The organism is Marinibacterium sp. SX1 (genome assembly GCF_050389775.1).
Lineage (GTDB): Bacteria > Pseudomonadota > Alphaproteobacteria > Rhodobacterales > Rhodobacteraceae > Marinibacterium.
In genome coordinates, this window is the sequence record NZ_CP177144.1 from 4,557,196 (window position 1) to 4,667,818 (window position 110,623).

The following is a 110,623-nucleotide window of genomic DNA, read 5'->3' on the forward strand; positions in this document are numbered from 1 at the left end:
ATGCGGCTGTATCATGCCGGCGCGCTCAGCCTGCCCCAGCTGTTCAGGGCCATGGCCCTGAACCCGGCCCGCCGGCTGGGCCTGGCGGCCGGCCGGCTGGCCGATGGCGCCCCGGCCGACCTGGTGCTCTTTGATCCCGACAAGCCCTTTGTCATGGACCGCTGGGCGCTGGAATCGAAATCCAAGAACACGCCCTTCGACCTGCAGCGCATGCAGGGCCGCGTCATGGGCACCTGGCTTGCCGGGCAAGAGATCTACCGGAGCGCCTGACATGCCCGATTTCACCACGCCCGATGCCTGGCTGATCCTGTGGATCGGCATCGGCTACCTGCTGGGCTCGATTCCCTTCGGCCTCGTCTCGGCCCGGATCTTCGGGCTGGGCGACGTGCGCAAGATCGGATCGGGCAACATCGGGGCGACCAACGTGCTGCGCACGGGGCACAAGCCCGCCGCCGCCCTGACCCTGGTGCTGGATGCCGGCAAGGGCGCGGCGGCCGTGCTGCTGGCCCGCCATTTCGCCGGCGAGGATGCCGTGCAGCTGGCTGCACTGGCCGCCTTCTTCGGCCATTGCTTCCCGGTCTGGCTGGGGTTCAAGGGCGGCAAGGGCGTGGCCACCTTCCTGGGCATCTGGCTGGCCCTGGCCCCGTCGGTCGGGCTGGCCTGCTGTGCGACCTGGCTGGTCGCCGCCGCGCTGTCGCGGATCTCGTCGGTCGGTGCCCTGGCCGCGGCCGGGCTGTCGCCGCTCTGGGCCCTGGTCTTTGGCGCCAAGAGCGCCGTCGTGCTGTCGGTCGCGCTGCTGGTGCTGATCCTGTGGCGCCACTGGCAGAACATCCAGCGCCTGCGGGCCGGCACCGAGCCCCGGATCGGCGCCCGGCGCAAGTAGGCCGGGCCGGTTAGGCGCAAGCTGAGCCCCCTAGCCGGGGGCAGTGACACGCCGCGCAACCAGAGCCGCCGAGCTGGGCAGTGGCGCGACGCGCGGCCAAACACGTCACCAGCCGGGCGCCGGGGCGCCGCATGCCATCGCGCAAGTCTTATCGCGCAATTCGCCCAAAAAAACGGCACCCGTCACCCCACATCGGCCATTGGGCACCACCCCACGGCCCGAACCTCCGCACGACGCGGGAGTCCCGGCCCCAGATTTTTCTGGAAAAAACTCGGTCCGCCGCAGCGGCCAGGGCGCAGCCTCAGTAGCTGTACGCCCCGTAGATCCGGCTGACGTCGCCGTTCCAGTCACCGTTGTAATGATCCAGCAGCTCGTCCGCCGGGGCCTTGCCCGTCTCGACGCTGTCTTCCAGCGCATGCAGGAAATGCCGCTCGTCGGCCACCATGCCCCCCAGCCCGGGCCGTGCCCGCGCCTTGAGCCCCGCCCGCGAGATGTCCAGCACCTCGCCGGCCAGCTTCAGCATGTCGATGCCCCCGACCCGCGCCTGCAACCCGTCCTTTCCGGCCGCCACGCGCAGAGCCTGCCGCGTCTCGGCATCCCAGCCCTTGACCAGGTCCCAGCCCGCGTCTAGCGCCGACTGGTCGTACATCAGCCCGACCCAGAAGGCCGGCAGCGCACAGAGCCGCCGCCACGGGCCGCCATCGGCTCCGCGCATCTCGATGAACTTCTTGATCCGCGCCTCGGGGAACAGCGTCGTCAGGTGATCGGCCCAGTCCGACAGCGTCGGCTTCTCGCCCGGCAGCGCCGGCAGCTCACCCTTGAGGAAATCGCGGAACGACATCCCCAGCGCGTCGATGTACTGGCCGTCGCGATAGACAAAATACATCGGCACATCGAGGGCGTATTCCGTCCAGGCATCAAAGCCGAAGCCCTCTTCGAAGACAAAGGGCAGCATCCCCGTCCGCGCCGCGTCGAGGTTCTGCCAGACCTTGGCCCGCAGGCTCTTGCCGCCGAACGGCTTGCCCTCGAAGAACGGCGAATTGCCAAAGAGCGCATTGGCCACCGGCTGCAGGGCCAGCGCCACGCGCAGCTTCTGCACCATGTCGGCCTCGGAGCCGAAATCCAGGTTGACCTGCACCGTGCAGGTCCGCCGCATCATCACGCGGCCCATGGTGCCCACCTTTTCCATGTAGGCATCCATCAGCTTGTACCGCCCCTTGGGCATCAGCGGCATCTGCTCGTGGGTCCAGTCGGGGGCGGCGCCGAGGCCGATAAAGCCCACGCCCACCTTGTCGGCCACGTCCTTGACCTCGCGCAGGTGCACGTTCACCTCGTCGCAGGTCTCGTGGATCGTCTCCAGCGGCGCGCCCGACAATTCCAGCTGGCCGCCCGGTTCGAGCGAGATGTTCGCCCCGCCCTTGGTCAGCCCGATCAGGTTGCCGCCTTCTTCCAGCGGTGCCCAGCCATGGACATCGCGCAGCCCTTCCAGCACGGCCTTGACCGACCGTTCACCTTCGTAGGGGATCGGCAGCAGGGTGTCCTTGCAATAGCCGAACTTCTCGTGCTCGGTGCCGATGCGCCAGTCTTCCTTCGGCTTGCACCCCGCCTCCAGGTAGCCTGCGAGCTGGTCATAGCTTTCGATCGGCCCGCCGCCGCTCTGGGGAATGGACATCTGATGCTCTCCGATCCTTGGGTCCTTAACCTGCGCCCCCGACCTGCCCGCAAAACTGCGGGGGTGTCAATGTAGCCGATAGTTGGGCGGCCGGGCGGTGCGCCGTTCCCACACGACGACCGGCATCGGCGCTTTGCGGTCCAGATGCGACAGCAATCGCCGCGTATCCAGCCCGGGCAGCGCGCCAAAGGCATCGAACAGCGCCTCGGATCCGCTGGCGTTCACGGGAATGTGCAATGCCGGAGCGCCGGGCTGTTCAAGCACCCAGCAGGGCGGCCGGCCCGTCGGATCGAGGATCAGCCGTTCCAGCTCCGAGGCCGCGACGGCCCCGCCTTCCAGCGGGCCGAAATAGGAAATCCGGCCTTCGTCCACCTGCACCACGCCCGGCCCGTCGCCGCCCTGGCGGAAGCGCATCCGGCGCAGCCCGGTCACGGCCAGCGCCGCGCCGGCCAGCATGACGGCCCAGCCGATCCAGCCCAGCAGCCCGCCGGGCCCCAAGCCCCAGCTCAGCCCCACCGCGGCCAGCCCGGCCCCGATCAGCACCTCGCGCCAGCGCATCAGCAGGGCCATGGCCTCGGGCCGCACAAAGCTCATGCCGGCGCCCCCAGGAAGATCGGCCGGTTCAGCACGCAGACCCGGTAATCGCCGACCCGCCGGAACCCGATGGCCTCGTAGGCCCGGCTGGCCGCGTCGTTGTTGGAAAACAGGATCGCCACCCGCGCGCCGGCCGCCCGGGCCTCGGCCAGCCGGGCGGCCGTCACCCGGCGGCCCAGCCCGCGGTTGCGCTCGGCCGCGGGCACAAAGACCCCGCCGACCTGCACCATATCGCCCGCCCGGGCATTGATCGACGCCGCGGCAACCGGCCGGCCGTCCTCGACCAGCAGCCGTTCCGCCCCGCCCCGGCTGGCCGCCAGCGCCCGGGCCGCGGCTTCTTCGCCGGCCCGCGCCCGGTCCCGGGTCAGCCCGGTGTCGATCAGGTAATCGACGTACCAGCCCGTCAGCATCTCGCGGTCGGCCTCGCCCGCCGCGCGCATGATGACCCCCTCGGGCGCGTCCAGCCGGTCCAGGTCCAGCCGGTAGAGCGGTTCGGCATGGTTGCTGGCCACGTCACCGGACTTCAGGCCCAGCACGGCCAGCGCCCGGCGCACCTGGATGTCGTCGCCGGTGATGCCCCGCATCATGTGCCCGGCCAGCGCCCTGGCCCATTCGCTCCAGACCGCGCCGGGCAGGTCGGGCGCCTGCACCATCAGGAACCCGCCGTTGGTCGCCCCGAAGATCGCCGCGATGCCCGCCGTGCCATGGTGCAGCCAGTAACGCGTGCCATGGGGGTGGACCCGCTCGTCGGTGCCGTGATCGGCCAGGTTCGACATCAGGAACATCGAGGTTTCGGCATGGCGCATCAGAAAGGCCGCCATGGCCGGGATATCCTCGGGCAGGGCCTCGCGCAGGGTCATGTCCAGTCTCCCAGCTGCATCTGCCACAGGGTCAGCGCGGCCACCGCCGCGGTATCGGCCCGCAGGATGCGCGGGCCCAGGCTGACCCGGTGGGCCGCCGCCATGGTTGCCAACCGGGCCCTTTCGCGCGTCGAAAAGCCGCCCTCGGGCCCGATCAGGATGGCCCAGGGGCCGGCGCGACCGTCCGCTAGGACGGGCAAGCGGGCGCCCGCCGCCGTCACGCCGTGCGCCGGCGTGCCATCCTGCGTCACACCGTGCGCCGGCGCGCTGTCCCCCATGGCCAGATCCGCCATCGCGCCGCCCGCCGCGGCCTCGTCCACCGTCGCCTCGTCGCAGAACATCAGCCGTCGCCCGTCGGGCCAGCCGTCCAGCACCCGGTCCAGCTTTTGCAGCTCGGCCACCTCGGGCACATAGGTCCCCCCGCATTGCTCGGCCGCCTCGACGGCATGGGCCTGCAGCCGGTCCTGGCGGATGCGCTCGGAATTGGTGAATTCGGTCTGCACCGGGCAGATCCGCGCGGCCCCCATCTCGGCCGCCTTCTCGACGATGAAATCCGTCCGCGCCTTCTTGATCGGCGCGAACAGCAGCCACAGGTCCGGCGGCATCTGCAACGGCCGGCTCTGCGCCTCGCAGACCAGAACGCCCCCGCGCTTGCCGGCCTCTTCGACCCGGGCCGCGAACTCGCCGTCGCGCCCGTTGAACAGCGCCACCCGCGCGCCCACGGCCAGCCGCATCACCCCGAAGAGGTAATGCGCCTGCTCCCGCGACAGAGTAACCGTTTGCCCCTGCCCCAGCTCCTGCTCTACATACAATCGCACCGTGCTGCTCATGGAAGGCTACATATGCAAGCTGATGCCCCGACGCCAGAGACACGCGTATCCGATGCGGAAGACAACAACTGGGTCGACCTGCATGCCCCGGCCTGGGCCCGGCCCTACCTGCGCCTGTCACGGGCCGATCGCCCGACGCCCGTCTTCCTGCTGCTGATCCCCTGCTGGTGGGGCCTGGTCCTGGCCATGCTCTCGACCCAGTCCGCCCGCTGGGAAGATGCCTGGATCGCCGTGGCCTGCACCATCGGCGCCTTCCTGATGCGCGGCGCCGGCTGCACCTGGAACGACATCACCGACCGCCATATCGACGGCGGTGTCGAACGCACCCGCTCGCGCCCGATCCCCTCGGGCGCCGTCACCGCGCGCCAGGCCCTGGCCTGGGCCGTGGCGCAATCGCTGATCTCCTTCGGCATCCTGCTGACCTTCCACCCGGCCGCCGTGTCGCTGGGCGTGCTGTCGCTGTTGCCCGTTGCCGTCTATCCCTTTGCCAAGCGCTTCACCTGGTGGCCCCAGGTCTTTCTCGGCCTGGCCTTCAACTGGGGCGCCCTGCTGGCCTGGACGGCCCATACCGGCAGCCTCGGCTGGCCGGCCGTCATCCTCTATCTCGCCGGGATCTGCTGGACGATCTTCTACGACACGATCTATGCCCACCAGGATACCGAGGATGACGCCCTGATGGGCGTGAAATCCACCGCCCGGCTGTTTGGCCAGGATACCGCGCGTTATCTCAAGTACTTCCTGGCCGGCACCGTCGGTCTGATGGGCCTGGCCATCATCCAGGCCCTGCTGCCCACGGCCTCGGTCCTGGCCCTGGTCATCGCCCTGGCCGGGCCCTGGGCCATGGGCTGGCACATGGCCTGGCAGCTGCGCGGGCTCGACCTGGAGGACAATGCCAAGCTGCTGCAGCTCTTCCGCGTCAACCGCGACACCGGCCTCATTCCGCTCATCTTCCTGGTGGCTGCGCTCTTCGCCTGATTGAACCGCCCGGCCGCCCGTCGTATGAGACCGCAGATGAACGACGAAGAACACACATGCGCTTATCGACCGGCCTGATCTCGGGGCTTTCCCTCGCCGCCGCCGCCGGGCTCAGCCTCGTGGCCGCAGACTTTGCCGTCACCGCCATCGAACGCGGCAGCGAAACTGGCATCCGCCGGGCCCTGGACGAGGCCACCTTCGACTGGGCCGAGGTCCGCGCCGACGGGCTGAAGGTCATCCTCGAGGGCACCGCCCCCGACGAGGCCACCCGCTTTGACGCCCTCAGCGCCGCCGGCCGGGTCGTCGACAGCGCCCGGGTCATCGACAACATGCAGGTCGCCGCCACCGCGGCCATCGCCCCGCCGCGCTTCTCGGCCGAGATCCTGCGCTCGGAAAGCGGCATCTCGATGATCGGCCTGGTGCCCCACGACACCGACCGCGACGACCTGGGCGACCGGCTGGGCCGCATCTCGGGCCCCGACAATGTCGCCGATTTCCTCGAAACCGCCAGCTATCCCGTGCCCGAAGGCTGGGACGATGCCCTGGCCTATGCCATGATCGCCCTCGAACGCCTGCCCCGGGCCAAGATCTCGGTTGGCGCCGGGCGGGTCCATGTCACCGCCATGACCGACAGCCCCGAGGCCCGCACCCGCCTGGAACGCGACCTGCGCCGGCTGGCCCCGCCGGCCCTCGACGTGGCGCTCGACCTCTCGGCCCCCCGGCCGGTCATCACGCCCTTCACCCTGCGCTACGTGCTCGACGAGGCCGGCGGCCATTTCGACGCCTGCTCGGCCCCCGACGGCGACAGCGCCCAGGTCATCCTCGATGCCGCGACCTCGGCCGGGCTGACCGGCTCGGGCCGCTGCACCATCGGCCTCGGCGTGCCCTCGCCGCGCTGGGACGAGGCCGCCAGCCTCTCGCTGGCCGCCCTGGCCCGGCTGGGCAGCGGCAGCCTGACCATGACCGATGCCGATATCTCGCTGGTCGCCGTCGAAGGGCTCGACCACGGGCTGTTCGACCAGATCGTCGGCGAGCTGGAAACCGCCCTGCCCGACGTCTTTGCCCTGCATGCCACCCTGCCCGTCCCGGAACAGACCGGCGACGCCGGGCCGGCCGAATTCTTTGCCACGCTCAGCCCCGAAGGCCTGGTCCAGCTGCGCGGCCGGGTGCCCAGCGAAGGGTTCCGCACCCTGGCCGACAGCTTCGCCCGGGCGCGCTTTGGCTCGGATGCCGTCTATACCGCCGCCCGCGTCGTCGACGACCTGCCCATCGACTGGTCCGCCCGGGTCCTGGCCGGGCTCGAAGCGCTCGGCCTGCTGGTCAACGGCGTGGTCACCGTCGGCCCCGACACGATCGAGGTCCGCGGGGTCAGCCATGTCGAGGACGCCAGCGCCCAGATGTCGCGGCTGTTCACGTCCAAGCTGGGCGAGACCGCCAGTTTCGACCTGGCCGTGACCTACCGCGAACCGCCCCCGCCCGAGGACCAGCCGCTCACCGCCGAGCAATGCGAGCTGCACATCGCCGAGATCCTGTCCAACGGCAAGATCACCTTTGAACCCGGGTCCGCCCGGATCGATGCGGCCTCGCTGGAAATCGTCGATGCCATCGCCGGGGTGCTCGACAATTGCGGCGCCATCCCGCTGGAAATCCAGGGCCATACCGACAGCCAGGGCCGCGAGGTCATGAACCTGGAACTCAGCCAGGAACGGGCCAATGCCGTGCTGACCGAGCTTTTCGCCCGGCGGGTGCGCACGTCCAGCTTCAAGGCCACGGGCTATGGCGAGACCCGGCCGATCGCCGACAACGACACCGAGGAAGGCCGCGAGGCCAACCGGCGGATCGAATTCCGCCTGGTGCGCACCGATACTTCGCCCGATGACGAGACCACGCTCGACGCGCTCAGCGGCGATGCGGATGCCGAGGCCGGCATCGATGCCGATGCGGAGACCGGTGCCGAGACCGGGGGCACCGAAGAGACCACCGAAGACGACAGCCCCGCTCCCGATGCCGACGGCGCAACGGACGGCGACACGGATGACGCAACGGGCGGGGCCGATGCCGCGCCCGAGGCCGGAGAGGAGACCGGAAATGAACAGGACTGAGTTCATCATCGCCACGGCCTGCGTGCTGTTCCTGGCCTTTGTCCTGGGCTGGTTCACCAATTGGCTGATCCACCGTTTCACCCGCGTCAGCGCCTCGGACATGGGCGAGCTGGACCGGATGAGCCAGGAGCTGCACGAAGCCGAGGAGACCCGCGACAAGGCGATCACCTATCTCCAGCAGCGCGAGGCCGAGCTGACCAACCAGCTGACCCAGACCGAGGCCGAACTGCGCGCCGCCATGGAAGGCCTGCGCGAAGCCCGCCACGAGGCCGAAGAGATGCGGTCCTACGTGGACCGGATGCAGGGCACGACGTAACGGGCCCTTGCCTCCGCCGCCCGGCTGTCCGCCCCTTTTGCATGGACAGCCGGAGCGGATGCCATCAGACTGTCGGCGACACCAGCCACCCGAACCCAGGTCGCCAATACAGTGCAAAAGGGTACGGACCATGCGGTTGATGGCAATCCTGCTCTGCCTGGCCGGGGCTGCCAATGCGCAAACCGGCCGGTCGGACGCCGAAGAGGCTTTCGTCGAGATCCTGTCGCGCTCGATGAACCAGAAAGCCCCGACCTACCTGCGGATTGCCGGTGGCCCGTGCTGGGAAGCGCGCATCGAGGTCGTCGATGGCGATGTGACCCTGGGCGGCGGCAACGGTCCCGCCCCACGCGTCTTTGCGGATCAGAAGGGCACCATGCTGCTGCTCGACGGCGAGTCGGACCAGGTGGGCGGCGCAAGTTACATGGTGCTGCGGACCAACGAGGCCACGACCGATCCGGTCGGTGCGATCCTCAGGCCGGTTGCGATCTGCGCGGATACCGAGGCCACGCCGAGGTGCACGGGCAAGATCGGCGGACTGCGCCATTTCTCGCTGCATGCCTCGTCGGTGAATTTCTGCGAATGAGGCGTCTCGCCGCCGGTCGGGCCTGATCGGGCGATCCCCTCTCGGCAAGGGGACAGCCAGCCTGTGTCCGGCGCCTGTGCGGCATCGGCGGCCCGCCCCGCGTCGCTCAGCCCCTGGCCCCTGGCCCCTGGCCCCTGGCCCCTGGCCCCTGGCCCCTGGCCCCTGGCCCCTGGCCCCTGACGGGTCAGCCCCCAGACTTCGGTTGGTCAAGCACCCTGATCACCCGGCCGGACTGCCCCCACACCCAGCCGCTCCAGTCAGCACCCATTCGGTCCGATCCCCCCTTGCCCCCGCCGACCCGACCCTCAACACCCGGCCGGTCGGCGCCCCGTCCCCGGGTCAGTCCGCCACCCTTGCCACACGGATGATCCGCCCGGCCAACCTCCTGCGCCCGGAAACTGCCAACGCATGGGCCATGCGTTTTCGGCTAATGCCTACCAGCGGTCCAGGGCGTCTTCGTCGGCGGCGCGGGCGGCGACCCAGTCGGCGCCGTCGCGGGTGGTTTCCTTCTTCCAGAAGGGCGCCCGGGACTTGAGGTAGTCCATCAGGAATTCCGCCGCCTCAAAGGCATCGCCCCGGTGCGGCGAGGCCGTGGCCACCATCATGATCGGCTCGCCCGGGGCCAGCGCCCCGTAGCGGTGGATGACCAGCACGTCGCCCAGCGTCCAGCGCCCGGCGGCTTCTTCGGCAATGGTCCGGATCGCCCGTTCGGTCATGCCCGGGTAATGCTCGATCTCCATCGCCAGCAGATCACCCGCCGCATTCTGGCGGACGATGCCGGAAAAGCTGACCACCGCGCCCATGCCTTCCAGCGGGGCGGAAAACCGGTTGAGCTCGGCACCCGGATCGAAGCGGTCGGCCTGCACCACGATCCGCATGGCTCAGCCCCCCGTCATCGGCGGAAAGAACGCCACCTCGCGCACGCCGTCCAGCGCGGCATCGAAATCGGCCAGCTCCTGGTCCAGCGCCACCCGCAGGGCGGTGAGATCGGAAAAAGCCAGGGCATAGCGCTCTTCGCGGGCGCTCAGTTCGGCGACCAGCTCGGCCACTGTCGTGGCCCCCGTCTCGATCCGTTCCTTGGGCAGGCCGATCCGCTCGCGGACCCAGGCAAAGTAGAGAACATCCATCATTCCGGCTCCTTCAGATGGGGCACAGCCTTGCGGAAATAATCCACCCCCGTCCAGACCGTCAGCACGGCGGCCAGCCACAGCAGCATCAGCCCGCTCCAGCCCAGCCCCCAGGCCAGGTCGGCCCACCAGCGCAGCGATTGCACGTCGGCGGTCGACCGGTCGAGGATGGCCCGGACCTTGGCCGGGTCCATCGTGGCCGCGGCCATGCCCGCGTGGTTGCGCGCGATCCCTTCGGCCAGCAACACGGCAATGGCCACCATCTGCACGGTTGTCTTCCACTTGGCCAGCCGGGTCACCGCCAGGGTGCCGGCCACGTCGCCCAGGAATTCGCGCAGACCCGAGACAAAGACCTCGCGGAAGAGGATGACCACGCCGGGCACCATCAGCCACCAGCCCAGCGACGAGGTCACGCACATGACCAGCAGGGCGGCGGCCACCATGGCCTTGTCGGCGATCGGGTCCAGCATGGTGCCCAGCTTGGACACCATGCCCCAGCCACGGGCGATGTAACCGTCGATCCAGTCGGTGACCGAGGCCGCGACAAAGAGGGCCAGGGCCACCCAATCGGCCAGGGGCCGGTCGAAGACCAGGAAGACCAGCGCCATGGCCGGCGCCGCGACCAGCCGCAGCAGGGTCAGTATGGTGGGGATCGTCACTTTCATGGCGTCTTCCTAGCTCATGTCCGCAGTGGCGGAAACCACGCGTCCGCGCAAGCGACGGACCGGTGCCGGCAGGTCACGAAACGGTGGCCCGGACCGGCGCCTTTCCGCCCTGTCATCCCGGGCGCCCTGTCATCCCGGGCGCCCGGCCTTGCGGGCGCCCCACCACGCTGCATCCCGGACGTGCGCGGGCTCAGCAGGCCGCGCGCAGCTTGTCGACCAGCGCCAGCCGGCCCTTGAAATAGCCCGAGGTCGAAGCATCCGCCTCGGAGGCGAACCAGGCCACCGACAGGCCGCGCACCGGATCGGCAAAGAGGTACTGGCCATGAATGCCCACCCCGCGCAGCAGGGGCCGTTCGCCGCGCAGGACGTAACACTTGGCCCGGTAATGCATGTCGGCACCGGGATAGTTTTCCTCGAAATCGCCCTTCTTCCAGGCCGCAACGTCGCCATTGTCGAAAATGTCGGCCACCCAGTCGGCGGGCAGCACCTGGCGGCCATCACCCCGCCGGCCACCATCGGCCACCAGCGCCCCGATCCGCGCCAGGTCGCGGGCGGTCAGGCACATGCCCCCGGCCGCCCGGGCCCCGCCGATCCGGTCGACGGTCACATAGCCCGGCCGTTCGGCCCCCATCGGCTGCAACAGGAATTCCGACACCAGGTCGGCGTAGCGCGTGCCCGTCGCCCGTTCCATCACCCAGGCCATCAGGTCGGTCACCGGCGAGACATAGTGGAACCGCTCGCCATGGGGTCCTTCGCGGTCGGCCAGGGTCAGCTGGAAGCTGCGCAGGTCCATCGGCGTGTCGCCCGGCTCGACCGGGTTCCAGTTGGCGGCCTTGCGATAGTCGATGATCGGCCCGCCGGTCGCGGTGTAATCCTCGGAAAAACTCAGCCCGACCTGCATGTCCAGGGCCTGGCGCACGCTGGCCCCGTCATAGGCCGTGCCGTCCAGCTCGGGGATGTAATCCGACAGCGGCGCGTCGACATCCAGCAGGCCCCGGTCGGCCAGCACGCCGGCCAGCAGGCCCAGCACCGATTTCGACACCGACATCAGGATATGCGGGTCGTCGGCCGTCATGCCGTTTCGGTAAAGCTCGTGCACCACGCGCCCCTTGTGCAGCACGACCAGCGCGTCGGTCCGCGTGCCCTCGACGGCCGCCTCGATCTCGGCCGGGTCGATCAGCGGCGCGCCGGCTTCCAGCGCCCAGACATCCCCCGGCGCATTGCGGATCTCGGCCGAAGGCACCACCTCGCGCACGTGGTGAAACGCCCAGGACGACCAGGGCTGCTGGCGCCAGTTGGCCAGGGTCGCGCGGTCGGGGATGGCGGGGGGGAAGCCTTGCATAAGGGCCATGGGGGACACACTCCGTTCAGTCGCCGCCACACAATCCCAGCCCCGCCCGGGGCACAAGTCATCGGTCCTGGAAAAAGTCGTAAATCTTCTCGGCCAGCGCATCCGAGATGCCATCGACAGCCTTCAGGTCGACCAGGTTGGCCCGGCTGACCGCCTTGGCCGATCCGAAATGGCGCAGCAACGCGCGCTTGCGCGTGGCCCCCACCCCGGCGATCTCGTCCAGCGGGTTGGCCACCACGGCCTTGGCCCGCTTGGCCCGGTGGGTGCCGATGGCAAAGCGGTGGGCCTCGTCGCGCAGGCGCTGGATGAAATAGAGCACCGGGTCGTTGTGGCGCAGGGCCATGGGCATCTTGCCCACCCGGTGGAATTCCTCCTTGCCGTGGTCGCGGTCGATGCCCTTGGCCACGCCGACCATCGGGATGTCCTCGACCCCGTATTGGGCCATGATCTCGGCCACCGCACTCACCTGCCCGGCCCCGCCGTCGATCAGCAGCAGGTCGGGCCACTGGCCTTTCTCGCGGTCGGGGTCATCCTTTTGCAGCCGGGAAAAGCGGCGCGACAGCACCTCTTTCATCATGCCGAAATCGTCGCCCGGGGTCAGGTCGTCGCCCTTGATGTTGAACTTGCGGTAGTGGTTCTTCATGAACCCCTCCGGCCCGGCCACGATCATGCCGCCCACCGCATGGGCGCCCTGGATATGCGAGTTGTCGTAGACCTCGATGCGCTGCGGCGGGCCGTCCAGGTCAAAGGCCTCGGCCACGCCGGTCAGCAGCTTGGCCTGGGTTGCGCTCTCGGCCATCTTGCGGGCCAGCGATTCCCGGGCATTGCGCAGCGCGCCGGACACCAGTTCCTTCTTCTCGCCGCGCTGGGGCACCAACAGCTCGACCTTGCGCCCGGCCTTCTGGCCAAGTGCGTCGCACATCAGGTCGGCATCCTCGATCCCGTCCGACAGGATGATCTGCTTCGGCGGTTCCTTGTTGTCGTAGAACTGGCCGAGAAAGGCCTCCATCACCTCGGCCGGGCTGACATCGGCGGCCAGGCGCGGATAGAAATCCTTGTTGCCCCAGTTCTGGCCCGAGCGGATGAAGAACACCTGGACACAGGCCTGCCCGCTGTCCATGTGCAGCGCGATCACGTCGGCCTCGTCCACCCCGCGCGGGTTGATCCCCTGCGACGATTGCACGGTGGTCAGCGCCCGGATGCGGTCGCGCAGGGCGGCGGCGCGTTCGAATTCCATGGCTTCCGAGGCTTCCATCATCTGCTCGGCCAGCTCTTCCTGCACCTTGGTCGACCGGCCCGACAGGAAGCGTTCGGCATCGCGCACGCTCTCGGCGTAATCCGAATCCGAGATCTGGCCCGTGCAGGGGGCCGAACAGCGCTTGATCTGGTAGAGCAGGCAGGGCCGCGTGCGGCTGTCGAACATGGAATCCGAGCAGTTGCGCAGCAGGAAGGCCTTTTGCAGCTGGTTCAGCGTGCGGTTCACCGCGCCGGCGCTGGCGAAGGGGCCGAAATAGGCGCCCTTTTCCGTCTTGGCGCCCCGGTGCTTCTTGATCTGCGGATAGGCGTGATCCTTGGCCACCAGGATGTTGGGGAAGGATTTGTCGTCGCGCAGCAGCACGTTGTACTTGGGCTTGAGCTGCTTGATCAGGTTCTGTTCCAGCAGCAGCGCCTCGGTCTCGGTGCGCGTGGTCAGGAACATCATCGACGCCGTGTCGCGGATCATCCGGTCGATCCGTGCGCTGTGGCCCGTCGGCCGGGCATAGCTGGACACCCGCGCCTTGAGATTGCGCGCCTTGCCGACATAGAGCACCCGCGCCTGGCCATCGAGCATGCGATAGACCCCGGGCGAGCTGTCGAGCGTCTTCAGATAGCCCTGGATGCAGGCATGTCCGGTCACGGGCGATGGCGCGGTCGATTCGGTGCTGGGATCGGCGTCGGCTGTCATGATGCTCAGATATGATTCCCCTAAAGTTGCTGCAATCTGGAAGCGGCGGTTTCAAGCCGAAACAAATCCACCGTTTATGTGGATAAGTCTGAGCATATCTTCGGGGCTTTTGCGATTTTCCCTTGTTCCACGGGGCTTTCGTTACTTTGCTTGAAAAATGGGCAGGTTTGGAACCTGTTGTTTTTCCTGCACAAAAGCACAGACCCCTTCCAAGTGCATGAAACCAAAGACAGTTTTGTAACGTGCCCGTGACGCCCTGCCGTCCGGTGCACAACTCTGCCCGTACGTCACCCGGGGCGGGTCACTCCACGCCCTGGATATCCGGCGTCTGCCAGCCCAGGTGCTGACCGCCGTCGACACAGATCAGCTGGCCGGTCACCCCCGGCGAATCGAGAAAATATCCCAGCGTCGAAACAATGTCCGAAGGATTGGAGCCCCGTTCAAGGATTGTCGCCGCTCTCTGGCCCTGAAAATGGCTTTCCGACTGGCGTGCCCCTTTCAGCGTCGGTCCGGGGCCGATGGCATTGACGCGGATCGCCGGGGCCAGCGCCCGGGCGGTGGTCTGGGTCATCGTCCACAGGCCGGCCTTGGCAATGGTGTAGGTCATGAATTCGGGCGTCAGCTTGCGCAGGCGCTGGTCGACCATGTTGACGATCAGCCCCCGGGCCATCGGTTCGCCAGCGTCGTCGCGCAGCGGCTCCAACCCCTGTGCGGCCATGGCCTGGGTCAGCTGCAGCGGTGCGCGCAGGTTGGAATTGATGTGCCGGTCCCAGCTGTCCAGCGTGGCGCTGTGGATGTTGTCGTATTCGAAGATCGAGGCATTGTTGACCAGGCAGGTCACCGGCCCGCCCAGGGCCTCACCCGCGCGGGGCAGCAGCGCGGCGGTGGCCTCGGCGTCCAGCAGGTCGGCCTGCAGGGTCTCGGCCCGGCCGCCGGCGGCGCGGATCTCGGCGGCGGTGTCTTCGGCGCCGCCGGCCGAGCTGGCGTAATGTACGGCCACCGACAGGCCGCGCCGGCCCAGGTAGATCGCCATGGCCCGGCCCAGCCGGGTGCCGGCACCGGTCACCAATGCGCATCCTGTCATCGTCGCTCTCCGAATTGTCTTGTCCCGGCCCGCCCGCACGGCGCGCCGGCGGCCGGGGAGTTACCGATCAGAACAATATGGCCGCGACATAGGCGACGTAAAGCGCCGTGAGGAACAGGCCCCATTGCCAGGTGATGTCGCGCCGGAAGAAGACGAAGGGGATCATCAGCAGGGCCGAGCCGAGCATGACCCAGAGGTCGAATTCCAGGAATTCCGGGTCGACACGGATCGGGCCGAACAGCGAGGCGATGCCCAGGATGGCCAGCAGGTTGAACATGTTCGACCCGATGACATTGCCCAGGGCCACGTCGGCCTGGCGCCGCAGGGCGGCCATGACAGTTGTTGCCAGCTCGGGCAGCGAGGTGCCCACGGCCACCAGCGTCAGGCCGATGACCGTATCGCTGACACCATAAGCCCGGGCGATTTCCTCGGCGCTGTCGACCAGCAGGCTGGCGCCCATCGGCAGGCCGATCAGGCCCAGCACCAGGTAGAGCCCGATGCGCCAGTAGGGCATGTCGGGATCGGCTTCCTCGATCTCTTCCAGCTCGTCGTCCTGGCCGTTCTTGCGGTGGCAGCGCACCTCCCAGACGTTGTCGGCCAGCACCAGCGCCAGGGCGCCCAGCAGGATCAGCCCGGCCCCCAGGCCCAGCATCCCGCGCCAGGCCAGCGCGATGAAGAGCACCGACGCCCCGATCATGATCAGGAAGGATTTGCGCGTGTCGCATTCGCTGGTGTGCATCCGGGCCAGCAGGGCGGGAATGCCCAGGACCAGCAGGATGTTGGCGATGTTCGACCCCACGACATTGCCCAGCGCGATGCCGGGGGAATCGTTCAGCGTCGCCTTGATGGCCACCAGCAGCTCGGGCGCCGAGGTGCCGAAGGCGACGATGGTCAGGCTGACGATCAGGGCCGGCACGCCAAGTCTCAGGCTGAGGTTCACCGCGCCTTTCACCAGCAGATCGCCGGCCAGCAGCAGCATCAGCAGGCCCAGCCCGCTGTAGAACCATGGCAGGATCACGTCCGACCTCCTTGGCAGGGGCAAGGGCCCTTGCCGATCTTGTGGCGCCCGCACTTCGGGCATTTCGTACTGGTCAACTTGTCCTGGCCGGGCAGACGCAGGCGGAACCGGCCGAACATGGCCAGGATCGCGATGGCGACCAGGAACAGGGAAACGATCTTGACGATCACGTCAGAGGCCGAAACGCGCGAAGGCCGCGCGCTCCTCGATCAAGCCCTCGGCATCGGCCATCAGCCGCGCGCCCAGCCGGGCCACCAGCGGCTTTTTCTGGCCATAGCGGCGCAGGCGCACCTTGTCGCCGAACCGCGCGTCGATCACCGGGCGCAGGTGGCCGATCCCGTCGATCAGGCCCAGCGCCTGCGCCTGGGCACCCAGCCAGACCTCACCCGTGAAGAGGTCACGCTCGGCACTCAGCCGGTCGCCCCGCCGGGTCCGCACGTGGTCGATGAAATTCTCGTGGATCTGGCCCAGCAGATCCTTCAGCCGGGCCACGTCCTCGTCCTTTTCGGGGCGGAACGGGTCCATCATGGATTTTGACTGCCCGGCCGTGTGCACCCGCCGTTCGATGCCGTTGCGGGCCAGGAACAGATGCGCGCCGAACCCGGCCGATATCACGCCGATCGACCCGACGATCGAGCTGGCATCGGCAAAGATCTCGTCGGCCGACGCGGCCAGCCAATAGCCGCCCGAGGCGGCGACATCCTCGACAAAGGCCAGCACGGGCACCTTGTGCTTGTCGGCCAGGCGCCGGATGCGGGCGCCGATCAGGGCCGATTGCACGGGAGACCCGCCGGGCGAATTGATCAGCAGGGCCACGGCCGCGGGTTTGCCCTTGGTGAATGCCTTTTCAAGCACCGGGCCGATCCCGTCGTCGTTCAGCCCGCCGCGGCCGGACATGCCGATGGCCCCGTTCAGCCGGACAACGGCCACGGTTGGCCGGGAACGCAGGAAGGGCAGCCAGTTTCTCATGCGCCTCGATGTAGAGGCGGCACCGGTGACAAACAAGGCACGCCCCCCAAGGTTAACAGGCGCGGCCGGCATTTCTTGGGTCCGAACGGCAGGAATGCAACGCCTGTTGCATGGGCCGGCACGGCGAACGGCCGGTTGCAGGCGGATGCCGCACCGCAGAGTGCACCGCCCGGCACAATGCGCCCCGCGCGCCACCACGCGGGGCCGTGCGCCGCTCTGACCTGAGCCAGGCTCAGGCTCAGGCTCAGGCTCAGGTTCAGGAGCGGATGCGCCAGCCGGTGCGGAAGATCCACCAGATGAAGCCCATGCAGGCCGCGGTGAAACCGGCAATGGCCAGCAGGCTGACCCCAACGGGCACATCGGCCACGGCATAGAACGACCAGCGGAACCCCGAAATCAGGTAGACCACCGGATTGAACAGCGACACGGTCTGCCAGAACGGCGGCAGCATCGAGGTCGAATAGAACGCCCCGCCCAGGAAGATCAGCGGCGTGACGACCATCAGCGGCACGATCTGGAGCTGTTCGAAATTCTTCGCCCAGATGCCCAGGATGAAGCCCAGCAGCGAGAAGCTGAGACAGGTCAGCAGCAGGAAGGCGACCATGGCCCCGGGATGGGCGATGCGCATCTCGACGAAGAAAGCCGCCGTGAACATGATGACCACGCCGATGAACAGGGCCTTGGTCATGGCCGCCCCGACAAAGCCCAGCACGATTTCCAGGAAGGACATCGGCGCCGAGAGCGGTTCGTAGATCGTGCCGATGAACTTGGGGAAATAGATGCCGAAGGACGCGTTGGATATGGCCTGGGTGATGACCGACAGCATGACCAGCCCGGGCACGATGAAGGCGCCATAGCTCACGCCCTCGACCTCGTCGATGCGCGAGCCGATGGCTGCGCCGAAGACGACGAAATAGAGCGAGGTCGAGATGACCGGCGACAGGAAGCTCTGCATCAGGGTGCGGAAGAAGCGGCTCATCTCGCGGTGATAGATGGCACCGATGGCGGTCATGTTCATTGGGCCGTCTCCTGCGGGTCTGCCGAGGTCTGGGGGGTGTCGGGGCCGGAGGGTGGATCGTGGCGGCCGACCAGATCGACAAAGATGTCTTCCAGGCTGCTCTGGCGGGTCTCGACATCGCGCAGGGTCAGCCCGGCGGCGGCCACGGCGTTGAGCAGCGCGGTGATGCCCGTGCGCTCGCCGGTGCGCGTGTCGTAACCATAGACCAGCCGGTCGCCCGCCCCGCCCAGTTCCAGATCGTAGGGTGCCAGCGCCTCGGGCACGGCCGCGATCGGCGTGGTCAGGTGCACGATGATCTCCTTGCGGCCCATCTGGCGCATCAGCGCGTCCTTCTCCTCGACCAGCAGGATGCGCCCGCCGTTGATCACCCCGACCCGGTCGGCGATGGCCTCGGCTTCCTCGATGTAATGAGTGGTCAGGATGATGGTCACCCCGTCGCGCTTCATCTCGGCGACGATCTCCCACATGTCGCGGCGCAGCTCGACATCGACGCCCGCGGTCGGCTCGTCGAGGAACAGCACCCGGGGTTCATGGGCCAGGGCCTTGGCGATCAGCACCCGCCGGCGCATGCCCCCCGACAGGGCCTTGGTCTCGCTGTCGCGCTTGTCCCACAGCGACAGCCGGCGCAGCACCCGTTCGATCAACGCATCGTCGCGGCGCTTGCCGAACAGCCCGCGCGAGAAACGCACCGTGCGTTCGACCGTCTCGAAGGGCTCCAGCGAGATTTCCTGGGGCACCAGGCCGATCAGCCCCCGGGCGGCGCGGTATTGCGTGGTGATGTCATGGCCGCCGACCAGCACGCTGCCGGAGGTCGGCGTGGTGATGCCGCAGATCGTCGAGATCAGGGTGGTCTTTCCCGCCCCGTTGGGCCCCAGCAGGGCCAGGATCTCGCCCTCGCGGATGGACAGGTCGACGCCCTTGAGCGCCTCGAACCCGCCCGCATAGACCTTCCTGAGGTCGCGGATCGTCACGATGTCGGACATGGAGCCCCCTTCTTCGGCCGCGCCCGGCGGAGGCCGGCCGTCTGGCGGCCCGGGGCGCATGCCGCCGGGCGCTGCTTCACCTGCGGCCCGGGGCCGGCCCGCAGAACGGCCGGCGCCACGCCGTGATCCGGCGCCCGGCCTCCGGGCCGGCGCGCCACGGCCCCGCCCCGTCGCAAGGACGCCGGGGCCGGGCCCGCTGCATATGGGGCGCCGGGGCCTGCGCGTCCACCGTCGGGGTGGCGATCAGTCCTTGCCGACCAGCCGGCCCAGCCAGCCCTTCTTGCGGGCCACTTCCCCGGCCTCGGCCGCTTCGCCGGCTTCCTCGCCTTCGGCCGGGCCTTCCAGCGCCAGCTGCAACCGGGCAAAGAAGGCATCGGCCATCTTCTTGGCAAAACCGTCGATGATGCGGCTGCCCAGCTGGGCCAGCTTGCCGCCGACCTTGGCCTCGACATCATAGGCCAGCGTCGTGCCGCCCTCGCCATTGGGCGTCAGGGTCACCGTCGCGCCGCCCTTGGCAAAGCCCGCGGCGCCGCCCTTGCCCTCGCCCGAGATCGTCAGCTTTTCGTTTTCGACCATGTCGGACATGGTCACGTTGCCCTTGAACGTGGCCTTCACCGGCCCGACCTTCTGGGTCACCGTGGCCGTATAGCCCCCATCGGGCGAGCCTTCGACCTCCTGCGCGCCGGGCACGCAGGCCTTCAGCATCTCGGGATCGAGAAGCGCGGCATAGACCGTGGCCGGATCGGCCTTGATGTCCCGCGTGTCGCTCATTTGCATGGGGGATGTCCTCCTGGCTGTGCTGGCCCAACTAGTAACCCGCCGGGGCCCATCCGCCAATCCGTCTTTCGGCGGGGGCCGCGCTGGTGGGCCGGGCGCGGGCCATGTCTCTCCCCCGTTGAGTGTCGCCACCGCTTGCGCCGGCCTTGTTTCCGGCCCTGACCATGTCCTTGCCCGCCGGCGCTTGCCCTGCACGCTGCACACCCCAGCCACTTGCCCAGCGCGCTGCACACCCCAGCCGCTTGCCCTGCGCGCTGCGCAAACTGCCGCTTGCCCCTGCACGCTGCACATTGCCGCCGTTTGCCCCGGCTCACATGGCCGCCATTCGCTCTGGCCTCTCGCACCGCCCCAGCCCGGGCCCATGCCGTCTCCGCTGACCCAGGCTCATGTTCGCGGCCACGTCCCCAGCCCTTGCCCTCCGCCGCCGGGTCCGGCCCGCGCACCCGCCACATGCCCCGCCCCCGCCCCCCCCGCCACGGGCACCGATTGGCCATCCCCGACGGATCCTGTCGCAAAACCGCACTTGCCGTTGCGTCCCGCTGTGGTAGCGGTGGCGGGTCACATCCGGAGGGCACGATGGAAAACCGGGCGGCGGCGGGGATCGCCTTTATTGTCGCGGGCATATTCTGCATTTCGATCAACGACATGCTGATCAAGGAACTGTCGGGCGGCTACCCGCTGCACCAGATGGTCTTTGTCCGCTCGGCCATCGGCATCTGTTTCAGCCTGGTCCTGGTCCAGTTCGAAGGCGGCCTGTCCATCCTGCGCACGAAACAACCCGGCCTGCATGCCCTGCGCGGGCTGATGATCGTCGCCGCCAACATGACCTATTTCGCCGCCCTGGCCGCCCTGCCCCTGGCCGATGCCACGGCGCTGTTCTTCGTCGCCCCGCTGTTCATCACCCTGCTGTCGATCCCCGTGCTGGGCGAAAAGGTCGGCCCGATGCGCCTGGGCGCCGTGCTGGTCGGCTTTGCCGGGGTGGTCCTGATGCAACGGCCCTGGGCCGGCACCGACACGCTTGACGTCAGCCGCGTCGTCCTGCTGCTGCCCGTCCTGTCGGCCCTGCTGTATGCCGCCAACCAGATCCTGACCCGCAAGCTGGGCGCCACGACCAAGGCCTCGGCCCTGTCGGTCTATATCCAGGGCACCTTCATCCTTGTCGCCTCGGGCTTCTGGCTGGTCGCCGGCGACGGGCGGTTTGCCGAGGGCGTCGACAATGCCTCGCTGGTCTTCCTGCTGCGCGCCTGGGTCTGGCCCGACGGCTCGGACTGGTGGTATTTCCTGGGCCTCGGCCTGAATGCCGCCGTCGTGGGCTATGCGCTCAGCGCGGCCTACCGGGCGGCCGATGCCGCGACCATCGCGCCGTTCGAATATGTCGGCCTGCCGCTGGCCGTGTTCTGGGGCTGGCTGATCTTCGACACCCTGCCGGGCTGGGAGGTCTGGATCGGCATGGCCCTGATCATGGGCTCGGGCCTCTTCGTCTTCCTGCGCGAGCGCCAGAAATCGCGGCGCATCGCCCGGGGCCAGGTCAAGATCCGCTAGGCCCACCCCACGACCGGGGGCTTTAAACCCCCTGTTCAATCTGCTGTTCTAGGATGCGGGCCCCTGCCCCGCCGACAGTAAGGAGCCGCCATGCACCGCCCCGCCTTTGCCAGCTGGCTGAGCCAGACCAACGATGTCACCCAGACCTTCCTTGCCGCCGGGCGCATCCCCGGGCTGATCAACCTGGCCGGCGGCCTGCCCGATCCCTCGGTCTGGCCTGTGGCCGCGCTGGCCGAACAGGCGCGGTCGGCCGTGGCCGACCATCCCGGCGACACCCTGGCCTATTCGCCGATCGACGGGCTGCCCGGCCTGCGCGACGTCATCGCCCGGCGGTTCTCGCGCGGGGGGCTGCGGCTGACCCGCGAGAACGTCATGATCACCACCGGCGGCATGCAGGCGCTGGACCTCGTCGGCAAGGTGCTGCTGGACCCCGGCGATGCCATCGCCGCCCAGGCCCCGGCCTATCTCGGCGCGCTGGATGCCTGGATGCCCCGCGCCCCGGCCTATCGGCCGATGCGCCTTGAGGCCAACGATGTCGACATCGCCGGTTGCATGGCCGGTGCCAAGTTTGCCTATACCGTGCCCAATTTCTCGAACCCGACCGGTCGGCTGGTCGGGCACGACCAGCGCCGTGCGCTGGTCGACGCGGCCAATGCCACGGGCTGCTGGCTGGTCGAAGACGACCCCTATGGCGCGCTTTACTACGACGGCGCCCCCCTGCCCCGGCTTCTCGACATCTCGGCCGGGGACCGCCCCGACTCCTCCCAGGAAGGGCTTTATGACGGGCCGGTCATCTACCTGGGCACCCTGTCCAAGGAGCTGGCCCCCGGCCTGCGCATCGGCTGGGTCATCGCCGCGCCCGAGATGATCACCGCCCTGACCACGGCCAAGCAGGGCTCGGACATGTTCACCTCGGGGATCTGCCAGCGCATCGCCCAGGGCGCGCTCGAAGACCGGCTGCCCGAACAGATCCTGCCCGACATCCTGTCGCTCTACCGGGACCGCCGCGATGCGCTCTGCGCGGCCATGGCCGAACACCTGCCGGATCTCTACGACTGGGAGGTCCCCTCGGGCGGGATGTTCGTCTGGGCCGTGGCCCGCGATGCCCGGCTGGACACCGACCGGCTGATGACCCGCGGGCTGGATCACGGGGTCTGCATCTCGCCCAGTTCGGTCTTTGACCCCGAGGGCCGCGACCGCCGGGCCACCCGGCTGAACTTCACGCTGAACCCGCCGGACAAGCTGGCCGAAGGCATCCGCCGCCTGGCCGAGGCCACGCGGGCCGAAATGGCCGCCCTGTGATCGCCGGGGCGTGGCCCGCACGAGATCGGGGCCTGCACCGTGGCTGACCCCCACCGGGTGACGGCCTGATTGGCGCTTGCCCGACGCCTGACCGGCACCGGCACTGGCCCCGGATGCAACGGCCGTCATACCATCACCCGGCCCACCATCCCGCCGCCCGTCAATGCGCGCGCGGCTGGCCCCCGGCATCGCCCCGACCACCGGCCAGCCCGGCCGCGCCGCGCATGTCCAGCCGGTCGCGGGCGGTGTCGAATTTCACGTGGGCCGCCTCGAACAGCACCAGCGCCCGGGCCCGTGTTTCGTACAATCGCCGCATCTCGGATCCGGGGTTGCCCATGGCATCGCGGTTCGGCCGCCCGCTTGGCGGAAACCACAGCCGCATCTCGTAGATGGCCCGGCGCCAGGCCCGGTCGGCCTCGACATAACGCCCGTAGGTCAGGCGCAGGACGCGCCGCCGCGTCGTCAGTTCAGTCCGCATGTGCTTCCTCCCGCTGCAGACCCTGCGCCGCCAAGGATACCACGCCCGGCCTCTGCCGCAAACGCCCGCGCGGTCGCAGGCCCCGGGCCCCGGCGCGCCCCGCCATCGCCGCCACCCGCAAATCCCTGGAAAACCGGAAGAAAACACAAGACAGATGCATACTCGCGAAAGTAGAGTAAAGACATTCCGTCATCGGCGGAAGATTGCAACGTTAAACTGTACAAGTACCCAGGGAGACCCGACATGCCGATTTCCAGACAATTGCCCGCCGTGGCCAGCGCCCTTATCGCCCTTGCCCTGCCCGCCCTTGCCGCCGACCCGCACCTGCCCGCCGAGGGCGATGTCTTCATGCCCTTCGGCCATTCCGGGGCCTGGTATGTCTTTACCGACACCACCCGCGCGACCTGCCTGACCGAAAAGGTCGATGCCACCGGCAATGTCGTGCAGATCGGGCTGACCAAGGACAATGAACATGCCTACCTGGCCGTCTATGCCGTCGTGCCCGAGGATCTGCGCAAGGAACGCGAAGAGCTGACCGTGACCGTGGCCGGCCAGAGCCACACGGGCAAGATCTCGCGCTGGCAGCGGCACAATGCCGATGCCTATTCGGGCGGCTACATCCTGTCCGACAGTTTCGATCTCTTTGCCAAGGCCGCCGATGTGACCGAGGTGATCGCCTTCCCCGGCGAGGAGATCGAGGTCAAGATCAGCCTGGATGGCAGCGCCAATGCCATCGAGATGACCAAGGATTGCATCGCCGCCCAATAGGGTGCGCGGCGGGGCGGGCGGGTCTCGACCGCCTGCCCCGCCATGACGGCCCGCCCCGACACCGCCGACACGCCCCCGCCCCACCGACATCGCCTCACCCCGCCGAGACGGCCCGCCCCCGGGCCGGCGACGCAGGCCCCCGGCGCCCCCGCCCGGGGCAATGTGCCACCGGCAAGGCCCCGGCGGACCGCACCAGGCAGAAAACCCCTTCGACCTGCACCGAAGTTGGCTAACATGACGGCGGATCGGCGGTCCGCACCGATCTCCGCCACCCCGCCCGGGGCCGGCGGATGGCCCCAGACCCGAACGGGATACCCGACGACGTGAGATCTGCTGCCCGCTATGCCCTGATCGCCCTGGCCTACGTTGTCGCCTGGTGCGCGCTCGACCTCGTCGGCTGGGTCTTCGAAGTCTCGCCCGGGATCAGCCCCTGGTATCCGCCGCACGGCCTGAGCGTCGCCCTGCTGATGGCGCTCGGCCCGCGGTTCATGCCCCTGCTGATGATCGGCCCGCTGATCATGGGCTCTCTGGTCTGGCTCCCCGGCGAGCCGCTGGCCCTGGTCCTGCTGGCCCTCGGGGTCACGGCCGGTTACGGGCTGGCCGCGCTCTGGCTGCGCCACCGGCGGGTCGATCCCCGGCTGTCCCAGCTGAGCGACGTCCTGCATTTCTTTGCCGCGATGATCGTGGCCTCGCTGGCCGTTGCCGTTCTGGCCATCCTCGACCTGGCCGCCTTTGGCCTGCTGGCCTGGGCCGATGTGCCGGCAGCCATCCTGTCCTTCTGGGCCGGCGACACCCTGGGCGTGGTCTGCATCGCCCCGGTCCTGATGACCCTGGTCTTCCCCGCCCTGACCCGGCTGACCGGGCGCGCGTCCACCGCCGCGCCGCCCCCCGTGGCCGATGCCCGTCGCCTGCCAACCCCCGTCGCCGCGCAGGGCCCGGCCCGGACCCTCGCCCTGCCCGGCGACACCCCGCGCGCCACGGCCCTGCGCTTTGCCGCGCTGGCCGGCACCATCCTCCTCGTGCTCGACCCGTTCGACATCTTCGACCCGTCGCTGTCCTTCCTGCTGATCTTCCCGATCCTTGCCGTGGCCGTCACCGGCTCGGTCACCGGCACCGCCCTGGCCGTGGCCCTGGCCAGCATCGGCCTGGCCATCTCGCTGCGCACCAATGCCGCGCTCGACCGGCTGGAGGCCGAGCAATTGCTGCTGACCGGCCTGTCGATCGGCGCGCTCTGCCTGGCTGCCGCCGTGGCCGGCCTGCGCTCGGGCCGGACCCTGCTGCGCGACATCTTCGACACCACGTCCGAAGGCATCGTGGCCCTGGACCGGACCGGCCGGGTGATGATGGCCAATTCGGCCTCGCGCCACATGCTGGGCGGCATCAGCGATCCCGAGCCCTTCGACTGGCCGGCCGACATCCGCTTTCTCGATGCCCAGGACAACCGCCCGCTGGACGGCCCCGACAGCCCCATCGCCCGGGCCCTGGCCGGCGAGAAGATCCAGGCCGAGACCCGGCTGATGACGCGCAAGGCCCGCGACGGGCACCGCTACGTGCGGATCAGCAGCGGCACGGTCAAGGACGAGGGCGCGACGCTCTGGGTCGTGCTGGCCTTTGACGACGTCACCCGCGAGGAGGAAAGCCGCCAGCAGATCGAACGCTCCGGCCGGCTGGATGCGCTTGGCCAGCTGACCGGGGGCATTGCCCATGATTTCAACAACCTGCTGGCGACCATCGAATACAGCGTCCAGCTGGGCGCCAATGCCGACGACCCGGCCACCGCCCGACGCTATGGCGATGCGGCCCTCAAGGCCGTGCGCAAGGGCGCCGACCTGACCGGCCGCCTGCTGGCCTTTGCCCGGCGCCAGCCCGGCAAGGCCCAGTCGCGCCCGGTGGCCGATGTGCTGGCCGAGTTCGACCAGCTGGCCCGCCCGACCATCGAGGAAAACATCGCGCTCGAGATCGACCATGATGATCCCGACCTGCGGGTCTTCTGCGACACCGGCCAGCTGGAAAATGCGCTGCTGAACCTGGTGCTGAATGCCCGCGACGCGATCACCCTTTCGGGCAAGGGCGGGCGCATCGTGGTCAGCGCCCGGGGCATTTCCGAGATCGACGCCGATGCCGTGCTGCGCCGCGAAAGCCCGCATTCCTACATCGTGCAGGGGCTGCATGCCAACGGGCTCAGCCCCGACACGGCCCGGACCATGGCCTATCGCTATGTCGAGCTGGCCGTGACCGACGACGGGCCGGGCATGAGCGACACGATCAAGCGCCGGGCCACCGATCCGTTCTTCACGACCAAGGAAACCGGGATGGGCACGGGGCTGGGCCTGTCGATGGTCTATGGCTTTGTCCAGCAGTCACACGGCGAATTGCGGATCTATTCCGAGCCGGGCCTGGGCACGACGATCCGCATGATCGTGCCCCGGGGCACCGAGGCCGGCCACCGCGAACAGCCGATCGAACGGCTGCCCCGGCCGCGCGGCAAGGGCCAGCGCATCCTGCTGGTCGAGGACCAGCCCGACCTGCTGGAGATGATGCGCGACGTGCTGGTCACGCTGGGCTACACGGTGACCACGGCCCGGACCGGGGCCGACTGCCTTGCGCTCTTTGCCGATGGCGCGGGATGGGACCTTTTGCTGACCGACGTGGTCATGCCCGGGGGGATGGACGGGTTCCGGCTGGCCGAAGAGGTCCGGGCCCGGGCGCCGGATCTGCCGGTGCTCTACATGTCGGGCTATACCGGTCATTCCGAGGACGAGAAGGGCGCCGTGCCCGCGCCGATCCTGCAGAAGCCCTGCACTCCGGCCGAGCTGGCCGGAGCCATTTCCGACGCGCTGTCCGGCGACGACGCGCCGGCACCCGGTTGATCCGCCGCGCCGGTCCGGCCTGTCTGTCCGACGCTATCAGCCCGTCCCGCCCGCCTTCGGTCGGCCGCGCGGCCTGACCGAGCCCGCCCACGCATCCTGGCGTTGATGTGCGGCCGTGCCCGTCCGGCCCCACACCCGCTCATCCCGCCCTTGCAGGCCGGCCTCGCCCTATTCCACCGCCTTGGCCTGGTTCACCCGGGCCGAGAGCGCCTCGCGGCTTTCGACCCGCTCGGAATAGCGATCGACCAGGTGGTCGCGGATGTCGCGGGTCAGCAGGGTGAACTTGACCAGCTCTTCCATGACATCGACGATGCGATCGTAATAGGGCGTCGGTTTCATCCGCCCGGCCGCGTCGAATTCGTCCCAGGCCCGGGGCACCGAGGATTGGTTGGGGATCGTCAGCAACCGCATCCAGCGCCCCAGCACGCGCAACTGGTTGACCGTGTTGAAGGATTGCGACCCGCCGCAGACCTGCATCACGGCCAGGGTCTTGCCCTGGGTCGGGCGCACGCCACCCAGCGACAGCGGGATCCAGTCGATCTGGGCCTTCATGATGCCCGTCATCGCCCCGTGGCGCTCGGGCGAGGACCAGACCATGCCATCGCACCAGGTCACCAGGTCGCGCAGCTCGGCCACCCTGGGATGATCGGCCGGGGCGCTGTCGGGCAACGGCAGCCCGTCGGGATCAAAGATCCGCACCTCGGCGCCCAGCCGGGCCAGGATGCGCCCGGCCTCTTCGGCGGCCAGGCGGGAATAGCTGCGGTCACGCAGCGAGCCGTAGAGGATCAGGATGCGCGGGGCGTGGCTGCTGAGGGCCACGGGAAACAGCGCCGCTGGATCGGGGGCCGCAAAGCTTTCCGCGTCGATGTTGGGCGTGTCGCCGCGGGTGTCGGGCGTGTCGGTCACGGGTGTCTTCCCCCTTGTGTCGGGGCCTTGCGGCCGGTTGGGTGATGCGGCCGAAGCCTGCGGACGGGCCTATTGGCCGGGCGCCGGGAACCGGGCGCGGGTGCGGTTGGCAAAGGCCACCAGCGTCAGCATGACCGGCACTTCGACCAGCACGCCGACCACCGTGGCCAGGGCCGCCCCGGAATTCAGGCCGAAGATCGAAATCGCCACGGCCACGGCCAGTTCGAAGAAGTTCGACGTGCCGATCAGGGCGCAGGGCGCGGCGATGCGGTGGGGCACCTTCAGCAGGAAGGCCGCGCCATAGGCCAGGGCAAAGATGCCATAGCTCTGGATCAGGATCGGCACGGCGATCAGGGCGATGATGCCCGGCCGGTCGAGGATGGTCTGGCCCTGCAGGCCGAAGAGAATGGCCACCGTGGCGATCAGGCCCAGCACCGACAGCGGCTTGATCCGGGCGGTAAAGGCCGCGATGGCCTCGTCCGAGCCCAGCATCCGGCGGGTGGCCAGCCCGGCCAGCAGGGGCAACACGACATAGAGCACCGTGGCCAGGACCAGCGTGTCCCAGGGCACGACAATCTCGGTTACGCCCAGCAGCAGGGCCACGATCGGCGCGAAGGCCACGACCATGATCAGGTCGTTCACCGAAACCTGGACCAGCGTGTAGGTCGCATCGCCCCGGGTCAGCTGGGACCAGACAAAGACCATGGCCGTGCAGGGCGCGGCGCCCAGCAGGATCAACCCGGCGATGTACTGGGCGGCATCCTCGGGCGCAATCCAGGGCGCAAAGACATGGTCGAAGAACAGCACCGCCAGAGCGGCCATCGAGAAAGGCTTGATCAGCCAGTTGACGACCAGCGTGACCAGCAGGCCCCGGGGCTGGCGGGCCACCCCGGCCACCGCGCCGAAATCGACATTGACCATCATCGGATAGACCATGGCCCAGATCAGCACGGCCACGACCAGGTTGATCCGGGCAACCTCGGCCGCGGCAATGGCCGTGACCAGCCCGGGCGCAAGGGCGCCGATGGCCAGGCCGGCCAGCATGGCCAGGGCAACCCACAGGGTCAGCAGCCGTTCGAAGATGCCCATCGGGGCGGCGGTGTCGGACATGGTCCTCTCCGGTGTGATCATTTTGTCATTTCGCGGAATAGCGAACTGATTGCGGTGTAGCGAGGGGCGGGCCGGCTTGTCAACACGCCTCATTTCGCGTAATCACGAAACATGGACCAGACCCTTGCCATCGATGCCTTTGCAGCGCTTGCCCATGAAACCCGGCTGTCAGTCTTTCGGCTGCTGGTGCAACGGGGGCCGTCGGGTACGCCGGCGATGGAGGTCGGCCGGCTGCTGGATCTCAAGCCGTCCACCCTGTCGGGCCACCTGTCGGCGCTGAAACGGGCCGGGCTGGTGACGGCCGAACGCAAGCACCGCGAAATTCTCTATGCGCCGAATCTCGGGGCGGTGAACGGGCTGGTCACCTTCCTCTTGCAGGATTGCTGCGGCGGGGATGCCACGGCCTGCGCCGGGCTGGTTGTCGCGCCCTAGGGGCCGAACCCGCCCTGGACTGCCCCGGAATGCCCCGGGCGGTTACTTCAGCACGCCGGCGATCTGGCTGGCATAGCGCAGCAGGATATCGGTCAGCCGGGCATAATCGGCCGGATCGATCTCGCTGGCCGGTTCGGACAGGCCCAGCGCCATCTCGGCCCGGCCCAGCGGCCCGACCGGCACGGCAATGCCCACGGCCCCGGCCTCGAACTCGCCCTTCACGATCGACACGCCGGTCTCGCGCGAGCGGGCGACGTCGGCGGCGATGGCCGCGCGGTCCAGCACGGTTTCGGCGGTGAACCGTTCCAGCGGCATGGTCTCGATCATCTGGCCGGCCCAGTCGGGATCGGACCAGGCCAGCAGCACCCGCCCGATCGAGGTCGACAACAGGGGCAGCCGGCTGCCGATGGTGAAGCCAAAGGTATAGCGCGCGTTGAGCTGCGAGGATTGCGCGACATAGACCAGCTCGGACCCGTCGCGCATGGCCAACCCGACGCTGTAGCCCAGCTCGCGGGCGCACATCTCGATCAGCGGCTGCACCAGCCGGCCGAACTGGTTGCCCCGCAGAAAGCCGCTGCCCAGCACCAGCACCCGCGGCGTCAGGGAATAGCGGTTGCCTTCCTTGCGCACGTATCCCAAATGCACCAGCGTCAGGACAAGGCGCCGCACGGCGGCCCGTTCGATATCCGTCAAGCGGCCGATCTCGGCCAGGGTCAGCTGGTTATGCGCCTCGTCGAATGCCCTCAGGACCGTCATGCCCTTCATGAAGGTCAGCGAAATGTCCTTGGTGGGGATCTCGTCGCGCGTCTGTGTCACCGGTTCCGGTCCGTCCATGCCAAGCCATCCGTTCGGGCCGCGCCCAAAATCTGGGCCGGCCGGGTCGTTCCACCTGTATTGCCCCCTTCAATCGACGCCCGCAAGCGTTGTCTGGGTTGACAAGTCGCCGCAAGAATGACCGATTGGTTGATAATCGCGCAGATGTTGCGTGAAACGAGAAGCTTCCGGCCCCCGGCAGCCCCAAACCTACGTACAGGGAACAGGACGATCATGATCAGAACTCTCCTCACCGCAGGCGTCGCAACGCTTGGCCTGGCCTCCGCGGCCTCGGCCGAGAACCTGCGCTATGCCCATTTCATGTCGGCCAACAGCTGGCAGAACCAGGTGATCTTCGAAGACTGGGCCACGGCCGTCGAAGACGCCTCGGGTGGCGCGCTGGATGTCCAAGTGTTCCCGGCCCAGACGCTGGGCAAGGCTGCGGCGGGCTATGACAATGCCGTGGCCGGCATCGCCGACATCGCCTGGACCGTGCCGGGCTATACCGCCGGCCGCTTCCCCCTGAGCCAGATCATGGAACTGCCCGGGCTCTTCGACACCGGGGCCGTCGGGTCCTGTGCCTTCCAGAAGCTCTATGATTCCGGCGCGCTGGACGCGGAATACGAAGACACCCACATCCTCTTCGTGCACACCCATGATCCGGGCCACCTGCACACGTCGAAAAAGCCGGTCAGCACGCTGGCCGACATGAAAGGCCTGAAACTGCGCCGGCCGACCCAGGTTGTCGGCGACCTGCTGACCGAACTGGGTGCCGAGCCCGTGGGCATGCCCGCGCCCAACACCTATGAAGCCGTGCAGCGCGGGGCCATCGACGGCTACATGCTGCCCTGGGAAAGCGTCGAGAGCTTCCGCCTGGAAGAGCTGACCGAGAACCACACCGTCTTCGGGTTCTATGCCCTGGCCTTCATCGCCACGATGAACAAGGCCAAGTACGACTCGCTGTCGCCCGAGGCCAAGGCCGCGGTGGATGCCAACAGCGGCATGAAATGGGCCGTGACCGCCGGCGCGGGCTATGACGAGGCCGGGGCCAAGGTGCTGGAGCGCCTGCGCGAAACGTCCAACGTCATCGAACTGTCGGACGAGGAACGCGCGACCTGGATGGAAGCCGCGCAGACGGCATCGGACGCCTATATCGCCTCGCTCGACGAGCAGGGCCTGCCGGGCACCGAAACCTATGCCGCCGTGCAAGGCTATGTCGCGGATTGCCAGGCCGAGCTGAACTGATCTGCCCGGTCCCAGCGAATGCGGGTCGCCTTCGGGCGGCCCGTCACGTCTCTCCCAACTGCCAGGACCCACAATGTTCGTCACGCTACTCCGGCGCATCGCAGGCCCGGTCGAAACCGCCTGCCTGCTCCTCGGCGGGCTCTGCCTGTTCTACATGGTCTTCGTCGTCGCCTTCAACGTGCTGGCCCGGATCGTCTTTGACGCCACCGGCACGGCCGTGAACCTGATGATCCCCGGGGCGATCGAACAGGTGTCCTACCTGCTGGGCATTGTCGCCTTTGCCGCGCTGGCCGCCTCGCTCAAGGAAGGCATGATTGCCGTCGATTTCCTGGTCGAGCGCCTGCCCGCCCTGCCCCGTGCCATGGTCGCGCGGTTCTGGTTCCTGGGTGTCGTGGCCCTGGCCGTGGTCCTGGCCTGGCTGTTCTGGGAAGACGCCGTGGCCACCCATGCGCGGTCCGAACAGACCCAGGACCTGCGTCTTCCGATGTACCTGATCTACGGGCTTTACGCCCTGCAATGCCTGGCCCTTGCGGTGATCGCCCTGCGCGAGGCCTTCACGGCCGAAGGCCACCACGCGGAGCTGCTGTGATGACCCCTCTTGCCATCGGCATCGCGGCGATTGCCGTCATGTTCGTCATCGTGATCCTCGGCGCGCCCATCGGGCTGGCCATGATCGCCGTCGGCTTTGCCGGCTTTTCGGCCATTGTCGGCATCGCCCCGGCCCTGAGCGTGCTCAAGACCGCGGCCTTCGAGACCGTGACCAGCTATTCCTTCACGCTGATCCCCCTGTTCCTGCTGATGGGCAACCTGATCTCGAGGTCGGGCGTGGCCTCGGACCTGTTCAAGGGCGCCCTGCTGCTGACCCGCGGCTGGGCCGGCGGGCTGGCCGCCGCGGGCATGACGGCCAGCGCGGTGTTTTCCACCGTGTCGGGATCGTCGCTGGCCACGGCCTCGACGATGACCCGCGTGGCCTATCCCGAGATGAAGGCCCATGGCTATGACACCCGCCTGGCCACCGGATCGCTGGCCGCCGGCGGCACGCTGGGCATCCTGATCCCCCCGTCCATCGCGCTGATGCTCTACGCGCTGATCACCGAGCAATCGGTCGGCACGATGTTTCTGGCCGGCATCCTGCCCGGCATCCTGGCCTTTGCGCTTTATATCGTCACGATCCTGATCATGGCCCGGTTCTGGCCCCCTGCCCCGGGTGCGACGCAGCCCGACGACCTGGCCACCGAACGCGGCGGCGCCCTGCAGGTGCTGCGCCTCTTCGCCCCGGCCATCGTGCTTTTCGGCCTGGTGATGGGCGGGCTCTACGGCAATTTCTTCACCCCGACCGAGGCCGGGGGCGTCGGCGCCGCGCTGGCCCTGATCTTTGCCCTGTGGCGGCGCACGCCCCGGGCCGACCTGGTCGCGGCCTTCACCGAGGCCATCGTGTCCAGCGGCGCGATCTTCCTGATCCTGATCGGCGCCGAGGTCTTCGGCTTTGTCCTGTCGACCTCGCAGCTGTCCAACGCCCTGGTCGGCTTTCTCAACGACAGCGGCTTCACCTCGTGGCAGGTGCTGCTGGCCATCCTGGTGTTCTACGTGATCCTGGGCTGTTTCATGGAAAGCCTGGCCATGATCCTGCTGACGGTGCCGATCTTCTTTCCGGTCATCCTGGCCAATGGCTTTGATCCGATCTGGTTCGGCGTCATCGCCGTGGTTACCGTCGAGCTGGGCATGATCACCCCGCCCGTCGGCATGAACCTCTTCATGGTCAAGAGCGCCTCGCGCGGGGTGCCGCTGACCCGGATCATGGCCGGCGTGGTGCCTTTCGTGGTGGCCGATCTCATCCGGCTGGGCATCCTGCTGGCCGTCCCGGCGATCTCGCTGCTGCTGACCGGGCGGCTCTAGCACATCGGATCAAGCCGCGGCCCGCCGGGGCCGCGCAGGACAGACAGGAACGACATGACCTCTCCACTCGATAAACTCTCCTCCGGCCGGCTGGCGCGCGACGGGCTGCTTGGCCCCGAGGCGCTGCAGGCCGCGGCCGACCTGCTGGCCCGGCTCGACGGCGGGCCGGTCGAAACCATCCGCGTGGTCTTTGCCGACCAGCACGGGCTGTTGCGCGGCAAGACGGTCACGGCCTCGGCCCTCGGCTCGATCTTCCGCTCGGGGCTGAACCTGCCCGGCACGCTGCTGCTCAAGGACACGTCCAACCGCACGGTCTTTCCAATCTGGGACGGGCGCAGCCCCGGGGTGATGGCCACGATGTCGGGGGCCGGCGACATGCTGGCCGTGCCCGATCCCGCGACCTTCCGCGTGCTGCCCTGGGCGCCCCATTCGGCCTGGCTGTTCTGCGATCCCTATACCCGCGACGGCCAGCCCCTGCCCTTTGCCCCGCGCCCGACCCTGCGCCGGGCGGTATCGCTGCTGGCCGACGAGGGCTATGCCCTGACCGTCGGGCTGGAAGTCGAATTCCACGTCTTCGCCCGCACCGATGCCGCGCTGGCCCATGGCCAGGCCGGCATGCCCGGCCAGCCGCCGGCCACGGCCCTGCTGGACCAGGGTTATCAATACCTGGCCGACATGAATTACGACCGGCTGGAACCGGTGATGGACCTGCTGCGCCGCCATGCCCAGGCCCTGGGCCTGCCGGTGCGCTCGACCGAGGTCGAGATGGGCCCCAGCCAGTTCGAATTCACCTTCGAGCCGGCCGATGCCCTGACGCACGCCGACAACATGATCATGTTCCGCACCATGGTGAAGGAAGTCTGTGCCCGCGAAGGCCTGCACGCGACCTTCATGTGCCGGCCCAAGGTCGACAACAGCGCGTCCAGCGGCTGGCACCTGCACCAGTCGCTCTGCGATGCCTCCGGCACGAACCTGTTCATCCCGCCGGCAGACGGCCAGCTCAGCCCGCAGGCCGATGGCTGGATCGCCGGGCTGCTGGCCCATGCCCCGGAAAGCTGCCTGCTGACCACGCCCACGGTCAACGGCTACAAGCGCTACCAGCCGTTCCAGCTGGCCCCCGACCGGATCGAATGGGGCTATGACAACCGGGGCGCCATGGTGCGCGCGCTGATGGCCCCGGGCGACGGCGCCAGCCGGGTCGAGAACCGCGTGGCCGAGCCGGCGGCCAACCCCTATTTCTACTTTGCCTCGCAGATCCTGTCGGGGCTTTCCGGCCTGCGCCAGGTGCTGAGCGCTCCGGCACCGGTGGAAAACCCCTATGACAACGATGCCCGGGCCCTGCCGCCCAGCCTGATCGCGGCGATCGAGGCCTTCGAGGCCGGACAGCTCTTTCGCGACACGCTCGGCCCCGATTTCGCCGATTACATGTCGACCCTGAAACGGGCCGAGTGGAAACGCTATCTGGGTGTCGTCACCGAATGGGAACAGCAGGAATATTTCGGGATCTTCTGACCATGCCTCATCTCGTCGTCGAGTATTTCGCCCCCGACGGGCTGGACCGGACGGCCGTCCTGTCCGGCCTGCTGGAAGCCGCCGTGGCCTCCGGCATCATGCAGCGGCAGGACGTCAAGGTCCGGCTGCTGCCTTCCGAGGCGATCCTGATGGGCGACGGGCGGGCATCGTTCATCCATGTCACGGCGTCGCTGCTGGCCGGGCGCACGCCCGAGGCCAAGTTGCAGCTGTCGGTCGCGCTGACCGACACGCTGCGCCGGATCTGCCCCGGCATCGGGGCGATCAGCGCCGATATCCGCGACATGGACCCGGCCTGTTACAAGAAATCCCTCAAGGGCTGAGGCCCGGCGCGGCGGCCGGGCCGGCGGGCGTCAGGCGGTAAAGGCCCGCGCCCCCGGCTGTTCGGCCAGGCGGGCGATATCCTCGGCCAGCTCATCGGCCGGCACGGCCCGGGCATTGGCCGCGCCACCAAGGCTCAGCCCGACACCCCGGAAGAAGGCCGGTTCGGCCAGGCGGATGTCGGCCGGCAGGGCCGCATCGCTGCGCGCATCCAGCCAGCGCCACTCCCCCGCCCCGATCAGCACCGGGTCATCCTCCGGCCCGGGTCGCACGGCCGTCAGGGCCAGGCCCTCGATCAACCCGGCATAGCCGTCGCGCAGGTGCAGCGGCACCGGCTCCTTCGGGCCCAGCCCGGCAATGTCCATCACCGGCGCGTGCCACAGGGCCAGCCAGGCCCAGCACAGATCGTGCCGGGCCATCATCTGGCGCACCGATTCCTTCAGCGTGAAATAGCCGTCGAGAATGTCCTGGAACGGCTCGGCCCCCGCGGGCACCGTCATACAGAGGCGTCCCACGGGCAGGCCGCCCGGCGGGTCATGTCGTAATCCCAGCTGGCCGCCTGCCAGTCGGCGCTGTCGGCGATGGCATCGTTGGACAGCGGGCCGACGATATGCGCCGTGCCGGGCTGATCCTGCATCGGCAGCCGGTCGAACCGACCCGCGGCCGCCGCCTTGATCGCCTTGCGCAGCAACAGCCGGTAGCGCACGATCGCCGCATCGCCCCGGCCCAGGTGTTCGCGCGTGCGGTCCTGGATCGCGCCCATGCCCTCGACGGCCCATTGGTCGTGCACGTTGATGTCCAGCCCCATGCCCGTATAGGTCTGGGTCTTCTGCTCTTCGGGATTGTAGTGGTAATCGTTGGCCTTGTTCTTCAGCGGCGCGTAGTCGGGCAGGCTGTGTTCCTTCAGGCGCTGCTCGCGCATCAGCTCCTTGTTCACCGGTTTGTCGAAGCTGGTGAACATCGTGTACCAATAGCAATTCTCGTCATCGACCGGCACGTGCCACTGGGTGATGATCATCTCGCGCGACATCGGGATGCAGATCGCCGACGGGAAGATCTGGTTGGTCACGCGCACATGGGTCAGCTCGCCGTCCATGTGGCGCAGGGCGGTGATCTTCAGGCCGAAATCGGTTTCTTCGACCTCGATGTCGGGCCGGGGATATTCGCGCAGCACCTGGGTGACCGGCATGTTGGTGTCGGCCGCCTTGTCGCGGAACTGCTTGCCATAGCTGTCCTCGGGGTCTTCGTCCTGCAGGAACCGGTGCAGGAACGAGGCATGGCCCGGGTCGATGCCGATCTCCAGCGCCTGCAGCCAGTTGCATTCCCACAGGCCCTTGAAGGCAAAGACATGGCTGTCGGGCGCACGGAAACAGTCGAAATTCGGAAAGGCCGGCGGGGCGCCCTCGCCGAGATAGGCAAAGATGATGCCGTTGCGCTCTTCGACCGGGTAGACCGGCGCGCCGGCCACGGGCTGCAGATCGGCCTCGGCCGGGTGGTGGGTCGGCGCCTCGTCGGGCGCGGCCACGCGCGGGGTCAGCGACATCCGGCCATCGGCTTCGCGCAGCAGGACCAGCCGTTCGCCCAGCAGGTTGACCGGCAGGCGGCTGCGGCCCGGCGCCATCTCGTCGCTCAGCGCGGCGGGCTGCCAATAGCGGCGATGCACGGTCCCGGCCTCGGTGCCGAGGCCGATCCGGGTGATCTGGTCGTTCAGTTTCTGCGAGATCATGCGGTGCTCCTTTCTGGGGCTCAGGCCGTGGCGGTCGCGGCGGTCAGCGCCGGCGGGGTGCCGTCGCCGAACCAGGCAAAGACCGCCCCGCCTTCTTCGCGGACCGGGTAGCTGGGCAGCTTGATGGTCTGGTACATGGTGGAATCCGCCGGCTCTGCGGGTTGTTCGGTGCATTGGCCCGTTCGGTCGAAATGCCAGCCGTGGAACGGGCAGCGCAGGCCGTTGTCCTCGTGGCGACCGTAACACAGATCCGCGCCCCGGTGCGGGCAATGGCGGCCGATCAGGCCCAGTTCGCCCTGTTCGTCGCGGAACAGCACCAGCGCCTGGCCCATGGCCGTGATCGGCACAACGGGGCGCGGCACGTCCAGGTCGGCGCTTTGGGCGATGTGGGTCCAGGTGGTTGGCTGGCGGCCCTCTTGTGCGGACACGGTCATGCGAGCTCCTGCTAGTAGGTCAATCTTGCGGCTCTGGTTTGGTCGATAATCGACCAAGTGCGCTTTAAACAAACTTCTCATTGATTTTTCGCGCGGTCAATGAGAATGATCCCCAAATGCCGATCGCGGACCGACAAAAGGACAACGTTGCAGGAATGACCGGAAAAGTGGCAATCGTCGGGGCCGGGCCGTCCGGCTGTTACACGGCCCAGGCGCTTCTGAAGGCCGCGCCGGAGCTGGAGGTCGACGTGATCGACGCCCTGCCGGTGCCCTACGGGCTGGTGCGCTATGGCGTGGCGGCGGATCACCAGGGCACCAAGGCCGTGACCCGCCAGTTCGACCGGATCTTTACGCGCATGGGCGGGCAGTTCTTCGGCAATCTGCATATCGGCCGGGACCTGTCGCTCGACACCCTGCGCGCGGCCTATGATGCGGTGGTGCTGACCGTCGGCCTGTCGGGCGACCGGCGCCTGGGCATTGCCGGCGACGATCTGCCCGGTGTCATCGGGTCGGCCCGGCTGACCCGCGCGCTGCATGAACATCCCGATGCGGCCGACCTGCCCGACCTGGGCCCGACCCCCGTGATCATCGGCACAGGCAACGTGGCCATCGACATCCTGCGCCTGCTGGTCAAGACGCCCGACGAACTGGCCGGCAGCGACCTTGGCCCCGGCCCGACGGCCTGGCTGGCCCGCCAGGACATCCGGCGGATCACCATCGTCGGCCGGTCACCGGCCGAGGCCGCCCGGTTCGATCCCGCGATGATCCGCGAACTGGCCGGGCTGGCCCGGATCGACGCGCATGTTGCGCCCGCTCCGCAGAGCGACGGCGCCATTGCCGGCCTGCTGAACACCCTGGCCGCCGAGACATCCGGCCCGCTGCCCGTCGACTTCCGGTTCCAGGCCGCGCCCCGCGCCCTGCGCCAGGGGTCGGACGGGCTGTTGCTGGATCTCGACACCCCCGACGGGCCCCAGACCCTGACCGCCAGCGCCATCCTGACGGCCATCGGCTTTGCCTCCGACGGCCAGCTGGCCGACGAGACCGCGCAAGCCTGTTACAGCGCCGGCTGGTTCCGCAACGGCCCCACCGGCGCCCTGCCCCGCTGCCGCGAGGAAGGCCAGGCCCTGGCCGCCCGCATCCTGGCCGAGCTGACCCCCGATGCCGCCCGCCCGGGCCGGGCGCTGCTGCGCGACATCCCCGGCACGGTCGATTTCGCCCATTGGCAGGCCATCGACACGTTCGAGAAATCCGCCGCCGGCCCGGACCGCTGCCGACGCAAGCTGGCCCGCCGCGCCGATCTGCTGACCCCACCGCCCCTTCAGGACCTTGCCTCATGAACATCGCCATCTTCTTCGGAACCGAAACCGGCAATGCCGAAATGCTTGCCGACGACCTGTCCACCGCGCTGGAAGAGGCCCACGAGACCACCGTGGCCAACCTCTCCGACACCGCCCCCGAGGCGCTGCGGCAGGCGGATCTGAACATCATCCTGTGCTCGTCCTATGGCGACGGCGAATTGCCGGCCTCGGCCCAGCCCTTTGCCGAGCGGCTTGCGGCCAATCCCCCGGCGCTGGACGGCGTGCGCATCGCGGTCTTTGGCCTGGGCGACCGGGAATACCATGACACGTTCGGAAACGGCTCGATGCAGCTGGCCGACAGCCTGGCCGGCCGGGGGGCCACTCTGGTCGGCGACCGGGTCGTGCATGACGCGGCCAGCGGCGAGCTGCCCGAGGACATCGCCCTACCCTGGGCCGAGGCCATCATCGCGGGTCTCGAACAGACCTGAGCGCCCTCCCGGATGGCCACATGCGCCGTCCGGGACTGACCGCATCCGCACGGCATCCCATCTTGCCTGGTCCGACCGGGATCAGGCAGGCCCCACGCCGTGCGCCGGCCCGTCGAGCCCAAGCTCAACCAGACGCCGCCACCATGTTATCGTGAAGATAAACCCATGAGATCAGGCACCTGGCACAATGGCCAGTTCTGTGCGCTATCCGCTGTGGGTTTCAGTGGCGGTCCGAGGAGGATTCGAACCCCCGACCCCTTGATTCGTAGTCAAGTACTCTATCCAGCTGAGCTATCGGACCACTGAGGCCTGCGATCTACCTGTGCTGCGGGGGCATTGCAAGCCGAAATGGCGAAAAAAATGCGCGAAGGGGGCAGGCTGTCCCAACGTCATCCGGAAAACCGTGAAAATCGGCCTGTGCCGGGGTGTCCCGTGCCGGTCGGGCCGGCCGATCCGCGCGGGGCGGGCGGGTGGGAGCAAGGATCGGATGGCGCGGCCGGCACGGCGGGCGGGCGGCCAGCAGACACGGCCAGGGCGGCAGGCAGGTGGCCGGAAGGAACGGCGAGCGGGGAGCCACATGGAACGGCCCGCACAACAGCCCAGCGGCCGGTGGGAACGGCGGACGCGGTGGTGTGGCCCACACGAACAGTGGGCATGGTAGGACGGCACAATGAGGCGGCGGGCGCGACAGGCCAGCCGGACAGCCCCGGCCGCGGCGAGAGATCAGAGCGTGCCGTCGCCGCGCGGCAGGGTCACCGCAAAGACCGTGCCGTCCTGGCCCGTCGACACCAGCTTGAGCGTGCCGCCATGGCCGCGCACCAGCTCGGCCGCAATGGCCAGCCCCAGCCCCGATCCGCCCTTGCGCGCCCCACCCTGGAACGGCGTGAACAGGTTGTCGCGCGCCTTGGGCGGCAGGCCGGGCCCGGTGTCGCTGACCTCGATCGACCAGGCCAGGTCATCCTCGCGCGCCGTGATCCGCACCTCGCCCGGCTGCTTGGTCGCCGAGATCGCTTGGTGGGCATTGCGCACCAGGTTCAACAGGACCCGGAACAGCTGTTCCGGATCACCCCGCACCCGCAGGGCCGGCGGCACGTCATTGGCGAAATCGACGTGACAGCCCTCGGTCGCCAGCATTTCCGAGGCCATGACATCCTCGACCACGTCGGCCAGCCCGACCATGGTCAGCGTCGGCGCCGGCTCCTCGGCCCGGCCAAAGGCCAGCGTGCTTTCGCACAACGACACCGCCCGGCGAATCGAGCCCACCAGCTTGGGCGCCAGCCGGCGCACCAGCGGGTCTTCGGACCCCTCGATCCGGTCGACGAAAAGCTGCGCACTGGTCAGGATGTTGCGCAGATCGTGGCTGACCTTGGCCACCGCAGCGCCCAGCTGGGCCAGGCGTTCCTTCTGGCGCAGGGCCTGTGTCATCTCGATCTGCATCTTCTGCAGGGCTTCCTCGGCCTCGCGCAGCTCGCGCACTGCCGCGCGCGGCTGGATGATGCCCCGGGCATCCTCGGGCGCAGCGGCATAACGCTGCATATAGCCCACCACCCCTTCGATCGGGCGCACCAGCACCACCCGCACTGCACCAAAGAGCAGCAGCGCCGTGAAGGCCGAGATCACCGCCGACAGGATCAGGATGCGCAGACCGAAATCGATCATCGAATCGCGCAGCGGCCCGGTTTCCATCGTGACCTCGATCAGCAGCCCGGCATCGCGCACCGGCGCGCCGATCACCCGGATCACCTGGCTGCCCGGCGTGAACAGCCGCTTCAGCGCGTCGTGGATCAGCACCACGGCGCCCGAATCGCGCATGTCGAAGGTCGCGCTGATCGGTTCGGGGATCGGCGAGGACAGCACCAGCTGGCGCACCTCGTCGCGGCGCAGGACAACGTTGTAGACCTCGGCGTTCTCCAGCAGCTCGCGTTCCAGGTCGGATGTCAGCATGTCGTCGGCCAGCAGCGCCAGCGAGGCGATCTGCGCCCGTTCCAGCCGGTCGGTCAGGTAATCCACCCTGTATCGCGCCACCGAGGGCACGAAGATCAGCACCTCGGCCAACATCACGAAAATCGTGGTCAGCGCCAGGAACCGTCCCGAAAGGGTGTTGAGCATTCATTCCGTCCCGAAGCGTCAGGGCAGGACCTTCTGGACCAGCCCGACCACGCGTTTCACAAGGCTGCTGTCGAACAGCTTCGGGGCAAAATAGGCACCCGCCACGCGTTTTGAAAGCTCTCCCATCGTGGGATAGGGAGAAACCATGGCGGAAATCTGGCTCATCTTCAGGCGGTTGGCCAGCGCCAGGGCCCAGAGGTTGGCATGTTCGCCCGCCCCCTCGCCCACGATGGTCACGCCTTCGGGCCGGCCGCGATGCACCATGACCCGGACAAATCCCCGAGTCCGGCGCTCGGCAATGGCCCGGTCGACATGGGCCAGGTCAAAGCGCAGGGCCTCGATCTCTTCGCCATGCACCTCGCGGGCCTCGGCCTCGGTCAGCCCGACCTGGGCCAGTTCGGGATCGGCATAGGTCACCCGGGGCACATGGTCGTTGCGCACCCGGGCGGGCAGGCCAAAGAGGATCGGCCGCAGGATCGTCGCAGCGTGATAGCCCGCCAGGTGGGTGAACTGGGCCCCGCCAGCCGCATCGCCGATGGCATAGACCCGGCGGTTGGTCGTGCGCATGCGGTCGTCGGTGCGGATGCCCGTGCGGGTGGTGGCAATGCCGGCGGCCTCCAGCCCCAGCCCCTCGGCCACCGCCCGCCGGCCGGTGGCCACCAGCAGATGCGTCCCCGTGACGCGGCGCCCGTCGTCCAGCTCGACGGTGATCTGCCCAGTTGCGCCCGATACCGCCGCCGCCCCGGCGCCTTCGTGAAGGGTGACGCCCTCGGCGCGCAGGCTGTCCAGCACCAGCCCGGCGGCCTCGGCATCCTCGCGCCCCAGCGCCCGGCCGGCCTCGATCACCGTCACCTCGGCGCCCAGCCGGCGATGGGCCTGGGCCATCTCGATGCCGATCGGCCCGCCGCCCAGGATCACCAGGTGGCCGGGCCGGTCGCGCAGGTCCCACAGCGTTTCGGTGGTCAGGTAAGGCACCCCGTCCAGCCCGGGGATCGGTGGCACGACGGGCCGGCTGCCCGTGGCCAGCACGATGCGCCGGGCGCGGATGACATGATCGCCGACCGATATCTCGCGCGGCGAGACGAACCGGGCCCAGCCCCGGATGACCCGCACGCCCAGCCCTTCGAATCGCTCCTGGCTGTCGACCGGTGCGATGCGGGCGATGACATCCTGCACGTGATCCATGACCGCCGCGTAATCGACCTGGCCCGGCGTGGCCGTGATGCCAAAGGCCCCGGCCCGGTGCGGCGCCCAGGCCGCATGGGCCGCCGCGATCAGCGCCTTGGACGGCACGCAGCCGGTGTTGAGGCAATCGCCGCCCATCTCGCCGGCTTCCACCAGCACCACCCGCGCGCCCATCTGCACCGCCCCGGCCGCCACCGACAGCCCGGCCGACCCGGCCCCGATGACCAGCACATCCGTCTCGATCCGGTCCATGATCATGCCCCCTTTGGCCCCTCTTGCCGTTCCCTGGCCGCGCGCCCTGCGCCCCGTTCCACGGTCATGCCCCCTGCTCCCCATCCCGGTCCCCGCCCTGCCCGGGCTCTGCCCCGGCGGCCATGGCCGACCCGCCGCGAATCGCGCGCACCGCCATCGGCAGCGCCGCCAGCACGGCCAGGCCCAGGATCGGGCCGATGACATGGGGCTCCCACAGCAGCGACAGGTCAGGATCTTCGCCCCGGTCGAACACCGCGCCCAGCCCGACCCCGATCCAGGTATAGACGATGGCTCCGGGCACGATACCCAGCGCCGTCGTGATCACGAAGGTCCGCAACCGCACGCCGACCAGCGCCGGCAGCAGGTTGGCCACGAAGAACGGCACGACGGGCACCAGCCGCATCAGGAACATCACGCTCCATTCGTTGTCGCGCAGGCCTTTCTGGATATCTCTTACCCGGCCGTCCGACGCCTCGATCCGCGCGGTCAGCGCCGCGCCATAGCCCCAGCGCACGGCCAGGAACAGCAGCGTCGCGCCCAGCGTGGCCGACACCACGTTCAGCGCCGTGCCCGCAACCAGCCCAAAGAGGAATCCCCCGGTCAGCGAGGCCACCGCCGCACCGGGCAGCGAAAAGGTCACGATGGCCACGTAGATCGCCGAGAAACCCAGGGCCATGGCCGCGAAATGGCTGTCGCGCAGGGCCAGCAGGGCCACGCGGTTGGCCCGCAGTGCGTCGAAGGTCAGCCAGTCGCCCAGCAGCCACCAGCCGGCCATCGCGGTGCCGACCAGGATCACCGGCACCGCCAGGTGGCGGCCCTTGGTCGGGGGGGTGTCGTCTGGGGTCATGGCCTGTCCTGTGTCCTGCGGCAGCCCTGCCGCGCCTGTCGCCCGGCGGATCGGGCCGGACGGGTCGCGCCCAACATGCGGCGGAGCCGGGCAAAGCGACAGGCCGTTCACGCCGCCTTGATGGCCGGTGAGGGATTCGCCCCTGACTGACATATTTCGCACCCACCCGCCCCATCCTGCACGATCCGGGCTGGCATCCGCCGGCAATTCGTGGTCAACAGCCGCCTGACGGGACGGAAAAACCCTTATCCGGCCCGATTTTCCGCACGTCACGGCGGCAAGGGGTTTGACTTCGCGTCCAACCCCTTCTAAAGGGCGGGCTTCGATGAACAAACGGGAGGGCGACTCGCGCCCCGTACCCGACCGTAAAGATACAAACGGAGAGACGGAGCGATGAAACGCACCTACCAGCCCTCGAACCTGGTCCGCAAGCGGCGCCACGGTTTCCGCGCACGCATGGCCACCAAGGCCGGCCGCAAGATCCTGAACGCCCGCCGCGCCCGCGGCCGCAAGTCGCTCAGCGCGTAAGGCGCGGGCCATGGCCGTGACGGCGCCACGCCCCGACGACCTCAGCGGGTCCGGGGCGGCGCCGGCGGCCAAGCTGATCGTTCTCACCCAGAGAGCCGATTTCCTGCGGGCCGCCAGGGCCCGCAGGCAAGCCACCCCCTCCTTCCTGCTCCAGGCCCGCCGACGGTCGCCCGACGAAACGGGCCCCGATGATGCGCGCGCCCACAGCCCGCGCGCCGGCGATTCCGGCGATGCCGAGGCCGCCATGCAGGACATCCGGGTGGGATTCACCTGTTCCAAGAAGGTCGGCAATGCCGTTGCCCGCAACCGTGCCAAGCGCCGGCTGCGCGAGATCGCGCGCCTTGTGCTGGCCCGCGAAGGCCATGCCGGCTGGGACTACGTGCTGATCGGCAAGGCCGGTGACACGGCCGCCCGGCCCTTCGACCTGCTGCTGGCCGATCTGTCCGACGCCCTGCGCCGCATCCATGCGCCGCGCCCGGCCCGTCCCCGGGCCGGCAAGGCCCCGCGCGACGGCAGGGACCGTGAAGACCGGAGCCCGGATCACCCGCCCGCCGGCCCCGCGACCGACACAAGCCCGCCGGGCCGCGGCTGACCCGGCGATGCGCCCGGGTGCCTTCCTCCTCTCGCTGCCCGTCCGGGCCTACCGCCTGGTGCTGTCGCCCTGGGTCGGGTTCCATTGCCGCTACCAGCCCACCTGCTCGGCCTATGCCCTGGAAGCTCTGGAAACCCACGGCGCCCTGCGCGGCGGCTGGCTGGCCCTGCGCCGCATCCTGCGCTGCCACCCCTTCGGCCGCTCGGGCTATGACCCGGTGCCCCCGGCACGTTGCTGCACCCCGCCGCCGGGCGACGACCAGGGCTGACCGCCCGCGCCTCGCCTCCCGCGCGCATCGCGCCCCCTGGTCGCTCGGATAGCGCCGCTCAGCCCGGCGTCGCGCCACTCGCCCCCCGCATCCCGCCTCTCCACATCGCGTCCCCGCATCCCGCCGCCCTTTGCGGCGGGTTTCGGCCCAATCGCACAGGCCGGTCAAACTGACGCCAATCAGAGGCTTGGCAGATGGCATCTTGTCCTGTATGCGGTGTGACATCGCGCCACATCTGAACCGAAGGAGGGGCTACATGATCAATTCATATCAACTGTGCCCCGGGGTGCGACGGCTGAACACCGGCTACCAGGCCGCGTGATCATCTGATCCCTTCGCCGGACCGACCGCCGACGCGTTAGCTCGCGGCCCGTCCGTTCTCTCAGACCCGCAACCGACATGTCCTGACCGCGACCGGTCTGTCCGCGCCTGGCCTTGCCATGCCGGTCCTGCCGCATCCGTCGGGCTGTCCACATCCCCCAACCCTACTCAAAGGAGCCGGACCGTTTCGCACGGCCGGAGGCCACAGATGACCCGCATCGACATACCCGTCGCCCATGACCTCGACACCACCATGGCCGCCATGATCCGCGCCCATGGCTTCCTGCGCGTGATCCGCGCTGCAATGGCCGCCCGGCGCAAGCCTCCGCCTGTCCGGCGGCGCACCGCCCCGCGCGTGCTCAGCAACCATATCCGGCGCGACATCGGCCTGAGCCCCGTGGCCACCAGCCCGCCGCACTGGACCCGGTTCCCATGATCCCCGCCCCGGCCGGCCCGTTCGCGCGCCGGCCGGCGCTCCTCTTCTTGTCATCGCGCGCCCGGGTGCCGGGAATGCTGGACGCAGGGCGGCGGGTGGCGTACATGCCGGGCATGCTCGACACCCCCGACGATATCCATCCGCTCTTTGCCGGCGCGCCCTCGACGACCGAGTTCAAGAAGCTGCGCAAGCGCATCGTCCGCCAGACCCGCGAGGCGATCGACCATTACGGCATGATCGAACGCGGCGCACGCTGGCTGGTCTGCCTGTCCGGGGGCAAGGATTCCTATACCCTGCTGGCCGCCCTGCACGAATTGCAATGGCGCGGGCTGCTGCCCGTCGAGATCCTGGCCTGCAACCTCGACCAGGGCCAGCCTGGCTTTCCGGCCACCGTCCTGCCCGAGTTCCTCGACCGCATGAAGGTGCCCCACCGGATCGAATACCAGGACACCTATTCGGTCGTCGTCGACAAGGTGCCCCAGGGCCGGACCTATTGCGCGCTCTGTTCGCGGTTGCGGCGGGGCAATCTCTACCGGATCGCCCGGGAAGAGGGCTGCTCGGCGGTCGTGCTGGGCCATCACCGCGACGACATCCTTGAAACCTTCTTCATGAACCTCTTCCACGGCGGCCGCCTGGCAACCATGCCGCCCAAGCTGGTCAACGAGGAAGGCGACCTGTTCGTCTATCGCCCGCTGGCCTTCGTGGCCGAGGCCGATTGCGAGAAATTCGCCCGGGCGATGGATTATCCGGTCATTCCCTGCGACCTCTGCGGCAGCCAGGACGGGCTGCAACGGCAGCAGGTCAAGCAGATCCTCGATGGCTGGGAACGCAACAGCCCCGGCCGCCGCCAGGTCATGTTCCGCTCGCTGATGAACGCCCGGCCGTCGCACCTGCTGGACCCCAAGCTGTTCGATTTCGTCGGGCTCAGCCGTGACCTGTCGTCGCAATCGGGCGAAGAAACGGAAAATCCGGGGGAAATTCCGCGGTTGCGTTAACCCTTCACTACCTAATTTGGCCCTAGCCTGCGGCAAACCGACCAACGGGCACGAGGGAAAGTGATGGCAACGCGCGGCAGCAGACCGTTCGACACGTATCGCGGGTGTTTCCTGTCCATCGTGACCGGCCCGCCGATCCTGGCCTTTCTGCCGGCGGTGACGCTGGCGGCCTATTGGCTGGCCGGGGAAACCGCGCTGATCCTCGTCGCGCTCGGCCTGCCCGTGCTTTACGCGATGACCGGCGTGGCCACGGCCTGGCCGCCGCGCGGCGGCGTGCCGCGTGACGGGGTGACCGGCCTGCCCCTGCGCGACAGTTTCGATGCCGAGGTTGCCGCCATCTATGACGACACCGCCGGGGGCGAGATGCGCTCGGTCTGCCTGACGATCGAGCTGGACGATTACCGCCAGGTCGTGGAACGCCATGGCCAGGCCGCCGGCGACCTTGTGATGGCGCGCACCGGCGAACGACTGGTGTCGGCCGTGCGCACCGGTGACATCGTCGCCCGGCTGGGCGACAGCCGCTTCGCGCTCTGCCTGGCCCCTGTGCGCCAGCTGGACCTGGAATTGTGCATCCAGCTGGCCGGCCGGCTGCAATCGGCCATCGAAGAGCCCGTGCCCGTCGATGGCACCGGTATCTATGTCACGGCCTGCGTGGGCTTTTGCCCGCGCAACCGGGCGCCTTCGGGCGGGTCCGGGGGCTGGCAGGCCGCCGCCGTCACCGCGCTGATCGAGGCGCAGGGCGTCGGGCCGTCAACGATTCGGGCCTATTCCAGCGACATGCACCGGCGCAGCCAGACCCGCAGCGATCTGCGTGAAGAGGCCGCCGCGGCGCTGGAAAACGGTCAGCTGCAACCCTGGTTCCAGCCGCAGATCTCGACCGACACCGGCAAGATCACCGGGTTCGAGGCCCTGGCCCGCTGGATCCACCCGATCCACGGCGCGATTGCCCCGGCCACCTTCCTGCCGATCATGGAAGAGGCCGGGCTGCTGGAGCGGCTGGGCGAGGTCATGCTGTTCCACGCGCTGACCGCGCTCAAGGCCTGGGATGCGGCGGGGTGTGACATTCCCCGCGTGGGCGTGAATTTCAGCCAGTCCGAACTGCGCAATCCCCGGCTGGTCGAAAAGATCCGGTGGGAGCTGGACCGGTTCGACCTGACGCCCGAACGGATCGGCATCGAGATCCTGGAAACCGTGGTGTCGGACACGCCCGACGACGTGATTTCGCGAAACATTGCGGGGCTTTCCGCCATCGGCTGCCGCATCGACCTGGACGATTTCGGCACCGGCCATGCTTCGATCGCGTCGCTGCGCCGGTTCCAGGTGTCCTGCATCAAGATCGACCGCACCTTTGTCGCCAAGGCCGACCGCGACCCCGAACAGCAGCAGATGATCGCCGCCATCCTGACCATGGCCGAACGGCTGCGCCTGGAAACCCTGGCCGAAGGCGTCGAGACCGTGGGCGAACATGCCCTGCTGGCCCAGCTGGGCTGCGACCATGTCCAGGGCTACGGTATTGCCCGGCCAATGCCCTTCGACCAGACGCTCGACTGGATCGCCGCCCATGCAGCCAAGCTGCAGGACACGCCGCGCATCGGGCGCCAGACCGGCTGATCCGGGCCGCCGCCGGCCGCAACGGGAACAAGAGAGCGCCCCGATTGGCCTTGACCTTTCAGGCCGCACTCTGTTGAACCTGCCCTGTCGTTTTCCGCAGGAAAGGTGCCAGTCCCACATGGACGATCAGAACAAGAACCTCCTCCTTGCCACCGGTCTGAGCTTTCTGGTGATCCTGGTCTGGTTTCTGCTGTTTCCCCCGCCCCCGCCCGAAGAGCAGGTGGCGGATTCGGCCCAGATCAGTGAAACCCAGCCCCTGACCGCAGGGGATGGCGTGGCCACGGCTCCGTCGCAGGCCCCCGATGGCTCCGGCTCGGCCGCCGCGCCCGCCGGCACCACCGTGGCCAGCGCCGCCGATGCCCCCCGCCTGGTCATCGATACGCCCCGCATGGAAGGCAGCATCTCGCTGCTCGGCGGGCGGATCGACACGCTGCGGCTGAAGGATTACCAGGTGTCGCTCGACGATCCCGAGAAGGTGACCGTCCTGTCGCCCGTCGGCAGCCCCGCGCCCTATTACGCCCTTTACGGCTGGGCCCCCGGCCAGGGCCTGAGCCTTGATGACGTGCCCGGCGCCAATACCGAATGGCAGCTGGAAGGTGGCGACCGGCTGACGGCCGACACGCCCGTCACCATGGTCTGGGACAATGGCAACGGCCTGGTCTTCCGCCGGATCGTCTCGGTCGATGAGAACTTCATGTTCACCATCGCCCAGCAGGTCGAAAACACCGGCGCCGGCACCGTCAGCCTTGCGCCCTACGGCGTGCTGGCCCGCCATGGCGAGCCGACCACGCTTGAAAACTTCTGGGTCGTGCATGAAGGCGTGATCTCGATGGCCGATGGCGAGCTGACCGAGATCGATTATTCGTCGATGGTCGATTTCGAGATCAACCCCGCCGAAGGCGCCCAGGCCGAGGTCAGCCAGGTCACCGAAAACGGATGGGTCGGCTTTACCGACCATTACTGGATGTCGACGCTGATCCCCGAGCCGGGCAGCGCCTTCAAGTCCGTGGCCAAGTACGACGCCCGCCGCGACATCTACCAGACCGAAGCCGTCATGCCGACCCAGACCCTGTCCGAGGGCCAGACCGCCGGCGTGACCACCCAGCTGTTCTCGGGCGCCAAGGAATGGGAAACCATCCGCGATTACCAGGCCCAGGGCATCGACCGTTTCATCGATTCGATCGACTGGGGCTGGTTCTTCTTCCTGACCAAACCGATCTTCTGGATCCTGCACCACGTGCACCAGCTGATCGGCAACATGGGCTGGTCGATTATCGCGCTGACCCTGCTGCTCAAGGCCATCCTCTTCCCGCTGGCCTACAAATCCTACGTCTCGATGGCGAAGATGAAGGAATTGCAGCCCGAGATGGAGAAGCTGAAGGAAGCCGCCGGCGACGACCGTCAGAAGCTGCAACAGGGCATGATGGAGCTCTACAAGAAGGAAAAGGTGAACCCCGCCGCGGGCTGCCTGCCGATCCTTCTGCAGATCCCGATCTTCTTCTCGCTCTACAAGGTGATCTTCGTCACGATCGAACTGCGTCAGCAGGGCTGGTTCGGCCCGTTCCGCGACCTGTCGACGCCTGATCCGACCTCGATCATGAACTTCTTCGGCCTGCTGCCCTGGGCCGGCCCCGAGCCGGGCACCCTGGTCGCGACCATCGCCATCGGCATCCTGCCGCTGTGCCTGGGCGTGTCGATGTGGCTGCAACAAAAGCTGAATCCGGCTCCGGCCGATCCGACGCAGCAGATGATCTTTGCCTGGATGCCCTGGGTCTTCATGTTCATGCTGGGCTCGTTTGCCAGCGGCCTGGTGATCTACTGGATTTCCAACAACGTGATCACCTTCACGCAGCAATACATCATCATGCGCAGCCAAGGGTATACGCCCGACGTCTTCGGCAACATCAAGTCGGGCTTCAAACGCAAGTCCAAGGCCGAGGAAAAGTGACGGTCACGCTCGCCCATATCTGGCGGCATCCGGTCAAGGGACTCGGATCGGAAGCCTGCCAGTCGGTCGAGCTGACCCCCGAAGGCGCGGTCGAAGGCGACCGCGCTTGGGCCTTCCTGAACGCGGCCGCGCCCGACAGCGATGCCTGGCAGCCGCGTCGCAATTACCTTCAGGTTGCCGCCGGCCCCCGGCTGGCGGCAATCACCGCCCGCAGCTCCGGCGCGGGCCTGACCCTGACCCATCCCGACCGGGCGCCCCTGGCCCTCGATCCCGCCACCCCGGACGGCCGCGACGCGCTGGCCGACTGGATCGGCGATCTGTGGCCCTCGGACCGCCCCGGCCCCGCCCGCCTTGTTCGCGCCCCCCGCATGGGCATGACGGACAGTGATTTCGCCTCGGTCTCGATCGGCAACCTGGCCTCGCTGCGCGATCTGTCCGCCCGCGCCGGCCAGCCCGTCGACATGCGCCGCTTCCGCATCAACCTCTGGCTGGACGGGCTGGCGCCCTGGGCCGAGCTGGAGATGCCCGGCGGCCCCGACATCACCCTGGGCAGCGCCCGGCTGCGGCCCGTCGCACCGATCGAACGCTGCCGCGCGCCCGACGCCAACCCGGACACGGGCACGCGCGACCTGGGCATCCTGAAACTGCTGGCCGAGGGCTGGGACACACGCGATTTCGGCGTGGTCTGCACGGTGTCCCGGGCCGGCACCGTATCCGTCGGAGACGCGCTGACATGACCACCCTGCCCTTCCCCCTGGCCGAACAGCCCGACGAGATCACCGCCGAACGCGGACGCAAGCTGTTTGCCGGCGAGTCCGAATTCGTCAAGGGCGTGGTGGCCATGGACGGCCTGCCCCCGGCCGACCGGATCGAGGTCTGCTTTGCCGGCCGGTCGAATGTCGGGAAATCCAGCCTGATCAACGCGCTAACCGGCACCAAGGGCCTGGCCCGGGCGTCGAACACCCCCGGCCGGACCCAGGAAATCAACTATTTCACCCAAGGTCCCGCGCTCTATCTCGTCGACCTGCCGGGCTATGGTTTTGCCAATGCGCCGCTGCCCGTGGTCGAGAAATGGCAGCGCCTGCTCAAGGCCTATCTGTCGGGCCGGCCGACCCTGCGCCGGGCCTTTGTGCTCATCGATTTCCGCCATGGCATCAAGGCCGTGGACGAAGAGATCATGACCCTCTTGGACAAATCCGCCGTGCCCTTCCAGGTCGTGCTGACCAAGGCCGACAAGGTCAAGGACCGCGATGCCGACCGGATCATGGCCCAGGTCCGCGAGAAACTCTCGCCCCACCCCGCCGCCTATCCCGAGCTGGTCCTGACCTCGTCGGAAAAGGGCGACGGCATCCCGGTCCTGCGTTCGATCATCACCACGCTGGAATGACCCCGGGCGCGGCGGTGCGGTCACAGGCCGGGCCGGCCAGTCCGGCGGGCAGGATTGTTGCTTGCGTGTCCCCCCGGCTTTCCTGATAAGACCGGGCGGAGGATCGCCCCATGAAGACACAGACCATGAACCGTGACTGGATCGCCACTGCCCGCACCCTGTCGGACGCCCTGCCCTTCCTGCAGCGCTACGAAGGCGCGACCGTTGTCGTCAAGCTGGGTGGCCATGCCATGGGCAGCGACGAGGCCATGGCCAGCTTTGCCCGCGACGTGGTGCTGCTGAGCCAGGTCGGCGTGAACCCGGTGATCGTCCATGGCGGCGGCCCGATGATCAACGAGATGCTGGCCCGGCTGGGCGTGACATCGGAATTTGTCGGCGGCAAGCGGGTGACCGATGCCGAGACGATCAAGGTCGTCGAAATGGTGCTGTCGGGCGTGGTCAACAAGCGCATCGTGCAGGCGATCAACATGCAGGGCGGGCTGGCCGTCGGCCTGTCGGGCAAGGATGCCCGGCTGATCACCTGCGAACAGACCGATCCCGCCCTGGGCTTTGTCGGCACGCCGTCGAAGATGAACACCAAGGTGCTGACGACGCTGTTCGAAAAGAACATCATCCCGGTCATCGCGCCTCTGGGCGCCGGGGCTGATGGCGAGACCTTCAACATCAACGGCGACACGGCGGCCGGGGCCATTGCCGGGGCGCTGAATGCCGACCGGCTGCTGCTGCTGACCGATGTGTCGGGCGTCAAGGACGGGACGGGTTCGGTCATCACCGAGCTGACCCCGGACGACATCCGCAAGCTGATCGACGATGGCGTGATCGCCGGAGGGATGATTCCCAAGACCGAAACCGCGCTGGACGCGATCGCCGATGGCGTTCGGGCGGTGGTCATCCTGGACGGCCGGGCGCCGAACGCGGTGTTGCTCGAACTCTTCACCGAACACGGGGCCGGCACGCTGATCCGCCCGGTCCGCGCGCCCAAGGCTTGAGAATCGGCGGGGCACGGGTCACCGTTCGGCATGGCAAGCGACATGGCTTTGCAGAACCCCCCCGCCCCGGCCCAGGACTGCACCCTGGCATCGGCCACGGGTTGCGGCTCGATCCAAGGCCCGGTGTGTGCCCGGATGTCCGGCCCGGTGTCCGCCCACTCGCGGGGCGCGGACATGGCGCAGATGTCGGGCACAACTTGGCTCTCGAATACACTCGGGTCGCCAGTCCGGACGCGGTTCAGGGATACGGTGCCGGTGACTGGACAGGCACGACGGTCGGACACGATGCGCCGCTCGGATCTGGCGCAGGTGCCAGATGCGACGCAATGGCCGGGCCCACGACGGGTCCCGGACACGGCTCGGCCGGCAGACACAGGACAGTTGCCAGTCACATCACAATCGTCCGGCCCACCGCGACTATCGTCAGGCCCACCGCAGCCCACGGGCACGCCACCCGTGATCACCCGATGACCACCCCGGAAACGACCTATGCAGCGATCGAGGCCGCAGCGGCAGAGCACGGCCTGATGGTCATGGGCGGCGAACACCCCGCTGACAGCGCCACGACGCGCCTGCTGCTGGGCGCCGGGACGGACTTCTGGGCCGTGCTGCAGACCGCGCCCGAGGGGCGCGACGCCCGCCTCGATCCGGTCGACCGCTATTCCACCCGCGTGATCTCGGCCCTGGCCGCCCGCTTTGGCGCCACGGCCACGTTTCCCTTCGGCGGCCCGCCCTGGGCGCCGTTCATCGCCTGGGCCCGGGCCAGCGGGCGGGCCTGGCCTTCGCCCACGGGCATGCTGGTCCATGACACCGCCGGGCTGATGATCTCGTATCGCGGCGCGCTGGCCCTTCCGGGCCGGCTCGCCCTGCCCCCGCGCCCGGCCGCCAGCCCATGCACGGCCTGCACCGGGCAGCCCTGCACCACGGCCTGCCCCGTCGGCGCCCTGTCGGGCCATGCGCCCTATGACGTGCCGGCCTGCCATGGCTTCCTGAACACGGCCGACGGGGGCTATTGCCTGTCCGGCGGTTGCCTCGCCCGCCGGGCCTGCCCGGTCAGCCAGTCCTTCGGGCGCGATCCCGCCCAATCCGAACATAACATGCGCGCGTTCCATCCAACATGACCTGTACCCTGATCCTGATGCGTCACGCCAAGTCCAGCTGGGCCGAGCCCGACATGGGCGACCATGACCGCCCCCTGAACAAGCGCGGCCTGCGCTCGGCCCGCGCCCTGGGCCATTGGCTGCGGGGCCACGACCATATCCCCGACCAGATCCTGTGTTCCTCGGCCACCCGCGCCCGGCTGACCTGTGACGGGCTGGCCCTGGGCCTGCCCGCCCCTGCCGTGCCGGCGCTCTATCATGCCGAGCCAGAGACAATGCTGGACGTGCTGCGCAAGGCCCGGGGCCGTTGCGTGCTGATGATCGGGCACAACCCGGGCATCGCCGATTTCGCGCAGAGGCTGGTGGTCACCCCGCCCGACCACGACCGCTTTGGCGATTACCCCACCGGGGCCACCCTGGTCGCCACCTTCGACGCACCCGACTGGGCCGCCGTCACCTGGCAGACCGGGCGGACCATCGACTTCGCCATTCCGCGCGAATTGACGGACTGACGCCGCCGTGCCTGCCCGGAACGGGGTGGGCGGGCGGGAGTTCCGGGCAGGCACGGCGCCCGCCTCACCACAAACGAAAACGGCCGGACCAAAAGGCCCGGCCGCATCCTTGTCTCGCGAAGGATCAGTGCCCCAGGATCTGGCTGAGGAACAGCTGGGTCCGCGGCGATTTCGGGTTGTTGAAGAACTCTTCCGGCTCGTTCTGCTCGACGATCTGGCCCTGGTCCATGAAGATCACCCGGTTGGCCACCTGCCGCGCAAAGCCCATTTCATGGGTCACGCAGAGCATGGTCATGCCTTCCTCGGCCAGCGAGACCATGGTGTCGAGCACCTCCTTGATCATCTCGGGGTCGAGCGCCGAGGTCGGTTCGTCGAACAGCATGATCCGCGGCTTCATGCACAGCGACCGCGCGATGGCCACCCGCTGCTGCTGACCGCCCGACAGCTGGCCGGGATACTTGTTGGCCTGCTCGGGGATCTTGACCTTTTCCAGGAAGTGCATCGCCGTTTCCTCGGCTTCCTTCTTGGGCGTCTTGCGCACCCAGATCGGGGCCAGCGTGCAGTTTTCCAGGATGGTCAGGTGCGGGAAGAGGTTGAAGTGCTGAAAGCACATGCCCACCTCGGACCGGATCTTGTCGATGTTCTTGAGGTCCGAGGTCAGCTCGGTGCCATCGACGACGATCTTGCCCTGCTGGTGTTCCTCCAGCCGGTTGATGCAGCGGATCAGCGTCGACTTGCCCGAACCCGACGGGCCGGCGATGACGATCCGCTCGCCGCGATACACCGTCAGGTCGATGTCGCGCAGCACGTGGAACGTGCCGTACCACTTGTTCATCTTGCTGATTTCGATGGCGATCTCGTCCGAGATCTGCATTTGCGATGCCTGGGTCATGATGCCCACTCCTTAACGGTGATCGGTGGCGAGACGACGCTCGAGCCACTGCGAATATTGAGAGATGCCGTAGCAGACGACAAAGAACAGAAGCGCGGCGAAGCCCAGGAGCTCCCAGTAGACGCCGTTCCATTCCGTCGAGGCCAGGATGGGCCCGCGGATCATGCCGATCAGGTCGAACATCGAGATGACCGAAACCAGCGTTGTATCCTTGAACAGCCCCACGGCCACGTTGACGATGCCCGGGATCGAGATCTTCAGCGCCTGCGGCAGGATGATCAGCCGCATCGCCTGGGGGTAATCCAGGCCCAGGCTGTCGGCCGCTTCGTACTGGCCCTTGGGCAGGGCCGCCAGGCCACCGCGGATCACCTCGGCGATATAGGCTGCCGAGAACATCGTGATCATGATGACCACCCGCAGGAACAGGTCGACGGTGCTGTCGGGCGGGAAGAAATAGGCCAGCATCACCGAGGCCACGAAGAGCAGCGTGATCAGCGGCACGCCGCGGATGAACTCGATGAAGACCACGCAGATGCCCTTGATCAGCGGCATGTCCGATTGCCGCCCCAGCGCCAGCACGATGCCCAGCGGGATCGACAGCGACACGCAGGTCACGCCCAGCATCATGTTCAGCATGAAGCCACCCAGGTCACGGCTGGGCACCGGGGTCATCCAGGGCGTGTCCGAGGCCACGGCACCCACGATCCAGCCGCCCACGACCCAGATCACCAGCGCCGCGACGATGCCCCCGAAGAAGCCCGTGGCAAAGCTTTCCTTGCCGAAACGGTCAAAGACGACATAGCCGGCCAGGGCGCCCAGCAGGGCCACGACGGGCGTCAGGATCGGGCCGCCCCAGATCAGGTAATAGGCGATGAACGGGAACAGGGCCGTGAACATCAGCATCTTGCGCGGCAGATCGAAGAACAGCACCGGCGCAACGGCCACGATCATCAGGACAAAGCACAGGATCGGCCGCCAATACAGCTCGGAGGGGTATTTGAACCCGAAGAGCAGCTGGTTCCAGCGTTCGGTCAGGACGGCGAAACAGGCCCCGGTCCGGCCGGCCAGGATCTCGCGGCATTCGGACAGGCTGGAGGCATTCCAGACCCCGTTGAACACCCAGGGCAGGATGGCCGACAGGATGACATAGATCGCCCAGGCCGCCAGCAGCGTCAGCAGCGTGTTGACCCAGCTGGAAAAGAGGTTCTCGCGCAGCCATTTCGGCGCGCCGGTCTGGCGGGCCGGGGGCGGCGATTGCGGGATGGTTTCCATGCGCACGAAGGCAATGGACTGACCGTGCGTGTCGGACATGGCTCAGCGCTCCTTCAGCTTGACGGAATTGTTGTAGATGTTCATCACCGCCGAGATCAGCAGCGAGATCGTCAGGTAGAACAGCATCAGAAGCAGCACGCATTCGATGGCGCGCCCGGTCTGGTTCAGCGTGATGCCCCCCAGCGTGGCGGTGATGTCGGCATAGCCCACGGCAATCGCCAGCGACGAGTTCTTGGTGATGTTGAGATATTGCGAGATCAGCGGCGGGATGATGACCCGCAGGGCCTGGGGCAGGATGACCAGGCTCATCGTCCGGCCTGGGCGCAGGCCCAGCGACGAGGCGGCCTCGGTCTGGCCCTTGGAAATGGCCTGGATGCCGGCGCGGACGTTCTCGGCGATGAAGGCCCCGGTATAGATCGACAGGGCGAACCACAGGGCGATCAGCGGCCCGCCGATCTTGATGCCCCCGGAAAAGTTGAAGCCCTTCAGCTCGGGCACCTGCCAGTGCAGGCCCATGATCACCAGCAGAAGGCCGGTGGGCACGATCCAGATGGCCAGGGTCAGATACCAGGTCGTCGGCCGTTCACCGGTGGCTTCCTGCCGGGCCGTGGCCCATTTGGCCAGCGCCTTGGTGGCCACCGAAGAGCCCACGAGGAAGAGCAGGACCAGCACCCAGTTCAGGGCCGTGGCGGCAAAGAACGGATTGGCCAGCTGCGGCCCGGGCACATAGACGCCCCGGTTGGTGAAGGCCACCGAGCCCAGCACCATCGACGCCGTGGCATCGTCGCCCCGGAAGGCCCGCGGGCCGGGCAGCACGGCCGTCATGATGGTGAAGATGATGATGATCCAGATCAGCACCGGGATGTTGCGGAAGATCTCGACATAGGCCGACATGACCTTGCGCACGAGCCAGTTGTTGGACAGGCGCAGCACCCCGGCGACAACACCGAAGATCGTGGCCGTCGTGCAGGCCAGGAAGGCCACCAGCAGCGTGTTCAGCACCCCGACCCAGGCCGCGCGCATGTGCGGCGACTGGCTGTCGTAGGGGATCAGCACCTGGTTGATGTCATAGCCCGACGGGCTTTTCAGGAATTCGTAGCTGATGTTCAGCCCGGCCTGCTCGAGGTTGCGCACCAGGTTGCTGGCCAGGTAGGCAATCGCAACGATCAGGACGAACAGCGCGATGGCCTGGAACGTCAGCGATCGGTACCGCGTGTCGTTGAGCAGCATCGAGAACCGAAACTGCTCCTTCGGCGGATCAGTGATTGTTGTCATTTCGGATTTCCCCGTGGCGGTCCGGATGTCCCCGGGCAGGGTTCGGCCCTGCTCCACGCGATCCGGAACATTTATGTGGATAGGAAAAGGGCGCAGAGGTTGTCTGCGCCCTTCGCCCTTTGCCCTGTTACCGGAAGGGCGGGGTGTAGAGCAGACCGCCTTCGGTCCACTGTGCGTTCAGCCCGCGGGCCAGGCCGATCGGGGTCGATTCGCCGATGTTCTTGGCAAAGACCTCGCCGTAGTTGCCGCCCGCCGAGATGGCGCGCTTGGCCCATTCGTTGTCGAGGCCCAGCATCTCGCCCAGGGTGCCTTCGGTGCCCAGGATCCGGTTGATTTCCGGGTTGTTGGTGCCGGCCGACAGCTCTTCGATGTTGGTCGACGAGATGCCCAGTTCCTCGGCCGCGATCAGCGCGTTGAGGGTCCAGCGCACGATGTCGCCCCATTCCGCGTCACCGTGACGGACCAGCGGGCCCAGCGGTTCCTTGGAAATGATTTCCGGCAGGATCACGTGATCGCCGGGGGCTTCGAACGTGGCGCGGGTGGCGGCAAGGCCCGATGCGTCGGTGGTATAGACGTCACAGGCGCCGGCCAGGTACTGCTGCTGCGCTTCGGCGTTGGTCTCGATCGGGACCGGCTCGTAGCTGATGTTGTTCGACCGGAAGAAGTCGGCCAGGTTCAGCTCGGTCGTGGTGCCGGTCTGGATGCAGACGGTGGCGCCGTCCAGGTCCTTGGCCGAGCTCACGCCCAGCTCTTTCGGGATCATGAAGCCCTGGCCGTCGTAGTAGTTCACGCCGACGAATTCGAACTTGAGGTCGACATCGCGCGAGAAGGTCCAGGTGGTGTTCCGGGCCAGAACGTCGATCTCGCCCGAGGCGAGTGCGGTGAAGCGGGTCTTGCCGGTGGTCGGAACGAATTCGACGGCCGTTGCATCGCCCAGCACCGCGGCGGCGACGGCGCGGCAGACGGCGACGTCAAAGCCCTGCCATTCGCCGTTGGCGTCGGGGGCCGCAAATCCGACCAGGCCGGTGGTCACGCCGCAGTTCAGCTTGCCGCGTGCCTTCACGTCGTCCAGCGTTGCCGCCGAAGCAGCACCCGCAGCGATCCCGGCGACGGTCAGCGCGCCAAAGAATACGGTTTTTTTCATCTTTACCTCTTCCTGATGAGCCGCCCGGTTCTGGGCGTGCATTCCGGATGCATCAAGCAACCGGTGGTCGTGCCGAAGGCAGGATTTGGCCTGTCAGCGGCCCGAGTGTGTTCGGATTCAAGCGGACAGGTCAAGGGCGGATCAGGCCGCCACGCCTAGTTTGAAGGCATTTGACTTTTGGTCAGGTCAAGCTTTTTGCATGTCCGACCGGCGTCGGGCGCATGGCCTGGGCCGACACGAAACCGGTCAGCCCGCGGGCCCGGTCCAGCGGGCCATGGAACGGTGCGAAGGCCGCAGGAAAGCTGCACAAATTCCATGCAGACCCCCTGCCCCAGCGGCAATCAGAGCCCGGCCCAGGGGCCCGACAGATCGAAGAACCGCTTGGCATGGGCAAAGTCGCGGCGCTTCTTCTCGGCCTCTTCGGCCGCCTCGTCATCGACGCCCCATTGCTCGGCCTGCCAATCCTCGTCCAGCCGCGACAGCGCCCAGATCTCGTCGGCCGAGCGCCAGTCGGCAGCAGCGGCAAAGCCCAGGACCAGCGAGCCGGTCAGCCCCACGAGATCGTGAAACCCGGCCAGGTGGAACGGCCCCAAGTCGTGGACCCTGCCGGCCAGCCGGTCCAGCGCGGCGGCATCCTGCGGCGCATGCATCAGCCCGCTGCGCGGCTCCAGCCGCGCGCCCAGCACGGCCTCGGCCCAGCCAAGCGCCGGATCCCAGTTGGCGGCCTGGCGCTCGACCAGGGCCTCGGGCGCATCGGCCCGGTAGCACAAGAGGTCGGCATCGCCATAGGCGGCCAGCATGTCGGCCACCTCGGCCCGCTGGTGGGTCACCCGGTCGATGGCCGAATTGGCCGAACGGGTGAAGGGCATGGTCAGCGGATCGACCTTGTCCTGCTGGGCCGCCCATTCATCGGCCACGGCCCGGGCCATGGGTTCGGTCGGCAGCACCAGCTCGGCCTTGGCCGGGGTCTTGACCTTGCGCCCGTCCAGCGTGACCCGGTGGCCATCGCCGGCCGGCTCGACCGCCACTTCGGTCCAGAAGCGTTTCATCGCCCATTCGCTCATGCCGCGGCCTCCGTCCAGATGCTGTCCAGTTGGCCCGGCAATTCGTCGAACCGGCCCAGCACGGCCCGGGCCGGGGCCAGCATGTGCACCGGGTGATAGCCCCAGCTGACCCCCAGCCCGGCAACACCCGCCGCGGCGGCCATGGCCATGTCGAATTCGGTATCGCCGATCATCACCGTGCGGCCGCGGTCGACGCCGGTTTCGGCCATCGCCGTAAAAATCATCGACGGATGCGGCTTGGACGGATGGTCATCGGCCACCTGGCGGGTGACGAAGTACTTTTCCAGCCCGTGCGCCTCGATCATGGCGTCCAGCCCCCGCCGGGACTTGCCCGTGGCCACGCCCAGCAGCACCTCGGGGATCTGCACCAGCGCATCCAGCGCCTCCCGCGCGCCGGGATAAAGCGGCATCGACGCAGCGCCCAGGGTCAGGCGGTTGGCATGATAGGCCGCCTTGTAGGCCTCGATCATCGTGACATGCAGATCGTCGTCCAGCTCGGGCGCCAGCACGGGCATCGCCCGGTCCAGCGACAGGCCGACGATCGACAGCATCACCGACCGTTCCGGCGGCAACACGCCCACGGCCTCGAAGGCCGCCGTCATGGCCGCGACAATGGCCGCCTGGCTGTCGACCAGCGTGCCATCGACATCGAAGATGACCAGTTTCAGATCGTCGCTCATGTCTCGTCCTCGAACGGGTCTTCGGGCACCTCGGCCGGATCCCACTGAAAGGTCTTCCAGGTCCGGGCCATGTGTTCGGGCAGCGCCGCGACCAGGTGCAGCCGGCGCTTGGTCACCGGGTGTTCCAGGGTCAGCGACCGGGCGTGCAGGTGCAGCTTGCGGCTGATGTCGCCGCCCAGCTGCGCGCCCCAGCCGTCGCCCAGGTTTTCCTGGCCAGAGCCGCCGTACTTGCCGTCGCCCACGATGGGATGGCCGATCTCGGCCATATGCGCGCGCAGCTGGTGGGTCCGGCCGGTGATCGGCACCAGCGCCACCCAGGCCGCCCGCTGGGCCACGTTTTCCAGCACGGCGTAATCGGTGATCGACCGCTTGGCCCCCGGTGTCTCGCGGATCTCGTCGGGCATGACGACGCGCATCTTCTCGCCCTCGCCCTTCTGTCCGTGGCCCCCGGCCTTGACCAGCCCGGTCTTGATCGTGCCCATCCGCGGCAGCGGCACGCCGGCCGACACCGCCCAGTAGATCTTGCGCGTCTCGCGGTGCCGGAAGGCCGCTGTCAGCCCGGCCGCCACGGCCCGGGTCCGGGCCATGATCAGAACGCCCGAGGTATCCTTGTCCAGCCGGTGCACCAGCCGCGGGTTCTCGTCGTAGCCAAAGCGCAGCGCCTCGGCCAGCCCGTCGACATGGCGGGTCTGGCCCGAACCGCCCTGCACGGCCAGCCCGGCCGGCTTGTTCAGCGCAATGACATGGTCGTCGCGGTAGATCACCGCGCCCTGGATCATCCGGGCATCCGCCTCGGAAATGCGCGGAGCCGGCACCGGCGCCGGGGCCTCGCCCTCGGGCAGAGGCGGCACGCGCACCTGCTGGCCCTCTTCCACCCGGGTCGACGCCTTGACCCGCCCGCCATCGACACGCAGCTCGCCCTTGCGGCACATCTTTTCGATGCGGCCCTGGCTGATCTGCGGAAAGCGCCGTTTCAGCCAGCGGTCGAGGCGCTGATCGCCCTCGCCCGGCTCGACAGTCACCGTTTGCACCCCGCTCATGCCAGCACCGCCCGCGTTGCGGCCATGGCCAGGAACAGCGCGCCGATGGAACAGACCACCGACAGGCCGACATACAGTCCGGCCAGGCCCAGCTCGCCCCGGTCGATCAGCGTGATGGTTTCCAGCGAGAAGGCCGAGAAGGTCGTGAACCCGCCCAGCATGCCCGTCATGACGAACGGCCCCCAATGGGTCAGCCCGCGCGTGGCCGCCAGAACGGCAAAGGCCCCCATGATCGCCGATCCGACGATGTTGACGCCAAGCACGCCGACGGGCATCGCCGTCGGCCCCAGCGCGCGAAACAGGGCCACGCCGGACAGATACCGGGCCATGGCCCCCAGGGCCCCGCCAAGGGCCACCTGAAGAAGTGTCGAGATCATGCCGTTTCCCTTGCCCCGCATGGCCCGGATGTCAACCGCTCGTGTCGTCCGGGCCCGCTCCGGCCGGCCGTTCCGCGCCGTCCTGGGCGCCTATCCCTCGCCATCGTGGCGCCGCGCCCGCAGCTTTTCGAAATAATCGACCCGCTTGCGCAGCTCGCGTTCAAAGCCCCGTTCGACGGGCTGGTAGAACCCCGGCCGGTCCATCCCGTCGGGAAAGTAGTTCTGGCCGGAAAAGCCGTCCTCGGCATCGTGGTCATATTGATAACCCGCGCCAAAGCCCTGGCTTTGCATCAGGTCGGTCGGCGCGTTGAGGATATGCATCGGCGGCGGGGCCGAGCCGGTCTTCTTGGCTGCCACCATCGCCGCCTTGTAGGCCACGTAACCGGCGTTCGACTTGGGCGCCAGCGCCAGGTAGGCCACCGCCTGCCCCAGGGCCAGCTCGCCCTCGGGCGAGCCCAGCCGTTCATAGGTTTCCCAGGCCTGGGTGCAGATCGTAAAGGCCTGGGGATCGGCCAGTCCGATGTCCTCCCAGGCCATGCGCAGGATGCGCCGGGCCAGGTAGCGCGGGTCTTCGCCACCGGTCAGCATCCGGGCCAGCCAGTACATCGCCGCGTCCGGGTCCGACCCGCGCACCGATTTGTGCAGCGCCGAGATCAGGTTGTAATGGGCATCGCCCGACTTGTCGTATTGCGCCGCGCGGCGCATCAGCCGGGCCGACAACTGGTCGGGATCCAGCGGCTTGGCCACGTCCCAGGCCGCAATCTGCTCGACCAGGTTCAGCAGCGCCCGGCCGTCGCCATCGGCCATGTCGCGCAGCGAGGCCCGCGCCCGGTCGGTCAGCGGCAAGGCCCGGTCCAGCTCGCCCTCGGCCCGCAGGATCAGCCGTTCGAGGTCATCGTCCGACAGCCGGGTCAGCATCAGCACCTGCGCCCGGCTGAGCAGGGCGGCGTTCAGCTCGAAGGACGGGTTTTCCGTCGTCGCTCCGACCAGCAGGATGGTGCCGTCTTCCATGTGCGGCAGGAACCCGTCCTGCTGGGCCTTGTTGAACCGGTGGATCTCGTCGACGAAGAGCAGCGTGCCCCGGCCGTTGCCCCGCCGGATCTTGGCCTGGTCGAACACCTTGCGCAGCTCGGGCACGCCCGAGAAGATCGCCGAGATCTGGACGAAATGCAGGTCGGTCTCCTGGGCCAGCAGCCGGGCGATCGTGGTCTTGCCCACGCCCGGCGGGCCCCAGAAAACCAGGGACGACAGCGAGCCCGAGGCCAGCATCACCCCCAGCGGCGCATCCGGGCCCAGCACCTGTTCCTGGCCGATCACCTCGCCCAGGGTCTGCGGCCGCAGCCGGTCGGCCAGCGGCCGGTGCGGCTCGGTCCCGGGCGCGGCATCGGGCGCCGTCCCCGGGGTGGCCTCTCTGCGGGGCTCGGTGTCGAAGAGATCGGCCATGGCGTTACAGGCGGAACCGCAGCTGAACCTGGCGGCCGTCGCGGCCCAGTTCGATGACCAGCCGCCGGCCCGGATCGGCCAGCATCTCGGCCACGTCTGCCGGGGCCCCGACCGGATCGCCGTTGATTTCCAGCAGTACGTCACCCGGCCGCAACCCGGCGCGCAGGCCATTGGCCCCCGGGTCGGTCACGACGACACCTTCGGTGGTCAGCGACAGCCCGTATTCGGCGATCACCGCCGGGTTGGCCCGGGCCACCTTCAGATCCGGCAGCACGGTGCGATCGTCCAGCACGACAGCCTCGCGCGGGGGATCTTCGGGCGCGGCCATCATCTCGACGTCAAAGCTGCGCTCTTCGCCACCCTGCCAGGCCGTGACCCGCGCGGTTTCGCCCAAACCCTTGACCGACATGCGGAACAGCATTTCCTGGCCCGAGTTCACCGGCCGGCCGTCGACATCGGTGATCACGTCGCCCACCTGCAGCCCGGCGGCCGCCAGCGGCGAGGCCGCATGCAGCCCGGCGATCAGGATGCCTTCGGGCACATCAAGGCCCAGCGACGCGGCCAGGTCGCCATCGACATTCTGGCCCGTCACCCCGGCCCAGGGCCGTTCGAACCGCGCGTTGCCCGCCCGGGCCTGGTGCACGAATTCCCGCACCAGGTTGGCGGGAATGGCAAAACCGATGCCGTTCGACCCGCCCGACCGGGTCAGGATCGAGGTATTGATGCCGATCAGGTCGCCGTTCACGTCGATCAGCGCGCCGCCCGAATTACCCGGGTTGATCGGTGCATCGGTCTGGATGAAATAGCCCCGCGCATTGCCCGTGGCCGTGCCCGACCGGGCCAGGCCCGAGACGATGCCGCTGCTCACGGTCTGGCCCACGCCGAAGGGATTGCCGATGGCCAGCACCAGCTCGCCGACCTCGACCTGGTCGCTGTCGCGCAGGTCGAGCGAGGGCAGATCCTCGACACCGTCGAGCTTGAGAATGGCAATATCGGCCTCCTTGTCGGCCAGCAGCACCTGGGCGTTGAACTCGCGCCGGTCGTTCAGGACCACGCGGATGTCGGTGGCCTGGCCGACAACGTGATAGTTCGACACGACGATGCCATCGTCCGACAGGATCACGCCCGAGCCCAGCGAATTCTGCACCCGTGGCCGGCTCTGGCCGAAACCGCGGAAGAACTCCTCAAAGAAGGGATCGCCCCGGAACGGCGTGCTGCTGCCCTGGGTCACGATCCGGGCGTAGATGTTGACCACCGCCGGCGCGGCCTCGCGCACCAGCGGCGCAAAGCCCAGCGAGATCTCGGCCTGCGAGGTCGGGACCCGGGTTTCGGCGTGAAGAACGGGCGGGGCCAGCGCGATCAGCGCGGCGAGGACGAGGCGTTTCATGGCCGAGATATGTTTCGCCCCGCGCGCTTTTGCAAGCGGCGCTCCGCCGGTCCGGCCCGGCCGGCGCCCGGGCGCCGCGGGAACAGGCGGGCGGATCTTTGCGTTGATGCAGGGAAGACAGGCACAGGGACCGACGATCCAAGACCCTTTCCAGACCTTATTCCGACCGGACCCCGCCCTGCGCGCCGCCCGGTCCCCCGCAGGAGACCTCTCATGCCGATCCAGTTGCACACCGCCCCCGCACCCGAGACCACTCCGGCCGCCAGCACGGCCGAAACCCGCGCGTTTTACGAAGCGCTTTTCGGCCTGGATTGCGCGATGGACACGGGCTGGCTGGTAACGCTGGAACCGGGCTGTGCGCCGCTGGCCCAATGCGGCGACGACGGCGACGGGGCGGGCGGGCTGCCCGAGCTGACGATCGAGGTGGCCGATATCGACGCCGTGCGCATCCGTGCGAGGGTTCTGGGCGCACGCATCCTGCGCAATCCCTGGGCCGAGGGTCATGGCCAGCGCCGGTTCTTCCTGCAGGATCCCGAGGGCCGGCTGGTCAATGTGACCGAAGAGGCGCTGACCGACAGCCAGGCCGCCTGAGGCGTCCTCTCGGCGTCGCCCGGGGCACCGGGCGGAGGCCGATTTACTTGATGGTTCGGGCGCTCGGTCGCTCGGTACAAAGCACTGCGACGGCCCCAGATTACGTGGCGCGGCCAACTGTCCACCACTCCCAACTACGATCGGGGCACCCATAGGCGTCTTCGTCGTCCGGACATCGCCCGTCGCAGTGGTCAAAACATCTCTCTGAGCCGCACTTGCATCATTTGGTGCAGTGGTCTCTGCATCAATCAACGCGGTCGTAGCTGCATTACTCGACGCAATGGCAGCCTAGCCACTCGGCGCAGTGGTCCCGGGTTCACTCGTGATGGCAACCCAGGCATTGGTCGGCGCAAGGTTTTTTAACGGCCGATCAACGCGGCGGCACCGAAAAGAAAAACCCCCGCCGGGTCCGGCAGGGGTTTTCCGTATCTCTATCCGTGAAACGGCGCGGAGGCTCAGCCCTCGGCGGCTTCTTCCTCGGCCAGGCGGGCCTTGTCGGCGGCCCCCTTGGCATCGACGTCGCGGTCGACGAATTCGATGATGGCCATCGGCGCCATGTCGCCGTAGCGGAAGCCGGCTTTCATGATGCGGATGTAACCGCCCTGGCGGTCCTTGTAGCGCGGGCCGAGAACCTCGAAGAGCTTCGCGACGTCCTTGTCTTCCTTCAGCTGGGCTGCGGCCTGACGGCGGGCGTGCAGGTCGCCCCGCTTGGCCAGCGTGACCAGCTTTTCGACGATCGGGCGCAGTTCCTTGGCCTTGGGCAGGGTCGTCTTGATCTGCTCGTGCTCGATCAGCGAGCCGGCCATGTTCGAAAAGAGCGCCTTGCGGTGCTCGTGGGTGCGGTTCAGGCGGCGGTATCCGCGGGCGTGACGCATGTCTGTTCTCCTGGTGCTTTGTGCTTTGTCCGGAGCCCCATGCGTTGCGGGGCCCTCTCCTTGGGGCGGTATTGCCCGTGCGTTCCCCGGATCGTTCCGGGCATTTGTCTTCGTAGGATGGTCGTAGGATGGGTGCTTGCACCCATCCTACGGGTTCCGACCCGGGTGGATCAGAACGCGTCTTCGTATTTCTTCGCCAGGTCTTCGATGTTGTCCGGCGGCCAGTCCTCGACATCCATGCCAAGGTGCAGACCCATGCCCGACAGCACTTCCTTGATCTCGTTCAGCGACTTCCGCCCAAAGTTGGGCGTCCGCAGCATCTCGGCCTCGGTCTTCTGGATCAGATCGCCGATATAGACGATGTTGTCGTTCTTCAGGCAGTTGGCCGAACGGACCGACAGTTCCAGCTCGTCGACCTTCTTGAGAAGCAGCGGGTTGAATTCCAGCCCGTCGTCCTCGTCCTGGCGGCCAGCCGCTTCCGGCTCGTCGAAGTTCACGAAGATCGACAGCTGGTCCTGCAGGATCCGCGCGGCAAAGGCCACGGCATCATCCGGCGAGATCGACCCGTCCGTCTCGACCTTCATGGTCAGCTTGTCGTAATCCAGAACCTGGCCCTCGCGGGTGGGCTGGACGTCATACGACACCTTCTTGACCGGCGAATAGATCGCATCGATCGGGATCAGCCCGATCGGCGCGTCTTCCGGCTTGTTCTTGTCGGCCGACACATAGCCCTTGCCGGTGTTGACCGTCAGTTCCATGTAAAGATCGGCACCATCGTCGAGATGGCAGATCACGTGATCGGGGTTCAGCACCTCGATCCCCGCGCTTTCGGAAATCGCGCCGGCGGTGACAACCATCGGCCCCTTGGCCGAGATCGACAGGCGCTTGGGCCCTTCGACTTCCATGCGCAGGGCAACGCCCTTGAGGTTCAGGACGATATCGGTCACATCTTCACGCACGCCGGCAACCGACGAGAATTCGTGCAGGACGTTGTCGATCTGAACGCTGGTGATGGCCGCGCCCTGGAGCGACGACAGGAGGATGCGGCGAAGCGCGTTGCCCAATGTCAGGCCGAACCCGCGTTCGAGCGGTTCGGCGACGACGGTGGCGCGACGCGCGGGATCATTGCCCGGCTTGACGTCAAGCTGCGTCGGCTTGATCAGTTCGGCCCAGTTCTTATGGATCATGCAGTCCCTCCATGCTTGCCCGCCTGCCTGACCCGATCTGGCGAGCGTCCCGAGGTTTACGAATGACTGAAGGGGGCCGAGCATCTGCCCGGCCCCGTTCGAAATGAATTGTCGATCAGACGCGGCGACGCTTCGGAGGGCGGCAGCCGTTGTGAGCGATCGGCGTCACGTCGCGGATCGACGTGATGTTGAAGCCCACGGCAGCCAGGGCGCGCAGAGCCGATTCACGACCCGAACCGGGGCCCTGAACTTCGACTTCCAGCGTCTTGACGCCATGTTCCTGGGCCTTGCGGCCTGCGTCTTCGGCCGCCATCTGGGCGGCGTAGGGCGTGGATTTCCGCGACCCCTTGAACCCCATCGTGCCGGCAGACGACCACGAAATGGCGTTGCCCTGGACGTCGGAGATCAGGATCTTGGTGTTGTTGAACGAAGAGTTCACATGCGCCACGCCTGCGGCGATGTTCTTGGAAACCTTGCGCTTCCCGCGGGTTTTATCACGTGCCATTGATCAGACCCCCTTACTTCTTCTTGCCGGCGATGGGCTTTGCGGGGCCCTTGCGCGTGCGTGCGTTGGTATGGGTGCGCTGACCGCGAACCGGCAGGTTGCGACGGTGGCGCAGGCCACGGTAGCAGCCCAGGTCCATCAGGCGCTTGATGTTCATCTGCACTTCGCGGCGCAGGTCACCTTCGACGGTGTAGTTGGCGTCGATGTGTTCGCGGATCTGCAGGACTTCGGCATCCGACAGCTCGTTCACGCGGCGGGTGGGGTCGATGCCCACGGCCTCGCAGATGGCCTTGGCCGAAGTGTTACCGATACCGGTGATGTAGGTGAGGGCGATAGGCACCCGCTTTGCAGTCGGGATGTTGACGCCGGCAATACGTGCCACGTGTATCTGTCCTTTCGTTGCGAGCCCGTAGCTCCAGGCCCTTTTTTCACAACGCAAGGCCACGGACCGCATGGCCCTGGCCTGGCATTTTCCGAGGTAATCCCGAGCCCGGCGAATCCGGGGCCCGTCGTCGATTCTGGGAAGCGACGGTGGTGGATAGGGGCATTCAGGAAACGGGTCAACCCTTCCCGGAAGGATTTGTCAAGAAATATCGGCAACGCGCCGGAACTTGCCGGTCCGCGTCGGAGAGATTATCCTGTGCCCGGACAGGAAAGCTGGCGGAACCCGATGATCTACCAGGTCTTCTATACGAGCCGTTCGCTCTTTGGCAGCGGCAATGCAACGGATCACGAGATCCTGAGCGTCGCGCGGGCGCGCAATGCCGCCACGGGCGTGACGGGCTACCTGTTTCGCACCAACATGGCCTTCATGCAATTCCTCGAAGGCCACGAAGCGGATGTCCGCCCGATCCTGCGCTCGATCCTCGACGACCCGCGGCACGACCAGATCGACATCTGGCCGGCGATGCGCATCCGCGAACGCCAGTTTGCGGGCTGGGACATGGGCTATGCCAACGGCCTGGCCGACGAGAACCTGGCCCATGTCGCCCGCCAGCGCCTGGACGGCGTGACCGTCGATCACGTCCGACGCTATCTCACAGGGCTCAGGGCCGCCTGACAGATCGTTCGGACCGCCCCGAACATGTGGCCCCCCTGTCGCCCGTCAATCCGGACCGCCCTCCCCTCTCAGCTCGCGCGCCCGCACTGCGTTGCGCATCGGACCGCCGCACCTGCCCTGTTCGACAGCCTCGCCTCAGCAGGCCGGCCCTTGCCGCCGCCACATCGCAATCGTTGATCGACACCTCCGGCACAGCCCTTGAAGCCGCCCGATCCCTAACCCACGCCCAAGCAACCCGCCCCTAGTTGCGACCGCGCCACGGCCACCAAAAGCAAAACGGCCGCGCATCCTGCGATGCCCGGCCGTCCTGTTTGATCTGTTCGGAAGATCCCGCGCCTCAGGCGTCGAGCACCTCGTTGATCGAGTCGCGCACCGCGTCGATCTCGGCTAGCCCGTCGATCTTGGTCAGATCGCCCTTGGCATAATAATAGCCGATCAGCGGCGAGGTCTTCTTGTAATATTCCATCAGCCGCGTGCGGAGGCTTTCCTCGTTGTCGTCGGGCCGGCGCTTGAACTCGGTCCCGCCGCATTTCACGCATTTGCCATCGGCCGGGATCGGCTTGGTAATGTCGTTATAGACCTCACCGCAGCTTCCGCAGGTCGACCGCGCCGTGATCCGCCGCACCAGGGCCTCGTCGTCGACGGCCATCTCGATCACCGCATCCAGCCCCTGGCCGGTGGCCTCCAGCAGTTCGCCCAGGGCGTCGGCCTGGGCCAGCGTCCGGGGGAAACCGTCGAAGATGAATCCGGCTCCGTCGCCGGCCTCGATCTTCTCGCGGATCAGGCCGATGACGATCTCGTCGGTGACCAGCTGGCCCTTGGCCATGACCTCGGCCACCCGCTGACCCATTTCGGATCCGCTATCCTTGGCTTCGCGCAGCATGTCCCCGGTGGACAGCTGCACCATGCCGCGCGATTCGACGAGGTGACGCGCCTGCGTCCCCTTGCCCGCTCCAGGCGGGCCCAGAAGAATGATGTTCATTTACGTGCCGGGCTCCGCTTGCCACGTTTCTTGGATTTGCCACGCAGCTGCGATTTCTCGATCAGCCCCTCGTACTGATGCGCGAGCAGATGGCTCTGGACCTGCTGGATCGTGTCCATGGTCACCGTAACGACGATCAGCACCGAAGTCCCGCCGAAATAGAACGGAATGGCGAACTGGCCCCGCAGGATTTCCGGCAGCAGACAGATGCCGGCCAGGTAGGCCGAGCCCAGAACCAGGATACGCGACACCACGTAATCGAGGTATTCCTCGGTCTTTTTGCCGGGGCGGATGCCGGGCACAAAGCCGTTCTGGTTCTTCAGGTTGTCGGCCACGTCGTCGGTCTTGAACGACACGTTGAACGTGTAGAAATAGGCGAAGAAGACGATCATCACCGTGAAGAACAGCAGGTAGAGCGGCCGGCCCGGGCCAAAGTTGGCCAGCAGCCAGGACATCACCGTGCCCTGCGCCGCGCCCTGGCTGAAGGTCGAGATCGTGACCGGCAGCAGCAGCAGCGACGAGGCAAAGATCGCCGGGATCACGCCGGCCGGGTTGACCTTGATCGGCAGGTGCGACGAGCCGCCGTCATAGACCTTCATGCCGACCTGGCGGCGCGGATACTGGATGTGGATCTTGCGCAGTGCGCGTTCCAGGAAGACCACCAGCATGATCGTCACGACGACCATCAGGATGGCCCCCACGATCACTGCCGGGCTGATCGCGCCCGAACGGCCGCTTGCCAGGAACTGGGCCAGTGCGGCCGGGATCTCGGCGATGATGCCCACGAAAATGATCAGCGAAATGCCGTTGCCGACGCCGCGTGCGGTGATCTGTTCACCCAGCCACATCAGGAACATCGTGCCGCCGACCAGGGTGATCACGCAGGCCATGCGGAAATACAGGCCCGGATCGGTCACCATGTCCCCGCTTTCCAGCGACACCGCCAGGCCATAGGCCTGGGCCACGGCCAGCACGACCGTGCCGTACCGGGTGTACTGGTTCATCTTCTTGCGGCCCTGCTCGCCCTCTTTCTTCAGCTGCTCCAGCGCGGGCACCATCGAGCCCATCAGCTGGACGATGATCGAGGCCGAGATATAGGGCATGATGCCCAGGGCAAAGATCCCCATGCGTCCCAGCGCGCCGCCAGTGAACATGGACACCATGCCGCCGATCCCCTGCCCTGCGCTTTCCATGAATTCCCGCAGCGCGCCGGCATCGATGCCGGGGACGGGAATGTAGGTGCCAAGGCGATAGACGATCAGAAGGCCGAGGGTGAAGAGGATGCGGTTGCGCAGGTCGGTGGCTTTGCCAAGCGCGGCCCAGCTCGTGTTGGCCGCCATCTGTTCCGCTGCTGATACCATGAACCGGCTCTTTCTTATATGGGGACGCCGCCCCGAGGGCTTAACGGGGCCCGGGCGGCGTCAGAAGGTCGTGCCAAGATGTAAGCGGCGCCCGGGCCGCTCACAACCCGTTACTTGGCGCTCAGTCGGCTGCCGGAGCGGGCGCTGCCGCAACCGTGAGCGAACCGCCGGCCTTTTCGACTGCCTCGACGGCCGATTTCGACGCGCCGGTCACCTGCAGGTCCAGCTTGGCGGTCAGGTCGCCCTTGGCCAGGATGCGGATGCCGTCCAGCTTGCGCCGCACCAGGCCCGAAGCCACCAGGGCGTCTTCGGTCACGGGGGCGGTTGCGTCGATCTTGCCGGCGTCGACGAATTTCTGGATCAGGCCCAGGTTGACGACGGCATATTCCTTGCGGTTCGGCTTGTTGAAGCCGCGCTTGGGCAGACGCTGGTAGAGCGGCATCTGGCCGCCCTCGTAGCCGTTGATGGCCACACCCGAACGCGATTTCTGACCCTTGATACCCCGGCCACCGGTCTTGCCGGTGCCCGAACCCGGGCCGCGGCCGATGCGCTTGCGCGGTTTGGTTGCGCCGGGATTGTCGCGCAGTTCGTTGAGTTTCATGTCGCTTCTCCTTGCCGGATGTGACCCCCGAAGCGATCTGGGGCCAGCCACGGCGTTTCTTGTTGCTTGATGACGGGCCCGCGAAAGGGGCACGTTGATTCCGGGTCCCAAGCGGGACCACCGCGCGCGTATAGCCCCTGAGGCCCTGCTTGGCAAGGCATCGACGGCCATTCCCCTGCGCCGCCCTGCCCTGCCATGTGCGCCATGATCGGGCCCCCCCCGATCACCCGCGATCACGATCCGGCCGGTGCCCCATCACCGCCCGGCCAGGCCAGATCAGCCCCGGCGCAGCCGCTTGGCATTGGCCCGCGTGCGCGCGCCGATCGGCTGCACGGCGGCCAGCGCCACCGACATCGGGTCATAGCCCTTGACCGTCGCCCGCGCGGCCCGTTCGAAGGCCGACGCAAAGGCGGCCGGTTTCTCGAAGACCATGCGCGCGGCCTCTTCGGGGCGCATCTGGCCCAGGGCCATCTGCATCGTCCGGCGTTGCATCACTTCCTGTGCCGACCAGTAGAGCCGGCCATAGGCCACCGCCGCGTCCTGCCAGCTTTGCGCGGCCGACATCATGGAAATCATTCCCAACATCGAAATAAATCCTTGCCTAGAAACGAAAAAAGCGCCCCAGTTATGGGACGCTTTCTTATGTGATGGAAGTGTGACGTTACGCTTACGCGTCGCGCTCTTCCACGATCTCCACCAGGTGCGGGATCGAGTTCACCATGCCACGGACCGACGGCGTGTCTTCCAGCTCGCGGGTCTTGTGCATCTTGTTCAGGCCCAGGCCGATCAGCGTCTGGCGCTGCTTGGCGGGGCGGCGGATCGGCGAACCGACCTGCTTGACGACGATGGTCTTTGCCATGTGGATCAGGCCTCCTCGGCGACTTGGCTTTGCTCGGACGGCGCTTCGTCACGCTTGGGCAGGATGTCCGAAACCTTCTTGCCACGGCGCGCGGCCACGTTGCGGGGCGACTGCTCTTTCTTGAGGCCGTCCAGCGTGGCGCGGATCATGTTGTAGGGGTTCTGCGAGCCCAGCGACTTGGACACAACGTCCTTGACGCCCAGCATCTCGAACACGGCACGCATCGGACCACCTGCGATGATCCCGGTGCCTTCCGGTGCGGTGCGCATGGTCACCTTGCCGGCGCCCCAGCGGCCGTTCATGTCGTGGTGCAGCGTGCGGCCTTCGCGCAGCGGCACGCGGATCATCTGGCGCTTGGCCTGCTCGGTGGCCTTGCGGATGGCCTCGGGGACCTCCTTGGCCTTGCCCTTGCCAAAGCCCACACGGCCTTTCTGGTCGCCGACGACGACGAGAGCAGCGAAGCCGAAGCGCTTACCGCCCTTGACGGTTTTCGACACGCGGTTGATCGCGACCAGGCGGTCGGCGAATTCCGGGGCTTCTTCGCGGTCCCGGTTGCGGCCACGGCCGCGACGTTCGTTCTGTTCTGCCATGTGGCATCCTTTCAGACAGGCGCTTGTGCGCCGGTAGGTCCGACCGCAGTGGGTTGTGCTGCAGGCAGCGCCCCCCGGTCATCGAGACGGGTATCGCCCCGCCTGCACGTGCGCCGAAAGGCGGGGTGAACCCCGCCCTACGGCTTGTGGTGGTAGGGCGGGGTTTGACCCCGCCGCACCATCAGATCTTCAGGCCGCCTTCACGCGCGGCGTCGGCCAGGGCCTTCACCTTGCCGTGGAAGAGGAAGCCGCCGCGGTCGAAATACGCCTCTTCGACGCCGGCTGCCTTGGCACGCTCGGCGATCAGGGCGCCGACCTTGGCCGCCGCTTCGACGTTGTTCTTGCCAACCACGCCGAGATCCTTCTCGAGCGTCGAGGCCGAGGCCAGGGTGCGGCCGGCGACGTCGTCGATCAGCTGAACGCTGATGTTCTTGTTCGACCGGTGCACGCTGAGCCGAAGACGGCCGGCGTTGACCTTGCGCAGCTTGTTCCGAACGCGCAGACGGCGCTTCAGGAACAGGGTCCGTTTGCTGTTTGCCATTTCTCGCGTCCTTACTTCTTCTTGCCTTCCTTGCGGAAGATGTACTCGTCCTTGTACTTGATCCCCTTGCCCTTGTAGGGCTCGGGAGCACGCCAGGCACGGATCTCCGCGGCAACCTGACCAACGGTCTGCTGGTCGTTGCCTTCCACGATGATTTCGGTCGGCTTCGGCGCGGTGATCGTCACGCCTTCGGGGGCCGTGTAATCAACGTCGTGCGACAGGCCGAGGTTCAGCTTCAGGGTGTTGCCCTGCATCTGGGCCCGGTAACCCACACCGTTGATTTCCAGCTCTTTCTTGAAGCCGTCCGTCACGCCGGTCACCAGGTTCTGCACCATGGTCCGCGACATGCCCCACTGCTGGCGGGCGCGCTTGGACTTGCCGCGCGGCTCCACCTTGACGGCGCTGTCTTCGACAACCAGCGCCACGTCGTCCGTGGCGGTGAAGGTCCGGGCGCCTTTCGGGCCCTTCACTTCGATGGTCTGTCCGCTGACCTTGGCTTCGACACCCTTGGGCAGCTCGACCGGTTTCTTACCAATACGAGACATTTGGGGGCCTCCTTAGAACACGGTGCAAAGCACTTCGCCGCCAACATTGGCTGCGCGTGCATTTGCGTCCGACATCACGCCCTTGGACGTCGACACGATGGACACGCCCAGGCCCTGGCGGACCTGCGGAACATCGCTGACACCCAGGTACACCCGGCGGCCCGGCTTGGACACGCGCTTGAGCTCGCGGATCACCGGTTCACCTTCGTAGTACTTCAGGCTGATTTCGATTGCCGGGTGGCCGTTCTCGCCGGTCACCTTCTCGTAGCCACGGATGTAGCCTTCGTCCTTGAGCACGTCGAGAACCCAGGCCCGCAGCTTGGATGCGGGGGTCATCACCGTCGACCGGCGGCGCATTTGCGCGTTCCGGATGCGGGTGAGCATATCGCCGATAGGATCGTTCATCTCTCTAAACCCTCCTTACCAGCTCGATTTCACCAGACCGGGGATCTGGCCGAACGAGCCCAGTTCCCGCAGCGCGATCCGGCTGACCTTGAGTTTACGGTAGTAGGCGTGCGGACGGCCCGTCAGCTGGCAGCGATTGTGCAGCCGGGTCGGCGAGCTGTTGCGCGGCAGTTTGGCAAGCTTCAGACGCGCCTTGAAGCGCTCTTCCATCGGCTTGGATTCGTCGGTTGCGATCTCTTTCAGCGCGGCACGCTTGGCGGCGTACTTTTCCACCAGCGCCTGACGCTTCTTCTCGCGTTCGATCATGCTTTTCTTAGCCATGATGTCTCTCCCAGGCTCAGCTGTTGAAAGGCATGTTGAAAGCTTTCAACAGCGCCTTGGCTTCCGCGTCGGTCTTCGCGGTGGTGGCGATCACGATGTCCAGACCCCAGGTCTCGTCGACCTTGTCGAAATCGATCTCGGGGAACACGATGTGCTCTTTCATGCCCATCGCGTAATTGCCACGACCATCGAAGCTCTTGCCCGACACGCCGCGGAAGTCGCGGATACGGGGCATGGCCACGGTGATCAGACGATCCAGGAATTCGTACATCCGGTCGCCGCGCAGGGTGACCTTGGCGCCAAGCGGCATGTCTTCACGGACGCGGAAGCCGGCGATCGACTTCTTGGCCTTGGTGACGACGGCCTTCTGGCCGGCGATCGCGGTCAGGTCTTCCTGAGCCGATTTCGCCTTCTTGCTGTCCTTGACCGCCTCGGCACCACAGCCGATGTTCAGAACGATCTTCTCCAGCTTGGGGATCATCATCTCGTTCTTGTAGCCGAACTCTTCTTTCAGAGCGGCGCGGATGGTCTCGACGTACTGGGTACGCAGACGGGGCGTGTATGCAGCGGTATCAAGCATCGATCACGTCTCCGGTGGTCTTGGCGAACCGCACCTTCTTGCCGTCTTCAGTGGTCTTGAAGCCGACGCGGGTGGCTTTGCCGTTGGCGTCCAGGAAGGCCAGGTTCGACAGGTCGATCGGCATCGCCTGGGGGATGCGACCGCCCTGGCTCTGCTGCGACTGGCGGGTGTGGCGGATGGCGATGTTCACGCCCTCGACCACGGCCTTGCCGGCCTTGGGGTCAACGGAAGTGATGGTGCCTTCCTTGCCCTTGTCCTTGCCGGCGAGCACGACGACCTTGTCGCCCTTTTTCAGCTTTGCAGCCATGTCAGAGCACCTCCGGAGCGAGCGAGATGATCTTCATGAAGTTCTTCGCGCGCAGCTCACGAACCACCGGCCCGAAGATACGGGTGCCGACGGGCTCGTTGTTGTTGTTCAGGATGACGGCGGCGTTGCGATCAAAGCGGATCGCGGTACCGTCTTCGCGACGGACTTCCTTGGCGGTGCGAACGACAACGGCCTTGCGGACGTCACCTTTCTTCACACGGCCGCGCGGGATGGCTTCCTTGACCGACACCACGATGATGTCGCCCACGGACGCATACTTGCGCTTGGATCCGCCGAGGACCTTGATGCACTGAACTTTCCGGGCACCGGAATTGTCAGCGACATCCAGATTGGTCTGCATCTGGATCATTTGGTTTCTCCCGACCTGTGGGGGCTGGTCTTGTTCTGTCCCCCAGGGTTTCGACTATGGTTTGAAACCACGGGTCTTAGTGACCCGCGGCCTCGTGCTCGGCATGCCGCTGCGCGTCCTGCTCTTGCTGGACCTTCGCGTGGGCGGCCTTTTCGGCTTCGTGCTGCTCGATCATCTCGGCAGTCATGACTTCCCAGCGCTTGGTCTTCGACTTGGGCGCGCATTCGCGAATGCGGACCGTCTCGCCGACCTTGAACTGGTTGTTCTCGTCATGGGCGCGATATTTCTTCGACTTCCGGATGGTCTTTTTCAGAACCGGATGCGTGAAGCGGCGTTCCACCGACACGGTCACGGTCTGTTCGTTGGCGTCGCTGGTCACGGTGCCGCGGAGGATTCGTTTGGGCATCTGGTGGGCTCCTTATTCCGCTGCTTCAGCTGCTTTTTCGTTCAGCACGGTCAGCACACGGGCGACGTCGCGCTTCACCGTCCGGATGCGGGCGGTGGTTTCGAGCTGGCCGGTGGCCTGCTGGAAACGCAGGTTGAAGGCTTCTTTCTTCAGAGCCACCAGATCCTCACGAAGCTGATCCGGCGTCTTGTTACGCAGTTCCTGGGCGTTCATCGCCTATGTTCCTTTCAACATCACGGAGAAGGCCCCAAAAGACTTGGGTCACCCTGATTCCCGTGGAGTTCGTGGATGAGCGGTCCCCTTACGCGTCTTGCGCCCACTTGGCAACCCCGCAGGGGCGAAAGCCCGGCCCGGGCGGGCCATCCCGCCCTGTGACGCAGGGTCGAAAGGCGGTTGGGGCCGGCGGCCCCCCTCTTCCGCCCTTGCAGGACGGCCTCGGCGCCGATCTGCGGGGCGGGTGTGTCCGTACTGCCCCCCGGGATCAGAGCACGGGCACGATGCCCCAGGCATGGGACATGGCCTGCTGGGTCATCGTCAGCACGCCCAACACATCCAGGCCCGTCAGCACCGAATCCACGGCAATCGTGGCCAGGATCATGCCCATCACCCGGCTGATCACGCTGACCCCGCTGTGCCCGATCAGCCGCTGGATCCGCCCCGCGACCAGCAACAGGCCCAACGTGATCGCCAGGACCAGCACCAGCATGGCCGCCGTGATCACCTGTTCGGTGACCGCCACGTGATGGTTGTCGGTCAGGATGACCACGGCCAGCATCGCCCCCGGCGAGGCAATCGACGGCATGGCCAGCGGGAACACCGCTCCGGCCATCAGCCCGGCCTGCGCCTCGTGCGACATCTCGCGCTCGGCCTCGGCGATCTCGGCCTCGGGCTTGCCCTCGCCGAAGATCATGGTCATCGCGAAGAGGAACAGCACGATCCCCCCGGCCACCTGGAACGCCCCCAGCCGCAGGCCCAGCCCTTCGAGCAGGAACTGCCCCCCGGCCAGGAACGCCAGCAGCACCGCCCCGGCAATGACCACCCCGCGCACGGCAAAACCGCGGCGCATCTCGGACGGCACCGACGCCGCGGCAAAGAGGAAGACGGGGATGGAGCCGATCGGATCGATCACCACGAACATCGTGATGAACTCCCTCCAGAGCGCGCTCAACTCAACCATGCAACACGCCTCCTCGGCACCCGGATCAACGGCGCCACAGGTGGGCCTCCGTCGGCCCGGTTGCAAGTCCAAACGATTGGGAAACCGGCTGTTTCCGGCTTGTGCGCCCCGGCCACCGGCCATCTGCCGCCCGGTGTCGCGGCAAATGGCAGGCCGAGGTCAGATGATCTCGTCCTCGTCGAACAAGGCCACGCCCTCAAGCTGGGTCGACAGGCTTTCGATCCGTTCCTCGGCCTCGGGGGCCGAGATCTGGGCGATGTGGAACAGCGCGTCGCCCTCGTTGACGATGGGCAGGTTGGTGCGCCCGATCACGAGGCCGGCCGTGTCGGCGCGGATCTCTTCCTCGATCTCGCCGAAGGGGTCGGCCACCATGCCCAGCAATTCGTCCTTTTCGACCATCTCGCCGATCGCCTTGAAGGTCCGCAATAGCCCGCCCGCCGGGGCCCGTTCCCAGGCCGTCTCGCTGGCCTTGACCGGCACCGCCTCGGCCAGGGGCACGCCGTCCTCGGGGATCATGCCCAGCCCGTGCATCACCCGCAGGATGCCCGCCACCCCGACCCGGGCCGAGAATTCATCAAAGCGCAGCCCCTCGCCGGCCTCGTAGAGCAGGATGTCGACGCCCTGTTTCTGCGCCTCCTTGCGCAGCGAGCCGTCCCGCAGTTTCGACCGGATGACCACCGGCGCGCCAAAGGCATCGGCATGGGCCAGCGTTTCGGGCTTGCCCGGCGACACCCGGATCTGGGGCATGTTCTCGCGGTGGATCGCCGCTGAATGCAGGTCGATGCCCAGGTCCGCCCGGGCCACGATCTCGGTCATGAAGATATGCGCCAACCGCCCGGCCAGCGAGCCTTTCTCGGAGCCGGGGAACGACCGGTTCAGGTCGCGCCGGTCCGGCAGATAGCGCGAATGGTTGAGGAAGCCGAAGGTGTTGACGATGGGCACGACCATCAACGTGCCGGCGATCCGGTCCAGCTGCGGGCTGCGCAGCAGCCGCCGGGCGATTTCCACGCCGATGACCTCGTCGCCATGGATCGCGGCGCTGACAAAAAGCACCGGCCCCGGTTCGCGGCCATGCACGACCTGCACGGACATTGTCACCGGGGTGTGGTCGGAAAACGTGCTGACCGGCAGGTCGACGGTGCGCTGGCTGCCGGGCGGGACCCGGGCCGAACCGATCTGGAATGCGGGGCGTGTGGACATGGGGCGTGGGCTCCCGAACGTTCCGAAAATCCTTACGTCCGGTCCTGTCCGCCCGCAAGCGTCACGACACGGGGGCCGTGGCCCGGATCAGCTCCAGGAATAGTTGAAGCTGACCGAGATCCGCTCTTCTTCGGACATGTTCATCGGCACTTCGTGGCGCAGCCAGCTTTCCCAGAGCAGCACGTCGCCGACCTTGGGCTGGACATAGACAAAGCTCTGAAGCTCGCGCCGCGCGGTCTTCTGGCGGACGGGCGCGGCCATCATCATCTGGCTGCGCGGGTCTTCGAGCTTGAGCGCCGAGGCGCCGTCGGGCATCGCCACGTAGGTCGTGCCCGAGATGACCGAATGCGGGTGGATGTGGCTGGTGTGGATGCCGCCCTCGGGCAGGATGTTGATCCAGATGTCCTCGAGCTTGAGCTCCCGCCCGTCGAGGTCAAAGCCCAGGTCCTCGGCAAAGGCGGCGACATGGGCGTCCAGCGCCTTGACCACCTCGGCGAAGATCGGAAAGCGCCAGGGCAGATCGGTCAGCGAGGCATAGGATGTATAGCCGGGATAGCCGTTTTCCTCGCACCAATCCTGGCCGGCCTCGTCATCCTCGGCAATGACCAGGCAGGAGTTTTCCAGCTCGTCCGGGTCAACCCGGGGGCCATGTTCGGCCAGGGCGGCGTGGTAGAGACGGGTGACGAAGAGGGATTCGATATCGGCCATGGCGGCTGCATAGCCCGTTCCGGGTGACGCAGCCAGTGGGCTCGGGGCTCTTTGCGTCGAAATCCCGCGGGCCGGCAAAGGTAGGATGGGTGCCGCGGCACCCATCCTACGAGGCGTTTGGCCTCATGGCGCTGCGTCGCTCTGTTGGTGCCCGGCGGCCATCCGGCGAGGCGATACAGCCGGCGAAGGCACCGCCCGGCCGATACGAAAAACCCCCGCCGCATCGCTGCGCCGGGGGTCTTGATCTTGTCAGTCGCGCGAAGCGCCGACCGCTTACCAGTCCTCGCGGACGACGACGCGGCTCTTGATCGGCAGTTTCATCGCGGCCAGGCGCAGGGCCTCGCGGGCGACCTCGTCCGAGACACCGTCGATCTCGAACATGACGCGGCCCGGCTTGACCTTGGCAGCCCAGAAATCGACCGAACCCTTACCTTTACCCATCCGGACCTCGGTGGGCTTCGACGAAACGGCGGTGTCGGGGAAGATCCGGATCCAGACCCGGCCCTGACGCTTCATGTGACGCGTCATGGCCCGGCGGGCGGCTTCGATCTGGCGCGCGGTGATGCGCTCGGGCTGCAGCGCCTTCAGGCCGTAGGTGCCGAAGTTCAGGTCGGACCCGCCCTTCGCCACACCCTTGATGCGGCCTTTGTGCTGCTTGCGGAACTTAGTACGCTTAGGCTGAAGCATGGTTTCCTACTCCTTACCGGTCGCGGTCGCGACGGCCACCGCCGCCAGCGCCACGGGGGGCCGGACCATCCTGGAGCTCCTGGGCCTTGCGGTCCCGAGCCTGCGGATCATGTTCCATGATCTCGCCCTTGAAGATCCAGACCTTGATGCCGATGATGCCGTAGGGCGTCATGGCTTCGGCATGCGCATAGTCGATGTCCGCCCGCAGGGTGTGCAGGGGCACGCGGCCTTCGCGATACCATTCGGTCCGTGCGATCTCGGCGCCGCCCAGGCGGCCCGCGACGTTCACCCGGATGCCCAGGGCGCCCATGCGCATGGCGTTCTGCACGCCCCGCTTCATGGCACGACGGAAGGACACACGGCGTTCCAGCTGCTGAGCGATCGATTCCGCAACCAGCTGGGCGTCGAGCTCGGGCTTGCGCACTTCAACGATGTTGAGGTGCAGTTCCGAATCCGTCATCTTGGCCAGCTTCTTGCGAAGCACCTCGATGTCGGCGCCTTTCTTGCCGATGATCACGCCCGGACGAGCGGTGTGAATGGTCACACGGCACTTCTTGTGGGGGCGTTCGATGATCACGCGGGCAACACCGGCCTGCTTGCACTCATCCTTGATGAACTCGCGGATCTTGAGATCCTCGAGCAGCAGATCACCATAATCCTTGGTGTCGGCGTACCAGCGGCTGTCCCAGGTGCGGTTGACCTGCAGGCGCATGCCGATCGGATTGACTTTCTGACCCATTAGGCTTGCTCCTCAACCTGGCGCACCTTGATGGTGAGCTCCGAGAACGGCTTGATGATCTTGCCAAACCGGCCACGAGCCCGCGGACGGCCGCGCTTCATGGTCAGGTTCTTGCCGACATAGGCTTCCGCGACGATCAGCTCGTCCACGTCCAGGCCATGGTTGTTCTCGGCATTGGCAATGGCCGACTGCAGGCACTTCTTGACGTCCTGCGCGATCCGCTTGTTCGAGAAGGTCAGGTCGGTCAGAGCCCGATCGACTTTCTTGCCGCGGATCATGGCGGCCACGAGGTTCAGTTTCTGCGGGCTGGTGCGAAGCATACGGGTCTTGGCCATCGCTTCGTTTTCGGCCACGCGGCGGGGGTTCTTTTCCTTGCCCATGACTTACTTCCGTTTCGCTTTTTTATCAGCCGCATGGCCATAATAGGTCCGCGTCGGCGAGTATTCACCGAACTTCTGACCGATCATGTCCTCGGACACCTGCACGGGAACGTGCTTCTGACCGTTGTACACGCCAAACGTCAGGCCCACGAACTGGGGCAGGATCGTCGAGCGGCGCGACCAGATCTTGATGACTTCATTGCGGCCCGATTCACGCGCAGCTTCGGCTTTCTTCAGCACGTAAGCGTCGACGAAAGGACCCTTCCAAACAGAACGAGACATCTATCAGCGCCCTTTCTTCTTGGCGTGCCGCGAGCGGATGATCAGCTTCTGCGACGCCTTGTTCTTGTTGCGGGTGCGCTTGCCTTTGGTGTCCTTGCCCCACGGGGTAACCGGGGTACGACCACCAGAGGTCCGGCCTTCACCACCACCATGCGGGTGGTCGACCGGGTTCATGACGACACCACGAACCGACGGGCGCTTGCCCTTGTGGCGCATGCGGCCGGCTTTACCGTAGTTCTGGTTGCTGTTGTCGGGGTTCGACACGGCACCCACGGTGGCCATGCATTCCTGGCGGACCAGGCGCAGTTCGCCCGAGGACAGGCGGATCTGGGCATAGCCGCCATCACGGCCGACGAACTGGGCATAGGTGCCCGCGGCACGTGCGATCTGGCCGCCCTTGCCGGGCTTCAGTTCGATGTTGTGCACGATGGTACCGATCGGCAGGCCCGAGAACGGCATCGCGTTGCCCGGCTTGATGTCGGCTTTTGCGCTGGCGACAACGGTGTCGCCCACGGCCAGGCGCTGCGGCGCCAGGATATAGGCCTGCTCGCCATCTTCATACTTGATGAGCGCGATGAAGGCCGTCCGGTTCGGGTCATATTCGATCCGCTCGACCACGGCCGAGACATCGAATTTGGTTCGTTTGAAATCGACGATCCGGTAGAGGCGTTTCGCCCCACCACCACGGCGGCGCGAGGTGATCCGTCCGGTGTTGTTCCGGCCGCCCGACTTGGTCAGACCCTCGGTGAGGGCCTTGACGGGGCGTCCTTTGTACAGCTCCGAACGGTCGATCAGCACCAGCCCGCGCTGGCCCGGCGTCGTCGGCTTGTACGACTTGAGTGCCATGCTTTCTGTCTTCCGTTTAGCAAAGCCAGGGCCTGGCCCCGGCTGCGGCGAGTTTGCCCGCCGCTATGTTTGGGGACCGGGTCGGTGTAATCCGCGATCCCATGTGTGTAGGGCCCCGAAGGTCCCCGGCGAAAGATGGGTGAGACCACCCATCCTACCCGTTCCCCGTCCCGGCGGATCTCTCCGCCCATGTCCGGTGTCCGGGCTGGCCGTAGGATGGGTGATGTCACCCATCGGTCGACCAAATCAAACGGCCCCGAAACGAATCCGGGGCCGAACGATTGGGGGGAGGTAGCAGGCTTGGCCCGCCCTGTCCACAGGCTTGTTCCGAAAACCGGGGACCGGTCCGGCCCTCAGTCCACCGGCTCGAAATCCGGCATCTTGAAGCTGCGGTCATTCAGCTCGGGCCGCGGCCCGTAGAGCCGCATCGCCGGCAGCGGCCGCTTGCCGGCCGTCGGGATCCAGTTGCTTTCCTGCCCGTCCGGCGCATCGGGCCCGATCCAGATCGTCACGCCACCATCGGCATTCTTCACCATCCCGTCCAGGTCATAGGACGACAGCGTCGTGCGCCCTTGGGCCGTATAGATGAACCCCATCGTCGCCCGATCATAGACCGTCAGCGCCCAGAACTGATCGACCGGCATCTCGGCCGGCACGTCCAGCCGATAGGTCCGCCCGCCCTCCAGCCTGGCCCCCGTCGCATCGGCCATGGCCATCAGGTATTGCGTGGCCGGGTTGTCCGTCAGCACCTTGGGCATGTAGGTGCACCAGAAATATTCCGCCGCCCGCTCGATCGTGTCGACCCGGTCCTCATAAGTCCAGGTAAAGGTGTTGTTCTCGTCGGCCTGCAACAGCGACGCATAATGGCGATCCTCCCAGAACATCTTGTCCTTCGGGAAATTGTCGAACCATTCCTGCATGTAGAACCAGACATCATAGCTGGCCTGGATCATCGCCCGTTCGGCCACCGGATCAGGCGCAAAGGGCTCGCCATGGCGAATGCCCAGCGTCGCCAGCATGCCCATGACAAACATGTCCTCGGGCTTGATGGGCTCGACCGTCACGATGGCATGCAGGTTCTCGAAATGCCTCAGCCCCCAGATCGGCATCGTCGGATACCGCGTGTCGATCGGGTCAAAGAACACCTGTTCGGGCGGGGTCGCCGCCTCGGACAGCGCATACATCCGCAGCCGCTTGGCATAGGCATAGGCATCCGCCTCGCTCATGCCCGGGCCACGCACCGAGCGGAAGGCAAAGGCCACCCGGTAATTGGGCGACGGCACATGCAGATAGCCCTCGGGAATCTCGCCATCATAGCCCGGCGGGGTAAACAGGTACTTGCCGCCCCTGCCCTCATCCAGCCCCGCCGGCCCCACATCGGCAATCGTGTATTGCCAGGCATCGACCACCTGGCCGTACAGGCTGCCCTCCTCGCCGGCCGGCGGGATTTCCAGCACGGTCGGCCCGTTCTGCAGATCGGTGAACGCCGTGATGTAGGGTGTCGAGGCATTGGCCGTCGTTGCCTCCAGCTTGGCCGTGGCCACGCCGGAATAGGCGATGATGTCGTTGTCGCGCAGGCCCAGGTCTTCCAATGCAGCGGCCCGGAAGCGATAGATCGCCAGCGCCGGCATCGCCCAGAGCGCGGCCTCGAAGGCGCGCTGGTACTTGACCTGGTAGTCGAAATCCTCGACCGAACGCCGCGCGTCCTGGGGTGGCTGGCCGCCCAGCGGTTCGAAATCGCGGTTGGTCAGTGGCCCTGCGCCCCGCAGCGCCTGGGCCCCGGCCGGGCGCACGCCCTGCCCCAAGCCCACCAACGCCGCCGTGCCCGCCGCCACGCGAAACAGCGCACGGCGCGTGAAATCCATGCCCGTCATCATGAAATCCTCCCCGTCTACCCGTTACTCTTAAACCCTTGAACGAAAAGGCCCCCCGCCGGCCCTGACCCGCGAGGGGCGGCAGGCTCAGGCGCCCAGCACCTTGGCTTTCTGTGCCGCAAACTCGGCGTCGGTCAGATGACCGCCGTCCTTCAGCTTGGCCAGCCGCTCGAGCTCGTCGGCCGCCGAGACGCTGGCCACCGAGCGGATGTAATCCTTCTGGGCCGCTTCCATCTTCTGGATGTCCTCGGCCCGATGGTCATGCATCTTGTCGCCCCGGATGATCAGGTAGGCCAGCACGCCCAGCCAGGGCAGCAGGATGCAAAAGGCGATCCACAGCGCCTTGGCGATGCCCGACAGGTCCTTGGACCGGAAGATGTCGGCCACGACCGAGATCATCACCCAGAACCAGGCAACCATGAGGAACAACCAGAAGATCGACCAGAAGATGTCGAAGAACCCGATACCGTTTTCCATTACTCAACTTTCCCTTTTCCACGCCCCACCGGCGCATGCAGGGTCGAGTATAGACCGGTCTTCGTAACGGTCATACCTCAAGCCGCCCGGCCGGTGCCCGCCGCCCCGCGCCCTGCCCCATCCTTCAGCGCCCCTCGCCACCGACGCCGAGCCCGGCCGCCTTGCCTTAGCCGGCCGCCCGGCGCGGCACGAAACGCCGCCCGACATCGCCCGCAGGGCAAGGGTATATCCCCTTCAAGGTGCCGCGCGGCCCCCTGCCCCGGCACGCAACGGCCAAAACGAAAAAGGCCCCCCGCTTGCGCGGAGGGCCTTCAATCCGGGTATCAGGCGTCGATCAGAGTCCGGTGGACACGTCGATCGTGTTGCCTTCTTCCAGCGTCACGTAGGCTTTCTTGACGTCTTTCCGCTTGCCCAGCTGGCCGCGGAAGCGCTTGACCTTGCCCTTGGTGATGGTCGTGTTCACGGCCTTCACCTTGACGTTGAACAGCGCTTCGACCGCTTCCTTGATCTGGGGCTTGGTCGATTCGATGTCCACCTCGAAGACAACCGCGCCGTGCTCGGACGCCATGGTGGCCTTTTCGGTGATGATCGGCTTGCGGATCACGTCGTAATGTTCGGGTTTCGCCGTCATTTCAGTCGTGCCTCCAGAGCTTCGACAGCCGCCTTGGTGAGCACCAGGGTGTCACGCTTGAGGATGTCATACACGTTTGCACCCATGGTCGGCAGCACGTCCAGGCCATCGATGTTGGCCGCGGCGCGGGCAAAGCCCTCGTTCACGGCGGCACCGTCGATGATCAGCGCGCGCTTCCAGCCCAGGTTCTTGACCTGCTTGGCCAGGGCTGCGGTCTTGCCTTCCGACTCAGCCGCCTCGATGACCACCAGCTCGCCGGCTTTCGCCTTGGCCGACAGCGCGTGGCGCAGGCCCAGCTTGCGGAACTTCTTGGGCAGGTCATGGCCGTGGCTACGGGGCGTCGGGCCCTTGTAGATGCCACCCTTGCGGAAGATCGGCGCCTTCTTGGACCCGTGGCGTGCGCCGCCGGTGCCCTTCTGGCGATAGATCTTCTTGGTCGAGTAGCTCACTTCCGAGCGCGTCTTGACCTTGTGGGTGCCGGCCTGTGCATTGTTGCGCTGCCAGCGGACCACGCGGTGCAGGATGTCGGCGCGCGGCTCGAGACCGAAGAGTTCGGCGTCGAGCTCGATGTCGCCGGCTTTCTCACCGTCGAGCTTGATTACGTCGAGTTTCATTCTTCACCCCCTTCGGCGGGCGCCTCTGCTGCCGGCGCTTCAGCGGCCGGAGCTGCGGTTGCCTTGATGGCGGCCGGATGCGGCACACCTTCGGGCAGCTTCTTCTTCACGGCATCCTTGATGGTGACCCAGCCGCCCTTGGCGCCCGGAACAGCACCCTTGATCATGATCAGGCCGCGTTCCACGTCCGTTTTCACGACTTCCAGGTTCTGCGTGGTCACACGGGCTGCACCCATGTGGCCGGCCATCTTCTTGCCCTTGAAGACCTTGCCCGGATCCTGACACTGGCCGGTCGAACCGTGCGAACGGTGCGAGATCGACACGCCGTGCGAGGCGCGCAGGCCGCCGAAGTTGTGCCGTTTCATGGCACCGGCAAAGCCCTTACCGATCGAGGTACCGGACACGTCCACTTTCTGGCCTTCCAGGAAGTGCTCGGCCGAGATTTCGGCACCGATTTCGATCAGGTTGTCTGCGGTGACCCGGAATTCGACCAGCTTCCGCTTGGGCTCGACCTTCTGGGCCGCGAAATGACCGCGCATGGCCTTGGACACCCGCTTGACCTTGGGCGAACCCGCGCCAAGCTGAACGGCGGTATAGCCGTCCTTGTCCGAGGTCCGCTGAGCCACGACCTGAAGGTTGTCCAGTTGCAGGACGGTGACGGGCACCTGTTTGCCGCTGTCGAGGAACAGCCGCGTCATGCCCACTTTCTTAGCGATGATACCAGAGCGCATCTACATACCCTCCGATTACGACTGCAGCTTGATCTCGACGTCCACGCCGGCGGCGAGGTCGAGTTTCATCAGCGCGTCAACGGTCTGCGGGGTCGGATCGACGATGTCGAGCAGCCGCTTGTGGGTGCGGATCTCGAACTGGTCACGCGACTTCTTGTCGATGTGCGGACCACGCAGAACGGTGAATTTTTCGATCTTGTTCGGCAGCGGGATCGGCCCGCGAACCTGTGCGCCGGTCCGCTTGGCGGTGTTCACGATCTCCTGGGTGCTGGCGTCCAGCACGCGGTAGTCGAACGCTTTCAACCGGATCCGGATGTTCTGGCTTTGAATTGCCATGTCGCATTCCCCTTCAAAGGGCGTTTCAGTTGAGAGGTGGCACGAGGGTCATTCCCCGCCCACATCGAACCATCTGTTTTTGGGGGCCGGTCCCACGGGCTGCGGACCCCGAAAGTCATGACGCGCGGTGTTGAGCCGCGCGCCAGGATTGGAATATGGCCGGCCGGAACCGGCGGGTTGCCCCGCCGTCGGCCGGACCGACCGTCTTACTCGACGATTTTGGACACCACGCCCGCGCCGACGGTGCGGCCGCCTTCGCGGATTGCAAAGCGCAGGCCCTGCTCCATGGCGATCGGGGCGATCAGCTCGACGCCGAACGACACGTTGTCGCCGGGCATGACCATCTCGGTGCCTTCGGCCAGCGTCACGGTGCCCGTCACGTCGGTCGTCCGGAAGTAGAACTGCGGACGGTAGTTCGCGAAGAACGGCGTGTGACGGCCACCCTCTTCCTTGGTCAGGATGTAGGCTTCGGCTTCGAACTTGGTGTGCGGGGTCACCGAGCCGGGCTTGCAGAGAACCTGGCCGCGCTCGACCTTCTCACGGTCGATGCCGCGCAGCAGGGCGCCGATGTTGTCGCCGGCTTCGCCGCGGTCCAGCAGCTTGCGGAACATTTCAACGCCCGTGCAGGTCGTTTTCTGCGTGTCCTTGATGCCCACGATCTCGATTTCGTCGCCGACGTTGATCACGCCACGCTCGACGCGGCCGGTCACAACCGTGCCGCGGCCCGAGATCGAGAACACGTCTTCGATCGGCATCAGGAAGGGCTGGTCAACGGCCCGCTCGGGCGTGTCGATGTACTCGTCGACAGCGGCCAGCAGTTCCTTGATCTTGTCTTCGCCGATGTTCGCGTCACGGCCTTCCAGCGCGGCCAGGGCCGAGCCGGCGATGATCGGAATGTCGTCGCCCGGGTATTCGTACGATTCCAGCAGCTCGCGGACTTCCATTTCCACCAGCTCGAGCAGTTCCTCGTCATCCACCTGGTCGACCTTGTTCAGGAAGACGACCATCTTCGGGATGCCGACCTGGCGGCCCAGCAGGATGTGCTCGCGCGTTTGCGGCATCGGGCCGTCGGCGGCGTTCACGACCAGGATCGCGCCGTCCATCTGGGCGGCACCGGTGATCATGTTCTTGACGTAGTCGGCGTGGCCGGGGCAGTCGACGTGGGCGTAGTGACGGTTTTCCGTCTCGTATTCCACGTGAGCCGTCGAGATCGTGATCCCGCGGGCCTTTTCTTCCGGCGCGCCGTCAATCTGGTCATAGGCCTTGAAGTCGCCGAAATACTTCGTGATCGCAGCCGTCAGCGTCGTCTTGCCGTGGTCAACGTGACCGATCGTGCCGATGTTCACGTGCGGTTTCGTACGCTCAAACTTTTCCTTTGCCATGATGGCCTCCTATCGTTCGGGTGGCGGGGCAAGCCCCGCCCTACAAGTGATGGGTAGGGCGGGGTTCACCCCGCCGTCCCGGTTCAGGCGTATTTTGCCTGGATTTCGTCGCTGATGTTCTGCGGCACCGGATCGTAGTGATCGAACTGCATGGTGAACTGGGCCCGGCCCGACGACATCGACCGCAGGGTGTTGATGTAGCCGAACATGTTGGCCAGCGGCACGAAGGCATCGATCGCGATGGCGTTGCCGCGGGTGTCCTGGCCGGACACCTGGCCACGCCGCGAGGTCAGGTCGCCGATGATGCCGCCGGTGTATTCTTCCGGGGTGATCACTTCGACCTTCATGATCGGCTCGAGCAGCTTCGCACCGGCCTTCTTCAGACCTTCACGCATGCACATCCGGGCGGCGATTTCGAAGGCCAGGACCGAGGAGTCCACGTCGTGGAACTTGCCGTCGATCAGCGCGACCTTGAAGTCGATCACCGGGAAGCCGGCCAGCGGACCGCTGTCCATGACCGAGTTGATGCCCTTTTCGACGCCGGGGATGTATTCCTTCGGCACCGAGCCACCAACGATGCGGCTTTCGAACGAGTAGCCTTCGCCGGCTTCGGTCGGCGAGATGATCATCTTCACCTCGGCGAACTGACCCGAACCACCCGACTGTTTCTTGTGGGTGTAGGTATGCTCGATCTCGTGACCGATGGTCTCGCGGTATGCCACCTGCGGCGCACCGATGTTGGCCTCGACCTTGAACTCGCGCTTCATCCGGTCGACGAGGATGTCGAGGTGAAGTTCGCCCATGCCCTTCATGATGGTCTGGCCCGACTCGATGTCGGTCTCGACGCGGAAGGACGGGTCTTCGGCCGCCAGTCGCTGCAGCGCGGTTGCCATCTTTTCCTGGTCGCCCTTGGTCTTGGGCTCGACGGCGATCTCGATCACCGGGTCCGGGAAGGTCATGGTTTCCAGCACGACGGGGTCGTTCTTGGCGCAGAGCGTGTCACCGGTGGTGGTCTGTTTCAGGCCACCCAGCGCGATGATGTCGCCGGCAAAGGCTTCATCGATCTCTTCGCGGTTGTTCGAGTGCATCATCATCATCCGACCGACGCGCTCGTTGTTGCCCTTCGTCGAGTTCAACATGGTGTCACCCTTGTTGAGCTTGCCCGAGTAGATGCGGACGAAGGTCAGCGAGCCCACGAAGGGGTCGTTCATGATTTTGAATGCGAGGCCTGCGAACGGCATGTCGTCATCTGCACGACGCGCGATGTTGCGGACTTCTTCCTCGTCGCCGGGCTTGAAGCCCATGTAGTCGACCACGTCGAGCGGGCTCGGCAGGTAGTCGATCACGGCGTTGAGCAGGGGCTGCACGCCCTTGTTCTTGAAGGCCGAACCACCCAGCATCGGGACAAAGGCCATTTCCAGCGTGCCCTTGCGCAGCAGGGCGCGCAGGGTAGCCACGTCGGGCTCTTCGCCTTCCAGGTAGGCTTCCATGGCGTCGTCGTCCATTTCGACGGCGGCTTCGATCATGTTCGAACGCCATTCGTCGGCCTGGTCCTGCAGCTCGGGACGGATGTCCTCGAGGGTCCAGGTGGCGCCGAGGTCGTCACCCTTCCACAGCCATTCCTTCATCAGCACGAGGTCGAGCAGGCCTTCCAGCTCGGTCTCGGCGCCGATCGGGATCGCGACGGGCACGGCACGTGCACCGGTGCGCTCTTCAACCATCTTGTGGCAGTTGAAGAAATCGGCGCCGATCTTGTCCATCTTGTTGACGAAGACGATACGCGGAACCTTGTAGCGGTCAGCCTGACGCCACACGGTTTCGGTCTGCGGTTCGACACCGGCGTTGGCGTCCAGAACACAGACGGCACCGTCGAGCACGGCCAGCGAACGTTCGACTTCGATGGTGAAGTCGACGTGGCCGGGGGTGTCGATGATGTTGAAGCGGTGCTTCTCGGTCTGCGGCTCGGTGCCGTTCTCGGTGCGCTCCCAGAAGGTGGTCGTCGCGGCCGAGGTGATCGTGATGCCGCGCTCCTGCTCCTGCTCCATCCAGTCCATGGTGGCCGCACCATCGTGCACCTCACCGATGTTGTGGGACTTGCCGGTGTAGTACAGGATGCGCTCGGACGTCGTGGTCTTGCCGGCGTCGATATGCGCCATGATCCCGAAGTTGCGGTAGCGGTCGAGCGGATAGTCGCGTGCCATGGTGTCGAACCTTTTAGGGGTTACCAGCGATAATGCGAGAAGGCCTTGTTGGCCTCTGCCATCTTGTGGGTGTCTTCGCGCTTCTTCACGGCCGAGCCGCGGGACTGCACAGCGTCCAGCAGTTCGCCGGCGAGGCGTTCTTCCATCGTGTTTTCATTGCGGGCGCGCGATGCGTTGATCAGCCAGCGGATGGCCAGGGCTTCGCGGCGCTCGGGGCGCACTTCGACGGGGACCTGGTACGTCGCACCACCAACCCGGCGCGAGCGAACCTCGACCGACGGCTTGATGTTGTCCAGCGCCTCGTGGAACACTTCCACGGGGGCGCGCTTGACCTTGGCTTCGATGCGGTCGAGCGCGTTGTAGACGATGTGCTCGGCGGCCGATTTCTTGCCGTCGTACATCAGGTTGTTCATGAACTTCGTCAGAATGCGGTCGCCATACTTGGCGTCCGGCAGAACTTCGCGCTTCTCGGCGGCGTGACGGCGGGACATATCCTAATCCTCTTACTTGGGACGCTTCGCGCCGTATTTCGAACGACGCTGCTTCCGGTCCTTGACGCCCTGGGTATCCAGGACACCGCGCAGGATGTGGTAACGGACACCCGGAAGGTCCTTCACACGGCCGCCGCGGATGAGCACGACCGAGTGCTCCTGCAGGTTGTGGCTTTCACCCGGAATGTAGCTGATCACCTCGAAGCCGTTGGTGAGACGCACCTTGGCCACCTTCCGCATGGCCGAGTTCGGCTTCTTCGGCGTGGTGGTGTAAACCCGCGTGCAGACGCCGCGTTTCTGCGGGCACTGCTCGAGGTGCATGGATTTGGAGCGTTTCACTTTGGGCTGCCGCGGTTTGCGGATCAGCTGCTGGATCGTTGGCATTCCGGTTTTATCCCCGTATTCGCAACACACATGTTTCTGCACGCGCGTGCGTGCGGTTCTCAGTTCAAGCAGGGCCCAGTTCGGCCCGTCGTCCGATGCCGCCGCAAAAGCGCAGCAACCGCGACGCGATCCCTGCTTGAAGGACCGGTGCGGCGGGTTTCCAGAGGATCGGGCCCAGGGGGCCGGATCGTGACCTCGGCAGTATTGAAGCCGGCCGCGGGCCATGAGCCCTGCGCCGGGATAGCGGGCATTTATAGGGAGTCGTGGGGGCTGTCAACACCCGGGCAAGGTTGCCAGGGACAGACGGTGCCCCTAATGCTGCGTGACGCGGCGCTCGTCAATCACCGACAGGAGGATTTCCCCGTGCAGGTCATCGGTTTGTGCCGGTTTTCCTATCCGGCCGAAGGCGGCTTTCAGGTGGAACACGGCACGATCGCCGAGCGAATCGCGTTTCTCTATGATCCCGCCCGGCTGGAGGAACGGTTTCGCACCTTCGAATCCTTCACCCTGCCCGCCCTGCGCGCCCAGACCGACGGGGATTTCACCTTCCTGGTCGTCATCGGCGACACGCTCCCCGCGCCCTTCCGCGCGCGCCTCGCCGATCTGCTGGCCGACATGCCCCAGGCGCGGCTGCTGGCCCGGCCGCCGGGACCGCACCGCCAGGTCATGCAGGAGGTGATCAACGACCATCGGACGGGCAAGGGTCCATCGCTGCAATTCCGCATGGATGACGATGATGCCGTGGCCGTGAGCTATGTCGAAAAGCTGCGCGCGGCGGCCCGCGACATCCGCGGCCTGCTGCGCAATCACCGCCACGTGGCCATCGATTTCAGCCAGGGCCATATCGCCCGGCCCGGCCCGTCCGGCATTGCCACCACCCCGACCAACAAGCCCTGTACCACGGCCGCCCTGGCCCTGATGTTCCGGGCCGACGTGGCCCAGACGGTGATGAACTTTGCCCATGCCAAGGTCGGCCAGCGCATGCCCCTGCTCAGCCTGACGGGCGAGGACATGCTGGTGCGCGGCCACAACGATTTCAACGACAGCCGCCAGAAGCCCGGGGTCAAGCCCGTGACCCTGACCCCGCTGGACGCCGCCGGCGAGGCCCATTTCCGGGCGACCTACAACATCGATGCCGACCTGGTGCGCCGGCTCTATGCGCCCTCGCGCACGGCCCTTTCGCGGTAGAGCGTGAAGATCCCCGACCCCACGACAATGGCCGCGCCCAGCAGGGTCAGCGGGGTCGGCCAGTCGCCGAAGACCAGGTAGCCTAGGATCAGCGCAACCAGCAGCGAGGTATAGCGGAACGGCGCGATGAACGACACCTCGCCCACGCGCATGACCATGACGCTGAGCAGGTAGCCGGCCATGACCAGGGCCGAGGAACAGACGATCATGACCCACAGCCGCCCGCTGACCGGCGCCCAGTCGACACCCGTCGACAACAGCCCGGCCGACAGGCAGACGGCCACCGCCCCCACCAACGAGACCGACATCGAGCTGACCGAGGACGAGATCCGGCGGACGACGAGGTCGCGGCAGGTGACACAGGCCACGGCGGCCACGGCATAGAGCGAATAGACCGAAAAGCCCTCGGGCCCCGGGCGCACGATCAGCAGCATGCCGCAGAAGCCCAGGCAGATGGCCAGCGTCCGGCGCCAGCCGACCGGATCGCGGAAGAACAGCGCGGCGCCGGCGGTGACCGTCAGGGGCAGCATCTGCAGCACGGCGCTGACATTGGCCATGGGCATGTTGATCAGGGCGGTCAGGAACAACCAGGCCGCTGCGGCCTCGCAGAGCGAGCGCAGGCCGATCAGCCACCAGTCACGGCGCGAGAAGGCCAGGTTCAGCGTGCCCGTGGCCCAGGCCAGCCAGAGCATCATCAGCGAAGACAGCGCCCCGCGCATCGTCAGGATCTGCATCAGCGGCAGGTCGGCCCCGGCGGCCTTGACGATGGCGTCATTGACGGTGAAGGCGGTCATGCTGCCCATCATCAGCAGCGCGCCCTGGAAGTTCGGGCTCATGGTCACAGGGCCTTCAGATCGGGGTAGGAAACGTTGAAATTCTTGTCCAGCGCCTTGCGGATGCGCGGTTCGGCCATCTTGTGGGTCTGGCCCATCTGGGTCGGGTTCGACTTGTTGTCGCCGTGGATCGTGCGGATGAAGGCCGGGACCGAGATGTCGGAATAGGTCGTGTAATGCTGGGCCAGCGCCCGGTGGTTATAGCGGTAGGGGTTGCGATGGTAATCGACCGGGCACAGAAGCGTCGTGCCCGTCGACAGGGGCGCGCGTTCGGTAGCGTCAAAGATCTCGTTGTCGCCGGTCTCGTCCCGGCGCACGTAGAACCCCCGGTTATAGGCAATGATCGTCGGCGTCCGGGCGTCCTGCAGGGCCAGCAGCCCGCGCGCCCGTTTCCGCGTGCGGGCGATGAACCGGCGGTCGACGGCATCGTCGTCATCGAGGCGGAACAGGGCCTTGTGGGTGGCATCGCCCAGGTCGATGGAATTGTAGCCATCCTTGAGCAGCTGGTAATGGTTGTCGGTGCCCACGGCCCGCAGATGCAGGTTGGGATGCGGGGCCAACAGGTCGGCCAGCCGGTCGCGATAGGCCGCGGGCAGGCGTTCACCGGTCAGGATGATACACTCGAAATCGGCATCGGTCTGGCCGGTCAGCGACGGCAGACACAGCTTTTCGAACAGGTGGAAACGCAGGGCCATACGCTCGGGCGACCAGATATGGGCGGCGATGGCATCCAGCGTGGGGAAGCGTTCGGAATAATAGGTCGGCGTCAGGACCGAGAAGCGCAAGAGCCCGATGATCCTGATCCTGTGCGCCATGTCTGCCTCCCTGCGGTTCGCGGCAGAGAACACCGGCGCCGGGAAAATGGAAAGCCCTAAAGGGCAGGGTTGCAGATCACTCTACCGCGCCACCGGGCGTCCCCGCGCCCGGCCCCGACCGGGCCAAGCATCTGGATCAGCGCGATTTTCCGCCGGTCCGGCCGGCCACGCCCCTGGATCGGGCACCATGACCCGCCCGCCGTTGCATGCGCCTGCGGCTTGGTGCTAGGCCCGGCGATACAGACGGGCCGGCCGCCATGGCCGCCCGAAACGAACCGGGCCACGATGCTTTACAACGACGACTTCCTACTTCTGCATTACCCCAAGACCGCCGGCAAATCGGTGGCCGTCTACTTCTGCCAGAACTTCGCCGGACCGATCCATGGCCGGGTGTCCAAGGGCCAGGTCCGCGAGATCGGCATGGGCGCCGACGAGGACGTGCACCTTGAGGTGGCCGGGGGCCACGACAATTTCATGGCCGCGCGCAAGGTGCTGAAGGAGCGCGACGTCGACATCCTGGGCTTTCGCGCCTGCCTGGTGCCGATCCGCAATCCCTATGACCAGATGGTGTCCAACTACGCCTTCCTGCGGCGCAGCTATGACCGCAACCCGCGGGTGCGCGACCGGCCCAGCTTTGCCCTGGCCGCCGAGACCACCTTTCCCGAGTTCTGCGCCCGGGTGACGATCGCCGATTTCGCCAATTTCGTGCCGCCCGAACGCGTGCGGGACAAGCTGCCCCTCGAACTGATCCGCTTCGAGACCCTGGCCGCTTCGCTGTCCGACCTGATGGCCCGCTACGGGCTGGACGAGACACATCCCCTGCCCCATCTCAACGCCTCGGACCGGCCGCGCGACTTTGCGTCGATGTATGACGACGCCACCAAGGCCCATGTCGATCACAAGCTGGATTCGCTCTTTCGCATCGGGGGCTATCCCAAGGAGCTGTAACGGCCCCGCCCCCCGTTCCGAAACGAAAAAGGCCGGACGTCGATGACGCCCGGCCTTTTTGATGTCTGGCCCCCGCGCCGCTGGCGGCACGGGGTGGATCATTGCGCGATCAGTCGCGGCTTTCCGGGGTTTCCACCAGGGTGTCGAACTCGTCGCCCCCGATGATGTCCTCTTCCATCGGCGCGGCCAGGGCAGCGGCCGCTTCGGCCTCTTCCCGACGGGCTTCGATGACCACGTTGTCGCGATCCGATGCGATCCGGCGCACCCGCTGGGTGGCACCGCCCGTACCGGCCGGGATCAGGCGACCGACGATGACGTTTTCCTTCAGGCCGACCAGCTTGTCGCGCTTGCCCTGAACCGAGGCTTCGGTCAGCACGCGGGTGGTTTCCTGGAAGGACGCCGCCGAGATGAACGACCGGGTCTGCAGCGAGGCCTTGGTGATCCCCAGCAGGATCGGTTCGCCCTGGGCCGGGCGCACGCCCTTGGCCAGAGCCTTCTCGTTGGCCTGGTCGAACTCCTGCTTGTCGACGTGTTCACCCTTCAGCAGGGTGGTGTCGCCGCTTTCGGTGATCTCCCATTTCTGCAGCATCTGTCGCACGATGACTTCGATGTGCTTGTCGTTGATCTTCACGCCCTGCAGACGATAGACCTCCTGCACCTCGTCGATCATGTACTCGGCCAGAGCCTCGACACCCATGATCGACAGGATGTCGTGAGGCGCCGGGTTGCCGTCCATGATATAGTCACCCTTCTGCACGAAGTCGCCTTCCTGCACCGGGATGTGCTTGCCCTTGGGCACCATGTACTCGACCGTTTCCATCGTCTCGTCCGACGGTTCGATGCTGATGCGACGCTTGTTCTTGTAGTCGCGCCCGAACCGGACATAGCCGTCGACTTCGGCGATGATGGCGTGGTCCTTGGGCCGGCGTGCTTCGAAGAGTTCGGCCACACGCGGCAGACCACCGGTGATGTCCTTGGTCTTTGCACCTTCCCGCGGGATCCGCGCCACGACGTCACCCGCTGCAACCTGCTGGCCTTCTTCGACCGACAGGATGGCATCGACCGACATCGGGTAGGTCACCGGGTTGCCCGCATCGTTGCGGACCGGTTCGCCGTCTTCGCCGGCCAGAAGGATCTCGGGCTTGAGCTCGTTGCCTTTCGGAGCCGCACGCCAGTCGATCACGATCTTCTGGGTCATGCCGGTCGCTTCGTCCGTCTCGTCGCGCACGGCAATGCCGCTGACGAGGTCGACGAACTTGGCCGTACCGGCCTTCTCGGCGATGATCGGCAGGGTGTACGGGTCCCATTCAAAGAGCTTGTCGCCCCGGGCCACGTCCTGGCCTTCCTTGACGAACAGCTTGGAGCCGTAGCCGATCTTGTGGCTGGCCCGCTCTTCGCCATTCTCGTCGGCGATGATCAGCTTCATGTTCCGGCCCATCACCATGGTCTCGCCATTGGCGTTGTCCAGAAGCTGGGCGTTCTCAAAGACCACCTTGCCGGCCTGCGACGCTTCCAGGAACGATTGCTGGCCACCCTGGGCCACGCCGCCGATGTGGAAGGTCCGCATGGTCAGCTGCGTGCCCGGCTCACCGATCGACTGGGCCGCGATGATGCCGACGGCCTCGCCGCTGTTGACCAGCGTACCGCGTGCCAGGTCGCGACCGTAGCACATGGCGCAGACGCCCTCTTCGGCCTCGCAGGTCAGCGGCGACCGGATGCGGGTGGACTGGATGCCGGCCTCTTCGACCGCATCCGCCATCCGTTCGTCGATCAGCTGACCGGCTGCCACGATGACCTCGTCCGTGCCCGGCTTGATGATGTCGTCGGCCGCCACACGGCCCAGCAGACGCTCGCCGATGGATGCCACGACCTCACCGTCGTTGACGGCCGCTTCGCAGGTGATCGCGTTGTCGGTGCCGCAATCGGTCATCCGCACGATGCAATCCTGCGCCACGTCCACCAGACGACGGGTCAGGTAACCCGAGTTCGCCGTCTTCAGAGCGGTATCCGACAGACCCTTCCGGGCGCCGTGGGTCGAGTTGAAGTATTCAAGAACGGTCAGGCCTTCCTTGAAGTTCGAGATGATCGGCGTCTCGATGATGTCGCCGTTCGGCTTCGCCATCAGGCCGCGCATCCCGCCCAGCTGCTTCATCTGCGTGACCGAGCCCCGGGCACCGGAGTGGGCCATCATGTAGACCGAGTTGGTCTCCATGTCGGCGCCGTTCTCGTCCTTCTGGGTGGCCGAGATGGTGTTCATCATGGCTTCGGTGACGCGGTCGTTACATTTCGACCAGGCATCGACGACCTTGTTGTACTTCTCACCCTGGGTGATCAGGCCGTCCATGTACTGCTGTTCGAAATCCTTGACCTGCTCGCGGGTCTCTTCGACCAGCTCCCACTTGTTCGGCGGGATGACCATGTCGTCCTTGCCGAAGGAGATGCCGGCCTTGAAGGCCTCGCGGAAGCCCATGGTCATGATCTGGTCGCAGAAGATGACCGATTCCTTCTGGCCGCAATAGCGGTAGACGGTGTCGATGACCTGCTGGACTTCCTTCTTCCGCAGAAGCCGGTTGACCAGTTCGAACGGCGCCTTGGCATTGAGCGGCAGCAGCGCGCCGAGCTTCACCCGGCCGGGCGTCGTCTCGTAGCGTTTCTGGACCTCGTTGCCTTCCTCGTCGATCTGCGTGATCCGCGCGGTGATCTTGGCGTGCAGATGCACTTCACCGGCGTCCAGCGCATGCTCGACCTCGTTCATCGAGCCAAAGATCTTGCCTTCGCCCTTCATGCCGTCGCGCTGCACGGTCACGTAGTAGAGACCCAGGATCATATCCTGCGACGGAACGATGATCGGCGCGCCGTTGGCGGGCGACAGAACGTTGTTCGTCGACATCATCAGCACGCGGGCTTCCAGCTGGGCTTCCAGCGAAAGCGGCACGTGAACAGCCATCTGGTCACCGTCGAAGTCGGCGTTGAAGGCCGAGCAGACCAGCGGGTGCAGCTGGATGGCCTTGCCTTCGATCAGCTTGGGTTCGAACGCCTGGATGCCGAGACGGTGCAGCGTGGGCGCCCGGTTCAGCATGACCGGGTGCTCGCGGATCACCTCGTCGAGGATGTCCCAGACTTCCGGGCGTTCCTTTTCAACGAGCTTTTTCGCCTGCTTCACGGTGCTGCTGAGGCCCTTGGCCTCGAGCCGCGAGTAGATGAACGGCTTGAAGAGTTCGAGCGCCATCTTCTTGGGCAGGCCGCACTGGTGCAGCTTGAGCTCCGGGCCCGTCACGATGACGGACCGGCCCGAGAAGTCGACCCGTTTCCCCAGAAGGTTCTGACGGAAGCGGCCCTGCTTGCCCTTCAGCATGTCCGACAGCGATTTCAGCGGACGCTTGTTTGCGCCGGTGATCACGCGGCCACGGCGGCCGTTGTCGAAGAGCGCGTCGACCGATTCCTGCAGCATCCGCTTTTCGTTCCGGACGATGATGTCCGGCGCGCGCAGTTCGATCAGCCGCTTGAGGCGGTTGTTCCGGTTGATCACCCGGCGGTACAGGTCGTTGAGGTCCGACGTCGCGAAGCGGCCGCCGTCCAGCGGGACCAGCGGGCGCAGTTCCGGCGGGATGACCGGGATCACGGTCATGACCATCCATTCCGGCCGGTTACCCGATTCCAGGAAGGATTCCACGACCTTGAGGCGCTTGATGATCTTCTTGGGCTTCAACTCGCCGGTGGCTTCGGCCAAGTCGGCGCGCAGCTGCTCGGCTTCGGCTTCCAGGTCGATCGCCGCCAGCATTTCGCGGATGGCTTCAGCGCCGATATTGGCGGTGAAGGCGTCCATGCCATAGGCGTCCTGGGCGTCCATGTACTCTTCCTCGGTCATCATCTGACCATAGGTGAGATCCGTCAGGCCCGGCTCGATGACCACGTAGTTCTCAAAGTAGAGAACCCGTTCCAGGTCGCGCAGGGTCATGTCCAGCATCAGGCCGATGCGCGAGGGCAGCGACTTGAGGAACCAGATATGGGCAACCGGCGAGGCCAGTTCGATATGGCCCATGCGCTCGCGGCGCACCTTCTGCAGCGTGACTTCCACGCCGCATTTCTCGCAGACGACGCCGCGATACTTCATGCGCTTGTACTTGCCGCAGAGGCATTCGTAATCCTTGATCGGGCCAAAAATCCGGGCGCAGAACAGGCCGTCGCGCTCGGGCTTGAAGGTCCGGTAGTTGATCGTCTCGGGCTTCTTGATCTCGCCGTAGGACCACGAGAGAATCCGTTCCGGCGACGCCAGCGAAACCTTGATCTCGTCAAAGACCTTGGGCGGCGTCAGCGGGTTGAACGGGTTGTTGGTAATTTCCTGGTTCATTTGATGTCCTCAGAGTTCAGAGGGTGCGGAAGAGGGGGACCCGAGATTTTTCCGGGAAAAATCTCGAGCCAAGAAAATTTGCGAAATTTTCTTATTCCTCATCCGCATCCAGGAGTTCCATGTTGAGGCCCAGGCCGCGGACCTCCTTGACGAGCACGTTGAACGATTCCGGCACGCCGGCCTCGAAGTTGTCCTCGCCCTTGACGATCGATTCATAGACCTTGGTCCGGCCGGCCACGTCGTCCGACTTCACCGTCAGCATCTCCTGCAGGGTGTAGGCGGCGCCATAGGCTTCTAGGGCCCAGACCTCCATCTCACCGAAGCGCTGACCGCCGAACTGCGCCTTACCACCCAGCGGCTGCTGCGTGACGAGCGAGTACGGGCCGGTCGAACGGGCGTGGATCTTGTCGTCGACCAGGTGGTGCAGCTTGAGCAGGTACTTGACGCCCACGGTCACCGGCCGCGCGAATTGCTCGCCCGTCCGCCCGTCGAACAGGATCGACTGGCCGCTTTCGTTGAAGCCCGCGCGCATCAGCGCATCGTTCACGTCCGCTTCCTTGGCCCCGTCGAAGACCGGCGTTGCGATCGGCACGCCGTGGCTGACATTGCCCGCGGCCTCGATCAGCTGACCTTCGTCCATGCCGGCGATGCCCTCTTCGTAGACATCGTCGCCATAGGCCCCACGCATCGCTTCACGCACCGGGGTCAGGTCGCCCGACCGCCGGTATTCGTCCAGCGCGTCGTCGATCTTGATGCCGAGGCCCCGCGAGGCCCAGCCCATGTGGGTTTCCAGGATCTGACCGACGTTCATCCGCGACGGCACGCCCAGAGGGTTGAGGCAGAAGTCAACGGCCGTACCATCGGCGAGGAACGGCATGTCCTCGATCGGCACCACGCGCGAGATCACACCCTTGTTCCCGTGACGCCCGGCCATCTTGTCGCCCGGCTGCAGCTTGCGCTTCACGGCCACGAAGACCTTGACCATCTTCATCACGCCCGGCGGCAGGTCGTCGCCACGGCGGACCTTTTCAACCTTGTCCTCGAACCGCAGTTCCAGCGCCCGTTTCTGGGCTTCGAACTGTTCGTTCAGGGCCTCGACGATCTGGGCGTCCTGCTCTTCGGTCAGGGCGATCTGCCACCATTGCGAACGGATCAGCGTGTCCAGCAGCTCTTCCGTCACGGTCGAGCCCGATTTCACGCCTTTCGGCCCCTTGGCAACGGTCTTGCCCAGGATCATCGACTTGAGGCGCGCGTAGATGTTGCGCTCCAGGATGGCCTGCTCGTCGTCGCGGTCGCGGGCCAGGGCCTCGACTTCCTCGCGTTCGATCTGCAGGGCCCGCTCGTCCTTTTCGACGCCGTGGCGGTTGAACACGCGGACCTCGACAACGGTGCCGAAATCGCCCGGCTTGACCCGCAGCGAGGTGTCCCGCACGTCGGATGCCTTTTCACCGAAGATGGCGCGGAGGAGCTTTTCTTCCGGCGTCATCGGGCTTTCGCCCTTCGGGGTGATCTTGCCGACCAGGATGTCGCCCGGCTCGACGTCGGCGCCGATGTAGACGATGCCCGCCTCGTCGAGGTTGCGCAGGGCTTCCTCGCCGACGTTGGGAATGTCGCGGGTGATTTCCTCGGGCCCGAGCTTGGTGTCACGGGCAGCCACTTCGAATTCCTCGATATGGACGCTCGTGAAGACGTCATCGCGGGCGATGCGTTCCGAGATCAGGATCGAGTCTTCGTAGTTGTAGCCGTTCCAGGGCATGAAGGCGACGATGACGTTCTTGCCGAGCGCCAGTTCCCCGATATCGGTCGACGGGCCGTCGGCGATGACCTCGCCCTTGCTGACGGTCTGACCCACGGTCACCAGCGGACGCTGGTTGATGCAGGTGTTCTGGTTCGACCGCTGGAACTTGCGCAGACGGTAGATGTCGACGCCCGCATCGCCCAGTTCCAGGTCCTCGGTAGCCCGGATCACGACACGCTGGGCATCGACCTGGTCGATGATGCCCGCACGGCGCGCCTGGATGGCCGCGCCGGAGTCGATGGCGACCTTTTCCTCGATGCCGGTGCCGACCAGCGGCGCCTCGGCCCGCAGCAGCGGAACCGCCTGACGTTGCATGTTCGAGCCCATCAGGGCGCGGTTGGCGTCGTCGTTTTCAAGGAACGGGATCAGCGAGGCCGCAACCGAAACCAACTGCTTGGGCGACACGTCGATCAGGTCGACGCTTTCGACCGGAGCCAGCGTATAGTCGCCCGACTGGCGGGTGTTGACCATCTCGTTGGTGAACTTGCCATCCACGTCCAGCGAGGCATTGGCCTGCGCCACGGTGTGACGCATTTCCTCGGTGGCGGACATGTAATGCACTTCGTCCGTCACCTGGCCTTCCTTGACCACGCGATAGGGCGTTTCGATGAAGCCGTACTTGTTCACGCGGGCAAAGGTGGCCAGCGAGTTGATCAGGCCGATGTTCGGGCCTTCCGGCGTTTCAATCGGGCACATCCGGCCATAGTGGGTCGGGTGCACGTCGCGCACCTCGAAGCCGGCGCGCTCGCGGGTCAGACCGCCGGGCCCGAGGGCCGAGAGGCGCCGCTTGTGCGTCACTTCGGACAGCGGGTTGGTCTGGTCCATGAACTGCGACAGCTGCGACGAACCAAAGAACTCGCGCACGGCGGCGGCGGCCGGTTTCGCGTTGATCAGGTCCTGCGGCATCACCGTGTCGATTTCGACCGACGACATGCGTTCCTTGATCGCGCGTTCCATCCGCAGCAGGCCGACGCGGTACTGGTTTTCCATCAGCTCGCCGACCGAGCGCACCCGACGGTTGCCCAGGTGGTCGATGTCGTCGATCTCGCCCTTGCCGTCGCGCAGTTCCACCAGCGCCTTGATGCAGGCGATGATGTCTTCCTTGCGCAGCGTCCGCTGGGTGTCTTCGGCATCCAGCGCCAGGCGCATGTTCATCTTCACCCGGCCCACGGCCGACAGGTCATAGCGTTCGCTGTCGAAGAACAGGGTGTCGAACAGCGACGAAGCCGCCTCGACGGTGGGCGGCTCGCCCGGGCGCATGACGCGATAGATGTCCATGAGCGCGGTGTCGCGGCCCATGTTCTTGTCGTTCGCCATGGTGTTGCGGATGTAGGGGCCGACATTGACGTTGTCGATGTCCAGAACCGGGATGTCGGTGAACCCGGCATCCATCAGCTCTTTCAGCGTACCGCCGATCAGCTCGCCGTCCTTGTCGTATTCAAGGGTCAGCTCATCACCGGCTTCCACGTAGATGGCGCCGTTCTCTTCGTTGATGATGTCCTTGGCGACGAACTTGCCGACGATGTGATCAAAGGGCACGAGCAGGTCCGTGACCGTGCCTTCGTCGATCAGCTTCTTGACGGCGCGCGGGGTCACCTTCTTGCCGGCCTCGGCGATGATCTCGCCGCTGGCGGCATCGACCAGGTCATAGGTCGGGCGGGTGCCACGGACGCGATCGGGGAAGAACGGCGTGACCCAGCCCTGGCCCTTGCGATAGCTGAAGTCGATCGTGTTGTAATAGGCATCCATGATGCCTTCCTGATCGAGCCCCAGCGCATAGAGCAGCGTGGTGACCGGCAGTTTGCGGCGACGGTCGATCCGGGCAAAGACGATGTCCTTGGCGTCGAATTCGAAATCCAGCCACGAGCCGCGGTAGGGGATGATTCGGCAGGCGAAGAGCAGCTTGCCCGACGAATGGGTCTTGCCCTTGTCGTGGTCGAAGAACACGCCGGGCGACCGGTGCATCTGGGACACGATGACACGCTCGGTGCCGTTCACGATAAAGGTGCCGTTCGGCGTCATCAGGGGCATGTCGCCCATGAAGACGTCCTGTTCCTTGATGTCCTTGACCGACTTGGCGCCGGTGTCTTCATCGACATCGAACACGATCAGGCGCAGGGTGACCTTCAGCGGAGCCGAGAAGGTCATGTCGCGCTGCTGGCATTCCTCGACGTCGTACTTCGGCTTTTCAAGCTCGTACTTGACGAATTCAAGCACCGAGGTCTCGTTGAAGTCCTTGATCGGAAAGACCGATTGAAAGACGCCCATGATTCCTTCGCCGTCGGTCGGCAGGTCCGCATCACCGGACTTCAGGAACAGGTCGTAGGAGGATTTCTGCACCTCGATGAGGTTCGGCATCTCCAGCACTTCGCGGATCTTGCCGTAATATTTCCGGAGTCGTTTCTGGCCGAGGAAGGTCTGAGCCATGACGGATGTCACCTCTTTCGTGTCGCACCGGGCAAGCGGGCCGCCGGGCCACGGCAGCTTGCCCATACGAGCAGACGGGTCGGATCAATGCGTGGCCGCCGTCCCGAGTGGCGACCTCCCGATCCTGAACCTGGTCTGAGAAAGGGCTGCACACAGCCCTTGCCAAGACAGGTTCGGCAGGACCCGGTTTTCCCGGGCCCTGCCTTGTCATGCAATGCGGGTCAGCCCCACCTTCACGCGATTGTGAAGACAGGGGCCGCCCCTGGCAATTAGGCCAGTTCGACCTCGGCGCCAGCTGCTTCCAGCTTGCCTTTGATCTCTTCGGCTTCGGCCTTGTCGACGCCTTCTTTGATCTTGCCGCCTTCTTCGACCAGTGCCTTGGCTTCTTTCAGGCCCAGGCCGGTGATGCCGCGGACTTCCTTGATCACGTTGATCTTGGACGCGCCGGCGTTCTTCAGAACGACGTCGAATTCGGTCTTTTCTTCTTCGGCCGCAGCGCCGGCACCGTCTGCCGGGCCTGCCATCATGACCGCGCCGCCAGCGGCGGGCTCGATGCCGTATTCGTCTTTCAGGATGGTCTTGAGTTCCTGAGCTTCCAGGAGGGTCAGACCAACGATCTCTTCTGCGAGTTTCTTCAGATCAGCCATTTTCTCAGCTCTTTCCGTTTTGATGTGTGTTCCAACGTCCGGTTTTTGACCAAACGCCAGTCCAATCCGTGCCGTCGCTTAAGCGGCTTCCGCCTTCTCTTCGATGGTCGAAAGGATGCTTGCGATGTTGCTTGCAGGTGCGCCGATGGCCCCGGCGATATTCGCCGCGGGTGCACCGATGCAGCCAACGATCGAGGCAATGAGCTCGTCGCGGGAGGGCATCTTGGACACCGTTTCCACGCCAGCCCGGTCCAGAACGTTCTCGCCCATCGTACCGCCAAGGATCTCGAACTTCTGGTTCGCCTTGGCGTAATCCTCAGCCACCTTGGCGGCGGCAACGGGATCTTCGGAATAGGTCAGAACGGTCATGCCCGTCAGCAGGTCGCCCATGCTTTCGCACGGCATGCCCTGCAGGGCGATCTTGGTCAGCCTGTTTTTCGCAACACGCACAGAACCGCCCGCCTCGCGTGCACGCGCGCGCAGGTCCTGCATTTCGGCAACTGTCAGACCGGCGTAGTGGGCAACCACTACGACGCCAGAGCTTTCGAAGATCTGGCCGAGTTCCTCGACCACTTTCTCTTTCTGGGCTCTATCCACAGTTTCACTCCAACATTGGAGGGGGCAGGCCCCTCCGGCTTCATTTGCCAGCCCGGGTGAAACCCGGAAACCGGCGGTCTGGTCCGTGTACGGGGCTAAGCCAAAAAAGACCGAGGCGCGTGTTACACACCCGGAAAATCTGGTTCGGTTCCCGTCTCGGGCAGGATTTAACGCGATTGCAACCCACCGTCTTGGACGAAACGGGCAAGCGGTACGAATCGCACCACTTGCCGCGAAGCCTGCACATAAGCCCGCGGGCGCAATTTTCCAACCCCAAATTTCCCGCCGCCCTGGGCGCCCCCCCGCCTGCCCCCTGCTCTGGGCGCGCGACGCCACGGCAATCTGGGCGCTGACAGAGGTTTTCCTTGTCCTGTCACATCGGCCTGCGAAACTGGCGGCCAATCGGTTCTTAACGTTTCCAACGGGGATTCTCCTGCCATGACCACCACGCCCGGTCAGATCGTCTATTTCGGCGACAGCCTCACCGACAACGGCAACCTGCTGGCCTATGCCGAGATGCTCGCCGATCCCGCGGCCATCGAAGGGCTGGCCGGCCCCACCGGATCGGCCAGCGACGGGCCGACCTATGCCGCCTATGCCTCGGACCTGCTGGGCGCCGACAGCCAGAACTATGCCGTGGCCTCGGCCGAGGTCGACGGCGTGCAGGACCTGGCCGCCGTGGCCGAGAATTTCGGCCTGACCGATGCACTGACCGTGCCCGCCGACAGCCCGCTGCTGGACATCGACATCAATCTCAACGGCCAGGTCGGGCGGTTCCTGGATGACAATGCCGGGGCCAATCTGTCCGACACTACGGCCGTGCTTTTCATCGGGTCCAACGATTACAACGAGGTCGACCTGACCTCGGAAACGGTGATCCAGGACACGCTGCAGAAGATGGATGCCATCATCACGGGCATCGCCGAAGAGGCCCTGCGCCTCTGGGCTGCCGGCGTGTCCACGATCCAGATCGCCACCCTGCCCGCGCTGGATTTCTATGCCGTCTCCGCCGAGCTGAGCCCCGAAGACCAGGCCCTGGCCAATGCGGTCTTCGAGATCCACAACCGCGCCCTGACCAAGGTTGTCGAGCTGCTGCAGGATGCCGGGGTCAATGCCGAGCTCTTCGACGTCACCCAGATCACCGACGCCCTGACCGAAGACCTGACGGCCTTTGGTTTCATCGCCCCGGCGGGCACCCAGATCAACGATCCCGGCACGCTGGACCTGTGGGATGCCGACCAGGTTTTCTCGACCGACGAGCTGCATCCCTCGACGGCCGCCCATGGCGTGATCGGAGCCTTTACGGCCTTTGTCCTGGCCGGCGGCACGACAACCGCCCTGACCGACAATTTCGATTTCTGGCGCGGTGGCGATGGCGACGATTTCGCCTCGGGGCTGGCCGGCACCGACATCCTGCGGGCGGGCTATGGCAACGACATCCTGCTGGGCGGCACCGGCCAGGACGACTTGATGGGCCAGCAGGGCAATGACCTGCTGTCGGGCGGGTCCGACAACGACCTGCTGCGCGGCAACCTCGGGCACGATATCCTGGGCGGCGGCGAAGGCGACGACATCCTGCTGGGCGGCGGCGGCAACGACCTGCTGGTCGACGGGCTGGGCTCGGACATTTGCCGGGGCGGCGCGGGCAACGACACCTTCATCTTCACCGAAGCCAGCCTGATCGGCGGCACCGCCGGCGATACCGACCTGCTTTATGGCGGAGACGGGCTGGACGAGCTGATCCTCGTGCTGTCGGCAGACACCTATGCCGACCTGGCGGGTGACCTGGCCGGCGCCGATCCCGATGCCGCGCTGGCCAGCCTGGGCATCACAGCCAGCGGCATCGAACAGGTCACGGCCATCGACGGCCGCGACGGGCTGGCGGCTTATGCCGATGCGCCCTGGTACCAGGATGCCGATCTCTGGGGCCTGATCTGATCCGCTGATCTGGCATCCGGCGCCGGCCCCACATGGCCGGCGCGCCTCTGTCACGGATTTTAACGATTTTCCGCGCGAAATCTGCTAAGCCCCCCGCGAACTGCGGCCCATTGTGGCGCTGCGGGCGCGGCTCACCCCGGCTGACAAACAGGTGAGCCCGCCCCATCCCCGCGACGGAACGGGCCACCCGCCGGCATTAACCAGGCGGACAGACCGAGTGAGGCGCAGATGTTGGAACGGTTCGACAAGGTTACGTATTTCGGCGACAGCCTGAGCGACGACGGCAATTATTTCGAAATCCTCTACGGCTACGAAGCCCCGGGTTTCCAGGGCGCGGTCTATCCCGGCACCACGTTTCAGCTGGGCCCCTGGGGCGCCATGACCAACGACCGGGCCCACAGCACCTATCTGGCGGAGCTGACCGGCGCGCGCACCGACAATTACGCGGTGGTCGGCGCCACGATCGTCGGCTCGCCGATCCTCGACCCGGCCAACTGGGACCTGCCCGGGCCGCCCACCGACATCGGCCTGACCGCCCAGGTCGGCCGCTTTGCGGACGATCCCTCGGCCGGGGCCGGGCCGCGCGGGGCGGCGGTGTTCTTCATCGGGGCCAATGACATCGGCCGCATCGTCGACCGCCATTACGATCCGGCCGCGTTGGACAGCTTCCGCTCCTCGGCCCGGGACGAGCTGGAAACCATGATCGCCACGCTGGTCACCTCGGTCCGCGCCGCCCGCGACGCCGGGGCCGAGGCGGTCTTTCTGGGCACCCTGCCCTCGGCCAGCTTCTTCCCGCTCTTCGACGATTACGATGCCACGCTGGTTGATGCCTTCGACGACGTGGTCGCGGCCTTCAACGCCGCCCTGCGCCTGGCCGCCGCCACCCTGCGCGCCCAGGGTCATGACGTGGCGATCGTCGATTACAACACCATCTGCAACGTCATGACCGACGATCCCTCCAGCTTCGGGGTTGTCGCGGTGCGGCAGAATTACCTCTACGACGGCAGCCTGGCCACCGGCGCCGACCAGGTCGCCTTCTGGAACGCGCTGCACCCGGCCGAGGCCTATCACAAGGCCTGGGCGGCCTTCACCGCCTTCACCCTGGATGGCGGGCGCACGCATCAGCTGACCAATGGCGGCGACAGTTTCACCGATCCCGAGGAGGGCAGCGCGGCACTGGTGGCCGGGCTGGCCGGGGATGACGTCATCCGGCTGGGTGACGGGGCGGATATCGGCTTTGGCGGGCGCGGGGCCGACAGGATCCAGACCGAGGATGGCGACGACATTGCCGTCGGCGGGCGGGGTGCCGACCTGCTGCGCGGCCAGGCCGGCGACGATATCCTGTCGGGTGGACAGGGTGATGACATCCTGACCGGCGGGCGAGGCCGCGACGTGCTGATCGACGGGCTGGGCAACGACACCTTGCGCGGCGGGGCCGATGACGATGTCTTTGTCTATGTCCAAGCCTCGCTGATCGGCGGCGCGGGCATCCAGGCCGAACACTTCCTGGGCGGCACCGGGCAGGACACGCTGTTCCTCCTGCTCGACAGCGCCCGGGCCGCAGCCTTCGAGGCCGGCACGCTGGAACTGGCCGACCTTGGCATCACGACCAACAGCATCGACACCGTGATCGCGATCGACGGCCAGGACGAAGAGACCACGCGCAAGGCGCTGGCCGGCGAATGGTGGTACGGTGCGGCCGATCACTGGGGGCTGGTCTGAACCGCGCCGGTCGGGCCTGTCGCCGCCCTGCCCCGCCAGATGTCCCGCTACCTCCAATCAGACAACACCCCCGCATCCGCCCGGCCGAAGCCAGGCACGCAGGACCAACGGCCCTGCCCGCAGATCTGCCAGGCGCGGACATCCCGGTCCCAACCGACGCCCGCACAACCGCAAGAGAATTGACAGACCGCCCCGCGCGCCCTACCCCGCTGGGGCCGAAAAACGTCTGGCCGGTTCGGTTATCCCGGTCCTTGCGGTCCCGCCGCGAGAGTTAGTCTTTCGAACCCACGGCATCCCCCGCGTCCGGCGGGCGGGTGCGGTGAGCCTGCGCCCCGTCCCGCCGTGATGCCCGCATCGTGAAAGGACCCGACATGACCCCTCCCGCCGATCCGCCCGCGCCGCGCCCGGCCGGTCCGCGCAAACCGCCCACCAAGGCCACGCTGATCCTGGCCCAGGTCTTCATCTCGCTGATGATGGCCTTCCTGATGACCGGCATCTTCACCGCCCTGCCCATGGAGTTCCGCCCCGGCTGGGTCGGCGCCTGGCTGGGCCGGTTCATCCGCGCCTGGCCCATCGCCTTTGCCTTGTCGCTGGTCGTGGGCCCGCTGGCCTTCCGCATGGCCCATGCCGTCATGGCCCTGGTCGAACGCCGCTCGTCCCTGCCCGCCGGCTAGGACGCCCAAACGAAAAAGCCTGCCGCGGGGTGCACCCGCGGCAGGCTCCTGATCTGTCGATGGCCGGCTTGCGCCGGGCCGGCGATTACTCGCCCGAGGCGTTGGCCACGTCGACGCTGACGCCCGGACCCATGGTCGAGGCCAGCGAGATCTTTTTCAGGTAGGTGCCCTTGGCGCCCGTGGGCTTGGCCCGGGCAACGGCACCGACGAAGGCACGGATGTTTTCCACCAGCTTGGCTTCGTCGAAGGACGCCTTGCCGACACCTGCGTGCACGACACCGGCCTTTTCGGCCTTGAACTGGACTTCACCGCCCTTGGCTGCTTCCACGGCCGCTTTCACGTCCATGGTCACGGTGCCGACCTTGGGGTTCGGCATCAGGTTGCGCGGGCCCAGGATCTTGCCCAGACGGCCGACGATCGGCATCATGTCCGGGGTTGCGATGCAACGGTCGAATTCGATCGTGCCGCCCTGGATGGTTTCCATCAGGTCTTCGGCGCCGACGATGTCCGCACCGGCGGCCTGGGCTTCCTCGGCCTTGGGGCCGCGGGCGAAGACGGCGACGCGAACGGTCTTGCCGGTGCCGTTGGGCAGGCCGACAACGCCGCGGACCATCTGGTCGGCGTGGCGCGGGTCGACACCCAGGTTCATCGCGATTTCGACCGATTCATCGAACTTGGCCGATGCGTTGGCCTTGATCAGGGCCACGGCGTCCTCGACGGTCAGGTTTTCCTTGCCGTCAAAGGCTTCGCGGGCGGCGCGGGTGCGTTTTCCGAGTTTTGCCATCTTACTTCACCTCGATGCCCATCGACCGGGCGGAGCCCAGGATGATCTGCATGGCGGCCTCGACGTCATTGGCGCTGAGGTCCTTCATCTTGGCTTCGGCGATCTCGCGC

The 110,623-nt window shown here is 66.6% G+C and carries 117 protein-coding genes, 1 tRNA gene and 1 pseudogene (2 of these 119 running past the window's edge); 37 read left to right on the forward strand and 82 right to left on the reverse strand.

What is annotated here, in order from left to right; translation table 11 throughout:
• On the forward strand, window positions 1-270 hold the final stretch of the coding sequence (pyrC, locus tag ACK3BB_RS20590) for a dihydroorotase (protein ID WP_428926512.1). 1,011 nt of this gene lie to the left of the window's left edge; only the last 270 of its 1,281 coding nucleotides appear in the window; its start codon lies beyond the left edge, outside the window; the stop codon is at window positions 268-270.
• 1 nt (window position 271) lies between these two features.
• On the forward strand, window positions 272-883 hold the full coding sequence (plsY, locus tag ACK3BB_RS20595) for a glycerol-3-phosphate 1-O-acyltransferase PlsY (protein WP_428926513.1): 612 nt from the start codon (window positions 272-274) through the stop codon (window positions 881-883).
• A 301-nt stretch (window positions 884-1,184) separates the two neighbouring features.
• Here the strand turns inward: plsY and ACK3BB_RS20600 are convergent, their stop codons facing one another.
• The 4 genes from ACK3BB_RS20600 to ACK3BB_RS20615 all read right to left on the reverse strand — a co-directional run bounded on the left by ACK3BB_RS20600 (window position 1,185) and on the right by ACK3BB_RS20615 (window position 4,839).
• Window positions 1,185-2,555, reverse strand: a complete 1,371-nt coding sequence (locus tag ACK3BB_RS20600; protein WP_428926514.1) for a glutamate--cysteine ligase — start codon at window positions 2,553-2,555, stop codon at window positions 1,185-1,187.
• Between the two features lie 66 nt (window positions 2,556-2,621).
• Window positions 2,622-3,149, reverse strand: a complete 528-nt coding sequence (locus tag ACK3BB_RS20605) for a hypothetical protein (protein ID WP_428926515.1) — start codon at window positions 3,147-3,149, stop codon at window positions 2,622-2,624.
• On the reverse strand, window positions 3,146-4,009 hold the full coding sequence (locus ACK3BB_RS20610; protein ID WP_428926516.1) for a GNAT family N-acetyltransferase: 864 nt from the start codon (window positions 4,007-4,009) through the stop codon (window positions 3,146-3,148). The genes ACK3BB_RS20605 and ACK3BB_RS20610 overlap by 4 nt, the downstream gene beginning before the upstream one ends.
• Window positions 4,006-4,839: a 16S rRNA (uracil(1498)-N(3))-methyltransferase gene (locus ACK3BB_RS20615; RefSeq protein ID WP_428926517.1), complete on the reverse strand. Its 834-nt coding sequence runs from the start codon at window positions 4,837-4,839 to the stop codon at window positions 4,006-4,008. The genes ACK3BB_RS20610 and ACK3BB_RS20615 overlap by 4 nt, the downstream gene beginning before the upstream one ends.
• A gap of 12 nt (window positions 4,840-4,851) precedes the next feature.
• On the opposite strand from ACK3BB_RS20615, the gene ubiA reads away from it, so the two are divergent.
• From ubiA to ACK3BB_RS20635, 4 genes are all read left to right on the forward strand, one after another.
• Window positions 4,852-5,814 carry a 4-hydroxybenzoate octaprenyltransferase gene (gene ubiA, locus ACK3BB_RS20620; RefSeq protein ID WP_428926518.1) on the forward strand — a complete coding sequence of 321 codons (963 nt, stop codon included), beginning with the start codon at window positions 4,852-4,854 and terminating at the stop codon, window positions 5,812-5,814.
• 56 nt (window positions 5,815-5,870) lie between these two features.
• Window positions 5,871-7,916: an OmpA family protein gene (locus ACK3BB_RS20625; RefSeq protein ID WP_428926519.1), complete on the forward strand. Its 2,046-nt coding sequence runs from the start codon at window positions 5,871-5,873 to the stop codon at window positions 7,914-7,916.
• Window positions 7,903-8,232 carry a hypothetical protein gene (locus ACK3BB_RS20630; RefSeq protein ID WP_428926520.1) on the forward strand — a complete coding sequence of 110 codons (330 nt, stop codon included), beginning with the start codon at window positions 7,903-7,905 and terminating at the stop codon, window positions 8,230-8,232. The genes ACK3BB_RS20625 and ACK3BB_RS20630 overlap by 14 nt, the downstream gene beginning before the upstream one ends.
• Before the next feature lie 130 nt (window positions 8,233-8,362).
• The gene (locus ACK3BB_RS20635) at window positions 8,363-8,815 is read left to right on the forward strand and encodes a hypothetical protein (RefSeq protein WP_428926521.1); all 453 of its coding nucleotides are present in this window, start codon (window positions 8,363-8,365) and stop codon (window positions 8,813-8,815) included.
• Between the two features lie 434 nt (window positions 8,816-9,249).
• Here the strand turns inward: ACK3BB_RS20635 and ACK3BB_RS20640 are convergent, their stop codons facing one another.
• The 12 genes from ACK3BB_RS20640 to ACK3BB_RS20695 all read right to left on the reverse strand — a co-directional run bounded on the left by ACK3BB_RS20640 (window position 9,250) and on the right by ACK3BB_RS20695 (window position 19,752).
• Window positions 9,250-9,693 (reverse strand): molybdenum cofactor biosynthesis protein MoaE, encoded by a 444-nt coding sequence (locus tag ACK3BB_RS20640; RefSeq protein ID WP_428926522.1) that lies wholly within the window; start codon window positions 9,691-9,693, stop codon window positions 9,250-9,252.
• A gap of 3 nt (window positions 9,694-9,696) precedes the next feature.
• Window positions 9,697-9,942 carry a molybdopterin converting factor subunit 1 gene (gene moaD / locus ACK3BB_RS20645; RefSeq protein ID WP_428928778.1) on the reverse strand — a complete coding sequence of 82 codons (246 nt, stop codon included), beginning with the start codon at window positions 9,940-9,942 and terminating at the stop codon, window positions 9,697-9,699.
• The gene (gene pgsA, locus ACK3BB_RS20650) at window positions 9,942-10,607 is read right to left on the reverse strand and encodes a CDP-diacylglycerol--glycerol-3-phosphate 3-phosphatidyltransferase (RefSeq protein WP_428926523.1); all 666 of its coding nucleotides are present in this window, start codon (window positions 10,605-10,607) and stop codon (window positions 9,942-9,944) included. Before pgsA ends, moaD begins: the two co-directional genes overlap by 1 nt.
• Window positions 10,608-10,797: 190 nt before the next feature.
• Window positions 10,798-11,958, reverse strand: coding sequence for a serine hydrolase domain-containing protein (locus tag ACK3BB_RS20655; RefSeq protein WP_428926524.1), 1,161 nt, complete (start codon window positions 11,956-11,958; stop codon window positions 10,798-10,800).
• Between the two features lie 58 nt (window positions 11,959-12,016).
• Window positions 12,017-13,903 (reverse strand): excinuclease ABC subunit UvrC, encoded by a 1,887-nt coding sequence (gene uvrC / locus ACK3BB_RS20660; protein ID WP_428926525.1) that lies wholly within the window; start codon window positions 13,901-13,903, stop codon window positions 12,017-12,019.
• A gap of 301 nt (window positions 13,904-14,204) precedes the next feature.
• Window positions 14,205-14,987, reverse strand: coding sequence for an SDR family oxidoreductase (locus ACK3BB_RS20665; protein ID WP_428926526.1), 783 nt, complete (start codon window positions 14,985-14,987; stop codon window positions 14,205-14,207).
• A 67-nt stretch (window positions 14,988-15,054) separates the two neighbouring features.
• The gene (locus ACK3BB_RS20670) at window positions 15,055-16,002 is read right to left on the reverse strand and encodes a calcium/sodium antiporter (protein ID WP_428928779.1); all 948 of its coding nucleotides are present in this window, start codon (window positions 16,000-16,002) and stop codon (window positions 15,055-15,057) included.
• A complete protein-coding gene (locus ACK3BB_RS20675; protein WP_428926527.1) occupies window positions 16,002-16,175 on the reverse strand; it encodes a hypothetical protein in 174 nt (57 codons plus the stop codon). The genes ACK3BB_RS20670 and ACK3BB_RS20675 overlap by 1 nt, the downstream gene beginning before the upstream one ends.
• Before the next feature lies 1 nt (window position 16,176).
• Window positions 16,177-16,974 carry a S49 family peptidase gene (locus tag ACK3BB_RS20680; RefSeq protein WP_428926528.1) on the reverse strand — a complete coding sequence of 266 codons (798 nt, stop codon included), beginning with the start codon at window positions 16,972-16,974 and terminating at the stop codon, window positions 16,177-16,179.
• Window positions 16,975-17,230: 256 nt separating this feature from the next.
• Window positions 17,231-17,992, reverse strand: coding sequence for an ABC transporter permease (locus tag ACK3BB_RS20685; protein WP_428926529.1), 762 nt, complete (start codon window positions 17,990-17,992; stop codon window positions 17,231-17,233).
• Complete coding sequence (locus tag ACK3BB_RS20690) at window positions 17,989-18,975, reverse strand: ABC transporter ATP-binding protein (RefSeq protein WP_428926530.1); 987 nt, start codon at window positions 18,973-18,975, stop codon at window positions 17,989-17,991. Before ACK3BB_RS20690 ends, ACK3BB_RS20685 begins: the two co-directional genes overlap by 4 nt.
• Before the next feature lie 243 nt (window positions 18,976-19,218).
• Window positions 19,219-19,752: a CoxG family protein gene (locus tag ACK3BB_RS20695; protein ID WP_428926531.1), complete on the reverse strand. Its 534-nt coding sequence runs from the start codon at window positions 19,750-19,752 to the stop codon at window positions 19,219-19,221.
• 576 nt (window positions 19,753-20,328) lie between these two features.
• Between ACK3BB_RS20695 and ACK3BB_RS20700 the strand changes: the two genes are divergently transcribed.
• On the forward strand, window positions 20,329-21,294 hold the full coding sequence (locus ACK3BB_RS20700) for a DMT family transporter (RefSeq protein WP_428926532.1): 966 nt from the start codon (window positions 20,329-20,331) through the stop codon (window positions 21,292-21,294).
• Window positions 21,295-21,384: 90 nt separating this feature from the next.
• Window positions 21,385-22,596, forward strand: coding sequence for a PLP-dependent aminotransferase family protein (locus tag ACK3BB_RS20705; protein ID WP_428926533.1), 1,212 nt, complete (start codon window positions 21,385-21,387; stop codon window positions 22,594-22,596).
• Window positions 22,597-22,756: 160 nt separating this feature from the next.
• On the opposite strand, the gene ACK3BB_RS20710 is transcribed toward ACK3BB_RS20705, so the two are convergent.
• Window positions 22,757-23,074 (reverse strand): hypothetical protein, encoded by a 318-nt coding sequence (locus ACK3BB_RS20710; protein ID WP_428926534.1) that lies wholly within the window; start codon window positions 23,072-23,074, stop codon window positions 22,757-22,759.
• Between the two features lie 243 nt (window positions 23,075-23,317).
• Here ACK3BB_RS20710 and ACK3BB_RS20715 point away from each other — a divergent pair, with 243 nt between their 5' ends.
• Both ACK3BB_RS20715 and ACK3BB_RS20720 read left to right on the forward strand, forming a co-directional pair.
• The gene (locus ACK3BB_RS20715) at window positions 23,318-23,842 is read left to right on the forward strand and encodes a hypothetical protein (RefSeq protein ID WP_428926535.1); all 525 of its coding nucleotides are present in this window, start codon (window positions 23,318-23,320) and stop codon (window positions 23,840-23,842) included.
• A 323-nt stretch (window positions 23,843-24,165) separates the two neighbouring features.
• The gene (locus tag ACK3BB_RS20720) at window positions 24,166-26,712 is read left to right on the forward strand and encodes a response regulator (protein ID WP_428926536.1); all 2,547 of its coding nucleotides are present in this window, start codon (window positions 24,166-24,168) and stop codon (window positions 26,710-26,712) included.
• A gap of 168 nt (window positions 26,713-26,880) precedes the next feature.
• Here ACK3BB_RS20720 and arsH read toward each other — a convergent pair whose 3' ends face one another.
• Entirely contained in the window at window positions 26,881-27,618 is a 738-nt protein-coding gene (arsH, locus tag ACK3BB_RS20725; protein ID WP_428926537.1) for an arsenical resistance protein ArsH, read from the reverse strand.
• A gap of 69 nt (window positions 27,619-27,687) precedes the next feature.
• The gene (arsB, locus tag ACK3BB_RS20730) at window positions 27,688-28,728 is read right to left on the reverse strand and encodes an ACR3 family arsenite efflux transporter (RefSeq protein ID WP_428926538.1); all 1,041 of its coding nucleotides are present in this window, start codon (window positions 28,726-28,728) and stop codon (window positions 27,688-27,690) included.
• A gap of 111 nt (window positions 28,729-28,839) precedes the next feature.
• Between arsB and ACK3BB_RS20735 the strand changes: the two genes are divergently transcribed.
• A complete protein-coding gene (locus ACK3BB_RS20735; RefSeq protein ID WP_428926539.1) occupies window positions 28,840-29,160 on the forward strand; it encodes an ArsR/SmtB family transcription factor in 321 nt (106 codons plus the stop codon).
• Window positions 29,161-29,202: 42 nt separating this feature from the next.
• Here ACK3BB_RS20735 and ACK3BB_RS20740 read toward each other — a convergent pair whose 3' ends face one another.
• On the reverse strand, window positions 29,203-29,994 hold the full coding sequence (locus ACK3BB_RS20740; RefSeq protein ID WP_428926540.1) for an IclR family transcriptional regulator: 792 nt from the start codon (window positions 29,992-29,994) through the stop codon (window positions 29,203-29,205).
• Between the two features lie 213 nt (window positions 29,995-30,207).
• Here ACK3BB_RS20740 and ACK3BB_RS20745 point away from each other — a divergent pair, with 213 nt between their 5' ends.
• From ACK3BB_RS20745 to ACK3BB_RS20765, 5 genes are all read left to right on the forward strand, one after another.
• Window positions 30,208-31,218, forward strand: a complete 1,011-nt coding sequence (locus ACK3BB_RS20745) for a TRAP transporter substrate-binding protein (RefSeq protein WP_428926541.1) — start codon at window positions 30,208-30,210, stop codon at window positions 31,216-31,218.
• Window positions 31,219-31,291: 73 nt separating this feature from the next.
• The gene (locus tag ACK3BB_RS20750) at window positions 31,292-31,807 is read left to right on the forward strand and encodes a TRAP transporter small permease (RefSeq protein ID WP_428926542.1); all 516 of its coding nucleotides are present in this window, start codon (window positions 31,292-31,294) and stop codon (window positions 31,805-31,807) included.
• A complete protein-coding gene (locus ACK3BB_RS20755) occupies window positions 31,807-33,114 on the forward strand; it encodes a TRAP transporter large permease (protein WP_428926543.1) in 1,308 nt (435 codons plus the stop codon). The genes ACK3BB_RS20750 and ACK3BB_RS20755 overlap by 1 nt, the downstream gene beginning before the upstream one ends.
• Window positions 33,115-33,168: 54 nt before the next feature.
• On the forward strand, window positions 33,169-34,626 hold the full coding sequence (locus ACK3BB_RS20760) for a glutamine synthetase family protein (protein ID WP_428926544.1): 1,458 nt from the start codon (window positions 33,169-33,171) through the stop codon (window positions 34,624-34,626).
• A gap of 2 nt (window positions 34,627-34,628) precedes the next feature.
• Entirely contained in the window at window positions 34,629-34,967 is a 339-nt protein-coding gene (locus tag ACK3BB_RS20765) for a 5-carboxymethyl-2-hydroxymuconate Delta-isomerase (protein ID WP_428926545.1), read from the forward strand.
• A 30-nt stretch (window positions 34,968-34,997) separates the two neighbouring features.
• Here ACK3BB_RS20765 and ACK3BB_RS20770 read toward each other — a convergent pair whose 3' ends face one another.
• Genes ACK3BB_RS20770 through ACK3BB_RS20780 form a run of 3 tightly spaced genes read right to left on the reverse strand, consistent with a single transcriptional unit; the run spans window position 34,998 to window position 37,125 of the window.
• Window positions 34,998-35,465, reverse strand: coding sequence for a hypothetical protein (locus ACK3BB_RS20770; RefSeq protein ID WP_428926546.1), 468 nt, complete (start codon window positions 35,463-35,465; stop codon window positions 34,998-35,000).
• Window positions 35,462-36,691: an aromatic ring-hydroxylating dioxygenase subunit alpha gene (locus tag ACK3BB_RS20775; protein ID WP_428926547.1), complete on the reverse strand. Its 1,230-nt coding sequence runs from the start codon at window positions 36,689-36,691 to the stop codon at window positions 35,462-35,464. The genes ACK3BB_RS20770 and ACK3BB_RS20775 overlap by 4 nt, the downstream gene beginning before the upstream one ends.
• Before the next feature lie 20 nt (window positions 36,692-36,711).
• The gene (locus ACK3BB_RS20780; protein WP_428926548.1) at window positions 36,712-37,125 is read right to left on the reverse strand and encodes a Rieske 2Fe-2S domain-containing protein; all 414 of its coding nucleotides are present in this window, start codon (window positions 37,123-37,125) and stop codon (window positions 36,712-36,714) included.
• Between the two features lie 155 nt (window positions 37,126-37,280).
• Between ACK3BB_RS20780 and ACK3BB_RS20785 the strand changes: the two genes are divergently transcribed.
• Window positions 37,281-38,462, forward strand: coding sequence for an FAD-dependent oxidoreductase (locus ACK3BB_RS20785; RefSeq protein ID WP_428926549.1), 1,182 nt, complete (start codon window positions 37,281-37,283; stop codon window positions 38,460-38,462).
• Window positions 38,459-38,911, forward strand: coding sequence for a flavodoxin domain-containing protein (locus tag ACK3BB_RS20790; RefSeq protein WP_428926550.1), 453 nt, complete (start codon window positions 38,459-38,461; stop codon window positions 38,909-38,911). The genes ACK3BB_RS20785 and ACK3BB_RS20790 overlap by 4 nt, the downstream gene beginning before the upstream one ends.
• A gap of 224 nt (window positions 38,912-39,135) precedes the next feature.
• Here the strand turns inward: ACK3BB_RS20790 and ACK3BB_RS20795 are convergent.
• From ACK3BB_RS20795 to ACK3BB_RS20810, 4 genes are all read right to left on the reverse strand, one after another.
• Window positions 39,136-39,212: transfer RNA gene (locus tag ACK3BB_RS20795), tRNA-Arg, on the reverse strand.
• A gap of 422 nt (window positions 39,213-39,634) precedes the next feature.
• Window positions 39,635-41,020, reverse strand: a complete 1,386-nt coding sequence (locus tag ACK3BB_RS20800; RefSeq protein WP_428926551.1) for a sensor histidine kinase — start codon at window positions 41,018-41,020, stop codon at window positions 39,635-39,637.
• Window positions 41,021-41,038: 18 nt separating this feature from the next.
• A complete protein-coding gene (locus tag ACK3BB_RS20805; protein ID WP_428926552.1) occupies window positions 41,039-42,457 on the reverse strand; it encodes a dihydrolipoyl dehydrogenase family protein in 1,419 nt (472 codons plus the stop codon).
• A 64-nt stretch (window positions 42,458-42,521) separates the two neighbouring features.
• Complete coding sequence (locus tag ACK3BB_RS20810; protein ID WP_428926553.1) at window positions 42,522-43,304, reverse strand: TVP38/TMEM64 family protein; 783 nt, start codon at window positions 43,302-43,304, stop codon at window positions 42,522-42,524.
• Window positions 43,305-43,697: 393 nt separating this feature from the next.
• Here ACK3BB_RS20810 and rpmH point away from each other — a divergent pair, with 393 nt between their 5' ends.
• From rpmH to ACK3BB_RS20870, 12 genes are all read left to right on the forward strand, one after another.
• Complete coding sequence (rpmH, locus tag ACK3BB_RS20815) at window positions 43,698-43,832, forward strand: 50S ribosomal protein L34 (protein ID WP_005980833.1); 135 nt, start codon at window positions 43,698-43,700, stop codon at window positions 43,830-43,832.
• Between the two features lie 16 nt (window positions 43,833-43,848).
• Window positions 43,849-44,424: a ribonuclease P protein component gene (gene rnpA / locus ACK3BB_RS20820; protein ID WP_428928780.1), complete on the forward strand. Its 576-nt coding sequence runs from the start codon at window positions 43,849-43,851 to the stop codon at window positions 44,422-44,424.
• Window positions 44,425-44,431: 7 nt separating this feature from the next.
• Entirely contained in the window at window positions 44,432-44,692 is a 261-nt protein-coding gene (yidD, locus tag ACK3BB_RS20825) for a membrane protein insertion efficiency factor YidD (protein WP_428926554.1), read from the forward strand.
• Between the two features lie 529 nt (window positions 44,693-45,221).
• Window positions 45,222-45,449: a hypothetical protein gene (locus tag ACK3BB_RS20830; RefSeq protein WP_428926555.1), complete on the forward strand. Its 228-nt coding sequence runs from the start codon at window positions 45,222-45,224 to the stop codon at window positions 45,447-45,449.
• Between the two features lie 113 nt (window positions 45,450-45,562).
• Window positions 45,563-46,444 (forward strand): tRNA 2-thiocytidine(32) synthetase TtcA, encoded by an 882-nt coding sequence (gene ttcA / locus ACK3BB_RS20835; RefSeq protein ID WP_428928781.1) that lies wholly within the window; start codon window positions 45,563-45,565, stop codon window positions 46,442-46,444.
• A 63-nt stretch (window positions 46,445-46,507) separates the two neighbouring features.
• Window positions 46,508-48,055, forward strand: coding sequence for a putative bifunctional diguanylate cyclase/phosphodiesterase (locus tag ACK3BB_RS20840; protein ID WP_428926556.1), 1,548 nt, complete (start codon window positions 46,508-46,510; stop codon window positions 48,053-48,055).
• 118 nt (window positions 48,056-48,173) lie between these two features.
• Window positions 48,174-50,003, forward strand: a complete 1,830-nt coding sequence (yidC, locus tag ACK3BB_RS20845) for a membrane protein insertase YidC (protein ID WP_428926557.1) — start codon at window positions 48,174-48,176, stop codon at window positions 50,001-50,003.
• Window positions 50,000-50,740 (forward strand): MOSC domain-containing protein, encoded by a 741-nt coding sequence (locus ACK3BB_RS20850; protein WP_428926558.1) that lies wholly within the window; start codon window positions 50,000-50,002, stop codon window positions 50,738-50,740. Before yidC ends, ACK3BB_RS20850 begins: the two co-directional genes overlap by 4 nt.
• Complete coding sequence (gene yihA / locus ACK3BB_RS20855) at window positions 50,737-51,390, forward strand: ribosome biogenesis GTP-binding protein YihA/YsxC (protein ID WP_428926559.1); 654 nt, start codon at window positions 50,737-50,739, stop codon at window positions 51,388-51,390. Before ACK3BB_RS20850 ends, yihA begins: the two co-directional genes overlap by 4 nt.
• 110 nt (window positions 51,391-51,500) lie before the next feature.
• On the forward strand, window positions 51,501-52,379 hold the full coding sequence (argB, locus tag ACK3BB_RS20860) for an acetylglutamate kinase (protein ID WP_428926560.1): 879 nt from the start codon (window positions 51,501-51,503) through the stop codon (window positions 52,377-52,379).
• A 467-nt stretch (window positions 52,380-52,846) separates the two neighbouring features.
• Window positions 52,847-53,500, forward strand: a complete 654-nt coding sequence (locus ACK3BB_RS20865; protein WP_428926561.1) for a ferredoxin — start codon at window positions 52,847-52,849, stop codon at window positions 53,498-53,500.
• Entirely contained in the window at window positions 53,497-53,991 is a 495-nt protein-coding gene (locus ACK3BB_RS20870) for a SixA phosphatase family protein (protein WP_428926562.1), read from the forward strand. The genes ACK3BB_RS20865 and ACK3BB_RS20870 overlap by 4 nt, the downstream gene beginning before the upstream one ends.
• A 124-nt stretch (window positions 53,992-54,115) precedes the next feature.
• Here the strand turns inward: ACK3BB_RS20870 and ACK3BB_RS20875 are convergent, their stop codons facing one another.
• From ACK3BB_RS20875 to ACK3BB_RS20920, 10 genes are all read right to left on the reverse strand, one after another.
• Window positions 54,116-54,883 (reverse strand): amino acid ABC transporter ATP-binding protein, encoded by a 768-nt coding sequence (locus tag ACK3BB_RS20875; RefSeq protein ID WP_428926563.1) that lies wholly within the window; start codon window positions 54,881-54,883, stop codon window positions 54,116-54,118.
• A gap of 12 nt (window positions 54,884-54,895) precedes the next feature.
• On the reverse strand, window positions 54,896-56,194 hold the full coding sequence (locus ACK3BB_RS20880) for an amino acid ABC transporter permease (protein ID WP_428926564.1): 1,299 nt from the start codon (window positions 56,192-56,194) through the stop codon (window positions 54,896-54,898).
• A gap of 3 nt (window positions 56,195-56,197) precedes the next feature.
• Window positions 56,198-57,430, reverse strand: a complete 1,233-nt coding sequence (locus ACK3BB_RS20885) for an amino acid ABC transporter permease (protein ID WP_428926565.1) — start codon at window positions 57,428-57,430, stop codon at window positions 56,198-56,200.
• A 127-nt stretch (window positions 57,431-57,557) separates the two neighbouring features.
• Window positions 57,558-58,574 carry an amino acid ABC transporter substrate-binding protein gene (locus tag ACK3BB_RS20890; RefSeq protein WP_428926566.1) on the reverse strand — a complete coding sequence of 339 codons (1,017 nt, stop codon included), beginning with the start codon at window positions 58,572-58,574 and terminating at the stop codon, window positions 57,558-57,560.
• Window positions 58,575-58,915: 341 nt separating this feature from the next.
• Window positions 58,916-59,638 (reverse strand): ATP12 family chaperone protein, encoded by a 723-nt coding sequence (locus ACK3BB_RS20895; protein ID WP_428926567.1) that lies wholly within the window; start codon window positions 59,636-59,638, stop codon window positions 58,916-58,918.
• Complete coding sequence (locus tag ACK3BB_RS20900; RefSeq protein WP_428926568.1) at window positions 59,635-60,318, reverse strand: HAD-IA family hydrolase; 684 nt, start codon at window positions 60,316-60,318, stop codon at window positions 59,635-59,637. Before ACK3BB_RS20900 ends, ACK3BB_RS20895 begins: the two co-directional genes overlap by 4 nt.
• Window positions 60,315-61,358, reverse strand: coding sequence for an RluA family pseudouridine synthase (locus ACK3BB_RS20905; RefSeq protein WP_428926569.1), 1,044 nt, complete (start codon window positions 61,356-61,358; stop codon window positions 60,315-60,317). The genes ACK3BB_RS20900 and ACK3BB_RS20905 overlap by 4 nt, the downstream gene beginning before the upstream one ends.
• Window positions 61,355-61,735 carry a fluoride efflux transporter CrcB gene (gene crcB, locus ACK3BB_RS20910; RefSeq protein ID WP_428926570.1) on the reverse strand — a complete coding sequence of 127 codons (381 nt, stop codon included), beginning with the start codon at window positions 61,733-61,735 and terminating at the stop codon, window positions 61,355-61,357. The genes ACK3BB_RS20905 and crcB overlap by 4 nt, the downstream gene beginning before the upstream one ends.
• 90 nt (window positions 61,736-61,825) lie before the next feature.
• The gene (locus tag ACK3BB_RS20915; RefSeq protein WP_428926571.1) at window positions 61,826-63,178 is read right to left on the reverse strand and encodes a replication-associated recombination protein A; all 1,353 of its coding nucleotides are present in this window, start codon (window positions 63,176-63,178) and stop codon (window positions 61,826-61,828) included.
• A 4-nt stretch (window positions 63,179-63,182) separates the two neighbouring features.
• A complete protein-coding gene (locus tag ACK3BB_RS20920; protein ID WP_428926572.1) occupies window positions 63,183-64,565 on the reverse strand; it encodes a trypsin-like peptidase domain-containing protein in 1,383 nt (460 codons plus the stop codon).
• Window positions 64,566-64,778: 213 nt separating this feature from the next.
• Here ACK3BB_RS20920 and ACK3BB_RS20925 point away from each other — a divergent pair, with 213 nt between their 5' ends.
• Window positions 64,779-65,156, forward strand: a complete 378-nt coding sequence (locus ACK3BB_RS20925) for a VOC family protein (RefSeq protein ID WP_428926573.1) — start codon at window positions 64,779-64,781, stop codon at window positions 65,154-65,156.
• A gap of 455 nt (window positions 65,157-65,611) precedes the next feature.
• On the opposite strand, the gene rplQ is transcribed toward ACK3BB_RS20925, so the two are convergent.
• From rplQ to rpsM, 4 genes are all read right to left on the reverse strand, one after another.
• Entirely contained in the window at window positions 65,612-66,031 is a 420-nt protein-coding gene (gene rplQ, locus ACK3BB_RS20930; protein WP_428926574.1) for a 50S ribosomal protein L17, read from the reverse strand.
• Between the two features lie 170 nt (window positions 66,032-66,201).
• Entirely contained in the window at window positions 66,202-67,218 is a 1,017-nt protein-coding gene (locus ACK3BB_RS20935) for a DNA-directed RNA polymerase subunit alpha (protein ID WP_428926575.1), read from the reverse strand.
• A gap of 115 nt (window positions 67,219-67,333) precedes the next feature.
• Window positions 67,334-67,723, reverse strand: a complete 390-nt coding sequence (gene rpsK, locus ACK3BB_RS20940; protein ID WP_088650264.1) for a 30S ribosomal protein S11 — start codon at window positions 67,721-67,723, stop codon at window positions 67,334-67,336.
• Window positions 67,724-67,736: 13 nt separating this feature from the next.
• Window positions 67,737-68,105: a 30S ribosomal protein S13 gene (gene rpsM, locus ACK3BB_RS20945; protein WP_428926576.1), complete on the reverse strand. Its 369-nt coding sequence runs from the start codon at window positions 68,103-68,105 to the stop codon at window positions 67,737-67,739.
• Window positions 68,106-68,363: 258 nt separating this feature from the next.
• Here rpsM and ACK3BB_RS20950 point away from each other — a divergent pair, with 258 nt between their 5' ends.
• The gene (locus ACK3BB_RS20950) at window positions 68,364-68,783 is read left to right on the forward strand and encodes a BLUF domain-containing protein (protein ID WP_428926577.1); all 420 of its coding nucleotides are present in this window, start codon (window positions 68,364-68,366) and stop codon (window positions 68,781-68,783) included.
• A 337-nt stretch (window positions 68,784-69,120) separates the two neighbouring features.
• Here the strand turns inward: ACK3BB_RS20950 and ACK3BB_RS20955 are convergent, their stop codons facing one another.
• The 33 genes and pseudogenes from ACK3BB_RS20955 to rpsL all read right to left on the reverse strand — a co-directional run bounded on the left by ACK3BB_RS20955 (window position 69,121) and on the right by rpsL (window position 91,791).
• Window positions 69,121-69,765: an adenylate kinase gene (locus ACK3BB_RS20955; RefSeq protein ID WP_428926578.1), complete on the reverse strand. Its 645-nt coding sequence runs from the start codon at window positions 69,763-69,765 to the stop codon at window positions 69,121-69,123.
• Window positions 69,762-71,126 carry a preprotein translocase subunit SecY gene (secY, locus tag ACK3BB_RS20960; RefSeq protein ID WP_428926579.1) on the reverse strand — a complete coding sequence of 455 codons (1,365 nt, stop codon included), beginning with the start codon at window positions 71,124-71,126 and terminating at the stop codon, window positions 69,762-69,764. Before secY ends, ACK3BB_RS20955 begins: the two co-directional genes overlap by 4 nt.
• A gap of 121 nt (window positions 71,127-71,247) precedes the next feature.
• On the reverse strand, window positions 71,248-71,727 hold the full coding sequence (rplO, locus tag ACK3BB_RS20965; RefSeq protein WP_428926580.1) for a 50S ribosomal protein L15: 480 nt from the start codon (window positions 71,725-71,727) through the stop codon (window positions 71,248-71,250).
• A 276-nt stretch (window positions 71,728-72,003) separates the two neighbouring features.
• Window positions 72,004-72,312, reverse strand: a complete 309-nt coding sequence (locus ACK3BB_RS20970) for an antifreeze protein (RefSeq protein WP_428926581.1) — start codon at window positions 72,310-72,312, stop codon at window positions 72,004-72,006.
• Window positions 72,313-72,394: 82 nt separating this feature from the next.
• On the reverse strand, window positions 72,395-72,586 hold the full coding sequence (rpmD, locus tag ACK3BB_RS20975) for a 50S ribosomal protein L30 (RefSeq protein ID WP_111776343.1): 192 nt from the start codon (window positions 72,584-72,586) through the stop codon (window positions 72,395-72,397).
• 5 nt (window positions 72,587-72,591) lie between these two features.
• Window positions 72,592-73,176, reverse strand: coding sequence for a 30S ribosomal protein S5 (rpsE, locus tag ACK3BB_RS20980; protein ID WP_428926582.1), 585 nt, complete (start codon window positions 73,174-73,176; stop codon window positions 72,592-72,594).
• Between the two features lie 181 nt (window positions 73,177-73,357).
• The gene (gene rplR / locus ACK3BB_RS20985) at window positions 73,358-73,717 is read right to left on the reverse strand and encodes a 50S ribosomal protein L18 (RefSeq protein WP_428926583.1); all 360 of its coding nucleotides are present in this window, start codon (window positions 73,715-73,717) and stop codon (window positions 73,358-73,360) included.
• 11 nt (window positions 73,718-73,728) lie between these two features.
• On the reverse strand, window positions 73,729-74,262 hold the full coding sequence (gene rplF, locus ACK3BB_RS20990; protein WP_428926584.1) for a 50S ribosomal protein L6: 534 nt from the start codon (window positions 74,260-74,262) through the stop codon (window positions 73,729-73,731).
• Window positions 74,263-74,274: 12 nt separating this feature from the next.
• Window positions 74,275-74,667 carry a 30S ribosomal protein S8 gene (rpsH, locus tag ACK3BB_RS20995; protein ID WP_428926585.1) on the reverse strand — a complete coding sequence of 131 codons (393 nt, stop codon included), beginning with the start codon at window positions 74,665-74,667 and terminating at the stop codon, window positions 74,275-74,277.
• 15 nt (window positions 74,668-74,682) lie between these two features.
• Window positions 74,683-74,988, reverse strand: a complete 306-nt coding sequence (rpsN, locus tag ACK3BB_RS21000; RefSeq protein ID WP_428926586.1) for a 30S ribosomal protein S14 — start codon at window positions 74,986-74,988, stop codon at window positions 74,683-74,685.
• Window positions 74,989-75,004: 16 nt separating this feature from the next.
• Entirely contained in the window at window positions 75,005-75,568 is a 564-nt protein-coding gene (gene rplE / locus ACK3BB_RS21005) for a 50S ribosomal protein L5 (RefSeq protein WP_428926587.1), read from the reverse strand.
• Window positions 75,561-75,875, reverse strand: coding sequence for a 50S ribosomal protein L24 (rplX, locus tag ACK3BB_RS21010; RefSeq protein WP_428926588.1), 315 nt, complete (start codon window positions 75,873-75,875; stop codon window positions 75,561-75,563). The genes rplE and rplX overlap by 8 nt, the downstream gene beginning before the upstream one ends.
• Window position 75,876: 1 nt before the next feature.
• Window positions 75,877-76,245: a 50S ribosomal protein L14 gene (gene rplN / locus ACK3BB_RS21015; protein ID WP_088650278.1), complete on the reverse strand. Its 369-nt coding sequence runs from the start codon at window positions 76,243-76,245 to the stop codon at window positions 75,877-75,879.
• 178 nt (window positions 76,246-76,423) lie between these two features.
• Window positions 76,424-76,651, reverse strand: a pseudogene (gene rpsQ / locus ACK3BB_RS21020) (30S ribosomal protein S17); the annotation flags it as partial.
• 12 nt (window positions 76,652-76,663) lie between these two features.
• Window positions 76,664-76,864, reverse strand: coding sequence for a 50S ribosomal protein L29 (gene rpmC, locus ACK3BB_RS21025; protein WP_428926589.1), 201 nt, complete (start codon window positions 76,862-76,864; stop codon window positions 76,664-76,666).
• Between the two features lie 268 nt (window positions 76,865-77,132).
• Window positions 77,133-77,828: a MarC family protein gene (locus ACK3BB_RS21030; RefSeq protein ID WP_428926590.1), complete on the reverse strand. Its 696-nt coding sequence runs from the start codon at window positions 77,826-77,828 to the stop codon at window positions 77,133-77,135.
• Window positions 77,829-77,987: 159 nt separating this feature from the next.
• Window positions 77,988-79,028: a succinylglutamate desuccinylase/aspartoacylase family protein gene (locus ACK3BB_RS21035; protein WP_428926591.1), complete on the reverse strand. Its 1,041-nt coding sequence runs from the start codon at window positions 79,026-79,028 to the stop codon at window positions 77,988-77,990.
• Between the two features lie 87 nt (window positions 79,029-79,115).
• Entirely contained in the window at window positions 79,116-79,736 is a 621-nt protein-coding gene (locus ACK3BB_RS21040) for a 2OG-Fe(II) oxygenase family protein (RefSeq protein ID WP_428926592.1), read from the reverse strand.
• Window positions 79,737-80,009: 273 nt separating this feature from the next.
• The gene (rplP, locus tag ACK3BB_RS21045; protein WP_428926593.1) at window positions 80,010-80,423 is read right to left on the reverse strand and encodes a 50S ribosomal protein L16; all 414 of its coding nucleotides are present in this window, start codon (window positions 80,421-80,423) and stop codon (window positions 80,010-80,012) included.
• 13 nt (window positions 80,424-80,436) lie between these two features.
• Entirely contained in the window at window positions 80,437-81,162 is a 726-nt protein-coding gene (gene rpsC / locus ACK3BB_RS21050; protein WP_428926594.1) for a 30S ribosomal protein S3, read from the reverse strand.
• Entirely contained in the window at window positions 81,162-81,542 is a 381-nt protein-coding gene (gene rplV / locus ACK3BB_RS21055; protein ID WP_428926595.1) for a 50S ribosomal protein L22, read from the reverse strand. Before rplV ends, rpsC begins: the two co-directional genes overlap by 1 nt.
• 3 nt (window positions 81,543-81,545) lie before the next feature.
• Window positions 81,546-81,824 carry a 30S ribosomal protein S19 gene (rpsS, locus tag ACK3BB_RS21060; protein WP_088652357.1) on the reverse strand — a complete coding sequence of 93 codons (279 nt, stop codon included), beginning with the start codon at window positions 81,822-81,824 and terminating at the stop codon, window positions 81,546-81,548.
• A gap of 3 nt (window positions 81,825-81,827) precedes the next feature.
• Window positions 81,828-82,670 (reverse strand): 50S ribosomal protein L2, encoded by an 843-nt coding sequence (gene rplB / locus ACK3BB_RS21065; protein ID WP_428926596.1) that lies wholly within the window; start codon window positions 82,668-82,670, stop codon window positions 81,828-81,830.
• A 353-nt stretch (window positions 82,671-83,023) separates the two neighbouring features.
• Entirely contained in the window at window positions 83,024-84,547 is a 1,524-nt protein-coding gene (locus tag ACK3BB_RS21070) for a DUF1254 domain-containing protein (protein WP_428926597.1), read from the reverse strand.
• A gap of 84 nt (window positions 84,548-84,631) precedes the next feature.
• Window positions 84,632-85,021: an SHOCT domain-containing protein gene (locus ACK3BB_RS21075; RefSeq protein ID WP_428926598.1), complete on the reverse strand. Its 390-nt coding sequence runs from the start codon at window positions 85,019-85,021 to the stop codon at window positions 84,632-84,634.
• A gap of 334 nt (window positions 85,022-85,355) precedes the next feature.
• Window positions 85,356-85,652, reverse strand: coding sequence for a 50S ribosomal protein L23 (locus ACK3BB_RS21080; protein WP_428926599.1), 297 nt, complete (start codon window positions 85,650-85,652; stop codon window positions 85,356-85,358).
• Entirely contained in the window at window positions 85,649-86,266 is a 618-nt protein-coding gene (rplD, locus tag ACK3BB_RS21085) for a 50S ribosomal protein L4 (RefSeq protein ID WP_428926600.1), read from the reverse strand. Before rplD ends, ACK3BB_RS21080 begins: the two co-directional genes overlap by 4 nt.
• Entirely contained in the window at window positions 86,263-86,997 is a 735-nt protein-coding gene (rplC, locus tag ACK3BB_RS21090) for a 50S ribosomal protein L3 (RefSeq protein ID WP_428926601.1), read from the reverse strand. The genes rplD and rplC overlap by 4 nt, the downstream gene beginning before the upstream one ends.
• Window positions 86,998-87,012: 15 nt before the next feature.
• On the reverse strand, window positions 87,013-87,327 hold the full coding sequence (gene rpsJ / locus ACK3BB_RS21095; RefSeq protein ID WP_024809816.1) for a 30S ribosomal protein S10: 315 nt from the start codon (window positions 87,325-87,327) through the stop codon (window positions 87,013-87,015).
• Window positions 87,328-87,539: 212 nt separating this feature from the next.
• On the reverse strand, window positions 87,540-88,715 hold the full coding sequence (gene tuf / locus ACK3BB_RS21100) for an elongation factor Tu (RefSeq protein WP_428926602.1): 1,176 nt from the start codon (window positions 88,713-88,715) through the stop codon (window positions 87,540-87,542).
• 83 nt (window positions 88,716-88,798) lie between these two features.
• Window positions 88,799-90,916, reverse strand: a complete 2,118-nt coding sequence (gene fusA / locus ACK3BB_RS21105; protein WP_428926603.1) for an elongation factor G — start codon at window positions 90,914-90,916, stop codon at window positions 88,799-88,801.
• A 20-nt stretch (window positions 90,917-90,936) separates the two neighbouring features.
• The gene (rpsG, locus tag ACK3BB_RS21110) at window positions 90,937-91,407 is read right to left on the reverse strand and encodes a 30S ribosomal protein S7 (RefSeq protein WP_428926604.1); all 471 of its coding nucleotides are present in this window, start codon (window positions 91,405-91,407) and stop codon (window positions 90,937-90,939) included.
• A gap of 12 nt (window positions 91,408-91,419) precedes the next feature.
• Window positions 91,420-91,791 (reverse strand): 30S ribosomal protein S12, encoded by a 372-nt coding sequence (gene rpsL, locus ACK3BB_RS21115; RefSeq protein ID WP_005621086.1) that lies wholly within the window; start codon window positions 91,789-91,791, stop codon window positions 91,420-91,422.
• Between the two features lie 315 nt (window positions 91,792-92,106).
• Here rpsL and ACK3BB_RS21120 point away from each other — a divergent pair, with 315 nt between their 5' ends.
• Window positions 92,107-92,979: a putative rhamnosyl transferase gene (locus tag ACK3BB_RS21120; RefSeq protein ID WP_428926605.1), complete on the forward strand. Its 873-nt coding sequence runs from the start codon at window positions 92,107-92,109 to the stop codon at window positions 92,977-92,979.
• Here the strand turns inward: ACK3BB_RS21120 and ACK3BB_RS21125 are convergent.
• Both ACK3BB_RS21125 and ACK3BB_RS21130 read right to left on the reverse strand, forming a co-directional pair.
• Window positions 92,946-93,815, reverse strand: coding sequence for a DMT family transporter (locus ACK3BB_RS21125; RefSeq protein ID WP_428926606.1), 870 nt, complete (start codon window positions 93,813-93,815; stop codon window positions 92,946-92,948). The genes ACK3BB_RS21120 and ACK3BB_RS21125 overlap by 34 nt on opposite strands.
• A gap of 2 nt (window positions 93,816-93,817) precedes the next feature.
• Complete coding sequence (locus ACK3BB_RS21130) at window positions 93,818-94,627, reverse strand: glycosyltransferase (RefSeq protein ID WP_428926607.1); 810 nt, start codon at window positions 94,625-94,627, stop codon at window positions 93,818-93,820.
• Between the two features lie 285 nt (window positions 94,628-94,912).
• On the opposite strand from ACK3BB_RS21130, the gene ACK3BB_RS21135 reads away from it, so the two are divergent.
• Window positions 94,913-95,575: a hypothetical protein gene (locus ACK3BB_RS21135; protein ID WP_428926608.1), complete on the forward strand. Its 663-nt coding sequence runs from the start codon at window positions 94,913-94,915 to the stop codon at window positions 95,573-95,575.
• Window positions 95,576-95,684: 109 nt separating this feature from the next.
• On the opposite strand, the gene rpoC is transcribed toward ACK3BB_RS21135, so the two are convergent.
• The 4 genes from rpoC to rplJ form a co-directional block, all read right to left on the reverse strand.
• Window positions 95,685-99,926, reverse strand: coding sequence for a DNA-directed RNA polymerase subunit beta' (gene rpoC / locus ACK3BB_RS21140; RefSeq protein WP_428926609.1), 4,242 nt, complete (start codon window positions 99,924-99,926; stop codon window positions 95,685-95,687).
• Window positions 99,927-100,017: 91 nt separating this feature from the next.
• Complete coding sequence (rpoB, locus tag ACK3BB_RS21145; RefSeq protein WP_428926610.1) at window positions 100,018-104,151, reverse strand: DNA-directed RNA polymerase subunit beta; 4,134 nt, start codon at window positions 104,149-104,151, stop codon at window positions 100,018-100,020.
• 269 nt (window positions 104,152-104,420) lie between these two features.
• Window positions 104,421-104,798: a 50S ribosomal protein L7/L12 gene (gene rplL / locus ACK3BB_RS21150; RefSeq protein ID WP_428926611.1), complete on the reverse strand. Its 378-nt coding sequence runs from the start codon at window positions 104,796-104,798 to the stop codon at window positions 104,421-104,423.
• A 78-nt stretch (window positions 104,799-104,876) separates the two neighbouring features.
• Complete coding sequence (rplJ, locus tag ACK3BB_RS21155; protein ID WP_428926612.1) at window positions 104,877-105,395, reverse strand: 50S ribosomal protein L10; 519 nt, start codon at window positions 105,393-105,395, stop codon at window positions 104,877-104,879.
• Window positions 105,396-105,833: 438 nt separating this feature from the next.
• Here rplJ and ACK3BB_RS21160 point away from each other — a divergent pair, with 438 nt between their 5' ends.
• The 3 genes from ACK3BB_RS21160 to ACK3BB_RS21170 all read left to right on the forward strand — a co-directional run bounded on the left by ACK3BB_RS21160 (window position 105,834) and on the right by ACK3BB_RS21170 (window position 109,729).
• Window positions 105,834-107,333, forward strand: coding sequence for an SGNH/GDSL hydrolase family protein (locus ACK3BB_RS21160; RefSeq protein ID WP_428926613.1), 1,500 nt, complete (start codon window positions 105,834-105,836; stop codon window positions 107,331-107,333).
• A 228-nt stretch (window positions 107,334-107,561) separates the two neighbouring features.
• Window positions 107,562-109,055: an SGNH/GDSL hydrolase family protein gene (locus ACK3BB_RS21165; RefSeq protein ID WP_428926614.1), complete on the forward strand. Its 1,494-nt coding sequence runs from the start codon at window positions 107,562-107,564 to the stop codon at window positions 109,053-109,055.
• 371 nt (window positions 109,056-109,426) lie between these two features.
• Window positions 109,427-109,729: a DUF2798 domain-containing protein gene (locus ACK3BB_RS21170; RefSeq protein ID WP_428926615.1), complete on the forward strand. Its 303-nt coding sequence runs from the start codon at window positions 109,427-109,429 to the stop codon at window positions 109,727-109,729.
• A gap of 85 nt (window positions 109,730-109,814) precedes the next feature.
• Here ACK3BB_RS21170 and rplA read toward each other — a convergent pair whose 3' ends face one another.
• Together rplA and rplK are read right to left on the reverse strand one after the other, a co-directional pair.
• Window positions 109,815-110,513, reverse strand: a complete 699-nt coding sequence (gene rplA / locus ACK3BB_RS21175; protein ID WP_428926616.1) for a 50S ribosomal protein L1 — start codon at window positions 110,511-110,513, stop codon at window positions 109,815-109,817.
• Window position 110,514: 1 nt separating this feature from the next.
• Window positions 110,515-110,623, reverse strand: the 3' end of a protein-coding gene (gene rplK, locus ACK3BB_RS21180) for a 50S ribosomal protein L11 (protein WP_428926617.1). The gene runs 317 nt beyond the window's last position; 109 of the gene's 426 nt are visible here — the last part of the coding sequence; its start codon lies beyond the right edge, outside the window — the gene reads right to left on this strand; the stop codon is at window positions 110,515-110,517.

Coding starts and splice junctions, on each gene's coding strand:
- rplD (WP_428926600.1), bottom strand. CDS start 86,266: ATGAAACTCGACGTAATCAAGCTCGACGGTGAGAAAGCCGGCGACATC.
- ACK3BB_RS20770 (WP_428926546.1), bottom strand. CDS start 35,465: ATGACGGTGCCCGCGGGGGCCGAGCCGTTCCAGGACATTCTCGACGGC.
- ACK3BB_RS20685 (WP_428926529.1), bottom strand. CDS start 17,992: ATGAACATGACCGCCATCGGTGCCATCTATCACCGCGAGATGAGCCGC.
- ACK3BB_RS20875 (WP_428926563.1), bottom strand. CDS start 54,883: ATGACCCAGGCATCGCAAATGCAGATCTCGGACGAGATCGCCATCGAA.
- ACK3BB_RS20760 (WP_428926544.1), top strand. CDS start 33,169: ATGACCTCTCCACTCGATAAACTCTCCTCCGGCCGGCTGGCGCGCGAC.
- ACK3BB_RS20740 (WP_428926540.1), bottom strand. CDS start 29,994: ATGGACGGACCGGAACCGGTGACACAGACGCGCGACGAGATCCCCACC.
- ACK3BB_RS20640 (WP_428926522.1), bottom strand. CDS start 9,693: ATGCGGATCGTGGTGCAGGCCGACCGCTTCGATCCGGGTGCCGAGCTC.
- ACK3BB_RS20785 (WP_428926549.1), top strand. CDS start 37,281: ATGACCGGAAAAGTGGCAATCGTCGGGGCCGGGCCGTCCGGCTGTTAC.
- ACK3BB_RS21070 (WP_428926597.1), bottom strand. CDS start 84,547: ATGATGACGGGCATGGATTTCACGCGCCGTGCGCTGTTTCGCGTGGCG.
- rpsS (WP_088652357.1), bottom strand. CDS start 81,824: ATGTCTCGTTCTGTTTGGAAGGGTCCTTTCGTCGACGCTTACGTGCTG.
- rplO (WP_428926580.1), bottom strand. CDS start 71,727: ATGAAACTCAACGAACTGCGCGACAATCCCGGCGCAACCAAACCGCGC.
- ACK3BB_RS20775 (WP_428926547.1), bottom strand. CDS start 36,691: ATGATCTCGCAGAAACTGAACGACCAGATCACCCGGATCGGCCTCGGC.
- ACK3BB_RS20905 (WP_428926569.1), bottom strand. CDS start 61,358: ATGAGCGGGGTGCAAACGGTGACTGTCGAGCCGGGCGAGGGCGATCAG.
- ACK3BB_RS20925 (WP_428926573.1), top strand. CDS start 64,779: ATGCCGATCCAGTTGCACACCGCCCCCGCACCCGAGACCACTCCGGCC.
- rpsE (WP_428926582.1), bottom strand. CDS start 73,176: ATGGCAGAACAGAACGAACGTCGCGGCCGTGGCCGCAACCGGGACCGC.
- ACK3BB_RS20865 (WP_428926561.1), top strand. CDS start 52,847: ATGACCACCCCGGAAACGACCTATGCAGCGATCGAGGCCGCAGCGGCA.
- ACK3BB_RS20790 (WP_428926550.1), top strand. CDS start 38,459: ATGAACATCGCCATCTTCTTCGGAACCGAAACCGGCAATGCCGAAATG.
- ACK3BB_RS20690 (WP_428926530.1), bottom strand. CDS start 18,975: ATGTCCGACATCGTGACGATCCGCGACCTCAGGAAGGTCTATGCGGGC.
- ACK3BB_RS20870 (WP_428926562.1), top strand. CDS start 53,497: ATGACCTGTACCCTGATCCTGATGCGTCACGCCAAGTCCAGCTGGGCC.
- rplP (WP_428926593.1), bottom strand. CDS start 80,423: ATGCTTCAGCCTAAGCGTACTAAGTTCCGCAAGCAGCACAAAGGCCGC.
- rplV (WP_428926595.1), bottom strand. CDS start 81,542: ATGGGCAAGGAAAAGAACCCCCGCCGCGTGGCCGAAAACGAAGCGATG.
- yidC (WP_428926557.1), top strand. CDS start 48,174: ATGGACGATCAGAACAAGAACCTCCTCCTTGCCACCGGTCTGAGCTTT.
- rpmH (WP_005980833.1), top strand. CDS start 43,698: ATGAAACGCACCTACCAGCCCTCGAACCTGGTCCGCAAGCGGCGCCAC.
- ACK3BB_RS21160 (WP_428926613.1), top strand. CDS start 105,834: ATGACCACCACGCCCGGTCAGATCGTCTATTTCGGCGACAGCCTCACC.
- ACK3BB_RS20700 (WP_428926532.1), top strand. CDS start 20,329: ATGGAAAACCGGGCGGCGGCGGGGATCGCCTTTATTGTCGCGGGCATA.
- rpoC (WP_428926609.1), bottom strand. CDS start 99,926: ATGAACCAGGAAATTACCAACAACCCGTTCAACCCGCTGACGCCGCCC.
- ttcA (WP_428928781.1), top strand. CDS start 45,563: ATGCTCGACACCCCCGACGATATCCATCCGCTCTTTGCCGGCGCGCCC.
- yihA (WP_428926559.1), top strand. CDS start 50,737: ATGACCACCCTGCCCTTCCCCCTGGCCGAACAGCCCGACGAGATCACC.
- ACK3BB_RS20610 (WP_428926516.1), bottom strand. CDS start 4,009: ATGACCCTGCGCGAGGCCCTGCCCGAGGATATCCCGGCCATGGCGGCC.
- ACK3BB_RS21125 (WP_428926606.1), bottom strand. CDS start 93,815: ATGAGCCCGAACTTCCAGGGCGCGCTGCTGATGATGGGCAGCATGACC.
- ACK3BB_RS21170 (WP_428926615.1), top strand. CDS start 109,427: ATGACCCCTCCCGCCGATCCGCCCGCGCCGCGCCCGGCCGGTCCGCGC.
- ACK3BB_RS20915 (WP_428926571.1), bottom strand. CDS start 63,178: ATGGCCGATCTCTTCGACACCGAGCCCCGCAGAGAGGCCACCCCGGGG.
- rpsL (WP_005621086.1), bottom strand. CDS start 91,791: ATGCCAACGATCCAGCAGCTGATCCGCAAACCGCGGCAGCCCAAAGTG.
- ACK3BB_RS20810 (WP_428926553.1), bottom strand. CDS start 43,304: ATGACCCCAGACGACACCCCCCCGACCAAGGGCCGCCACCTGGCGGTG.
- ACK3BB_RS20605 (WP_428926515.1), bottom strand. CDS start 3,149: ATGAGCTTTGTGCGGCCCGAGGCCATGGCCCTGCTGATGCGCTGGCGC.
- ACK3BB_RS20750 (WP_428926542.1), top strand. CDS start 31,292: ATGTTCGTCACGCTACTCCGGCGCATCGCAGGCCCGGTCGAAACCGCC.
- rplE (WP_428926587.1), bottom strand. CDS start 75,568: ATGCTTGATACCGCTGCATACACGCCCCGTCTGCGTACCCAGTACGTC.
- ACK3BB_RS20840 (WP_428926556.1), top strand. CDS start 46,508: ATGGCAACGCGCGGCAGCAGACCGTTCGACACGTATCGCGGGTGTTTC.
- ACK3BB_RS20715 (WP_428926535.1), top strand. CDS start 23,318: ATGCCGATTTCCAGACAATTGCCCGCCGTGGCCAGCGCCCTTATCGCC.
- ACK3BB_RS21040 (WP_428926592.1), bottom strand. CDS start 79,736: ATGGCCGATATCGAATCCCTCTTCGTCACCCGTCTCTACCACGCCGCC.
- rpsH (WP_428926585.1), bottom strand. CDS start 74,667: ATGAACGATCCTATCGGCGATATGCTCACCCGCATCCGGAACGCGCAA.
- moaD (WP_428928778.1), bottom strand. CDS start 9,942: ATGGATGTTCTCTACTTTGCCTGGGTCCGCGAGCGGATCGGCCTGCCC.
- pgsA (WP_428926523.1), bottom strand. CDS start 10,607: ATGAAAGTGACGATCCCCACCATACTGACCCTGCTGCGGCTGGTCGCG.
- rpsK (WP_088650264.1), bottom strand. CDS start 67,723: ATGGCACGTGATAAAACCCGCGGGAAGCGCAAGGTTTCCAAGAACATC.
- ACK3BB_RS21135 (WP_428926608.1), top strand. CDS start 94,913: ATGCTTTACAACGACGACTTCCTACTTCTGCATTACCCCAAGACCGCC.
- yidD (WP_428926554.1), top strand. CDS start 44,432: ATGCGCCCGGGTGCCTTCCTCCTCTCGCTGCCCGTCCGGGCCTACCGC.
- ACK3BB_RS20755 (WP_428926543.1), top strand. CDS start 31,807: ATGACCCCTCTTGCCATCGGCATCGCGGCGATTGCCGTCATGTTCGTC.
- ACK3BB_RS20920 (WP_428926572.1), bottom strand. CDS start 64,565: ATGAAACGCCTCGTCCTCGCCGCGCTGATCGCGCTGGCCCCGCCCGTT.
- rplA (WP_428926616.1), bottom strand. CDS start 110,513: ATGGCAAAACTCGGAAAACGCACCCGCGCCGCCCGCGAAGCCTTTGAC.
- ACK3BB_RS20800 (WP_428926551.1), bottom strand. CDS start 41,020: ATGCTCAACACCCTTTCGGGACGGTTCCTGGCGCTGACCACGATTTTC.
- ACK3BB_RS20935 (WP_428926575.1), bottom strand. CDS start 67,218: ATGATCCATAAGAACTGGGCCGAACTGATCAAGCCGACGCAGCTTGAC.
- secY (WP_428926579.1), bottom strand. CDS start 71,126: ATGGTATCAGCAGCGGAACAGATGGCGGCCAACACGAGCTGGGCCGCG.
- ACK3BB_RS20830 (WP_428926555.1), top strand. CDS start 45,222: ATGACCCGCATCGACATACCCGTCGCCCATGACCTCGACACCACCATG.
- ACK3BB_RS20710 (WP_428926534.1), bottom strand. CDS start 23,074: ATGCGGACTGAACTGACGACGCGGCGGCGCGTCCTGCGCCTGACCTAC.
- ACK3BB_RS20895 (WP_428926567.1), bottom strand. CDS start 59,638: ATGAGCGAATGGGCGATGAAACGCTTCTGGACCGAAGTGGCGGTCGAG.
- ACK3BB_RS20600 (WP_428926514.1), bottom strand. CDS start 2,555: ATGTCCATTCCCCAGAGCGGCGGCGGGCCGATCGAAAGCTATGACCAG.
- ACK3BB_RS20900 (WP_428926568.1), bottom strand. CDS start 60,318: ATGAGCGACGATCTGAAACTGGTCATCTTCGATGTCGATGGCACGCTG.
- ACK3BB_RS20890 (WP_428926566.1), bottom strand. CDS start 58,574: ATGAAAAAAACCGTATTCTTTGGCGCGCTGACCGTCGCCGGGATCGCT.
- ACK3BB_RS20625 (WP_428926519.1), top strand. CDS start 5,871: ATGCGCTTATCGACCGGCCTGATCTCGGGGCTTTCCCTCGCCGCCGCC.
- ACK3BB_RS20735 (WP_428926539.1), top strand. CDS start 28,840: ATGGACCAGACCCTTGCCATCGATGCCTTTGCAGCGCTTGCCCATGAA.
- ACK3BB_RS20705 (WP_428926533.1), top strand. CDS start 21,385: ATGCACCGCCCCGCCTTTGCCAGCTGGCTGAGCCAGACCAACGATGTC.
- ACK3BB_RS20615 (WP_428926517.1), bottom strand. CDS start 4,839: ATGAGCAGCACGGTGCGATTGTATGTAGAGCAGGAGCTGGGGCAGGGG.
- ACK3BB_RS21120 (WP_428926605.1), top strand. CDS start 92,107: ATGCTGCGTGACGCGGCGCTCGTCAATCACCGACAGGAGGATTTCCCC.
- tuf (WP_428926602.1), bottom strand. CDS start 88,715: ATGGCAAAGGAAAAGTTTGAGCGTACGAAACCGCACGTGAACATCGGC.
- ACK3BB_RS20665 (WP_428926526.1), bottom strand. CDS start 14,987: ATGACAGGATGCGCATTGGTGACCGGTGCCGGCACCCGGCTGGGCCGG.
- ACK3BB_RS20630 (WP_428926520.1), top strand. CDS start 7,903: ATGAACAGGACTGAGTTCATCATCGCCACGGCCTGCGTGCTGTTCCTG.
- ACK3BB_RS20655 (WP_428926524.1), bottom strand. CDS start 11,958: ATGGCCCTTATGCAAGGCTTCCCCCCCGCCATCCCCGACCGCGCGACC.
- rpsC (WP_428926594.1), bottom strand. CDS start 81,162: ATGGGTCAGAAAGTCAATCCGATCGGCATGCGCCTGCAGGTCAACCGC.
- rplN (WP_088650278.1), bottom strand. CDS start 76,245: ATGATCCAGATGCAGACCAATCTGGATGTCGCTGACAATTCCGGTGCC.
- ACK3BB_RS20765 (WP_428926545.1), top strand. CDS start 34,629: ATGCCTCATCTCGTCGTCGAGTATTTCGCCCCCGACGGGCTGGACCGG.
- rplL (WP_428926611.1), bottom strand. CDS start 104,798: ATGGCTGATCTGAAGAAACTCGCAGAAGAGATCGTTGGTCTGACCCTC.
- crcB (WP_428926570.1), bottom strand. CDS start 61,735: ATGATCTCGACACTTCTTCAGGTGGCCCTTGGCGGGGCCCTGGGGGCC.
- ACK3BB_RS20635 (WP_428926521.1), top strand. CDS start 8,363: ATGCGGTTGATGGCAATCCTGCTCTGCCTGGCCGGGGCTGCCAATGCG.
- ACK3BB_RS21035 (WP_428926591.1), bottom strand. CDS start 79,028: ATGTCCACACGCCCCGCATTCCAGATCGGTTCGGCCCGGGTCCCGCCC.
- ACK3BB_RS20745 (WP_428926541.1), top strand. CDS start 30,208: ATGATCAGAACTCTCCTCACCGCAGGCGTCGCAACGCTTGGCCTGGCC.
- arsB (WP_428926538.1), bottom strand. CDS start 28,728: ATGTCCGACACCGCCGCCCCGATGGGCATCTTCGAACGGCTGCTGACC.
- ACK3BB_RS20780 (WP_428926548.1), bottom strand. CDS start 37,125: ATGACCGTGTCCGCACAAGAGGGCCGCCAGCCAACCACCTGGACCCAC.
- ACK3BB_RS21030 (WP_428926590.1), bottom strand. CDS start 77,828: ATGGTTGAGTTGAGCGCGCTCTGGAGGGAGTTCATCACGATGTTCGTG.
- rplC (WP_428926601.1), bottom strand. CDS start 86,997: ATGCGCTCTGGTATCATCGCTAAGAAAGTGGGCATGACGCGGCTGTTC.
- rpmD (WP_111776343.1), bottom strand. CDS start 72,586: ATGGCAAAGACCATCGTCGTCAAGCAGGTCGGTTCGCCGATCCGCCGC.
- ACK3BB_RS21080 (WP_428926599.1), bottom strand. CDS start 85,652: ATGACGGCGAAACCCGAACATTACGACGTGATCCGCAAGCCGATCATC.
- rpoB (WP_428926610.1), bottom strand. CDS start 104,151: ATGGCTCAGACCTTCCTCGGCCAGAAACGACTCCGGAAATATTACGGC.
- plsY (WP_428926513.1), top strand. CDS start 272: ATGCCCGATTTCACCACGCCCGATGCCTGGCTGATCCTGTGGATCGGC.
- rplF (WP_428926584.1), bottom strand. CDS start 74,262: ATGTCTCGTATTGGTAAGAAACCGGTCGAGCTGCCCAAGGGTGTCGAA.
- rplB (WP_428926596.1), bottom strand. CDS start 82,670: ATGGCACTCAAGTCGTACAAGCCGACGACGCCGGGCCAGCGCGGGCTG.
- fusA (WP_428926603.1), bottom strand. CDS start 90,916: ATGGCACGCGACTATCCGCTCGACCGCTACCGCAACTTCGGGATCATG.
- ACK3BB_RS21075 (WP_428926598.1), bottom strand. CDS start 85,021: ATGGAAAACGGTATCGGGTTCTTCGACATCTTCTGGTCGATCTTCTGG.
- uvrC (WP_428926525.1), bottom strand. CDS start 13,903: ATGACAGCCGACGCCGATCCCAGCACCGAATCGACCGCGCCATCGCCC.
- ACK3BB_RS20880 (WP_428926564.1), bottom strand. CDS start 56,194: ATGTCCGACACGCACGGTCAGTCCATTGCCTTCGTGCGCATGGAAACC.
- ACK3BB_RS20955 (WP_428926578.1), bottom strand. CDS start 69,765: ATGAACATCATTCTTCTGGGCCCGCCTGGAGCGGGCAAGGGGACGCAG.
- ACK3BB_RS20805 (WP_428926552.1), bottom strand. CDS start 42,457: ATGGACCGGATCGAGACGGATGTGCTGGTCATCGGGGCCGGGTCGGCC.
- ACK3BB_RS20970 (WP_428926581.1), bottom strand. CDS start 72,312: ATGTTGGGAATGATTTCCATGATGTCGGCCGCGCAAAGCTGGCAGGAC.
- ubiA (WP_428926518.1), top strand. CDS start 4,852: ATGCAAGCTGATGCCCCGACGCCAGAGACACGCGTATCCGATGCGGAA.
- ACK3BB_RS20885 (WP_428926565.1), bottom strand. CDS start 57,430: ATGACAACAATCACTGATCCGCCGAAGGAGCAGTTTCGGTTCTCGATG.
- rplX (WP_428926588.1), bottom strand. CDS start 75,875: ATGGCTGCAAAGCTGAAAAAGGGCGACAAGGTCGTCGTGCTCGCCGGC.
- argB (WP_428926560.1), top strand. CDS start 51,501: ATGAAGACACAGACCATGAACCGTGACTGGATCGCCACTGCCCGCACC.
- rpmC (WP_428926589.1), bottom strand. CDS start 76,864: ATGAACGCCCAGGAACTGCGTAACAAGACGCCGGATCAGCTTCGTGAG.
- ACK3BB_RS21165 (WP_428926614.1), top strand. CDS start 107,562: ATGTTGGAACGGTTCGACAAGGTTACGTATTTCGGCGACAGCCTGAGC.
- rpsG (WP_428926604.1), bottom strand. CDS start 91,407: ATGTCCCGCCGTCACGCCGCCGAGAAGCGCGAAGTTCTGCCGGACGCC.
- ACK3BB_RS20695 (WP_428926531.1), bottom strand. CDS start 19,752: ATGCAAATGAGCGACACGCGGGACATCAAGGCCGATCCGGCCACGGTC.
- ACK3BB_RS20680 (WP_428926528.1), bottom strand. CDS start 16,974: ATGAGAAACTGGCTGCCCTTCCTGCGTTCCCGGCCAACCGTGGCCGTT.
- rplQ (WP_428926574.1), bottom strand. CDS start 66,031: ATGCGTCACGCCCGCGGATACCGCCGCCTGAACCGCACCCACGAGCAC.
- rpsN (WP_428926586.1), bottom strand. CDS start 74,988: ATGGCTAAGAAAAGCATGATCGAACGCGAGAAGAAGCGTCAGGCGCTG.
- rplR (WP_428926583.1), bottom strand. CDS start 73,717: ATGGCAAACAGCAAACGGACCCTGTTCCTGAAGCGCCGTCTGCGCGTT.
- ACK3BB_RS21130 (WP_428926607.1), bottom strand. CDS start 94,627: ATGGCGCACAGGATCAGGATCATCGGGCTCTTGCGCTTCTCGGTCCTG.